Here is a 115,343-nt window from a genome sequence, read left to right as displayed (position 1 = left end):
TCAAGAAGGGACTTAAATGATATTGTAACTTGGAAATAATAACACAAAAGAAAGACAAACCTGCGACTATGGAATGGATACAAGAATTTTTAAATAGCGAGAGATCGCTTTATTTATCCGCAGGAATAATCGGTATTAACTCGGTAATCGTTGGTTTGTTCTTTCTAATATTTTCAAATCACAAGAGCTTTGCAATCTCAATGATTATAATGGGCTCTATAGAAATGACAGTAATGCTGCCTATCTACCTTAAGTATCCTCAAAAAGTCAGGAATAAAATTTCTTCTTATAAAACCAACAAAGCTGCTTTCTTAAAAAGTGAAACAAGAGTTACCCAAAAAGCGTTAAAATCCTTTTTTCAACTCAAATTAAGCTACGGACTATTTATTATAGCACTAATAATAGGAATGTATTTTTTAAACCCTAAATCTATGTTTACGGGCATATTTATTGCCCTTATCCTACATTTATCCTTTGCAATCTGCATTAACAATTTTGGAAAAATACACACAAAAAAATATCTACAAGAATTAGTAAAAAGCCCTAAGTAAGCAAGCCCAAAGGAATTACAGGCAATGATTGTCATCAACTCCACACAATAAAATGCGATCTAAAAAAAAATAGCTACTAAAGACCATTTTTACTAAGACACAATTATTCAAATAGCCACCTTCTTTGAGCTATAGTAAGTTAAAAAAGTTAGCCTACAACCTGATTGGTAGTCACTTTAATACTTAACAGAGCATTTTAATGCATTTTCTGAATTTAAGTATCTCTCTAACATTGTATATCCATCAGAAGCAATGACGTTTCTATCCTCGGAATTGGTTTTATCTAGATTATTTTTAACTTCCCATTCATCTGGCATACCATCATGGTCTGAATCTTTGGGAGCAGGCAAACTTTTTAGCATCGGCCATCCACCCACATCATTCTGCGTATCAATAATACCACAAGGAACTGTAATATCAGTGACACGATGTGACTTTTTGTAACTTTCACCCTCATAACTAGCATATCCTCCTTTTACTTCTTCAATAATTCGAGAATCTATCGCATCACGTTTGGGCAATACCGCACCTACACTTTTAAGCACTAACTCATAAGACTCTTCTGCTGTTTGTTGACGTATAGGCATCGAAGGCCAAGCACGCTCAAGTTTAATTTTATCCAATGCTATTTTTGTCTGTACCCCTCCATTCCAGTTGTCTTTACTAACCTCCTCATTGCCCACCACAACATTATCTGCTATATACCATTTGCCAAAATCATCAGTTTCATTTCTAAATGAAGGGTTTGCAATTCGGAAAGAAACCTTTCCTGGTTCTGTTGCCGGTCCCGGCTTATAATAATTAGCCACCATGTTAATTTTAGAAAAATTAAAATCCTCACTATCTTTTTGAAATGCTTCCCCACCATAACAACTATTGTAACCCCAATTGAAAATAACATTGTTACGATAATCAGTATACCCTGTACCAGAAGCCATTCTAGGATTTCGACTTGAATGATGCGCTAACAGATTGTGATGATACGTTCCATAATTACTACCCCAAATACCACCATAACCATGTGAACCTTTGATATGATTCGATTGACTCATACTCTCAGATATGATACACCACTGTACAGTAATACTATCGCAATGATAAATAGACATACATTCATCCACACTCCAACTAGCTGAAACATGATCCAATATAATATGTTTTGTAAAACGACTTCCAACAGCATCATAGTCGTTTTTAGACACATCCCCTATCCTTACCCTAATATATCTTATAATAACATGATCCGCACGAATATTCAAAGGGTAGTTTTTTAAACAGACCCCCTCACCCGGAGCCGTTTGTCCAGCGATGGTAATATATGGTTTTGTAATTTCAATAGGTTTTTTTAGATCAATATTACCAGATATTCTAAAGACAACAGTTCTTGGTTCAGAGGCTTCTACTGCTGCCCTCAAACTACCTTCTCCACTATCGTTTAGATTAGTCACTTCATAAACAACACCACCTCTTCCTCCTTTTGCATATTTCCCATACCCTTCAGCTGTTGGAAAAGCTAACTGTTGAGCAAAACCACTAATATTAATGATGAGTAATATAATAACTGCTATTTTTTTCATTGTCTCATTTCTACGGTTCTACATTAATAATTACACGCTTATACCTAGTCAATTGTGGCAGACCATCATCCTTCACCTCACAAAAAATGTGAATAGATGCTTTTTGATTGATTATTTCAGGCACCCGAAAAGAAGCATTTTGTAAATACTATAAACATAAATCACTCTAGTTACAATTTAGCAATTGAGTGAATAAAGTTTTTTCTTGTCCCTTGAAAGAATGCAATTTAATTAAATTTGTGAACAAGTATTTTTTGATTAAAGCAGTCCATAGTTATGAATAATACGTGCATTCAATTGTGTTTAGATAATTTTATTAGTTCAACAGAGGTATTTCATTTAGCTCGGACAACCATCACATCTGCACATGATTTAAGAAAACACTATCATGATTATCATGAGATATTTTGGGTAAAGGAAGGTCATGGATTTCATTTGATTAACGGAAGGGAGATTGAGATACAGCCGGGTTCATTCTGGATGATTAGACCTGAAGATGAGCATACTTTTAGAATGCATCCAAGAGAAAAAGGTCTTGTGATCACAAATATTGCTTTTCAAAATCAGGAGCTTATCCGTTTCAAGGAGCGTTATTTCAGTGATAGTTCATCCTTTTTCTGGGCGAAATCAGAATTGCCTTTTTATTGTACATTAGAAAAAAATCAATTAAATGACCTAACAATTGTAGTAGATAAGTTTATGGTTAGTGAAAGAAAATACCTTCAGTTTGACCATATAATGTTGCATATATTTGAAATGTTGCTAATTAAAGGTAATGTAAATAATATACCCCAATGGCTTTCATATGCTTTAAAAGTATTTAATACACCTGTTCACTTTAATTCCGGAGTTGCAGGCTTTGTTTCTTTAACTGGAAAATCTTCTGATCATGTCAATCGTGTTATAAAATCGTGTTTAAATCAAACTGTTACAGAAACCATAAATAATATCCGACTAGAATTTGCATCCCGCCAACTAGTATATACAAATACTCCCATTAAAATCATTTCTTCAGAATGTGGATTTTCTTCAGTTAGCTATTTTCACAGGTTATTTAAATCGAAATTTGGCATAACACCATTAGAATACAGAGAAAAAAACTACAAAGTATTTTAGCCTATTCATTTCCTAATATTTCTTAATATCCGTTAACTGCATGTCGTTTTAGGGCAATCAATAGCACTTCAGGAAGTATTGTCTTATTTTATTCTCTCATCAGTCTATTATACATTTGTAATGTATCAAAATCAAAGTATTGAGATGGGAATAATTACTCATATACAGAGGATGTCAATTCATGATGGTCCTGGAATTCGATCAACAATTTTTTTAAAGGGTTGCAATATGCGATGTAAGTGGTGCCATAATCCAGAAACGTTTAGTTCGAAGTGTGAGCTAGAGTGGGTATCGGATAAGTGCACTAACTGTCAGGCATGCATCAGTGAGTGTAAAACAGGAGCATTAAAGGTTGTTAACAACAAAATTGCTTTTGATAAATCAAAATGTAACAATTGTTTTGCTTGCATAGAAGTGTGTTATTCAGAAGCTCTACATCAAATTGGTAGAACGGTTTCCTCTGAAGAATTATATAAGGAAATAGCAATTGACATTCCATATTTTGAGGAGTCAGGAGGAGGAATTACGCTATCTGGAGGAGAACCACTGTTCCAATTTGATTTTGTAAAAGAAATATTGGTTCATTTAAAACAAAAAGGTATCCACACTGCTATGGAAACAAACCTCAGTTATAGATGGGATTTATATAAAGAACTCCTTCCTAATCTCGATTATGTAATGGCAGATTTTAAATTATTTTATTCCGATATTCATAAGATATGGACCGGACTCAAGAATTCAAGGATTATAGAAAATATTATTCATTTAGATCAAACAGGAATACCCTATGAATTAAGAACTCCTGTCATTCCTGGGGTAAATGACTCACATGAAATGATTGAAAAGATGGCTCAGTTTGTATCCTCCCTAAATAATGCAAAATCCTACACCTTACTTCCTTATCATCCTTTAGGAGCAACAAAATATAAAAACTTGGGGATTAATAACCCAATGGAAGGCGTAAAAGAAATACCCAAAAGCAATTTTAAAGAGCTTGAATTAGTTAAAAACAGAATAGTTAATGTATAATTATGAAAGAAAACAGTTTTAGATATAAAACCAGAACAGATGCTTTAAGAGGGCGCAAATTATTGCAAACTAAAGAGAAGATAGCAATTGAGGGACTGTTAGACGAAGATGATTACGGAAGAATTGTACCTCCAAAAGATGGTTGGAAAATAATCTCAAATCATCCGGATGGTTCATTTTATGGATATCAAGGATGGACTGATAATTTTTGTGATTTAATAGACAATCATCCTGTTTACGTAGATGCCAATGATGCATTTGCTGGTCGTTGGATGTATTTTATGTCAAAAATGCGACCCAACAAGTGGAATCCAGATTATCCATATGATCATCTAATCGAAAATCAAAAGAAATATGATATTATATCAGGCATAGGCGATGATGCTCACTTCGCTCCTGATTATAAGCTGGGAATTGAATTGGGATGGGGAGGAATCTTATCTAAGATTGAGAAATACAAGAAAATAAATACGCATAAAGAGCAACAGCAATTCTACGAGATACACCGACGAGCTGTAAAAAGTGTACAAAATTGGATTAAAAGACATATTGAAGAGATAGAGTCCATGATTGACAAGGAAGATAATGAGGAACTAAAAACCAATTTAATCGAAATGGCGGAGGTGAATCGGAATATCGTTTCAAAGGCTCCACAAACACTACGGGAAGCTTGTCAGTGGATAATTTGGTTTCATTTAGCCTCACGCACATACAATCGCGACGGTGCGGGTGGGCAAATAGATGAATTATTAAGACCATTCTATGAGAAGGATCTTAAGGAAGGTAGAATAGATAAAGATTTAACTGTATACTACCTTGCATGCTTTTTGATTAACGATCCTATATACTGGCAATTAGGTGGTCCTGATGGCAAAGGAGGAGATGTAGCATCGGATATTTCTTTTCTAATTCTTGAGGCTGGTGATAAAATCAATACACCATTAAATATTACCATTCGGGTACATGATAATATGAATGAGAGGCTGTTTAAGACTGGCTTAAAGTATTTGTTAAAAAACAAAAATGCCTGGCCACGTTTCTCAGGAGATAAAGGGTTGATAAAGGGATTTATGAAGCATGGATACTCCGAAGAGTTGGCTCGTGAACGCATAGCTTTGGGATGCAACTGGATGTCAATACCCGGTAAGGAATATACCCTGAATGACTTGGTTAAAATAAATATGGCTAAGGTTTTTGAACTTGCTTTTAATGAAATAATAAGTACAGATAATCCAACGACTGAAAAATTATGGAAAGCCTTTTCTCATCACCTTTCCATTGCAGTTCAAACAAGTGCAGACGGCATTCGGCATCATCTGAAATACCAAAAATATAATGAACCAGAATTACTGCTCAATCTATTATCATATGGTCCTTTAGAAAAAGGATGTGACATAAGTGATGGAGGAGCTATGTATTATAATCTAGCTATTGATGGAGCAGGTTTAGCTGTTGTTGCAGATTCTTTTGCAGCGATCCAACAGCGAATTGAGGATGAGAAAAAAATAGGATGGAACGAAATCAACTATTATTTACAGCATGATTATGAAGGAACAGAAGGTGAACGAATTAGATTATTGATGAAGAATAGTGACCGTTACGGTCATGGAGGAAGTAGAGGTGATATGTGGGCAAAAAAAATATCTGATAAATTCTCACAATTAGTAGTTAAACAAAGAGATAAAGTGAATGGGCACATATTTATTCCCGGACTATTTTCCTGGGCAAATACCGTAGGTTTTGGGAAAACAGTTAAGGCGACTCCTAACGGCAGAAAAAGTGGTTTGCCAATATCGCATGGAGCTAACCCAAATCCTGGTTTTATTGCAGATGGAGCATCTATAGCAATGGCTTCAGCTATAGCAAGCATACAGCCAGGTTATGGTAACACTGCACCTATGCAATGGGAACTTGATCCGGGATTAGCCAAAGAAGATAATATGGATATTATTGGTTCAATAATTAAAGTCCATTTTAAACAAGGTGGCACTTTAATTAATGTAAATATAATGGATCAAAAGAAAGTGCTGGAGGCACACCAAGATCCCTCAAAATATCCTGATTTGGTTGTAAGAATTACTGGTTTCACAGCTTATTTCTCAATGCTTTCAAAAGAATTTAGACAATTGGTTGTTGATCGTATCTTGAACGATTAATGTAAATAAAAACAAAATAAACAAACATGACATTAATAGAATCATATCAACATAAGGGGGATGGTTATAATCCTTTTTTAATAAGACCAGGCTGGCAGGTTGCGCAATTAAATCATGCTGCTGAGGAAGAATTGGAAGCGATCTCTTGTTTGGATGTTCATTACAAAACTGATGAAGTGTTCATATTGATTGAAGGAGAAGCTGTGTTAATTGCAGCTTCTGTTTCTAATAATTGTATTGAATATGACTTACAGGTTATGAAACAGGGTATAACCTATAATATCCCAAGAAATGTGTGGCATAAAATAGCCATGCAAAAAGGTTCAAAGGTAATAATTGTTGAAAATGACTATACTCATCTGCCTCTTCCGGATGGAGATTATGGGTTTTACTATTTATCCGAAGATCAGAAGGCAGACTTAAGAAGCCAAGTTAATCAAATTTTAAATCAGTAATCACATGGAAGCTAATTTATCAGCAGGTTTACCACTCGTAATTCTTGCAGGCATTTGCGCAGGAACTTTTGCCATCCCATTTAAATTTAATAATAAATGGACATGGGAAAACAACTGGTTAATTTGGAGTATTGTTGCTTTATTAATAGCTCCCTGGGTAATGGCTATTGTAAGTGTTCCTGATTTAATTGGAGTTTATAAAGCAGAACCGGAAAATCTTCTATTAATATCAATATTTGGAATCATATGGGGTATTGGAGCAATCATGTTTGGGAAAGGAATAGACCTTTTAGGTGTTTCATTGAGCTTTCCAATTATGTTGGGACTGATAAACTCAGTTGGAACAATTATGCCTATAGTTCTCCGCGATCCCGATGAATTATTTACTCCTGATGGACTTAAGATAATTACAGGAGTTGTTATTATTTTAATAGGTATCGTAATTGTATCTGTTGCAGGGAGCAAAAAGAACAATGTAGAGGGTAGTAATCTTGAAGGAAAAAGCAAAAAAAACTTTGTGACAGGTATAATAGTTTGTTTGTTAGCTGGCATATTTGGACCGATGATAAATTTTGCATTTGTATATGGAGAACCAATACAGGCAAAAGCAGTTGAGTTTGGGGCATCCGTTCTTAATTCGGCAAATCCAGTTTGGAGTATTGCCTTAACAGGTGGTTTTATAGCGAATGCTTTTTATTGTATATTTCTGTTTCGGAAAAATAATTCCTTAAGACTTTATGATACCAATTTTAAAAAGTTTTTACCCCTTGCTGCTTTGGCAGGTGTTATCTGGTATTTCAGTATAATGTTCTATGGCATGGGAAGTAATAGTTTAGGTAAAATGGGAGCCTCAGTAGGTTGGGCAACCATGCAAACATTATCAATCTTGGTTGGAAATATGGCTGGAATTATTACCGGAGAATGGAAAGGAACACAAAAAAATACAATGATGCTCATGTACGGAGGGGTTAGTCTATTAATAATAGGCTTGGTTATAATTGCTCTGTAACACCAATGATAATATAATTAGATATATCTTTAAAATTATAAAAACAGCTATTGATATAAAGTTTTTGCAGCACCGCCCATTCAGTTCATTGGGCGATGCACTTTTTATTAAATTAAATGGGTTACTTTTTCCACTCTTTATCGTAAATATGCGGTCTGCTACATATTGCAAAGTAAAAAAATGCTCCAATCCGGATGTCGATTGGAGCGTTGGAAATCTCTAAGTTTTACTGGAATCTTTTGGAATTAATCGAAATTAGTGGGTGTTTTTTGGAATATTCTGACAACTATTAGACTTTTTCCAATTGTGCGGCAAAAGATCAGCCAAGTCTAAATCATAATTGCTGTTGTATAACGCAATCTTAGAAAATACATCTGTAAGCCATTCGCGAGGATTTACATCACTGGCTTTGCAGCATCCCAGTAGTGAGTACATAATTGCTGCATTTTCTGCGGCATCATGGTTGCCACAAAACAGATAGCCTTTTCTTCCAACAGCTACCGGCCTAATTGCATTTTCAGCTCCGTTGTTGTCAGGCAGATATCGGCCATCAAGATGATAGCGAGACAGACGTAAGAAAAGATTGTATGTATAAGCCAGCGCCTTACTCATCTTTCCTCCTTGTAGCGCTTTGGGGTAATAGCCTTCGATCCATTTTTCAAAAGCACGCATGATTGGATAAGCCAAGCGCTTTCGTAGTTCAGCTCTTTGCTTGTAATTCATGTTCTGATCGGTGGCCATTTGCTCAACTTGATAGATTTTAGCAATTTGTGTCAATGCGTATTCAGCCCCCGTTTTGTCTTCTTTTAGACTTTCGGAGAATTTCCTGCGCGCATGAGCCCAACAACCCAGAAGCAAAACACCTTTCTTTTGCTCATAGATTGAATATGCCTGATATCCATCGGTTTGAAGAGCTCCCTGAAAATCCTTTAATAAAGGAAGTATCACTTTTTGTGCTCGGGAGCCTTTGTCGTAGTGAAAGAAAACCAAGTTATTCATTACTGATCGAACCATCCACAGATAAGCCTTTTGTGCTTTGTGCTTTTCGTTGCTAATAACAGGAATGGTACTTTCGTCAACCTGAATATAATCAGATTTTAGAACGATTTCTTTTAAACGTGCATAAAGAGCTCTTAGTAAATCACAGCTTCCTTGAAACCAACCATTAATGGTGGATGCAGGTAATTTTATACCAATCATTTTGAACATGGCCATTTGGCGATTAAAAGGCTGGTGGAAATAATATTTATTCATCATCAGCTCGCTCAATAAAGAAGGCCCTGCATTGCTGCGTGGCAAAGGCAATAATGGCATTGAACCAATACGGATAGCTGATGCTTCTTCGGTGTTTTGATCTGTAGCAATATCCGGTGATACTGATTCTTGCTTTACTGCATATTTAGGACGTTCTATACGACGTACATATACCTCTCCGGGCTTGTGTTCGAGTATTTCTGTTACTTCTTCGCCAATACGCACCCAGTTATCTTGTTTACCTTCCGGTTCAATAACTTCTACCTCTCGTCTAAGGTGGTCAGGAAGTGGTTGACGAACTGGCCTCTGCTTGTTTTTTACAGGCTTGCGGCGCTCATATTCGATAAGCTCTTTTTCTGCGTTTTCAATGATAGCTTTCTCTTCTGCAACGACCTCCAGTCCGTCCCAATCGGTCTTTCGTTGATCGGGATCTTCGGCAATATGCTTTTCACTAGAATTGCCAAAAAACTTATGGCGAAACCAAGCAAGCTGGTCGATCAGCTTTTTAATTTGCTGCTCTTTTTTAGCGACTATAGCCTCTAATTTTTTGTTTTTAGCTTCCAAAGTGTCCAGAACCCTATTGTCATTTTTTCGCAAGCGGGAAAGCTCCTGAAACATCTCGTCACGTTCCTGGAGAAGCTCCTGTATTAACACATCTTTATTGCTTGAAAAATCGCTCATTTATCACTGCTTGATTACGAGCTTAAAGATAGTAAAATCAAGGCTTATAGCCAATTTTATCAATCTAAAAATCCTAAAAAATTGCTTCTTTTTGTCACCTCTTTAAGAGCCTTTTTTTAGGCTTCACATTCTTTACAATCAACATTAAATCGTGCCAACTTATAATGTGAGATGTGAGGCTTTCATCAAATGCAGGAAGTTTGAAAACACCACTATCGAGCTTCTTATGGTAAATTACCAACCCGCCGTGTTCTAGATGAAGTATTTTCATGGTGGTCAGCCTACGGTTGACAAATATAAAAACTTCACCGTCCTGAACATTACGCTTCATCAAGGAGCTTACAATGCCGCTGAGTGTGTAAAAGCTTTTACGCATATCCACTGGTGCCGGATATAGAAAGTATTTAAGTTTATCGTGTAAATGAAACATCAGACTTAATCAAATAAGTGAACAATTGTTTTTAATACTTGCGTGTTTATATTATCTCTTAGTAGCATCTTGGTGCCATTGGGAAATAGGAATTCAATGGGAGCATCATTATTTAAAGTAGGCTTACTCTTGATGATAGATGGACTCGATTGGTTGTTCGTCGCTAACGGATTACTGTCAAATTCTAGTGGAACAAAGCTATCTGGCTCATGTGCTAGTGCCTCTTCCAATTTGTTTCGCCAGTAATAAAAAGTGGAAGGAGCCAAATCTTGGTTGGTACAGAAATCTTTTATGTTCAAATCTGATTCCTGGTAATCCTTATACAAACGCTTAAATGTTGTTAATGTCATTCTCATTTTTTGCCATCAAAGAAACAGCGCTAGTATGAAGGTCGCAATATGTGAAAGACCGAAGACTTACTCTTTATCCGAATCATATGAAACCTTTTATCAGGGCACAAAATAACACAAGGAACACGCATCAACTTGTTATCGTCTATATAGTCTTTGCAAGAAAACTCCAAATACTGCGCTATTCTCATTTTTGAAACAGTCATTTACAATCTGCAAACTCCTTGGTTTCAAAAATATCGAAAGCCTTGTCTATGAAGCATGAAAAAAAATATTTCGGTCTGTGTATTTACTAAATACGGACTTAATAATAGTAATATTCTTTAAACATAACTTACATAATATAAGAATTAGTTCCTATATCTTTCCCTAAATCTATAACCTCCAATTGATTAACTACCATAGTATACCAAACAAAATGTGCATGTGGTAATTTTTGTTGTGCTGTTAAGCTTTAACATACCAGCAACACTCCTCTTACTTGTCCACTATCCTGCCCTTTGACATACCCAATATAACCATCCGTATAATTGCTATTAAAAAAGAATACGAATTGATATCCGTATCCTTATACAACTGGCCAGTATCTATAATACAGCAATATATATAGCTTATTCATTTTTAACGACTATTATAAAACACGAAGGTATTATCTAATCAACTTAATAATTTGATACTTCCCCCTTCTATCCTCGGGTAGGTGTATTTGAGATGTTGTAAAATAAACATTCCCTTCGTACCCTATTGCGAATGAATCTGCCCAATGAATCATTTCATTTTTTAAATCTTTTTTTACCATTTACCCCAATGCAAATTTTCAGGTCTCCATTTATCCTTAGGTTTTTCTATGCCCTTTGGGTATCCTATCGGAATAACATTTAAGGGTATAATATGCTTAGGAAGCCCTAGTACCCTACGTACAGTGGCCATTCGATCCTTTGCCGGATAGGCAGCTGTCCAAACCGCACCTAATCCCAAGGCCTCAGCTGCTAATAGGATATTTTGACTAGCAGCTGAACAATCCTGAATCCAAAATTCCTGCTCCCATCCTTCCAAAGCCTTTGTTAAATCACCACAAACCACAATAGCAGCACTGGCTTTTTTCGCCATCTTAGCATATGGCAAATGATCGCCCAGTTCATCCAAAGCAGCTCTATCATTAACTACAATAAAAGCCCAAGGCTGTTTATTTACGGCAGTAGGGGCAGCCATTCCAGCTTTAACAAGAGTTTCTAGTTGCGTTTTGCTTACTTCTTTATCCGTATAATTACGCACACTTTTTCGTTTATGAATAATTTCTAAGGTGTTACTACCAAGATCCTTCATGTTTTTTTCTTCTGAAAAATTAATTTTTATTATTAACAATAAGACACATAATGCCAGAACAATATTTGTAATCTTCAGTATATTCATAATTTTAATTCATTTTATTCATCCAACTTAACACTTGCCCTGTAGGACATACAAAACGGCACCATGGCCGCGATATAAATACCGCAGTTAACATTCCAAGTCCTGCAATCAGCAATACAGCTACCGATGCATGTTGAAATATGAAAGCTGAAAAAGGTTCGTAATTGGCAATATCAGAAGCCATCCCTAACCACATTCCAACAAAAACACACAATGTAATAACTTCACGCGTGTGTTTTAATATTTGCATAAATTTGGCACCGATTTTTATTTTCTTTTTACTTAATCGTCCTGCCAACTCTTGAGCTGAACCAAAAGGACAAATCCAATTACAATAATATGATTTCTTATTTTTAAAAAACAGGGGCATCAACACAGAAAGCAAAAGCATCAAGAAAACAACTCCGCTTGTTAGAAGGTTCATACCATTTGCAACCCATCCTAACAATATATTCAAGGAGATAAATTTACCACACCAAATACCCAGAACACCTGTATTTAAGACTAACATAGCGGTTCTTAAATGTTTCTTTTTCTTTGATTTAATTGATGAAATAATTAATCCCAAAAAGATAACCAAAAGCGCTATTATTGTTTTAATATCCAACACTGTCCACCAATATCGACTGCTACTTTTGTTATCAACAACATCCAGTGTTTTTTGAATTGAAAAATTAATAGCATTTGACGTCATGGTTGCTCCAGATAAAGCATCCGGCATAATATTCGACATTTTTTCAGTATTCTTACCTAACCATTGAGACACTATTCCATCTTGAAGTACAGATGCCAAAAAATCCGGAGTTTCACTATTTTCGCCAAGTACTATTTGTTTTATTGTGTTGCTTTTATCCAGATATAAATACATGGGTATCGGACCACCAAAACCATAAATGCCTTTACTAAATGCCAGCGTATTGACCACTCTTTCGTTTTCAGAAGAATTTTTTATCCTCCAAATACCTTTAGAATCTTCTTCTAATTGCATATTTTCTAAACCCAAATGCTCTAATTGAGTATGGGTTGGAGGAAGTATTTCAACAAACTCTTTCTTTCCTGATAATAAATCTTGTGACTTGTACCCAAACAACTTTCCATTATACGATACAGCCGCCATAAAAAAAAGTAACAATAACAATGTATTACTTGCACTCTCAATAAATTTACTTTGCATCTAATAATTTTAAACAATTTTTATTCAACTCAACCAATTCTTACAATTTCAAGCACCTACTTACTACTTGTTTATATAAATATATGCAGTATGTTCCCAGATAGAGGCTGTTACCAATAACAGCCTCCATGTAAAAATCATTATAAAATAATGTAAATCTATTTTATCACTACATATCTTGAAACTCTTGTTTTGGATGTTTTAATCATCACACAATATATCCCTGGACACATATTTACAGCGTTTCCAACTTTTAAATTGATATTACATCCTCCTCTATCTAGCCATCCCAATTGTTTCACAATGAACTTCTGTCCAGAAGTATTATAAATTTCGATAGTTACCTGATCCTCTTGCTTTAATGAAAACTTAACATTCAAGTTGTCCATGGCTGGATTAGGATAAATAACAAATAAATCTTTTATATTTTCTTCTATATTTTCATCTTTAATTCCATTCTTAAGAGAGCTTTCTACTGCAACAAAACGCCATTTTGTATAATCACCTTTATAACTAGACGGACGTAATTCTATGGGTGAATTATTTTCACCATTAATAGGTCTTATATACTTATTCGTTTTTCTATTCCTAAGATAAAAGTAACCTTCATTAGATATATCTTCACTCCATTGTGCCCATTCCTCTTCTGTAATTTTATCTTGTTGAATTATAATTGAACCATCCTCTGCCGATTCCGGTTGAAATGACATACCCGTCCAGCGGTTTTTAAAATAGAAATAATTTCCACTTGTTACTTTTTCCCATTGTGCCTCCCATCCTTCCGTTGATTCAGGACACATTAGCAAGGCAGAGCCATTTACAGAATTTTGAACCTTAAGTCTCATATTTCTACTTCCTTTATTTTCTAAGTAATAATAAGTTGTCAAATCATCAGCTAACTTTATATTAACTATCATTGTATCGCTGGCTGTACCACCTTCATTATCTGTAACTAAAAGCACTATTTCATGTACCCCTACTTTTAGCTCAACAGTAGAATTAACACCTGTCGCTAAGATCTTTTCATTTTCGGACCAGACATATGAACGAATAAAACCATCCGAATCATTACTTTCTGAACCGTCTAAAGTAATTATAACATCTTCAATGCTATCGCTACACATAATAGTCTGATCTAAGCCAGCCTCAGCTATAGGAAAAACATTTTCTTCAATTAAGTCAGCATTCGAAAGCTTATTATAAATAGTATCAAAATAACTGGTAGTTTGGATAGGTGTATTCGGCCACATGGGCGATGTCATATTCATTCCTTCCCCATCGCCATTCCATGCCCATCCTATAACAGTCCACCCTTTGCTTTTGGCATGATCCACCAAAGCACTCCAGTCAGCACTTCCATTGGCAATTGAACCAAATTCACCAATAATAACCGGTCGTCCGGCAGCTTCGAGAGTATCTAAATCAGAAATAGTCATGGTATGGCCACCTTTAGAACTATACCCTACATAAGCTCCAGGATAAATGTGCGCTGAGTAAATTATATTATTATCTCTAAGAGAATCTGACACTTCTCTCGCTAAAGTAGTTTCTTGTGCCCAACCAGCCAAGTCAATGATAAGCGGACCAGCATATTTCTCTCTAACTACATCAATGGCGTTATTATAAGCTTTTGAGTACGAAGCTGGAGTCTGCTGATGACTGCCCCACTCGTTCATTAAATTAATGGTAAAATTCCCCCTTTTAGCCAGACTATCATAATTCGTCTTCCACCAATTAGCAGCTTTTAGTAATTCACTCTCATCATCACTTCCATTATTTTGCCAATCATGATAAGTTGCAATCACATTAAACCCATGTGCATTAGCCTCCTCAATCCATTTGCCAGCAGTCTCTATCGAAACTCCTTCATCTGGCTCTATTTCAATACGTACTGTCTTAATTTTAGGATATTGCTTCATTAACTCCCAAGCCATATCAACATTACCAGAATTATAGTATGACGGTTGCAGATTAACCCCATCCCCCCATTCAATGGTAAAAGTATCTAAATTTGACTCCGTTAACTTATCATAAACAATATCAAAATAACTAGTTGTCTGCGTAGGTGTATTCGGCCACATGGGCGATGTCATATTCATTCCTTCCCCATCGCCATTCCATGCCCATCCTATAACAGTCCACCCTTTGCTTTTGGCATGATCCACCAAAGCACTCCAGTCAGCACTTCCATTGGCAATTGAACCAAATTCACCAATAATAACCGGTCGTCCGGCAGCTTCGAGAGTATCTAAATCAGAAATAGTCATAGTATGGCCACCTTTAGAACTATACCCTACATAAGCTCCAGGATAAATGTGGGCTGAGTAAATTATATTATTATCTCTAAGAGAATCTGACACTTCTCTCGCTAAAGTAGTTTCTTGTGCCCAACCAGCCAAGTCAATGATAAGCGGACCAGCATATTTCTCTCTAACTACATCAATGGCGTTATTATAAGCTTTTGAGTACGAAGCTGGAGTCTGCTGATGACTTCCCCACTCATTCATTAAATTAATGGTAAAATTCCCCCTTTTGGCCAGACTATCATAATTCGTCTTCCACCAATTAGCCGCTTTTAGTAATTCACTCTCATCATCACTTCCATTATTTTGCCAATCATGATAAGTTGCAATCACATTAAACCCATGTGCATTAGCCTCCTCAATCCATCTGCCAGCAGTCTCTATAGAAACACCTTCATCTGGCTCTATTTCAATACGTACTGTCTTAATTTTAGGATATTGCTTCATTAACTCCCAAGCCATATCAACATTACCAGAATTATAGTATGACGGTTGCAGATTAACCCCATCCCCCCATTTTTTCACTGAAGCACTTAGTGTTGTTGCTGAAAGAAGTAACAATATTATTACCAACTCTTTCAATTTGCTGATTGTTTTCATATTAGTTTCTACTTTTAAGATTATATAAATAAACTTACCTTGATACCAACCTCTTTATTTCAATTTGTCGTAATATAACATTTGATAATCATCGTTCTTACATAACAAATAAATTATACGCAATTTAAATACGATCATAGATTTACAAAAATGTTTTTATATCAATTTGTAATACTTTTGAATCACTTAAATAAATAATTCAAAACGCTCATCTCAAAAGCAGAAGCATGCAAGCAATAGATAAAGTTCGAAAAACACGTAGATATTAATATAACCTATGTTTAAAGACTGAAAATAAAACATTTAACTCAATTACTTTTTCTGTAAAATCATTGCAATAGTCTGATTTTCCCAATTATGTACGTTATTCCCATTTCTTTCAACAAGTTTAATTTTCAATTGCGTATCACTTTGGGCAAGCTGAATAGTGCCTAACTTTGATTTAACAATATCCTTTTTAAAAGTCTCTTTTAAATCAAAATTTTCCCAATATGCACTTTCTCCTTCAATTAAGGTTCCAAAATCCCTACTGCCACTATCAACTAACCAAGACTTAGCGCTAGACTTACAAGTACCTACTTCAAAACACATATTCTTATAATTTTTTATTTTATGAACTAAAAAGGCATCGTATTCACCTTCCGTATCTACATTAATATTATAAATAGCAGAATCACCTTCTACACCCCAATTAGCCAAAAAATGTTCTTTGTTAATCAATCCGTCAGAAATTAGCTGCGGTGCACAGGCATAGATATATGACATCATATTTTGTTTATAGCCAATTTGAAAGACAGGCATTGAGAACGAATTTTCCTGAGTCTTCACTTCCTCAAACCCCAACTTTAGCTGATTTTGAAGACTTTTAAAATGATAGGTATTTTCAGACAATGCAGAATCACTTTCTGTAGGATTTTTGAGTATATTAAACAGCTTACCATCCCCACCGTACTGTACATATTTATATGCACCTTTTCGTATAGCCACGTTCTGCTTTCCAAAGTCAAAGCTTTGGATGTATTCTTTTGAAAGAGGAATAGCTTGACCATATTTATCTTTTTTAGAATAATAATTTTCATCCCCTACAGGATTATGATCAGCCACAAAAATAGGTGCTTCCTGCGCAATAAAGCTTCCATTTTTATCAAGCAATTGCTGCCCACTTAGCTGAATACTATCTGGAATAGAAACCCCAGCCAAAGCACATAAAGTGGGATACAAATCCTCTACTTTTACTGCTTCATTTATAATTTTGGGAGTAAACTTATTAGTCCATCGTACGAACAAAGGTGAATGTATACCGTTTTCCCAATTGGTACCTTTCATTCCCCGTAATCCATTTACATTACGCTGCTGCCACTCTTCCTCTGTTAATCCAAAACGGTAACTTCTAATCCACGGACCATTATCACTTAAAAACACTACGATGGTATTTTCTGATAATCCTTCATCTTCAACCGTTTTCAATAAACGTCCAATATTATAATCCAGGTTATCAATCATACCATAAAGCGTCGCCATAGGTTCCGATAAACCTTTATCCCGATACTTTTTGATATATAATTCTGGCGCACGCCAAGGATTATGTGGCGCCAAATGCGACATATAGGCAAAAAATGGCTGATCTTTATTCTTCTTAATAAAGGAGATAGTCATATCTGTAATGGCATCCGTTGTGAAACCTTTGGTTTTCAACTCTTCACCATTCAATAAGCCTGTATTGTCAAAGTAATTATAAAGGCACGCATAATAGGCTTCATCAAATCCTCTATCCCACGGGAAATAGCCATCTGTTTTACCACTATGCCACTTGCCCCACATACCAGTAGTATAGCCTGCGTCTTTAAATACCTCAGCAATTATCGTTTCATCTAAATTGACATAATCCCTACCGGCATGAACCCCAGATACCCCGGTGCGCAAAAAATTTCGTCCAGTCAATAAGGCTGCACGGGTTGGTGCACATACCGAAGAAAGGTAAAACTGTTTAAATTGTATCGATTGCTCTCCAAGCTTGTCCAGAGATGGAGTCTCAATCACATTATTCCCATGTAAATGTACGTCATCAAAACCTAAATCATCGGCTTGAATGATCAATATATTGGGTTTTAGCTCTTCTTGCTTATTAGAGCATGATAATAGTAGAGAAAGCAAAAGAAAACTGATAATGTTTAATATTGTTTTTTTCATTGTAATTTGATTATTAACACTATGACCATCAATCTGAACATCAAGTACCGATTGATTATAATTATCAATCTTATACAATAAAGATCGTTGTTCAGAAGCATAAACAGTTTGAGATGAAGGACTAATTCGTGGATTAGCATTATATGGCAGTACTTTTACATAATCAATATCCATATGCCCCCAACTAGGCTTAATCCCTATAGTATTCTTACCCTTATTCAAGTAAAAGGCTTGACGAAAGATTGACCATTCCTCTGCTTTGGCAAAGCCTATAGGTATCTCTTGACCATTTTTTATTATGTATTGCTCCTTGCTCCCATCTGTAGCTCTATACCTAAAGCAAATATTATAGTATCATAGTTAAAGCAAAGTACATTCAACAACTTCTACGCTATAAAGTCAAAACTAAGTTGGGATTCATTCTGCTGTATATTGGGTGCCGCAAAACCCAAGAATCTAAATATTCTATCACCCTCGTAAAGTTGATCTCCTTTTCTTGTTATTATTGGCCAACCTTTATCTTTAATCATGTTAGCGTTAGCAGAAAAGGAGACTGATAACATGAATACAACTATTAACAGTAAAGGTATTTTATTTATTTGCTGTATCATTTTATTCATATTGGTGTTAAAAATCAAAGTTATCAGGGTCAGGTCCCAGTCGTTCATTCTTGTTCAAATCGTCGATCAAAAGCATATCATCTTGCGATAATTCAAAATCAAACACATCCGCATTATCTCCAATACGATGTTTCTTAACAGACTTTGGAATGGTTAATATTCCTTTTTGGAGATTCCATCGAATCACAATATGAACAGGTGATTTACCATACTTTTTAGCCAGAATTTTAAGCTCTTCAACTTCAAATATTCTACCCTGCATAAGTGGAGCCCAAGCCTGCACTTGGATTTTGTTGTGCTTACGGTACTCAACCAACCCTGGTTGTGTCAAATATGGATGAAATTCTATCTGATTGAGCATAGGTACTATGTTCGCATTACTGATTAGATCTTCTAACTGATGTTGTAAGAAGTTACTAACTCCAATTGCTCTTACCCTTCCTTCAGCATATAAATTTTCCAAAGCACGCCAGGTCTCATTGTACTTACCTTTCACTGGCCAATGTATCAGGTACATGTCCAAAACATCCAAAGCTAATTTTTCCATTTTCATTTTTTATTTGATAAAATCCTCAAGTCCAATTCTTTTATCATTCCGATTGTTGTTGAATCAGTATCATACACACCATACCATCCCTGCAACTCATGCGCAGGATCACCTAATATCACATCTCCTTTTTTCCAATACTCACCGGGACGAGGCGGCCTACCTTCTCCTGAATAACTCCAAAAATTAAAACCCTGAACAGGCTCATGATTATATATTGATTTTTGTACTTTTTTTAATAGGAAAGAAAAATACCTATCGCGCCAAAAAGTAGTTGTAGTAGGCAAATAGGACGAACGATCCCGCGCAATCCCAAATTCCTCAAGAACAATCGGTTTATTCAATTGCTTAGCTACTTTTATATGATCATTCCAATATGCATCTACCTTTTCAAGTGTTTCTTCAAATACCTTTTCTCCATCTCCTGGTTTAAACCATCCCCAATTTTGTGCCCAAATATGCATGGTAATATAATCAATGTTAGGGTCACCGTTATCCAGTAAAGCATTTACACCAGCCACTTTGCTGGAGGTGTTACCTTCTGTACCCAAACACACCAAGTGATTTTGATCAAGCGATTTAATATATTCCGATGTTTTTCTTGTCCACTTCCTAAATTTATCCGGCACATTAAAACCACGCGGTTCATTTGCCAATTGCCAGGCCATTATAGTTGGGTCATTTTTATAACTTATTCCTGAAATTGAATTCACACGCATAATCACTTTCTGAATATGATTATTCATCATATCCTGTGCTTTTGCACTAGAGTAAAACTCAGCCGAAAAGCGTTGAAAATCATCCCAAGAATGGGCTTCTTCTTGTGGATAAGGTATTGTAGAATCTTCTGCCCATTTTAAGTATTGAGGAAATCCACCACTCCAGGTCCAAAAATTACCTAAAACCATCACTGCTTTCATATCTCGCTTAGACATTTCTTCGAGTAAAAAATCAAGTCCTTGCCAAATATCCTTATTGTAAACACCTGGTGCTGTTTGTAATGCTGGATGAATCGCAAATCGCATTGAAGAGTCAGCTTCACTCGCAGCTAAAACACGAAGGTTAGTAATTCCCATAGCTTTCATTTGGTCAAGCTCTCGAATTAAGCGAGCTTGGTTTCCGGACTTAGGGGCACCAAGATTCATCCCTTGCCAATAATTGGCACCCTTAAAATGATAAGGTTTGTTGTTTAGAAGAAATGAGCCGTCTTTAACCTGTACGAACTTATTTGACAAATCAGCTTGTTGACATCCTAATACTGAGAATAATAGGACTAAAAAATAAATATATGTCTTCATAATAAATTATCCTGAAACTATTATTAAGTTTCCGATGCAAAATATATTTGTTTAAATAGTTAAACTAGTGCTGCGTCGGTATTATTTTTTCACTACACCTGGGGTTTTAAGCCCAGCCTAATTATATTTAACCCTTACAGGACATTATCTCTGAACCTCTTGCAAATGGGTGATTTGTAATTTATCTAAAGAAAATTCTCCTGAACCTGAAATTGCAAGTTGATGTTTTTCTCCTGGCAATAAATCAAAGTAATTGTCGGAAAAGAATACTTCCTGATCCGGAATGTTCAAATATATATCTCTTGCTAACTTGTCCGTTGAAATTTCCAGGATTTGTTTTCCATCCTCTTCTACAAGCGAAGTTGAAAGATGTACTTCAGGTAATGTCTGTTCTTTAGGTTTTACCAGATAAAAGTTGTTTGTAGTAAGCGCCTCTTGTCCTTTGACCAGTTTCACATTTACAAGCACATCCGATTTTGATGCTTTACCCACTAAAGTTTTAATGTCCAACGATTGTACAAATGTACTTGTATTGGCACCTACTATGATATCTAATGATTTTTCGTTAACTACCTTACCTTCAAAATCCAACACCGCTATTTGTAGTTGTCCTTCAAAACCTTCAAGCAAGTCAGAAACCACATATAAATCCAACTCCTTATTTTTTAAGAAAGAACTGATCATCAAAGGTTCGTACGCACGTTTTGCAGCATAATGTAATGCCTTCCATTTGTGATAGTAATCCGTACTACTCCATGAGGCCACTGGCCAGCAGTCATTAATTTGCCAGTACAAAGTCCCCATACAATATGGCATAGCACGCCGATGAGCTTCAATGGCCATTTTAACACCACGCGCTTGTAAAACTTGACTCATATATAAAAAATGCTCAAAATCTTCAGGAACCTTATAATCCCAACTCATATATTCCTTGATTCGAAGATTGCCGATTCCACTACGTTGATGCGTTGCCATAACCTCCGATTCAATATCAAAATCTTCAGGAATAGCATACTTTTTAACGGTTTCAAAATCAGGAAAAGACTGGAAGCCATATTCACTCATAAAACGAGCTTTATACTTATCGAAATCTTCAAATGGATGTTTACCATGCCATACTCCCCAGTAATGCATATCTCCGGCTGTATTCTCATAACCAGCATGTTTATCAGGTTCAAAACCAGCTTGAGGAGACGATGGCCAATAGTCGTCGCCATCGGTATAATTAGATACTACTTCCGGTAGCACATCATGAAATATATCCAGGTAAGCTTTCTGAATTTCTTCCCTTTGTTCAGCTGTATAAGTTTCTTTCCATCCCCATCCTCCATCAGAATAATAGCTCCAGGCAGCATTTATCTCGTTATTACCACACCAAACAGCAATAGACGGATGGTTACGTAAACGAATAACATTATCTTTAGCCTCTTCTTTTATCGAAGCCAACATTCTATCATTCCCCGGATACATGCTACAAGCAAACATAAAGTCTTGCCATACCATGATGCCATTTTGATCACATAAATCATAGAAATAATCGTTTTCATAGATTCCTCCACCCCAAACACGTAACATATTCATATTAGCATTCACAGCATCAGCAATAATTTTTTCGTAATCAGCTTTTGTTACGCGTGTTACAAAATTATCATTTGGTATATAATTAGCTCCTTTGGCAAATACTCTTACTCCATTTAGCTCAAATACGAAAGACTCTCCGACTTCATCCTTTTCGCGAATTAATTTTAAACTTCTTAATCCTGAATTAACTGTAGAAGATGCCAACTCTTTATTTCCTTTCATCACTTTTACCTCAAATGCATACATATGGGCATCACCAAGTCCATTCGACCACCATAATTTCGGATTCTGAATTTCAAATGGAATAGAAATAGAATTATCATCTTTAGAAACTACATTTTTTTGTTCAGCAAGAATATGATTATTTTCTTTATTTATGACAATAACCGAAACTTCTGTATCTTCATTTAGCTGTAGTTCAATAACAGCTTCAAGCTTTGCTAATTTCTTGGTAACAGACGGCTGTTTTATAAATACATTATTTATTCTCAACTCATTCCAAAACTTTAGCATAACGGGCTTCCAAATACCACTAGTAACAAAACGAGGACCCCAATCCCAACCATAATGATAACCAGCTTTACGGGTAAATATGGATACTTTTTTATCTCCCAGTCCTCCGTTTTCTGACTGGTCGTTAATCGCAGGATAAGCATAATCAGCAGTCTCCAATAACTCTAAACCTTTCTTTATCGGTGAATGAAAGTAAATTTTCAATTCATTCTCTCCCTCCTTGGCAAGCGTTTTAATATCCACTTCCCATCTTCGAAACATATTATCTGCTTCCAATATCTTTTCTCCATTCAAATACACATCTGCATAAGTATCCAAACCCTCAAAATTCAAAACCATGTTATCATATTTCAAATCTTGAGCAGACAGAACGAAGTTTGTTGAATACTCCCAATCTTCCTTATCAATCCATTGCTGGTCTTTTTCATTCGTACGATAAAACGGGTCTTCAATTTGCTTGTTGTTCAACAAGTCGGTATGAATTACTCCAGGAACTGTAGCCTCACCAGACAAGTCGCCATTAACCTGGGCATACTTCCAATTTGAATTAATTTCTCGTACTTTCATATTTTCAGTATCAGTAGGTTGACACGAGGATAGAACAATTGTGGCAGCTATCCAAGTAGTTAAATAATACAGGTAGTTTTTCATTTTAGTTAGTTTTCCGGGACAAAAGAACACAGAGACGCGGGGACACTGAGTTTTTTAATTTATTTATATCTTTAAAAATTAGCAAAAACATGATAACTAGTGTAATCTTAAATTTCCGTTTTGGCCGGATAGATATACTCCTAAGTGACCTAATTATTTGCTCCGGCCATGCCGGTTTCGTTTAACATTCTTAACATTTCGATATGATGATAAACTGATTTTCCTTTTTGACCTTTGGGTTCGATGATTGGCTTCCCTTCTAAATCGATATTGGCAATTTCTCCTCCATTTTTAACATCTACAAAAGAATCAAAATAGAATTCCTTGATGGATTCGAACTCTTCTTTAAACTCCGGACAAAGAGACAGGGCAATTAAAGCTTCACAATGTTGCCACCAAGAACAATTCTTATCCAGCACCTTATTGGTTAATGGATTGATTCCTCCATAAAATCCGTTAGTAATAGAATCGTTTATCCAGATATCCTTTCTTAATGTTTCTTTAAGGATGCTTGTGCCCATTTTTTCATATTTCATTTGATTTTCAGCAGAAATAAAAGGCCATTTAGAACTCCGAAGCATTAAAGCTGCAAGCTGAAAATTATGACCAGGAGTTACCCAAGCCTTTTCGCTGGCTTCAGTCATTGGCTTCCACTTATCATCAAACTTTGTATTCACCCAACCCATGGAATCATTCCAAACCTTACTATAAGCAATCGATAAGTGTTCTTTGATTATTCCCTCGTACTCAATACGGTTTGATTTATCAGCGAACCATAAATTAGCCATATAAGCGGTTATAGGATACATCAATGACTGAATGGTCTTTGTACCTGAAACTCCACCAGAATTAAAATTATACTCGCCATAAAAACCTCCATTCTCTTTGTCTCTAAAGCGTTCTATGAATGCCTTATTAAGATGATGTATTTCAGTTAATAATTTATCGTTCTTACCGGAACGATAAAGCTCAGTAAGACCACATAAACCATAAGCTTGTTGCCATATATCCAAACTTTCTGGTTGACTAATTTTACCGTCTCCCACTTCAGGAATAAAGTAAGGTCCTACACTATCCCTTCCTAGCATTCTCGTCAGCTGGAACCGTGCACAACTTTCAGCTCTATTCATATTTTCTGGAAAATACTGTGAAGAATAAGCCAAACCATAAATTATTCGACTCAAAGCAACGGTATGAATTTTTGAAGACAATGTACTGCCATAAAAGTCAACTTCTGAAAGATAGACACCTCGCTCATTATCATACGCTTGATCAAAAAATGAAATAGAATTTTTAATGGAGGAATCTTCATATGTATTATCCTTTTGCATCTTTGATTGTACACAAGAATATAAGACTAATCCAACCAGAAATAACAAGCTATATTTATTCAAGAATACCATAAAATTCTATTTGTTTAATTTTTAATTAACTGAATTTCTTTCAATTCTATCGTTTTCTTACCGGGAATATCTAGTGCTTGAATTGTAACATCGCACTTCCCTTTTTCGAGACATACTTTACCAATATTTAGTTTTCCCCAATCTGTTTCTGGTGCTTCCTGCTCTCGTTTCACTCTATCATAATCTTTAAAATCACTATGAACGAATGACTTGTCAACTACAAAATCGACACTCACATCTCCAATTGTAAGTTTTAATTGAGTGCCAATATCTTGGTCTGCAAGCGCATAATATATTTCCAAATTATATACAGCTTCATCAACCACATCAATCTGCCATTGTGCATAAGCTTCCGTATTTGTCCAAAAGTCAATCCAATCGTGTGCCCAACCATATAAACTATGGTAGGCGATTCCTGTATGTCTTCTATCTTTACGTGCTTCAAAAGGAGGAAACAAATCGGCCTCATGCGCAGGTAAGGTTGTTATCGGGTATGCATCATATCCAACTGGTATAGATTTCTCCTTTACTTGATCAGCTGAAGCCTCCTTAAACCATGTATCAAAAACTTTTTTTAACGAGTCATACAATGCAGGCTTATCGCTGCTTAAATCATACCTTTGACCTGCATCATTCCGTATATCAAATAATGCATTCTCAACCATCAAATATGGATCAGCCAATACTCTTTTGCGTCCAAAAAATTCATTTAACAAAAAACGTTTGGGAAAATGTGTATCACCCATCAAAAGACTCTTAAAACTCACTCCATCTAGTGGTTTCGGAAACTTATACTCTGCATTCACTAATGATAATAGGGTGGGTAATACATCGATGTGTGCCAATGCTTCATCAATAACTAATCCCTTTTTAATATGATTTGGCCAGCTAATGATAAATGGTACACGAACACCTCCTTCATCCACCTGTCCTTTTCTTCCTTTAAGATCGTAATTAAAGCGAAAGTTTAGAGGTCCATTATCGGACAAATATATAACGATGGTATTATCTCTTACCTTTAATTTGTCCAGGGTAGATAAAAGTCTTCCCACGTTGTCATCAATATTCTCACACATGCCATAAATACATGCATTAAAATCATCAGCTCCTTTAGCCTTATATTTATCAAAATACTTATCTGGCACTTGTAATGGTGTATGTGGAGTTTGGTATGGCACGTAACATAAAAAAGGTTTTCCTTCTGTGTTCGCATTTTCTATAAACGATATGGCTTCATCAGTTAACACATCAGGCAAATAACCCTTTGCTTTAAATGGTTCTCCATTTTTTTCGATAGTAGTATTAAAATAATTACTCCAGTGACCAGAAGTAAAACCCACAAACTCATCGAAACCACGTCCCAAAGGATGATACGGATAATGTGCTCCATTATGCCATTTCCCAAATATTCCGGTTTGATAGCCTATACTCTTAAAGACATCGCCAATGGTTACTTCATCCAAACGCATATCTTCTCTGCCTCGTGTTACACCCGAAACACCAGTTCTTTGATGATATCGCCCCGTTAAAAGACTGGCTCTGGTTGGCGCACATACAGGACTTACATAAAAGTGATTCGCATAAGCTCCCTCCTTGGCCAATTTGTCGATAACAGGTGTTTCTGTGATAGTGTTCTCATTCATTGATAAATCGCCATAAGCCTGATCATCTGTCACAACTAATAAAACATTGGGCGGTAATACTTTATCACTCTTCTCCCATTGACAAGCAATCGTAAATATGGTAATCCCAACGAGTAAAAAAATATGTTTAACTTTAAATTTCATACTTATTATTTATAGCTAATTAACACCCTACCAATCTGAGCTTTATCCTGATAAGCAATCTTTACAAACTGATAATTTGCTTTTTTCATTTGTGTTTGATATAAAATAGCATCCCAATAATCGTAGTCGCCGGCTCCTGTTCTATTTCCAATAATTTCGGGGATAACATTCTCATATGTATTGCCATCCATTGACGCATATAAGCTTAATGCAGTTTCCTTGTTTTGCTCAAACGAATAAATTTTTATCGCAGTAATTGTTCCAGGAACACAATAAATCACTTCACTACCTTTTTTTCCAACCATACGCTCCATATCTTCTTTAAACTTCCGGTCAAATTCCGTATCAAAAGTTACGTCTTTGGCAACATATACCGTCATTAAGTTTCCCATTTCATCAATTAATGCTTTCTCAGCTACATTAACAGGTCCAACAACATTTGATTTTGGCGACACACCGGAAGCATTCAATGCTTCCACCCGATAATAATAAGATTTCCCCAATTGAGCACTTCTATCATTAAACAGTGAAAAATATTGCACATCGGCATCGCTTACATTGTATGCTATTTGTTTCCAAGGTCCATTATCTGATTCCGCCCTTTCAATATTGTAACCCGAAGCACCTACAGAACCTTGCCAATTTATCTCATACACTTTATCGATAGATAATAGCTTAGGAGCTTTAGGAACGGGTAAGGCTGGTGGTTCTAATCCATCAATTTCATAAGCTTTCTTTCTCATAAGCTTCAATAAACCAATCTCATCATATTGATAACCACTACGAAAACCAGGCCAGTGATATGCTTTAAAAAGGTTATGACCAACCGGTTCTGAATGCCAATAAAAGCCCCCTTCTTCGCGATGGTAGCGAATACTCCAATTTAACGTTCCGGCAATTTCATCGTTGGCAATGATATCATTATAAATCTCTTCATGAGCAGTAGTACTTTCAAAACCTAATTCACCCAGAATGTATGGTTTACGTCCTTTTATGATTTCCAGATTCTTTTGGATATTTACTTTCTGCGCAAAAGGATCTTGCTCGTAATGATGCGAAGAAAGAATATCAATATTTAGATCTTCCACCGACTCAGGATGCACATATCTATAATGATCGATGGCATAAAAACCATCCATTAATAAATGGTTTTTATCCAATTTCTTTACATATGCTGCTATATCCTTCACCCAGCTATATGGAGACTTAAGTTCATTGCCTGTTTCCCAACACATAATAGCTTTATCCTCTTTATAAGGAATCCCGGTGAGTGTGTTTGTTCTGTTTATCGTAAATTCAATCGTTTTTTTGAAGTCTCTTATCAGTTGCTTATCTACCCAAAAGTCATCAAAAGTCTTTCCTCTAAATTCTGCATATTGAGGCGCCCCTCCCATCCATTTCCAGTTATTCAAAAATGAAAATATAATACGTACCCCTGTTTCGTTGGCAATCTTCAACATAAGATCGTTCACTACAAAAGCCTCTTCAACAAATTCTCCGGGGCCAGTTACAAAAGTGGGTACTTTATCAGTTTCATCAGAACGCTTTACCGGTAAAGTATAAATACGAATGACTTTACCACCCATTTGTTTAACCGTTTCAAAAGCATCTCGAATCTCAAACTCTGTAGGATATCGATACGGATGTTCTCTGGTAAAAGACATCTCGTCCTCCACATAATTCAGGTTGGGTATATTCATCGAAATAAAACGGTAAACTTTATCTCCATCCATCAGATGTTTTCCTTTGGTGGTAATAAAATTCTCAAAACCTTGGTTTTGAGCTAATAAATTAAATATAAATGATACAGTTATGACTAACAATGCAATTCTTTTCATTTCGGTAGTTTAAATAATTATTCTACTTCTAATACTTTTTGGGTCTTATATATATGTCCATTTTTTTTGTGTGCTTTAACAAATATGCTATGATAACCCTTCTCTAAATCTGCTGGTAATTTAGCCTTCCAGAGATGATCTGTCTCTACTATCCCCGGCGTCCAATGATCGTTGTTTATTCTTTTGGATAAGCTAGCCACAATAAACGGATCTACTCCTGTGAATCGTTGCATTAATATAGGCGTTTGATTATCAATCTGCATATAAACCTTATCAACTTCTTTGCCCACAAACCAATTAACAATCACCTCTGTTTCTTCAACATCTTGTAGTTCAACATTTCCTTTCGGCGAACTAATACGCATTTGGTAATCTTCAGGATAAAGTTCCGGAACAAATCGATAATTATAATCATTAGCTTTTAATTCAAGGATAAAATAACCTTTGGGTGTTCCGTCTGTACATGTAGCATAGGGTAATTCTGTCTCGGTATAAGGTCCTGTCCACCAGCTTCCACATGTTGCACCAACCACCAACGATTCATATTTTCCCTGTCCGTTCCACAAGGTTGAACTATCATCATCATATGCTTTAACACCATGCAAATGACCACTTAAGCCTAAAATATTATCAAAAGGTTCAAGTAATTTATGAATCGCTGCAATTGAAGCTGTATCCATATACTCCTCCAACAAAGGGATATGTGTATTTATTATAATTAACTTATCAGATGAAACTGTTGACAAATCATTTTTTAACCAAGTCAATTGTTGTTTGTCAACACCTCCAAAATAAGAACCCCGTTTATTATCCTTACTATTCCAACCAAAATAATTGACATTATTAAGTACAACAAAATGAGCCCAGCCATATTCAAACGAATAATAATCCGGTCCATAAATTTTTTTAAAAGTTTTAAAATGAGTACGGGCTTCTGAACTTTCATAATTGGCGTCATGATTACCGGCTACATGATATCCGTCCATTCCTAATTTCGCCATCAATTCTTTTTCTTGCTGAAAAATACTGGGATCATCATCGGCAATATCACCCAAAACCATAAAAAAATCCGCTTCTTGTTTCATCATATGACTAACACTACCATCGCGATAATAATCAAGACGTACTTTATCTGCCATTTGTGGATCCCCAACAAGAATTGTATGTATCGTTTTATTCTCCTCTTTTTTGTAAAGAGGAAAATTCATTTTTCTTATTTTTCTCTTATCTACTGGTTGATAAAACAGACCATAGCCCAAACTGTCGTTTTTTAATTTGTAACCGGCTGGTTTAGTAACAAAAACAAACTCGTTACCCGTATAAGGTAGTTTATATCTTCCTTTATTATCGCTTAAAACAACATCTCTTTGATTGGATATTGCAACATCTGAAATTGTTTGTTCTCCCTTATTATATATTCCATCAGCATTTTCATCGATAAACACGATGCCCGTTATACTTCTCTGGGCATTCACTTTTACAAGCAAACCGATACATATAAATATTAATAATAATCGCATAATTATTTGTTTTTATTTGTTAGAACCTCACCAGCATAAAGATTATAATTTCTCCTTACCTCGCCTTTCTGCAAGATCATTCGTAATATCCGTCATACGTTTATCATTCAATTTATATAAAAAAAGAAGCACTCCTGATAATGCAGCTGTAATACCCGGGTAAACACTTATCATTAGCCGAATACCTTCTAACGACTGTTCTGTTTGTTCTGAATTAGCTTCAAAACCATATAAAGAAAGAATATATAAGGGTAATGCACCTCCAGCCATTAACCCTAATTTTTGCGACATTGAAGAAGAAGAAAATAATAAACCTGTAGCACGTCTACCTGTTTTCCACTCTGAGTAATCCGCAATATCTGCATACATGGACCATACCAATGGAAGTACGATACCTGCACTGATTCCATTCAGAAAATTAAGTATAAATATCACAAATACCTGTTGTGGATTAAGCCAATATAAGAAAACACTTAAGATAGCCGATAAAAACATAGCAAGGATAAATGTTCCCTTTTTTCCCAACAAATTAGAGACCGGAATAGCCAATAATACGCCCACCATATTAGCAATTAGCCATATCGTCATATACGCCCCGGATAACTTTCCCCAGGTCACATCTCCGAATATGGCTATACTTTGATCTTGTACAAAATACTTGAAGTAATACATAATACTCGACTCACGGAACGTTAAAAACACCAACATTAAGATGCCAGCCCCAAGCATAATAAACCATTGTGCATTTTTAACAAGGTCATTTAAATCGTTCCAAATCGAGTTCTTTTCTTTCAGCGCTTGCACTCTTTCCTTGGTCCACATATAAGTCATCACAAAAAAGAATGCTGCAACAACCGCATAAATAGTTACCATATATGAATAGCTTTTTGCATCAGATGCTCCTGTGTTTTTAAAAAAATCGAGTATATAAGGAGCGGAAGCTGTCATGGCTATACCACCAGAATAAGCACCAATAAATCGGAACGAGGCCAAGCTTGTTCTTTCCTTTGGGTGATCAGTCATCACTGCCATCAATGAACCATAAGGCACATTAATAGCAGTATAGACCATCATCATTAGGGTGTAAGTAATATAAGCATAAATAAGCTTCCCAGATGGACCAAAATCAGGAACAGAGAAAGTCAATACTCCAATTAGTCCAAACGGTATCGCTATCCATAAAAGATAAGGGCGAAATTTACCCTTAGCGGTATTGGTTCTGTCGGCAATAATTCCCATAAGCGGATCATTAAGCCCGTCCCATAATCGAACCATAATAAACATTAACGCCACCGACTCAGGTGATAATTCTACCACATCGGTATAAAAAAAGGTAAGATACATGGCAAATATCTTCCAAAACATTGAGGAAGCGAAATCCCCAAAACCATAACCTATTTTTTCTTTGATATGTAGTTTTTCTGACATAAGATTTAGATTGATATTGAACTCATACCTGTCAGCAAACGAACTTAGGCACAAATGCTCAACATATTATAATTTAATTACTAAATAGAAATACTAGCGCAATTTTATTTGTATTCAACCACCCTTGAATCGAATCACACGAATTTTAAACATCATAGCTATTTAGTATACTTGACGTTTTTTCAAACGCTCAATGATTTCCATTAAAGCACGACCATTATGGTATGGACATTTCCAAAATCCAACCTTATCCTCTTCTTGATTAGGAACACCATTCATATCAACGCTCCAAAACCACTCTCCCTTTTCTATATCCATGAGGTTCTCCTTAATAAACACCCAAAGCTTTCTAATAGCAACTAAATAATCGTTATTACCATTCATTTCCCAAGCATCCAACAAGCCTACCATAGCTTCTGCTTGAGGCCACCAGTGTTTATCTGTGTCCAAGTGCTCTCCTTTTTTTCGTTAAACAAAGAACCGTCTTTATCTAAGCCTTCACTTAATGTAAGATCCACGAGGTTAAGCGAGGTTTGTCGAACTTCTTCAATAAGCTTAGTTTCACCAATAACTTCAGCTGCTTCATGCATTAACCAAGCTCCTTCAATATCATGTCCATAAGAAATAACCTGCGATTTAACAGTCCAATCCATTTCAAAAAACAAATTGTAATGTCCCGTTTGAGCATCAATAATATTATTTTGGAAGATGTTAATAATAGATTTAATACTATCCTTTAGCTGACGATCAGGCCATATCCTATAGAGGTTTGTATAAGGTTCCAGAATATGCAAATGTGTATTCATCGACTTAGGCAAGTTAGCATCTTTATCGCTTAAACGCATATCATCCAAAGGACTCCAATTTCTTTTCAAAGCCTCTATATAGCCACAACTTTTACTATCCCAATATTTACTTTCGATAATATAATAAAGTTGACGAGCGTATTCCAGTGCCTGATCGCTTCCTGTAGCTCTTTTATATTCAGCCAATGCATAAATACCAAAACCTTGTGCATAGGCTTGTTTACGGTTACTTATAACATTACCTTTATAATCAACAGCCCACACAAAGCCTCCATCTATTTTATCCCAAAATTTATTGATTAAATAATTATAAGCTAAATCTGCTATTTCTTTATATTTTTTTTGCTTAGTAATCCGATAAGCTGAAGCAAAAGTCCATAAAATACGGGCATTTAACACTACTCCTTTTGCAGCTGTTTCATCTCTCTTTCCCAAAGAATCAATTCTCCCCACAAAACCACCATTCTTTGCATCAACCGTTTCATTTATCCAATAATCAAGCAAACGATTAAGTTCCAACTGCATCTCCCCTACAAGAGAAAATATATCAGACATTATATTATTATTTTCTATGACGCTCATTATATCCGGTTATTTATTGATTTAGTTTTGTACACCCATCATGCTAAAAAGTAGGTTGGAGCTTTTTGTACACAATAGCAGTTATTATGCTCCAATCCTCAGCCTGACTCTAAATCAAATCCATAAATTTTTTGTTATTATCAATCAATTCATTTATTGTACGCACAGACAAATGAGAATACAGCCTATCTTGAGGTGAATTCATGCAATAATCCACCAATTTATCTACGGAAGAAGTAGCGACATGCATACGAGTATCAGATGATGCATAGTAGATCTTTACTTCTCCATCATCGTCCTTTATCCATCCATTGGCAAAAACGACATTAGAAACATCCCCAACACGCTCTTCTTGTAGGGGAGCAATGAAATGACCGTTCGGTTTATATGTCACAATCCATGGTTTTTCAAGATCAGTCATAAACATATAAAGAGTATATCTTAAGCCTGCTGCAGTATTTCGTACACCATGAGCCAACTGCAACCACCCAAATTCTGTTTTAATTGGCGCAGGCCCCAAACCGTTCTTAACCTCATAAATGGTATGATACGTTTTAGGATCCACAATAATTTCTTCTTTTACTTCAGGTTTTTCGATACTTTCAGATAGTCCAAAACCTACACCTCCACCTTTACCTGTATCAATAAAACCATCTTGTGGTCGTGTGTAAAATGCATATTTGCCGTCGATTAAATGCGGAAACAAAACCACATTGCGCTGTTGTCCTGTTGTAGAGACCAAATCAGGCAAACGCTCCCATATTATCATATCCTTTGTACGAGCAATTCCTGCTTCTGCCACAGCTGTTGAAGTATCACCTTCCGGAGCACTTGGATCTTTCCTTTCAGTGCAGAAAACACCATAGATATAACCATCATCATGCTGCGTTAAACGCATATCGTACACATTGGTATCCGGCTTTTTGTTTTGAGGTAGCGTAATAGGTCGATCCCAGAACTTAAAGTTATCAACTCCATTAGGACTTTCTGCTACCGCAAAAAATGACTTACGATCATTACCTTCAACACGAACAACTAACAAATATTTTCCATTTAATTTGATAGCCCCTGCATTGAACGTCGCATTAAAACCAATGCGCTCCATTAAAAATGGATTGGTTTCCTTATTAAAATCGTAACGCCAGCTTAATGGAATATGATCCCTGGTTAAAATAGGATTTTCGTAACGAGCATATATACCATTGGTGCTAAATCTTTCTTTATTCGATTTTTCTATCAAGGTCTTATGATCATGTTTTATCTTATTCAATCGATCTTCAAACGATAACTTTTTCATTCTATATGTTTTTATATTGTTTACGACTAGGTCATTCATACTTTTATTTTGTCATCCCTACAAAATCTCTTAAAAGCAATATATTAGCTTGCTGACTAAACTGTTTAGCATCTTGAGCTGCAGGATGACCGGGATACGGGAAAAAGAAATGTACTTTTGGATCATTTCTCCATAGCATGACATAACTTAACTCTTTACTGATTATACTATCATTTAAAACAAAGCTCAGTTTTTTCGTGAACCAAAGCGAATCAGTCACATTGGAACACCCAGTTTCTGTTAAAGCAGAAAGTTTCCCTTTTTGATTGGCGGTTTCAATAACGATATGTAGTTTCTTGATGACATCCAGCTCTCCATTTTCTTGTTTGAAATCCCAATAATCATCCATTCCCACTATATCTACCACATCATCACCCGGATACCAGGTCAAATACTCCTCCTTAGTGTCAAAGTTTCTATCTGGTGAGTATGCCACAAGCATTTGATCCAGACCTTTCTCCTTACGTAGGTATTCAATGGTAAAACGGAACAATGCTTTGACTTCCTCAGGTGTACAGGCGTTTCTTCCCCACCAAAACCAGTTGCCATCCATTTCATGCCAAGGGCGGAATATAAAGGGAATGGATTTTCCTTTTTCATCCTTCAGCTCTTGAAGAAAAACAGATACTTTATCCAATTGCACTTTAAACTGTTCGTGATAGGATCCTCCAGGAATAAGGTGTTTAACCACAACCGAGTCTCCATTCCAGGAACTTATACTATTTATAGGAGAAAATGGATGCCAGCTAAAAGTATTTATTCCTCCTTGTTTATGTCCCCATATAGTCAATCGCTTTATGGCATCAAAAGGAACACTATCGAGGTTTACAACTCTATCTTCTTCAATTCCTCCCAATTCCCATCCAAACATAGCTGGATAATCTCCTGTTACTCTTTTAACATCTGACTCCCCGTCCACATAACTCCATTGCATTCCATAGGCCAGGTCATCCTGATGTCCGAATAGAATACCTTTGGCTTTTGTTTTACCAAGTTTTTGAAGAATGACATTTTCAACTGTTTCTGCTTTTTTGGGTGTGGTGCCGCAAGCAAGAACTATCATCCCCACAATTAAACCATATGTTACTTGTCTTATATTCATTATATTATAGATTAACACTTACCTCTTTACCTTCTTTTTTCTAAACAAAGCTAAATACCTCACTCATACACTTGTAATGCTCTTACATCTTCCTGAAAAAGGGTAGTTGCATCATTCTCAAATTCAATAAATTTATCTTTGGCAGCTTGTGGAGTCTCCGCATTAGGAATAAACAAATCGCTTTGGTTACTCGTCCAGGGGGCATTAAACCATGATAATACCCAGGCAATGCGTATATCGTTTCCTCCTTCTTTAATTGCTTCTAAAACTACATCATTCCAGAAGGCTGGTTTTGAGCTGATATAATCGTTCCTATACCCCGTTTCTGTTAAAGCGGCAATTTTATTATGACTAATAGCAAAATTACTAAGGGCAATCAGATTTGATTTAAGTGTCGATTTCGCAGGTTCATACATATCTATCCCAACGATATCTACATAGTCATCTCCAGGGTAATAATCCTCTTGTAAAGTATAATTTGGAGACCAGGCAAATAATACAAGACTTGTTCTTTCCTTAATATAATCTACAGACATTTTATAAAATTCAATGTAAAGCTGTTTGCTGTGGTTAGTAGCTTTGGTTCCCCACCAAAACCAGTCTCCGTCCATTTCATGGAACAAGCGAAAAACAATAGGGAAACCTAAATCATTATTGATGATTCCTATAACATCATCCAACTCTTCATAGAACCAGGCTCTGGCCTCATTGTTATCATTCACAATATCATACATTAAACTCTTGTCAGTTGATGTAGTTATGTCGCTCATGTATATTTTGTGATCAGTCTTGCTTTGTTGGTGAAAATCGAAAGTTATCACAGAACCATTTTCATAAGCCTTTTTTGCTTCATCGATATGTAATTGACGTTGAGATGCTGATTTATACAACATATAATGTGGGTCAATACCAAAAACACCCGGATGATCTCCAGTAACAGTCTTACAATCGGAGGTAGTTAGATCATAGCTTAATTCATTTTGTTGGAATGACAAAGGAAATTCTTGTCCAAATATAAATTCAGAACTATTTCCTATCATACCAAGATTCGTCAATAAATTTTTTGTATCTTGCGTTGCATTGCCATCAATAGGAACATAAACACCAGCCTCTTGTACAATTATATATATATTATCAAACGCTGTTTCTCCATGTTCATCCCTTACCCATAATTCAATTTCGTGGGTACCAATTTCTAATAATACTTCAGACTTAATTCCAGATGCGATCACAGCATTTCCTCTTTTCCATTCATAAGTAGCAATAGCCCCTTCCGCATCTGAAGAACCAGAGCCATCTAACTGAACAACAGCCGTCGTTTGTCCTGGATTAACCAAAATCGTTTTATCATCTCCTGCATCGGCTATAGGAGCCTGATTTTCTGCTACAGAAATTGTTACTGTATAATCTTTTTCAGTTCCGTCTATTTCTATCAATTTATAGATCAGTGGTTTTGTAAAGTCATTCACTGTTTTACCAGACTCTTGTTCAACCCCATTCACATAAAGTTTAGCTCCTTCAGTAGCCTCAAAAACAGCTGTCAATGCACTTAAATCAGTGCCATTTACAACGGTAGCTATTATATCATTTGACGTGTTTATGAATTCCACATCTGCTAATTCTTTTATCCCAAATGAAGCAATGAAAGCCTCTTTAAAAACCGATACTTTGTAGTTTGTTTTAGTGCCATCTTCGGCACGGACAGTGTAAATAACAGGATTAGTAAAATCGTTCTTATTATATCCGGAAGTTTGAGGCGTATTGCCAATAAACATCATAGCCTGTGGCGATATTTCAAATTCGGCAGTTAGTTCACTTAGATCATCATCCTTATTTGCCTTTGAATACCAATTACCCGTAGCATCTTGCTGAAAAGTAATCATTAATTCCTGCACAGAAAAGCTATTTAATTCGGATAAATTACTTAAGGTATCCTCCTCATTGCTGCACGCCAATAAAGTAATAAGAAAAAATAGTGCGCCTATTACTTGTTTATACAATTGCCTCATGATGAATAATATGAATATTGCAAGCCGACTTATAACAGACGGCTTGCATATAATTAATAATTCAAATAGTATTTAATATCTGGGACCTTCAGTAATTGTGAATTCATCCATGCTAATTAACACTTCGTTTTGATCATTACGCGACACAATAAATTCAATTCTGTCAATTGGTTCTGCTGGATTCATTCTTTTTAAAGTCTTATAATGCGCTCCTAGTTCTGTAGAATCATCGCTCCAGTTTTCAAGATCCTCATTAAATAAACTAAACTGATGATTTGTCCAAAGTCCATCATTATTTGGAAAAAACTTACGAACCATGACTAACTGCTCATCATATTGGTACATACGAACAATGAGATATTGCTGACCCAGACCATTCCCTGTATTTAAAGCCATCGATAAATACGGATCATTAAACTTGGACAAATCAATATCTTTGGTATCAACCGAGATACTGTTCCCCCAGTAACCGCTCCAGCCACCTGCGGCAGGATCGTTACCAAAAGTGTAAAAATGACTACCATTAAAAGCAGTAATCTGATCCTCTAAAGGACGCAAAGTATTATCTAAGGAACCGATAGTAACACCATTATTCACCTGATCGGGATGATTTTCGGTATCTTCAAACGTTAACAAATCAATCTTTGCTGGAATATCAGTTGAACCAATGGCATCGCCTGGTTCCAGGGTACCGTCATACATTCCTTCTGTAATTTTCATGTAAGCAATATCAACATCCTGTTGTGTTCCCGCATTTCCGGCTTTAAAGCTCAACTTAGGTTTAAAGGCTCTGGTGTCAAACTCACCGCCTTCCCAACTTTCGTTCAAAGGCTGTGAAATAATCATCCATTCGCCATCTGTTTTGAAACCATAGCCGAAATGACGCCAGTTTCCATTTTGATCTTCCATTTGGAAGTAACCAGCACTACCTGCAGGAGTACGCACCGCAAAAGTCAAATAAGGATTGATAAAAGTAGATACATCAGGGACTTCTTCAGAAGTCATTTCTCCCGTTACTTTATCCCAGCCATAACCAGGAGCTCTTAGTTGAAAGAACTTATCTACATTACCCGGACAATCAGATCCACCAGATGCAACACTTGCAGTTGGCTCTCCTACGTAATGATGATTTCCATCCTCAAAATCCCAAATAATTAATTCTTTATACTCAATAAAGGGATAAATCACATTTACATTAGCTACTTCAGGAATCGCATTGGGTCCTAAGCTTTTAAAACTAACACTTACCAACTGTCCTGGTTTTAAATCCAGTTCTCCTGAGTTAATCAATATTTCCGAAGGTTCTCGTGTTAAGATGGGTACACTTTCGCCATCAATATATACTTCTGATATTACATCAACATTTTCACCTTCCACCTTAAACTGAAGTCCCTGAGGAATATCGTTAACCTTTGTCACGGTTACTTCAGGATAAACTGGATTAAGTAATTCATCGCTTTCACTATAACGATTAAATACATTAGCTACACGTAGCAATCCTTGTTCAAAGATTCTGGGTAACTCAACAGTCATCTCTGTTTCCGTATCATTCACACTAATCACTGTACATTCAATACCATTGATGGTAACCACAGCATCAGCAAAATATGCTCCTTTCACTGTTATTTGAGATCCAATAGCTACATCACCTGCAACCGAAACTTCTGTGATTTCGGGTATAGGCCAATTTATATCATAGTCTTCCGATAACTCTTTCTCCTCGCACCCTGTAGCAAATACTACCAAGCCCAATAAAAAAGAGAATAAGCTATATTTTAATATATTTTTCATTGCAGTTTAATTTATTAATATCCTTTATTTTGAGTTAAGTCCCAATCATTTACTTCTGATTCCGGAATTGGCATCAATGGTACTTTTACCCCATTTTTACCATCAATACATTTCTCTAAACAATTCGCTCTTAAGTTTACACTTTCATAACGAAGACTGCCATCGTTATTTTTAAAGGTAGCTTGCTTATGGTCTAACATATCTAAATACTTACCGTGACGCACTAAATCCCAAAAACGCAGACCCTCATTGGCCATTTCAACACGTTTCTCTTTCAGCAATAAATCTATGGCAGCATCTCTTTCTGTAGGCAAGCCTAAATAAGGAAGGTTCCCTCCCCAACCTGTTGAAGGGTAGCTTAACTGCCCTTCGGCAAAACCACGCGCCATAGTACTTGTACGGGCACGAGCTCTAATAGACTCAATAATATCTTCAGCTGCTATATAATTACCTAATTCAATTTCAACCTCGGCATGTAATAGAAGAATCTCGGCATAACGCATCTTACGGATATTATAAGCACTACTTTTGGTAATAGAAGGTTTTTCAGCATCAGCCAAAGCTGTTTTTCTATTTAAGTACGGCGTCATCATTTCCTCCATCTTATAATCATAAGCAGCTCCCTGAACGACCCCTCCATTGTATGCAGGACCATAAATTGAACAACTTAAACGAGGGTCTTGGCTTTCGAATGCATCCACTAAATCCTGGGTTGGATTCTGGAATCCCCATCCCCAATCACCACGGTTACCCGTAAACTGACTTAGGTTAGTTCCTGTTTTTGCTGGAGCATTGGCTGTACTCCCTTCAACCATCTGTAATTCAAAAATAGACTCACTGCCATTTTCTCCAATAAACTCAAACAACTGTGCATAATTAGTCATTAGGGAATATTGCCCTGAGCCGATAATAGCAGAAGTCAATTCTTTGACATCTTGATATGTTACCGTTGCCTCAGCATCCATACTAATTTGATACATACGAAGACGAGCTAAATATCCCTGTGCAGCACCTAGTGTGGCACGTCCCATATCGCTACTGGCATAATCCGATTTATTCGGTAAGCGTTCTATTGCTTTTTCAAAATGCAAAGCCGCATATTCAAAAGTCTCATGATATGATGCACGTGGAATAGTACCGAACTCACCTGATTCTACAGGCTCATCGAATAATGGCACACCACCAAATACACGAACCAAATAAAAATAAAAATATCCCTTAAGAAAATAAGCCTCACCCTCTAAACGCGACTTTAAATCCGCATCCAAAGAACTTTGTGGCAACCATTTTAAAGCTATATTAGCTCTGTATATTCCATCAAAACATTTTATCCAAACAGATTCTAATACACTATTAGAAGTTCCAGGCCTCCACTCAACCATATCTTGAACAGTTTGTAAATCAGCCTCTTTAGATCCTTTTTCTGCATCATCAGCCAATAAATCACCAAAGAAGAACTCATAATTATGCGTTAACCATTGTCCATCATGACCTGAACCTTCCGATTGCCCAATAACATCGTAAATACCGTTGATGGCAAGTATGGCGTTATCGGGTGTTTCAAAGAAATTTTCTTCTGTTTCGCGTGCAATTGGGTCTACTTCCAAAAAATCGGAACAAGCCGTAACCATGAAGGTAGTGAGTATTGCACTTATATATAATAACTTTTTCATCTCTATCTATTTTTCAATTTAGAAATTAACATTGATACCACCTGTTAAAATCACAGGTGTTGGATAGGTTGCATAATCGACTCCCGGAGCGAGATTAGCACCATCTAAGTTTCCGAGTTCAGGTGTCCAACCAGAGTAACTTGTGAAGGTTAACAAGTTATCACATGACATATAAATACGAACTTTTGAAAGTTTTAATGGAGCAATAATAGACTTTGGTAGTGAATAACCTAACTGAACATTACGTAAACGAACATAAGAACCATCCTCTACATAACGATCTGAGAAGCGACTATTTTGGTTGGCATCTGCCGCTGTCATTCTTGGCTCCGTACCAGTAGGGTTATCAGCAGACCAGCGGTCTAATCTATCTGTACGATAATTAGAAAGTACACCTGAAGTATTAATCCAATAGTTGATACCATTCACAATTTCGTTACCAAATACACCGACTAAAGAAGCACGAAAATCAATTCCTTTATATTCTAAACCAAGATTTAAACCTCCAGAAAAATCAGGTGCAGCACTTCCTAAATAAGCACGATCCTCACCATCTATCTTACCGTCATCATTATCATCTACAAACTTCACATCTCCAATTTCAGCATTCGGTTGAATTGGATTTCCATCTTTCGTATACGCATCTAGTTCTTGTTGCGAAGTAAAGATTCCATCTGTTTTAATGCCATAGAAATATCCAATTTCGTAACCTTTTTCGGTACGAGTAGTGAACTCTGCGTTTCCGGCCCATCCATTCATACGACCACCAGATATAGCTTCTCCACCAGCCATATCAGTAATTTCCTGATTTACTATGGAGCCATTTAAGCTAATATCATATTTAAAGTCACCTTTTTTATCGTTCCAGCCCACCGTAAATTCAAAACCGGCGTTTTTCATAGAAGCAGCATTCACTACAGGTCGTCCGGCTCCTACATAATAAGGAATAGGCTTACTGATTTGCATATCATTGGTACGTCTGTCAAACCAATCTAAAGTTACACCTAAGCGCTGGTCAAATAAACCGATATCTAAACCTAGGTTCATTTGTTCAGACACTTCCCACTTTAAGTCCTTATTACTTAATACAGCTGCTTTGGCACCTTCGGCAGCCGATTCTCCAAACACATAAGTATATCCCAAGCTCATTAGCGACAAGTAATTCCAGGCTCCTACCGCATTGGCATTACCCACTTGTCCCCAACCTCCTCGAAACTTCAAGCGCGTAAGAACATCAATATCTTGCATAAAGGGTTCTTCTTTTATATTCCAACCTGCAGAAAATGAAGGGAAATATCCCCAACGTTGATCTTCGTGAAATTTAGAAGAACCATCAGCACGAATAGTTGCTGTAAATAAATATTTATCTTTAAAAGAGTAGTTGGCACGTGCAAAATAAGATAATATTCTATTTTCTTCGCCTTCACCATTTAACTGAAAATTAACCGGATCTTTAGATTGGTCGAAGTACATTAAGTCCTGGACACCTGGAATATCATATCTTGTACCCGAAATATTACTGGTCTTAAAGACTTGCACCTCAGAACCCAATGTAGCATTGATACTATGATTACCCGTTCTTTTTACATAATTAAAAAATCCATTCCAGGTTAATGCGGTATTGCTACCACGTTGCTCATACAACGAGCTTAGATCGTTTCGCTGATCCACTGCAATATAATACTCTTCGTAATAGTTTTTAGAATTAAAGAATGTTAGCTGTGCTGCTCCCATTGTTCTAAAACTTAATCCTTCAACAAAAATATCATCAATATTCAAGGTAAAGTTAGACACCAAACGATGATCGCCCTTTGTTTGATCTTTAGAAGCATCAATTGCACGCATAGGGTTCGTTACAACAACTCCTCCCATGAAACGCGAACCATAATTATTTGTAAAATCATCCCACGCAGGCGTTAAAGGATCCATCCGAATTCCTACTGGTAAAGCACCGCTGAAACTATCGTTATTATGATTATTCTTTTTGTAAGTAGAATATGAAATATTGGCATCCAAACTTACTTTTTCAGTGAAATTATACTTATTATTGATGTAAGTATATAACTTCTTCATTCCACTATTCTTAATTAAACCTTCCTGGTTAAAATAAGTAACACCTAGATTATATGTGCTTTTTTCACTACCTCCACGGGCCGAAATAGAGTAGTTTTGAATAGGTGCTATTCTAAACATTTCATCTTGCCAATCAGTTCCTTTGCTATTGTTGGCAATTACCTCATTTAATATACGCTGTTCATCCGAAGGAACCGAAGCACCATCGTTGGCATAAGCCTCTAAACGTAAAGTAGCAAATTCAGAAGCCGTTACCATATCAATGGTGTTAGAAGTCCATTGTGCTCCACCATATGCAGAAACCTCAAATTGCATTTTACCTTCTTTACCTTGTTTGGTAGATACAAGCACAACTCCATTGGCACCACGCGAACCATAAATGGCGGTTGCCGATGCATCTTTTAAAATTTCGATACTTTCAATATTAGCAGGATCTACAGAGCTTAAATCGCTCATCGGAAATCCATCTACCACATATAAAGGTGAAGAATTACTCCATGAACCAGTACCACGGATACTAATATTCATACCAGCTCCCGGCTCTCCTGAGCTAGGTGTAATATTTACACCTGCAACTTTTCCTTGCAAAGCCTGAACCGCATCGGGTGTAGATGGTCCTTTAAGCTCTTCTCCTCCCACTTTTGCTACAGCTCCAGTTAAATCACTTTTACGTAACGAACCATAACCCACCACCACAACTTCGTCAATATCCTGTACAGAAGCTGCCAATGTTACATTAATATTGCTTTTCCCTTTTACAGGTATTTCCTGTGCATCAAAGCCAATAAATGAAAAAACCAAAGTAGCATCTTCCGACACATTACTCACAACATACTTACCATCAACATTGGTAATAGTTCCATTGGTAGTTCCTTTTACTACAATAGAAACTCCTGGCATCGATTCTCCATTCGAATCAACTACCTCTCCGCTTATGGATCTTTCCTGTGCAAATGCTACCCAGCAGGTAGACATTATTAGCAGCGTCAAGAATAATCGCAGATTCCTTTTCATATTCATCTGTTTTCTAAGATTTAATTATACATTTCACTAATCAGATTTCCGGAAATAAATCATTATTGCAAATATATACTCCATCATAAGCCACATCAAATAGTTTTATATCATTCATCAATACTATTATTTCACCAATATTTCACTTAAATACAAACACACAATATATCGCCTCCCAGACAAACACTTGCTTAACTATTAATTACCAAATAATTAAATCAATAACCAACTATATTAACTCACACATATAATTACATTTATTAACAATATGCACAACTATTTTTATTATATTTACATTGTTTTTTGGAATATTACCAATACTATTATAAATAACAAGTGATTATTTTTACACCTATATAAATGAAAGATCATATACATAGAGAAATTACTCCCCTAAAAGAAAATGATTGTTTTTTAATATTTGACAGAGTAAGAAAAGGCTTCGATTTTCCTTTGCATTTTCACCCTGAGTTTGAAATCAACTATATTGCTAATGCAAAGCGAGCCAAACGAATAGTTGGTGATCATATTGGCGAAATTCAAGATAAAGAATTGGTAATGGCCGGTCCTAACCTTTATCACGGTTGGGAAAATGGGCATTATAATCCCGAAGATGATATTCACGAGATCACTATTCAGTTTCCACGTGAGCTTTTTGACGAGGCTTTATCCAACCGAAACCTATTAAAACCTATCAAAGAACTTTTTATCAACGCCAATAGGGGAATTCTTTTCTCCCAAGAAACCATTAAACTAATAGAGCCAAAATTGTTTGAGTTAAGTAAAAAAAGAGGTTTTGATAGCTTTCTTGAATTCCAGTCCTTACTATACGATTTAGCCATTTCTCGTGACCAGCAATTATTAACCAACGTAGCCTTTCAGCGCCAAAGCGATTTCCATAATAGCGAAAGAATTGAAACAGTATATAATTACATCAAGGAGAATTATGCTCAAAAACTTAAAGTTGAAGATGCAGCCCAGCTAATTAACATGTCTGTAGTCTCTTTCAGTCGTTTGATCAAACAACGCACCGGCAAGTCCTTCGTTGATTTTGTAAACGAAATTAGGCTGGGCATTGCAACTAGGTCTTTAATCGAAACCAACAAAAGCATTTCTGAAATTTGCTTTGAATGTGGCTTCAATAATATTTCAAATTTTAACCGCATATTCCGCAAAAAACAAGATTGTACTCCCAGTGAATTTAGAACTAATTTCACCGGAACAAGAAATGTATTGTAAATTATCAAGAAGAGAAATCACAAAATAAACAAGTCTATTCTCTCATTAATAACCATTACCACTTCCCAATATTATATTGTATTACAACATCATATTTTTTACAACACAAAGTTAAAGGTAAGCTCCTCCTGTTTTACCACAAACCTATTATTTGCCATTATATGATCTTTAATGATTTGAAAAAAAGAACATAATGGACTAATATATTGCATTTATCTAATAAATCTTGTATATTTTGATTTCTTAAAAGATCATTTTTTAATGAATCACAATTCCTTTAATACTATTTAACCACAACAACACATTAGAACTTTATTATGAGTATAAAAGTACACCCAACCAAAAGCTTGTTAAAAGAATGCATAGCTCCGCTATGATAGATTTAAATAAGTTAACTGACAACGTTTTTAACGTTGCAATAAATATTCTAATACATTTTTTAGGGTTAAAAATTATTTAATCATCCAAATTGGTACTGATATCCTCTAGGATAGATAAAGAAAGCGTGGAATAATGAATAAAACAACACTAATTATATTAGCATTGACACCATTCGCACTATTAGGGTATTCAAAAAAAAATAATGTAACGTTCAAAAAAATTTTAATCATCCATTCATTAGAAGAAGTTCGCCCCTGGAACAATGTTTTTAACAATCAATTTAAGGAATCTCTTAAACACATTACTACCTTTGACATTGAATTAGCCTCGGAATACACCGATTTAATACTCTACAAATCAGAAGAATACAAAAATATCTTAGAGAATTCACTTCGTTATAAATACCAAAATGACTTACCCGATGTTATCGTACTCTGTAAAATCAACGCAGTTCAATTTATCATTGAAAGAAACCTCTTTCCTGATATTCCTAAAGTATTAATTGATGTTTCTAATAAAACAGCGAAAGACTTACCTAATGCCATTGTAATTAATCATGAATATTATTTTAAACCAATGATTGAGCATGCTTTGAGTCTTTTTCCTAAAACAAAAAAAATATATGTCATCACAGCCCATAATGAATTATCTAATCACACACTGAAACTATTTAACCGTGACATAAACCATTTAAAAGATTCCATTTCTTTCAACTACTTAGCGAATTTAAGCAAAAATACATTATTAGATTCAGTAAAAAACTTACCTGAAAATTCCTTGGTTTATCACCTATCATTCACACAGGATTTAGATGGCAAATCGGTAATGGCCAAGGAATTCAGCATGGATTTGGCTACAAACTGCAATCGCCCTGTCTTTTGTTTTTCTGATATCTTAGCAGCCAAGACTGGTATTTTGGGTGGATTAGTGGTTTCTACAAATTCAAAAGCAATTAAAGCAGTAAAAGTTATTAAGCAGATTTTTAATGGACAAAATATAGAACATATACCAAATCAAAAAGCAGACTATATATACAATTATGATTGGAAAGAATTAAAGAGATGGAATATTTCTCACAAACGACTACCTTCTTCAAGTGTCTTTTACCATCGTAAGTTTACTTTTTTTGAATTACATAAAGCAAAAATATATTGGTTATTGGCTATCCTAATATCTTATACCGCTTTATTGGTTTTGCTATTATACACAAACAACAAAAAAAAATTAAGTCAGCGGAATTTAAAATTGGAAAATGAAAAATATGAACGATTAAATTCTGAATATAGAGCCCAAAACAAACAGCTTAAAATTGAAAAAGAGAGAGCCGAAGAAAGCGATCGGTTAAAGTTGGCATTTTTATTAAATATGAGTCATGAAATAAGGACACCAATAAATAGCATGGTGGGTTTTTCTGAGTTACTAAAGGACGATACGCTAAATCAAGAGCAAAGGAATAACTACATTAAAATCATTATCAATGGAAGCTTTCAACTTTTGCGAATTATCGATGATATTTTAGAAATGTCGAGATTAGAAACTAATCAGGTAAAAACCCACTCTTCCTATTTTTGTTTAAACACTTTTATGAGCGAACTACACACGCAATTTTCAATTAAGGCAAAACAAAAAGGCCTTTCATTTACCATTAAAACCACGTTGCCTGAAAATAAAGCCCATATCAAAAGTGATAAATCTATCTTAAACAGGATACTTATTAACTTATTAACAAATGCACTTAAATTTACCTCTCAGGGTTTTATAAAATTAGGTTATGAAATAAATGAAAAAAAGCTTATTTTATACGTAAAAGATTCAGGGGTTGGTATATCAAAAGATAACATTAAACACATATTCGATCGTTTTGTGCAAGAAGAAAAAATATTATCACGGAAAAATGGAGGCTTGGGGCTTGGATTATCCATATCAAAAGAAAATGCCAACCTTTTGGGTGGTGATTTGACAGTTGAATCGAAAAAAAATCACGGATCTACCTTCATACTCTCCATACCATACATACCCGTTAATCACACCTGGAAGAATTAAATCAAAAGACGCAACACCTAAATTACTTATCTTCCCACAAATAACAAACCATAACTTTAAGATATTAAATCGGCGAGTTGAAGGGTATAAGGTATGAATTATAGGGTATGAGGGTTTCGGGTGTGAGCATGATGAGTTTAATTATCAATCAACAGAACATATTCAAGCAAACACAAGTGGTCTCAATTTTTCCATAATCATATTTCGTAATTTCGAATCAGTAAGTAATCCTCATTTAAATACCCAACCACCAACAAATCGACCGCAAGGTTGGTATTCGTTTTGTTTCTCATATCTCATCATTGAAGATGTGGATTTTGGGCAATAAACCATTCATTTCGAAATAAGCAAGTTTAAAAAACAAACGTTCTAAATGCACTGTTTATGTCAAATGCAAACAAATGTTAAATACTTTATTCTTATATTTGAAGCATGAAACACATAACTATTAAAGATATAGCAAAAGAATTAAATGTTTCGGTGGCAACAATTTCCAGAGCATTCAATGACAAATACGATATAAGGAAGGATACTAAGGAAATGATCCTAAAAAAAGCCAGAGAGATGGGATATACTCCAAACTCCATTGCGAAAAGATTAATCCAAAAACGATCCTATACAATCGGTGTTATGATACCTGAATTTACAAATATGTTCTTCCCGAAAGTTATTGTAGGCATACAAGACACCCTAATTAAAGCAGGCTATCAGGCCTTAATTATGATATCCAATGAGGATCAAAAAGCAGAAATAGATATACTCAATAAGTTGAAAGAAAACATGGTTGATGGACTTATCATTTCTATGTGTAAAAACACAGCCAACATTGAACACTTTCAAGAACTTGTACAACAAGAGATGCCTATGGTTTTTTTTAATAGAGTTAGCGATAAAATACCTGCTCCCCAAGTTATCTTAGACGATTACAAATGTGCTTTCTTCGCAACAGAACACCTTATATTACAAGGATATAAAAAAATACATCATCTTTATGCAGACCAAGAAATTTCTTTTGTAGACAAACGAATCAAAGGGTATAAAGATGCCTTAAAAAAATACAAGTTACCTTTTGATGACTCTTATTTGTTTGATGGTCATTTCACTGTGGAAGGAGGAAAAAAAATTGCACAAAAGATGCTTGAGTGTAATAATATTCCCGATGCCGTTTTTTCATGCAATGACTTTATGGCTATTGGAGCTATGAAAGAATTTAAGAATAAAGGATACAAGATTCCTGAAGAAATAGGTTTTTTTGGTTTTTCAGATTCTAAATCCGCAGAGTTAATTGAACCAGCATTATCAACAATCAAACAAGAATATTTCGATATGGGCAAGAAATCGGCCGATTTGCTTTTAAAACAAATTGAAGAAGGAGATGTCAAAACTTATTCTGACAAAGTTATTTCAATGAGAGGAAAACTTGTATTACGTCCATCATCTATGAGAAAGCCGGGTTAATCATTTTCAATGCTATTGCTCCTTTATTATAGCTGGACAAGTCCAGCTATAATTTCTGCCTTCATTTAAATTGAGCCTCCGAGAATACAACTATACGAAGGGAATTCTATTGAAGTTAAAAAAACGAAACCTAACGCTCTTCCCAAAATTCCCATGACAAATCAGGCAATGTTACAGAAAAGCTTTTCCCTTTTTTATTCCCAACTTTTACACCCATGGTATTTTCTCCTCTTTCCCAAGGAGTATAACGATAACCAATCCATTTTGCTCTATCAATACCCGTATTTAAATAAAAAGTATAATCAGCTCCAGTGCGATTAGATACAACGACAACTCGCTTTCCGTTCGGTTTTTCATATGCAAAAACACGTGCATCTTTATGATAGTTATTTTCAGTTAAATCTATTACTCTGCAATCCCATGGCATACGTTTTACGAAACTCCCTACAGCATTCCAGTTGAAATCATTATATATCCAACTCCCTGGCTTCATTTTATCGGCCTCCAATTCTAACTTCATAGCCTTTGAACGAATCTTCATTGGACTATTTACTCCCACCTCTACTTCAAAGGTTTGCATATCTTCACCATCTAAGAACAAAGCATGAGGAGCTCCATAAGTATCTCCATTCTTTCCATCATGTTTAGCAACAGAATTATTTCCTTTCTTAAGCTTTTTGGTATATACAATATCAGTTCCTTGCGAACGAACTACCTTTAGTTCTGTCTTGGTCCATCCTATTGGCTCATACCCACCTACCTGATCAACCAACATATAAGCTGTGGCAGGTTGATTCAAAATAAAACTATAATACACACCAGGTTCTTTATCTGAAGGACGAATACCATTCAGATACTCCATTTTTTTGAACATTTCAGGCATTTTAGTTATAATATCACCTTTAACCCATCGTTCATATTTTCCAATATTTTTTGGCTCATGACCCGGCAATTGAGATTTCCAAAAACCTAATGAATATCCACTTGCTTCAGAATTCTTAAAAGGCTTTAGAGCATGAATCCAATACCATGTAGGATTTTGCCCCAACTGAAATGAATTCATGATATGTTGAGCAGTATTTAAACAGCGTTCAGGACTTGCACTGCCTTTTAAATACTCATATTCATTTTGAAACCAAGGACGCTTAGGCAATGTTTTACTGATTTTTTCATGAACATTTTTAACGCGTTCTGAGTCCCATCCAATGGTATGTACCACATAAGCATCTACTAACTCAGCCACTTCACGCCTGTGCATTCCTTTAGCAATTTTTCTTGGATAACCTGGTTCTGTATCACTCATTAACAAGATTGTAGAATCTAAATTTCTAACAGCACTCGCTGAAGCAACATAAGCTCTAATATAATCCTCGGCAGAAAAAAACTTACACGAGGAATATTGTGCATTATTAGTAAAGGGTTCATTGCTAATACCCCACTGTACTGTTTTTATACCTGCTTCTTTTAACGTCTCAATATCTTTTACACACGCCTGTCCATATTCTTTTAAAAACTTAGCCGTGTCACCCTTATATACAGGATCATTTACAAAGTCCGGTCCAAAACAACGTAGGGTGTTAGTCCTATCTTTACTTCCCTTACCTACATACTTCAAATTAGCTTTCCAATATGGTGGTGGCGACCAATACTCCAATGATACACCTTCAACACCAGCCCATTCCATCATCTGACGCAGCTCTTCCAATTGCTCAGGCCAACGTGGCATTAAATATTTTTTTTCGGCATCCAGTCCTCTCCAATACAGTCCACCAGCTAAACGACAATATCGAAAACCGTCCAACATTTCTTTTGCAAAACGTTCACGCTCGCTTGGCGTTAAATCGTGTGGCACTGCGTGTCTTTCTTCTGGCAATCCAGTATTTCCGGAACCAATGGCATCACTTTGAATCTCGAAGCCTATTCCCCAAACTGTTTGCTTATATTGATCTGTATGTATGTCTACAGTACCCTGTAATTGTTCTTCTTTTATTGATTGGGCATTCATTCCCCAACTCAAGAACAAAAACATAGTAATTATTAAAATTTCACTTTTGTACATAACTATAATATTTACATTAACTTATTATATAAATTATCCATAACCGCTATCAAATAAACATAAGCTTCCCCTTCTTCTCATAAAGTCACTACTTTGTATTTACCATGGCTGTTAAATCACGGTTACCCTTCCCGAATATAAAGAATGCGTAGCCGACAGGTGCTTAAATCCATAGAAGATGGAGTTTCTTACAGATTTGCCATTCCAAGTGGTGGCGAATAATCCGGCCTTAAGAGGAAACTTATGTGAATTAGTTAAAAATGCAAGAAAAACATTTCCACCTATATTAAATAAATCAATCATATGTCGAGCTATCGCAACATCACTCACAAGATGCGAGCCACATTCATGATTGTAATAATCACCTATGTCACAGTCATCCTTCAACTCACCAGGCAGATTGTGCGTACATATTAACACCGTCAAGTCATGATTGTATACTTTAGCATTGCCAATAGCAACTAAAACATCATTATATCTATCTGGATTATCCTTTGCCCTATATCTTGAATAAAATTTAACATAATTTATGACTAGTTCTTCATACAGCATACGAAAAGCCCCTAACTGCCAGCTATTCCACATACGCAAATATTGGCCCAGATATGAAATACAGAAAATACCTGTCCCCTTATATTCCTCTTCGCACGAACCTTCATCAACGCTTATTAGTTGAGCGGATAATTGAGAAAGGATGGTTGAAAGAATAAAAACGACAACTATTATTTTTACTAACATGGCTTTCTTTTTATATTAGCTAATAAGCTATTTATATCGATAATAGACAAATGGCTGTGCCGTTTTTAACATTTACGCATTAATGTAAACGTTTACAATCGCCGTAAGCGTTTCCGAAAAGTTTCTTTTATAATATGAATATAGTATCTTTCACTTGACAAATCATATACAATAAATACTTTGATGCACCATTTTTTCACATTCCTAAAACTTCAATTTTATGCTTTTTAATATCTGACTCTAACTTACGAACCACAGAGGCATACTCCGGATTTGAAGCCAGATTAGTCATTTCCCACTTATCTTTCTTTTGATGATATAATTCGCGGAATGATTCTTCTTTTAACGTTTCATCTTTATAAGTAATGATCAACCTGTAATCGTCAGAAATAGCCGTGAGATTTGGTCTTGAACCACCATATTTACCTACCCCTTCGTAAATAAATATATCACGAACAACACTTTCTTTTTGAGTAAGAACATCTTTTAAACTTTTACCATGCATATAATCAGGTACCGATACTCCTGCTAAATCGAGCATAGTTGGTGCTATATCGATATTAGAAACCATAGTGTTCGATTCAGTATTTTTCTTTATACCAGGTCCTAACACAAAAAATGGAACATGACTGGCAGGACGATAAGGAAGTACTTTACTGGTAAATCCATGGTCACCAACCATCCATCCATTATCGCTCATAAAAAAGATGTAGGTATTATCCAATAGGCCAAGACTTTTTACCTCTTTGATTAATCCTTCGACAAAACCATCCAGCTCTGTTATTACAGAATAGTAATCCAGCGCATGTTTTTGAATAGCTGTTGAATCGGGGTAACCGTATTTTTTAGCCTGTCTGCGATTACGTACTTTCTTCAGATATTCAGGTTTATCCGATAAATCATCAGCATGATTGGCTGGCACTGGCATATCTTTATAATCATACTGTGCTTTCGTTTCCCCTTTAGCATCCCATATTAGCTTACCATTCATGTGTGGCGTTTGGGCACAGTAGTATAAAAAGAACGGTTCATCTTTTTTAGCTTTTTTATTTAGATACTCTTTCGCCTTATTGGCTGCATATAAATCACAATGTATTGCAGGTTTTAAAGTATCTCCTTCCTCAAAAAACTGACGGTTATAATAGGTTCCATTGGAATACATATAACTAAAAAAATCGAAACCTAATTGCTTTGGTTTTTGAGGTATATGCCATTTTCCTGTCATAGCAGTTGAATAACCTGCTTCTTTCAACAAGGAAGCAACAGATACTTCGCCTTTGTTTAGCTTACTATTAAGTTGCAATACTCCATTAGCACTGTTATATCGCCCGGTAAGCATCGCAGCACGGCTTGGACTACAAAGCGCAAAGGCTACATTGGCATTAGTAAATTTCAATGACTTTGACGCCAACTTATCTATAAAAGGCGTATTAATAATATCATTACCCGTATAACCAACACCATTATATTGCTGATCATCGGTATAAATAACAATAAAATTTGGACGTGTGTATGTGCGCTTTTTAGCCCATATAACCGGGGATAATAATTGTAGCGCAATTAATAATACTAAAGTTCTCATATTAAAAATGTATTTGTATCATGCAATAGTCTTCTTTTTCATTTTTTACAATTGTTGACTACTCCATGCCGTTATTAACTTGTTTCTTATCTTAAAAATATAGATTAGAACGATATTTTAATACTTTTGTGTTATGCAAAAGCTGCGCATAAACGCGAGCAACTTAACTTGCTTTACATCTGTCAATTACAAAGATGCATATCAACAATGAACAAGCTTACTACAGAGGAAATACAAGATATATTCGAACGCTATTTTAATAAAGGCAAAATAGAAACATGGAAAAATAAAGATTATCACAACCTGAGTTTCTTGATACAACAAAAAACAAAAGTTATAGTTAGTGCGAGTACTTTAAAAAGGATTTTTGGCAAGCTAAAAACAAAAGAAAACTATACTCCCCAGGAAGCAACACATCTGGCACTGGAAAAATACGCAATAAGTATTCGTTCTGAAATTATTAACTCAAGAAAACTAAGTATTAGTAAAAACCAAATTAAAATAGCACTTATATCTTTATGTGTTATATTAATTGGAGCAGGTACCTATTATATTATTACACATTCAAGCTATAAAGTTTCAACGATTGATACTAAACTTAAATTAGACCGTACAGAAGGTAAAAACACAGCCACCGTATTTTTTAAGTTAGAAGGAGAAGATCACAAAAAGAATAACTACACTATCTATTTTGGCGACTATATGGATACTGTGCAAATTCCTAAGAAAAAAAGCAACATTGCTCATTTTTACAAATACCCCGGTATTTTCCAGCCACAGATTATAAAAAATAACAAGGTTGTTAAAACATTATCAAAAGTAACGATTCCTTCTGATGGATGGGCAGCTATAGGAACAGCACGACGTATGAACCAAGATAATACAATATTCCCTATTGACCGGGATATTATTCAAAAATCAAATGGATACTGGCACCTAAACACTTCTGATATGGCAAAATGTGGAATGGATACCACACAAATCTCCATACTTCGCTTATTAAATTACCAGGATTTTGGCATTGACGGGGATAATTTTCGTTTAAAGATGCGAATTAAGAATGCGGGTTTCTGGCCACAAACCAATTGCAATAACATTGTTGTACGAGTCAAATGTGAAAGTGGCATGATACAGCAGTATTTTTCAAAACCAGGCTGTTCATACTGGATATTAGCCCGTTATAGTGAAATAGGCAAAAATGGTAGTCAGGACGATATGTCGGCTTTCTGTGTGGATTTAACAGACTGGGGTAATGTGGAGATACAAAACTCAGACAAACAACTTAACTTTATCATCAATGATGATGTTATTTATACCCAAAACTACAAAAGAGAGCTTGGTTTAATTAAAGGGGTTGAGATTTTATTTTACGGAACCGGCTCCATTGACGATTTTGAATTAAATTCTATCAATGGGGATATTTCCTTTAAAGAAGATTTTAATTCAGTGCAATAAAGGTTAGTAGCAAATACCTACCAGCCATTTATCTATTGAGCAAAAAAAAAGGCTTGACTGAAAGTCAAACCCTTTCTCATCTTTATTATTTACTTAATAATTAGGATTTTGTCCTAAGTTCTCGTTAATCTTTCTTTCTTCTGCAGGAATAGGCCATAAATATTGGCGTGTTGCATCGAAATTACGAACTGCAATTACTTTACACAAGCCTGCATCATGTAGATTTGTAAAATCAGGCAATCCGGTTTCATCATCAATCTCAGGTTTTAATCCCCAAAACCAAAGTCCCTTACTGGTAACCTCATCAACTAACGGACCTGTAGCAGCTCCAGACGCTTTTACGTTTACATCTAATAACCCGTAGATATTACCTACTAATGCTTTTTCTGCCAATCTCCATCTAATTAAATCCATATAACGCAATCCTTCGTTGGCAAATTCCACACGGCGCTCATTTCTAACAATCAAGCGAAGTTCATCCTGGTTGGTACTTATAACCGCTGGATAATTTGCCACATCTGCCACATCTACACCATACGCTCTGGCCCGAACCTTATTAATTGCCTCTAATACAGAAGCATCAATATGGGAAGAACCTAACTCTATATTAGCTTCAGCATACATTAATAACACATCTGCATAACGAATAATTACATTATCTGGATCTGCTAAGAATTCAGTCCATTTCTCATTTACTCCTTTCTTCCATAGTAAACCATTAAAACTAGCATACTGGGCAACAGATTTTGTATCATTATTCTTTACCTGTGTTCCTATAGCATAATTCAATATTTTCTTGGCATCTGGATGTGGATTGTATTCACGATCTAGAAATCTATAACCTGATTCAGGAACCAAACCATCCCCATCTTTTAAAGAACCAAAGGGTATAATTGTCTCCATCAAACGAGGATCACGGTTTTTAAATGGGTTAGTCGATTCAAATAATGGTGATTCATCAATAGGTAAGCCATCAGTACAAGTATAAGCAGCCAATAGCTCCCATGAAGGATTGTACGCTCCCCATCCATCTCTATTACGTGGTAGAGTGGCCTTTTGAGGATAATTTTTTCCTAAATAATCGTCCAAATCAGAATTTCTTGGAATAGCAAATATAGTTTCCTTTGAGTTCTTTGTTTCTGGCAAAAAATACTCACCATAGCTGTCATGAAGCTCATACACACCTAAATTCATACATGCCTTTGATGCATCGGCTGAAATAGCATAGTCACCCATATATAAAGCAACCCTTGCTTTCAAGGCTAAAGCTGCACCTGATGAGGCATAACGTTTTTCATTAGCGCCATACTCTGCCGGCAACCACTCTGCGGCAAAATCATAATCTTTGTAAATTTGTTCAAGAATTACATTTTTATCAGTGCGCTCTACTTCAAATGATTCATCAATCGTAATCTCATCCAATAAAAAAGGAACATCACCAAAATGAGTCACCAAATAAGAATAATATGAAGCCCTCATAAAATATGCTTCTGCAACCAATTTATTTCTTACTTCTTCGGCTAAATAAGTAGCCAATGGGATTTCACGAATAAGAATATTTGACCTTGTTATTGCCTTGTATAAATGCGCCCAATTAGTTTTTGCAGAACCAAAAGAACTGGTAACCGACCCAGATACTATTTCACTTACTGATGTCCTTTGTGTCCAATTATCCGTCCATGATTCATCATCTGTTTTCCAGAAAGTGACTCTATAACCATCATTAAGAGACCACCTGATTTGATCAATATTAGAGTACCAATTACCGGAGGATGCGCTATCTGTTGGTACTACATCCATATCATTACAAGATGTAATTCCAACCGCAATCATTATAATTATTGCTTTTAATAGATTCTTCATTATATATTCTTTTAAAGTTTAACGGAAATACCAAACAAGTATGTCTTTGTAATGGCATATGAACTACTTCCCACTTCCGGATCCCATCCATCAGGATAATTGTCTATAGAGAACAAGTCTGAACCTGAGAAATAAACCTTAACATCGCTTAAACCAATACCTGTTTTATCTATTATATTTTTAGGCAAAGTATAGCTTAGGTTAATATTCTTTAATCTGAAATATGAACCATCCACCAACCAAAAATCTGACATACCGTAATTGTGGCTTTTTGTTTGAAAACCTAAACGTGGATATTTAGCTTTTAAGTTTTGCTCCGGCGTATTGTAATAGCTAAAGTAACTTTTCTCATAGATGTCCGGCACATTCTGCCACCTTTCACCAAACGGTTCAACCATAGCGGGATAAATTCTACGATTCCATTCTCCAACCCCCTGGAATGTTGCTACAAACTGGAAACCTTTGTATCCTAATTTTATATTTCCTCCATATTCGTAATGAGGGGTTGAACTTCCTAGTTTTACTTTATCATATTCAGCACTAATAATCCCATCCGGAACACCTTCTGGTCCACTAATATCCAAATATTTAACATCTCCAACTCCTATCTTACTACTCGGTGTAACATAGGCATCAACTTCATCCTGTGTTTGAAAAATACCATCAGTTTTGTAACCATACCATTCTTTAAACTCGCCACCTTCTTCCGAAAGTTTAGTACTACTATCTGCAAATAATCTTCTTCCAGATACATCACCAATAGTAGAAGTATAATCAGAAATATTAAAGCCACCCCCATAGGATAGATCCCCTATTTTGTTATTATATTCCAAAGAAAACTCCCAGCCCGTTGTTTTCATATCTCCCACGTTATAATAAGGATCATCATACCCTATTAAATCAGGAGTTGTTAAACTCAACAACATATCTGTAGTTTCTTTTTTATAGTAATCTGCAGTAACAGATAAACTATTATTAAAAAATGCAGCATCCACACCAATGTCCCAAGTTTTTGTTACTTCCCACTTAATATCCTCAATAGCAAGCTGATATTGAGCAGCCGCAACATCCGAAACGGAAGTATTTCCTTGTGATAATAGAATGTTAGCAAAATCAATTTGCGACATATAGATATAGTTACCTAAGCGATCATTACCCAACTCCCCGTATGAAGCACGTAACTTCAAATAAGAAATTGCATCAATGGAACTCATGAAATCTTCTCCAGTAACTAGCCAACCTGCAGAAACCGAAGGAAAATAACCCCATCTGTAATCCTCAGCAAATCGAGAAGATGCATCTGCCCTAAAGTTAGCCTGCAAGTAATATTTGCTACTATAATTATAAGCAACTCTACCAAAAGCAGATCTATAATTCTTATCTTCCTCACCGGTATTACTTCCATTTGCAAACAATTGACCTTCTGGTGCCATATCTAGATATGGATAATCCTGCAAGATATATTCCTTACCTTCAATACTTAACTTTTCTTCATTAAAGGAATATTCTTCGTAACCAGCCATGGCTTCCACCTTATGTCTACCAAAGTTTTTATTATATTTACCAATAAACTGAAGCGTATTTTTACTATTATCCGTTCTACTTTCTTGTAGCGAAGTTGATGAAATTGCATACCCCAGAGGAGTACCTTCATTGTTTGGATTATCCCAGTCCCAATAAGGGACAGATTTTCTAAAATATTTATTCTTCTCAAAGTACATATTAGGAGCATAATACATAGATAGTTTTAAATCATTTATAGGTTTAATCCACGCTCCTAATCTTCCATATAACAAATGAGATTCTTTATCATTAAAACCTCCATATTGTAACTCGGCCCAGATATTTGATCCGTCTTTACCAGAGGCTACTCTACCATCACTCCACTGTCCAGCGTATATGGCCGGATAACTACGAGAAGCAGCCGTTGGGTTAACTGTTGGTTTTTCTGTTACCGTTCTTTTGTATGTAAAATCAACTACTGCACCAATATTATCACTGATTTTAATATCATTATTTACACGCATAATAGCTCTCTCATAATCATAGTGATCATAAAGTGCATCCTGCTTCTCATAAGTAAAAGAAGCATTTGTCTTTAATACCTTATTCCCCCCATAAATATTAAATGAATGCCTTTGACCAGTAGAGAAATCCTTCATTAATAACTCTTCCCAATTGGTATTTGGATACTCATCTGGACTATCTGCATTATTTTGCAAATAGTTATTGATATAATCTTCACTATACAGCGCAAATTCACCACCTTCTGGATTTCCAAGGTCATTCCACTCATATTCGTTACGCATTTGTAACCATTTTTCAACCCCAACTACCTTAGGTGTTCGGGTGGGGGTACGAACAAAATAGTTGTAATCGTAGTTTACCGATATTTTATCACTACGTCCTCGTTTGGTTGTTATAATCACAACCCCCGCAGCTGCACGTGAACCATAAATCGCAGCAGCAGCTCCGTCCTTTAGGAAAGACATCGATTGAACATCATTAGGGTTCACATCATCGATGCTTCCTACAGGAATATCATCCACAAGAATTAGTGGGACACTGGAACCCTGCATGGTGGTAAAACCACGCATACGAATTGTTGTTGACGCATCAGGAGCACCACTACTTCTTGTAACAGATACTCCAGGAACCACTCCTTGAATAGCCTCTGAAATATTCGTTGTTTTCTTTGTGGTAATCTCATCTGCTTTCACAATAGCAACAGAACCTGTTAGGTCTTTCTTTTTAGTAGTTCCATAACCCACAGCCACTATCTCTTCTAGACCGATAACTCCGGACTTTAACACAACGTTCACTGTATTCTCAATTCCTAATGAAACCCGCTGATCTTCCATTCCAACAAAAGAAAAAACTAAATATTTGGCACCTTCAGTGATTACTAGATTATAGTTCCCTTCAATATCTGTAATTGTGCCAATTGTAGTTCCTTCTATAACCACAGATACACCTGGTAATAAATCTCCATATTCATCCATTACTTTTCCAGTAATAGTTCTTTTGCCATCCTCTTGAATCTTATTGTTTGTGGTACCTGATGAATTTTCTATTGCCGATAATGTTATCGCAAATAGAAACATCCAGGAAATTGTCAGCAATCCTCTTTTGGCAAGGATCCTCCTAAGTACTCTTTTCATAGAATAAATGTTTAAATAGATATAAATAGCTTTTTTTGATATTCACATCATGTATTGTTAGTATTACTATACGAAGTAACTTATTTTAACATGTGCTAACAATACATAACTTCATTATTAAAGACGTAACCGTTTACGATAACGTTTACATTCATCGTAAACGATTACGAAGTTGTTGAATAAAAAAGGCTGCCCCCAAAGGTGCAGCCAACTATATATACATCTATTCCCCATACCTCTAATATACCCTAACCTCGTAAATCATAGCACTCGCATCACCATTGGTAGTTTTAATAACTATTCTTAATTGACTTAACGAATAAGATTTATCGAGTTTAACTTTTCGCTGACGTTGATAATTGTCGTTAATCTCAGCAATTTTAACCCAGCCACCATTAATAAAACCTTGAATTTCTAAATCTTTAGGACACTGAGGATCTCGATATAACGGTGCGTATGCATGATACTCTCTTAACAAATGCCCCGGAAATGTCAACTCAACCAAACTAACATCTTGCGGTGTATCCCAGATTAATTGTAACCACTGATCTAACGGATTATTTCTATTTGAAATCCATACGTTGGTATACGAATGAGGTCTGGACTCCCCTGTAATAATATTTGTGGCCTTAAAACAGTTTTGTGCTGGAGAAACCTTAAAACTCAATGTATTTCCATTGTAGTAACGACGCATTTTATTCTTTCCAATTTGATACATCGCTGTATGTCCCGGGATTACACAACCTGCTTCATGCCATTCCAAATTATTATTAGCTCCCAAATCGATTCTAACATATTGATTTAATGGCAGTCCATTTTCCTTGGTAAGGTTTACCTCCCAATCTATCCAAACTTTTTCACCAACCGGAACTTTTAAAATTGCAGAAGCAATAACTTCATTTGCATCAACTCGATAATCCCAAATACTATCTATCGGACGTATATAAGCTTCAACTTCTTGCTCTATATCAGAAGTATTTGTTAAACAAACAGAAACTGAGTCTAATCTATCACTCCCTATTCCCACAATCTGACCTTTAATGGTCTCTAAAGTCTCCACATGATACTGAGGTTGATCCTTCCAGATAGCCAAACCTTCGTGAAAACCTTTTGATTCCGGACCTGCGCCTAGCAAATAATCTTCGCTACTTGCTATTATTTTTGCTTTTAATGCTAAATCTTTTTTATCGGTATTCTTAACATTTGGTAAAAAGCATCCATTACGTAACAAGTTCTGTTGAACTTCATAAATATATTTTTGAGGAACCTCTTTTATATTTACACCATGCTTAATAGCTGTAGAAGCAGCCACACCAATGGCTTCGCCCATAACGGCGGTTGTTCCCATAACTCTTAATGTACCAAGTGCCGCATGTGAACAACTAATATTACGTCCTGCCATCATTAGGTTATCCACATCCCTTGCAATTAAAGATCGTAAAGGAAAACCGTATGGACCGCAATAGGATTTTACCATGTATTCGTCGAAGGTATTGTATTCTTCACCATCCGTAGCTGCAGATGCTTCGGCATGCCTTGCCAACAATCCTCCTGGGGTATGAAGATCAACAAACCATCCACCAAAACCAATTTCGTCTCTAAATACCGTTTTCTCCTGAATATCATTCTCGGTCATAAAGTATTCACCCATAATACGACGATTCTCACGTTTCCCAGGAACCTGACCAATCCAATCTATCGCATAATTTTTTGTTTCCTCTTTCATCTTGGGGTCGCAATTTTTCATCCAATCCCAAACGCCTAAAGTATGTCGGGTTAATTCATGACGAATATCCTCATTATCATAAATGGTATTATAAGGCACGCCTATCTCCAACCACCAAAATCCACCTCGTTTATCCTTAGGTATACGTCCTTGATTATAAAAGTATTCCGGATTATCGTGCTTTACAGCCCAATCAGGTGCTTTAAAAGGAACTGGACGCCCCATATCCTTACATCTAAAATGGATAGAGTTACCCATTACATCCTCTTTACTGCCTACTTCTGGAGCATGAATTTCGTTAAATTCACTTTTTGATTCTGAACCCCAACGCCATTCGCAACCTGCCCTATCTGCTACAATACCATCACCAGTACAATCCGCAAAAATATCTCCTTCAATAATTAACTCAGTCTCTGCACTTTGTATATAAGCAACTACGGCTTCAATTTTATTGTCTGAAGACATTTTAACATCACGCATGTCAGTATTAAGATAAAAAGTTAAATCTTCCTCTTTCACTGCCATATCATACATCACCATATCCCAAACACTGTTAATCCAACCATTCTCATATATCTCAGCATGATTTTGTGAACGCTCTTCGATCAATAATTCTGAGATAATACCTGTTTCACGTGCATAAGCATGAAAGGCAGCTGCGCCATGTATGGTTACACCAATCTCAGATGAACAGTTACCTCCAAAAACAGGACGATTTTGAATTAAACAAGTTTTTCTTCCCATTCTAGCAGAGGAAACAGCCGCACAAAATCCAGCCATTCCTCCACCTACTACTACAACTTCGTATTTTTCGTTCTTTGTTTTCATGGTATAAAAAGTATCAAGATAAAAGTATACAGACAAAAGACTAATGAATTCAAGGGCAGTGAAATTTCATTCGATATTCGTCTATATACTTGTCTTATTTTTATATATTTCTTTTTCTTCTAAAAAACTAATTATTACAATTAACAGACGTCTGTCTATTTTTTTCTTTTTTCTTAACAGAAAACCAGATACCTCCACTAATAAGATATAGGGATATACTTAATACCCATTGTGATGTGATATCTTTGGTAGCTGTTATGGCCAATAGGGCAATAATAGTGGCTAGAATTCCAATTGAAACAGCCATAATCTTAGCTGGAAACAATGATGACTCTCCGTTCTCACCTTCTTCACAATGTTCGTTAATGGGAATAAAATGCTTGCTTCCCGTTTTTAAAGAAGCCTCAATGGCCAAAAGTACAACAACAGGTATGATTACTCCCAAAACAGCTTCAATGGTACGTGCATAATTTAATATCCAAGTAAAAATACCAGAAGGATTATCCGTAATAAACCATCCTTCACTAGTCAAAAAACCATATTTGGCAAGAATAATGAATGCTGCACTTATTAATATGGCCATAAAAATTCCCTGTTGGTTAATCTTCTTAGAGAACATTCCCCAAACAACAGGTAATACTGTTATTCCGGCCACCAGAGCTGTAATAGAAAGGATAATATTTTCTGCTCCCCCCATTTGAGGAACCAGAATAGCTAACCAGGTAACTAAAGCCCCCAATACAAGGGTTAATATTCTACCCACAACCACCTGATTTTTTTCGGTAGCTTTTTTAAATATCTTTTTATAAAAATCTTTGGTTAAAACACCTGCATAAACATTTAATTCAGAATCAATCATACTAACCGTTGCAGCAAACATAGAAGCAATCATTAATCCAAGTAAACCTTCCGGTAGTGCATATTTACAGGCCAACACATAGGCTTGCTCAAAATTTGCAGATGGGTCAATGATACGGTACATCATAGGAGGCAACATCCAAATAATAGGACTGATGAAATATAACGCACCAAACAAATAAGTAGCTTTTTTTGCATCTTTAGTTTTAGATACACAGATAAAACGTTGCACAAAAGCCCATTCCCCACCAATCTTAAACATATGGATAACGACCCAAGCGGCCATAAATATCCAGGTAAATTCATGATTTACCGGTGCAAAGAATTTCTCTGGAGCTTGCTGTATAAATATTGAGATGCCTCCCATTTTCATAAAACCCAATGGAATAACTGCTATTACTGCTACCATCAGAATTACAAATTGTAATACATCGGTTAACAACACGGCCCATAATCCTCCAAATATAGCATAGGCAACAATAATGATTCCACAAAAGATAATGATAAAGTTAACTGCACTAATGCCAATCGTATTGATAAAGAAAGCATCCCAATTTGCAGGAATAATCGCATGAAGAACAATAGCTAAAGAATATAATGCGACAGCCATACCTAACAGCCGGTACAAAATATTAAACCAAGTATAAACATTTAATGCCCAGTTTCCATATCGCAAGGTAATATATTCAGCGGCTGAAGATACGCCCAACTTACGCCATTTTCCTGCCAGGTAATATCCCACAAACATGGCACTTATCCCCAAACACATGGAGATGGTTACGGCAACAAATCCAGCTTTAAAAGCTATTCCTCCCCAGACCACAAAAGTGCCTGCAGAAAACATGGTCATAAAAGCTGACAAGCCACTTAGCCACCATGATGATTGACGGCCTGCAGCAAAGAAATCATCCGAATCTTTTATTTTTTTTCCTAAAAAAATACTGATTCCTACATTTCCAAGGATATATAAAAAAAATACTATTAAATCTTTAAATGCCATATAATAGTTTATTATTTTGTCTGAATTCCTTACAAATGTAAATTATAGCTAGTAGTTAAGCCTACTATAACAAGAAAAAACAATTTCGTAAACGATTACATTCGTCGAAAGCGTTTTCGAAAATAGATTTAGTAAGAAATAATCACCTATCAACGCAACAAACAGAAGTATCGGGTTACAATTATTTTTCCGATCATAATTTTCATCGCTTGGAATCAATAAGAGAACTGTCGGAACCATAAAAAAACGTGAATTGTTTTGAATATCACCACCCTCTTTTTAATTTAGCATATTAAATCTTTAATGAATGGAAACGCTAAAAGAAAAAATAATCAACTGCAAAGCATGCAAATTACATAAAACCCGCAACCATGCCATATGGGGAGAAGGGAATTATAATGCAGAAATAATGGTGATTGGTGAAGCTCCGGGTGCAGATGAAGATAGAATAGGAAGACCATTTGTAGGCAAATCAGGCCAATTATTGGATAAGATTTTTGAGGCCTGTGGTTTTACACGTGAGCATCATATTTTTATCAGCAACATTGTAAAATGCCGTCCTCCCGACAATCGGATTCCTACTGATGAAGAAGTGAAGAAATGTTTTCCGTTATTACTTGAGCAAATAAACATAGTCAACCCTAAAATTATTATTCCACTAGGAGCTACTGCGCTAAAGCACTTGTTCAACAATCCAGACTTAAAAATAACAAAGCTTAGAGGAACCTGGATGGAATGGAACACTCATTTAGTGATGCCAGTATTTCACCCTTCTGCACTATTAAGAAACCCTAATCTCAAAAGAAATACCTGGGAAGATTTTAAGAAAATTATTGATAAATACAGAGAAGTTATTGATGCAAACCATTATAGTGCACATTATTAATTTAATACATTATTAGTCGATCACTAGTGATACTTTATTGAGAACATATCATACAAGGGTTCACATCTTTTACCTTATAAGTGCAAGAAAGAAATAGAATATCAAAAACATAGACTCACCTTTAATTATCATAAATAAAGGTGAGTCAAACATTATATCTAATTAATTATCAAGAAGTATTACTTCCACATCATCAACATAAGCAATATCCTTGTTTTTCATAAAGATGACCGTAACCTCAATTTCTTCTTCAGGCACTTCAAAATTTACGGTCTTCGTAGTAGCAACATCCTCTGTCAGCGTAATAAGCGTGGTAGCTTTACCTTCCCCTATTTTTATTTTGGCATAGAGCTCTCCTCCGTTATCATTAACTTTAATTCCCTCTGCACCATGGCCGTTATGTATTCGACCAGTGAAAGTAAGCGCATAAGATTTACCTCCTTCCAAAGTAATTTTCTGTGAAAGCTGACGATCAGAAGCACTATTACCTGTCATACGAACCGATGCAGTACCATTAATTTGATACGTGCTCTCTCCTTTTACATCACCTACAGTGGACCAACCAGTTAAATCACCCGTTTCAAAATCTCCATTAATCAGCAGATTATCTCCAACTGGCGCAAGCGGGGGTACTTCAACACCTTCACCACACTCTTCGTTAGCCGTAAAATTGGCATAGTATTGTCCTAACTCAGTATAATTACCGTCTGAATCAAAAAGGGCACTGCAGGTACCTGGGGCACTGTTTAAACCAAATGAAAACCAGGAGTAACGATGAATATAATCTCGTTTTTCCAGCTCCGGCAGAACTATTTTCATAAAATCAAGTACTTGAGAAGCTGTGTATTTATTTTCTTCTGGTGAAGCCGCCCCCCCAATCTGCCACGGCAAATTCAGTAATCCATATAGGTTTACCATAAAGGTTGTATACACGTTCCAATTTATCCAATAGCGTCTGGGCATTAATACCTCCATAATTATGCACACATACAAAATCCACACGGTAACCTAACTGTCCACTTCGTGTCATAAATTCTTGCATCCAATCATTTTCAGGGTTAACTGTTGCCGGACTCCCGAGAGGCAAACCAATACTTTCAAGTAATGGCCATGTCTCTAAGGCCTTATCGACAGAGACATTACTTTGTTCTTTACTATCCGGTTCGTTGAAACCTAAGACGTATTGAATTAAACCGTCCTGCTTATAACTCAACATTCTATCAATACCGGTTTGTGATACATTGCCTCCCCAAAACATAGGAACAAATTCTACACCTTCTACGTCATACTCGGTAATCTCATTTCCCCAGCTATAGTGCCAAAATGGTTTAAACATAGATACCCGAATAGGCCATTTTGCATTTTTTTTAGTAATACAAACTCCTTTTTTTTCTGTTATAATCAACTGTGGTGTTGCTGTATCGGACACCGCCACCAACTCTTCGTTAAAAGTAAACGCATCGCTTCCTGTAACAAAAGTATCTTCACAACTAACAAAGACAAGCCATAACATGGCATTTATAATAATGAGTAATTGTTTCATTTTTTTATGATTTTTTGAAATAAGTATTTTACTCCCAACCAGCATTTTGCGGCAATAATTTGGGATTAACAAACAGTTCTTGCTGCGGTATGGGATAAAGATTCATTTGGTCATCAAATATCCTACTCTCTATCAATACCTTAGTGTAAGTTTTAATACCATAATTATCTTGTTCAATCTCGACACCATAAATATCTTTTGTTTCCTCTCCCACTTTCCAACGACGAACATCCCAGAATCGATGATCTTCAAAGGCCAGCTCTACACGTCGTTCATTTCGCAAGCGCGTGCGAAACTCTTCCTGAGACATCCCTGCAGGGAAATCAGGCATCATTGCCCTCTCTCGTATTGCATTAACAGCTGCAAGAGCTGTCATTCCATAACTATCTGGATCCAATTCCGGACTCCCATAAGCTTCGTTCATGGCTTCGGCATAATTCAAATACATCTCTCCCAAACGGAATATAACCCATACATGCTCTTTGTTTGTCGGGGTAACATGTGGAGGAATATCGATACTCTCAATGAGGTATTTTTTGAGGTAATAACCAGTAACAGTGGCATTCGTTAATGGAGGTGCATTCAATCCTCCTTTAAAGGTCTGAATCGATTTTCCTTTCCAGATACTACCATTATACAATATCGTTTGTGTCAATCTAGGGTCGCGATTTGCATAGGGTGAGTTAGCATGTAATGGATTGCTCCAATCGAATACATCACCATTTAACATTTCGTAGGCATCCACTAGATTTTGCGTTGGGCACGTAGAGGTTTTTCCTCCTTGTACACCAATTGGAAAATTATTAACCTCAAAAGAACGAGAATTACCTTGTCTGCGTTCAAAGATAAGCTCTTTACTTGATCTGTTGTTTACAACACCAGCATAGCTAGGCTCAAGTTCATAACTCATATCCAGCACTTCTTTGGCTGCTTTAGCTGCCTCTTTCCATTTACTCAAATCATTATTTTGGTTATGTAAAGGACTTGCTGCATACAACAAAGCTCTAGCTTTCAGTGCCAAAGCAGCACCCTTTGTGGCCCTGCCTGTTTCTCCATTGGGCATAGAACTATAGTTCTCAGGCAACACTTCGGCAACATCAGTACATTCCGAAACAATAAAGTCAATCACGTCATCAAACGATGATTTTCCTATTTGATTAGCTTCTTCTTCTGTTAACACATCGTCATATAAAGGGATATCTCCATAACGTTTAACCAACTCAAAATAAAAAAATGCACGAAGAAAACGGGCTTCAAATGGATAGTTATTAAATTGCTTCATCATTTCGGGATATCCATCATTGTACTTTTCCTCTTCAAATTCCTGGCCTTGGATATTTATTAAAAATTTATTAGCCGCTCTTATGGCTCCATAATATTCACTCCAACGACTGTCTACAACATTGATAGCGGACCATGAACCATCATTATATTTTTGTACACCTGATGTGGTGTACAAATGTTCTGCCTCATCAACTCCTGCTCCACGAATGGCACCATCAATAGTACCAAAGTCTACAGGTAAACGACCATATATGTCGGTCAAAAAGTTTTTTGTTCTACTAAAATCCGTAAAAACATCTTCCTCTATCAAGTATGAATTCTCTTCATAATCAAGAAAATCACATCCCACCAGACAAAGGGAACAGATAAAACCCAATAATATATGTTTGATATTAATTCTCATCATGTTACAAATTTGTATTATTAAAATATGTCTTCCTGATTAAAAACTGATTTTCACACCCGCCAAATAAGAACGTAAGGTAGGATAACCTCTTCCCAAATATTCAGGATCCATCATACCAATGCTATCAAACGAGAGTAAATTATTACCTCTGATATAAAATCTACAACTTCCCACTTTCAATTTAGAAGCAATATCTTCAGGCAGATTGTAATAAAACTCTGCATTTCTAAGTTTTAGAAAAGAGCCATTTACTATCCATATATCATTATTTTTGTAATTGTTCAGATTTTCCTGGGTACTTAATCGTGGTAATTTTGCAGTAGTTTTTGTAGCTTCAGTCCACCGCGAAGCTGAAAACGATGATATATTACCGTTATCTCGCAAAGGAACAAAGATATCCTGCGTATTTAACAACACACTTTTGTTAGCTGTTCCCTGAAAAAGTGCAGAAAACCCAAAGCCCTTATATTCCATACCTAAATTAAAAGCATAATAGATTTCAGGGACAGCCGTTCCTTTAATGGCCTGAATATCGAATTCATCCACACGTCCATCCTTGTTATGATCTACATACTTAATATCACCCGGACTCACCTCGGAAAAACGCTGCTCCGGATGACTATCTATATCTGCGACGTCAGAAAAGAAACCTTCGCTTTTGTAACCAAAAAACTGCCCCATGGAGTGCCCCGTTGTTTTCATACTTTCGTATGGACGATATGCTTCATTCATCTCTAAAATGGTATTCCTAACAAAACTAAAATTACCTCCTAGATTATATTTGAGCTCGCCAATATTGTGTTTCCAATCCAGTGCTGATTCAATACCCACATTCTTCACTTTTCCTACAGGTAAATAAGCCGAACTTATACCCAATGTGCCTGATGTAACCCCGGCAGATTCAACTAAAATGTCATATCTTTTTTCATAAAATGCATCTATTGCCAGCGATAGATTATTGGCTATAATCGCATCCAACCCTATGTTCCCCATAAAAGAATGCTCACTTTTAGGATTATCTGTAGCCAATTGTTTCTCTTGCAGACCACTTGCACTATTGTTGTTTCCACCCCAATAATAGCCATTACCGCTCCCAAATTGTTGTTCAGCAATATTCTTTATAATCAGACTATTCCCAGAAATACCAGCCGAAGCTCTAAACTTCAGGAAATCAATAACTTCAGAAGAACTTAAGAATGACTCTTCTGACAGAATCCATCCTAAGCCAAGGGCAGGATAAGCAGAAAATCGTTCTCCTTCAGGCAACCAGTTAGTACCTGCATACGACACAGTTAAATCAGCCAGGTACTTTTGTTTATAACTATAATATGCCTTTAGAGCAAGATTCTGGTTTAAGTAGGTATTATATTGGTTCAGTTTAACTGTTTTATCTTGCTGATACATTATATAACCGTTTAGCGAATGATCGCCCCATGTTTTTTCGTACTTAATGCGAGTCCGAAATGCATTATAGCGCTGTTGCCCTCCAAAAGTACTGTAAGAATCAAGGGAGGTATTCTCTCCATACTGTACATACGTAGTATCGGTAACCATCCCGTCCTGATCCATCGTTGGGGTCACTTTTTCATATTGATAACTACGAGTATAACCATCCCAATAAGTCACTGCATTATCGTATGAATAAGTCACATCAACAGCTAAACCTTCGGTTAATACATCCAGCTTTTGTTCTAGTGTCAGGTCAGTCATAATACTACGGGCATGAGTGCTTCCATTACCGCTGGCTATTTGTGAGGCTACGGGATTATTACTATAAATATCTGTACCTCCCCAGATGCCATTGGCGGTTTTTACTGGCATTGCTGCCGAGGGAGTGCCATATATCTCCCCAAATATATCATCTGGTGATTTGCCACCACGGGTATTCTGCACTATATTTCCTCCAATATTTAAACGTAGTAAGGTCGATTTAGTCAGATCGATGTCCAAGTTAGAACGAAAACCCAAACGGTCGTATTCTAAAGCAGTATAGATATCCTCTTCAGATCTATCATGACTAAGCAGTCCTTTTTCACCTTGATGGCTAATACCTACATAATACTTTACATTTTTACCTCCACCATCAAATTCCACATTAAGATTACTAACTGTTCCACTTTTATTTAGCAGTTCATTTGCCCAATCTACATTAGGATAAAGAGAGTAAGCATTGCCTTCTTCGTATGCCGCAATTTCATGGGCAGTATACTTCATGGGCAAACCATCATAATATAAAGCTTCATTTACTGCTCTGGCATAATCGGCAGCATTAAGCATATCCGGCATGCGAAAAGCCTGGCTAACACCTACATCATACTTCACGTTAACATTCATACCTTCACGCCCCCCCCTTTTAGTGGTAACCAAAAGAACACCATTAGCACCTCGTTGTCCATAGATAGCGACTGCGGCAGCATCTTTTAACACTTGCACTTTTTCAATGTCCATTGTAGTTAGATCGTCCAGACGTCTTTCAAAGCCATCCACCAACACAAGAATTGAGTTGTCCTGTAAAGAACTTCTTCCTCTAATCAATAAACTCGCACTACGTTGACCTGCAAAACCATTATTCTGATATACCTGCAGACCATTTAATAAACCAAAGAAAGAATTACTAGGATCAATACTGTTTACATTTTCTATTTCCTCATGATCAACTTGACTTATTGATGCCGCCCCAAGATTGTCTAACTTATTCTTGCGAATCTCAAAGACTTCTACGTCATTTTGTGTGACATTAGCTTTCTGCGCAGAAAGGCGAGACGGAAACAGAAGAAGCGTAGAGAGCACCCCACAATATAGGACCTCTTTAATAAGAGTTTTATTTAACTTCATTTTCATTGTTTTCAAATTTGAAATTTTTATTTACCAACCCGGGTTTTGTACCAAACCATAATCCTTATTCACTTCATCTGGTGGGAATGCACTCAAGTACCATTTAGGACTCCATTCCTTTTTCCAAAATCTTTCAGGTTGATCGGTAACATTGTAAGTTAATTGACCACCTGCGCCGTCACCACTTTTAATATCCATTCCATGTAAGGTTTTAGTGAAATCCTGTTCACGTTTCCATCGAATAAGATCGAACCATCGCACCTCTTCCAAACCAAATTCACAAGCTCGTTCGCGCAATAATGCTTCTCTAAATTCTTGTTGATTTAAACCTTCCTCCAAGACTCCGACTCCAACTCGTGAACGCACTTTATTAACATATTCATAAGCCTCCGCTGTAGGACCGCCTTCTATCTCATTAATCGCCTCAGCATAAGAAAGATAAATTTCAGGTAATCGTAAATAGGGCCAATGCGTAATAGATTTAACAGATGTAGAAGCATCTCCATCCAGCCAAAATTTTCGTGCTCCATACCCAGTAATACGCCCCTTTGAAGTGACATTTTTTCTTTCTCTCCCTCCAATCCATATTTCAGCAGTTCTTCCTAAGTATTCATCTCCATTGGTCAGAATAGTTTCGTACAAACGAGGATCTCTGTCTTTGTAAGGATCATTCGGATCGTAACCATTGGCCGGATTGCCATTGGCATCATAAATAGCCCCTCCATTTTTCATGGGAAACATATCCACATAGTTTTGTGTCCAACAGTTAGTACCATAACCTCCTGCTGATTGGTAGAAATAGTAGTTCTGAGACCAATAATCTCCTGTTTTATATCCGGCATGAACGGGTATTAGAACTTCATGCAAACCTCTTTTGTAATAACCATCCTGAAAATCCTGACGAGGATTACCCGTATTAACCATACTATATACACCCCTTAGCTGCAATTCATCAATCAAAGCCTTGGCAGCATCCCTGGCTTCGACCCATAGTTGAGGGTCTTTTTCGCCAAACCAAGTCATCTTTTGACTAGATGCATCTCCAGCCAAATAAGGTACATCGTCATTAAACAAGGGACTCGCCCCAAAGAGCAACATTCGGGCTTTGAGTCCCATGGCTCCTGCACGATGCATTCTCCCTTCCCAATTATCATTACTTTCCAGTTCCCAAGGTAAATCAGCAATAGCTTCATCTATTAAGTCAATAATGTTATCAAGTGTTTCCTTAGCAGTTAATCGTTGTTTGTTAAAATCATCGCTAGGTGACACCGAGCTATCAATCCAAGGCAATCCACCATAATGTCTGAACATATCAGAATAATGAATAGCAATTATTAATTTAGCCTCCGCCTTTAAACGTCTTATATAATCCTCACTAACATCGGGTACTCCATCAATATTTTCGATAAATAAATAGGCTTTTCTTATACCTGTCCAACTATCCTCTTGGGTAAAATGATATTTGGTCCATGTACCACTATTTTCCGACCCTGCATCATATTGACCCCCATAATATTTGGCAGCACCTCCCCAGGCAAGATGACTCTGTACCAGATCGGTAATACTCTCCATAATATCCATCCCCATCACATTACCTTTGGCATTCCAATTTCTATTAATACGATAAGGTAGTGTAGCATAAGTATTCCAAAGGGCTTGTTCTGCATATACAATGTTACTATACACCGTATCTATAGTAACATCTCCACTGGGCGGTTTCGCCAAGAACTCATCTCCGAATTTAACTTCTTCGCAAGCCATAAACAAACATGCAAAGAGGGCCATCCATATATAATTTTTACTATTTTTCATGTGTCTAAATTTTATTTTCAATGATCACATGCAACTCGCCAGACTTAATTATCTATCTGAGTGATAAATCCATTATCAGGCTCGTTTCATATTCATTTTTCTATGCTTGTTTTAGAATTTCAAGTTTAAGCCAAGATTATAAACCCGCATAACAGGATACACTGAATTACTTCCCGTTTTAGCTTCCGGATCTACCATTTTCAATCTACTAAATGTCAACAGGTTATATCCACTAAAGTAAACTCTCATATTGCTAAGTCCTAGCTTATTCATAAAAGAAGCTTTCACTGTATATCCTAATTCTAAATTTTTAAGTCTTAAGTACGAAGCATCTTTAACCCACAAATCAGATTTCTGCATATTTCTGTCAGCTCCAGTTATAGAAATACGTGGATAAGTGGCCGAATAGGCTGTTTCTGGAGTCCAGGCATCATCAACCATATATTGCAATAGTGATCGACTTTTAGTAGCACCAAATGCAACTTTGTAAGTATCATCAAGGTAACGGGATACATTAGTCGCTCCCGCCCATACAGTTTTGAAGTCAAAACCCTTATACTCAAATCCAAAAGAAGCACCAAGAGTAGTCTGCGGTACATTTGAATAACCGACATAACCAATATCGTCGGTATCAATCTTGCCATCATTGTTTCTATCCTTGTAACGTACATCACCAGGTTGAGGGTTTTGATAGGACACAAATTCAGGCTTTAACGTATAGCTTCCTTCGTTGTCAACATCAAAATGTTCCTCTTGCCAAAAGCCGAGGGTTTGATAACCAAAATGTTGCCCTACAGCACGACCAGTAGCGGCCATATAACTTTCATTGGGTCTTACCTCATCTTTAAAAATAATTTTATTTTTGGCATGCGAAGCATTCAGTTTAATAAAATAGTTAAAGTTTCCGTTTAATCTTTGACGCCAAATCACTTCTATTTCACCACCTTTATTATTTACTTCACCCAAATTAACCGCAGGTAAAGTTGCTGCCACATAACCGGGAACCGTTGCTCGTGTTACTAATATATCTTCTCGATCCTCTATAAAAAAATCTGCATTGACTGACAATTGATTATCGAAAAATTTAGCATCGATCCCATAATTTTGCTTAACGGCCGTTTCCCAGGTAAGGTTAGGATTCCCTATACGCGATTCTGATGCTCCCGGCAAACTTTGAGGGACATCAATACCAAAGTTATACCCTCCGGCACTAACATCATAAGCATCTGGCAAATACAAAAAACGATTTGCCCCTAAACGGTCATTACCTACTAAACCATAAGAACCTCTAATCTTTAAAAATGACAGTATATCTTGACCTTGCATAAAAGCTTCTTCCGTTATTACCCAACCAAGCGATACTGCGGGAAATAAGCCATAACGCTTTTTTGAGTCAAACTGCTCAGAACCATTGTATCCCATATTAATTTCAGCCAAATATCGATTATTATAGGCATAAGTAGCACGGAACGCACTCCCAATATATCCTGTGGGAAGATCAGCATACTGTTCGGGATAATAGTTTCTACGCTGGTTGTATAACAAAAGTGCACCAACAGCGTGCAGACCGAAGTTTCTATTATAGTTTAAAGTAGCTTCAGCATACCAATTACGCGCCTTATCGGTATCTTCATTATAACCTAGATTACCAAATGATCCCGAAGTTTTATAAACAACATCATATGCATTAGGGTCTTCTGCACTTACATTTGTTTCTGCATCTTTCAAAAATATAGGATCATAAGTTCTAACTGATGTGCTGCGTGTTTTATTATGATTATAGCTAGTATTGTAGGCAGCTTTTACACCAAAACGAAGTCCTTCAGTAACAAAGTCGAGCTTTTGTTTTAAAGCAATATCGAAGTTAAGTGTGTTTTTATTAAATTCTTTAAAACCTCTGCCGTAAAAAGGATCCAAGCCATCTTTCTTCTGAAGATCAATATAGTTGTTTCCATTAACTAGGTATTTGTCATCTACCACACCTGATCCAGAAAAAGGAACTGCCCAGTATATCTGGCGCCACATTTGATCCATACCCTCCTTGGTATTGGGTTCTACCCTATCTTCGGTACGTCCTCCAATGGTTAATGCCAGCGTAGTTGTATTAGTAACTTCTACATCAACATTTGAGCGATAGTTAAAACGGTTATAACCAAAATTATAGTCGTAATCAAGCGAACCAAAATCCTCCAACATACCGTCTTGCGAAAAGAAGCCCAGAGAAACAAAGTATTTTACCCTTTTGGAACCTCCGGTAATATTGACATTTTCTTTATGTTGTTTTGCAAAACTCTTAAACAGATAATCCATCCAATCGGTATTGGGATACACAAGTGGGTTTTCTCCTGTTTTAAAATTATCAATAGCATCCTGCGAAAACATCAATTTATCTTCTGCTATACCATCATTTAACTGTGCTTTATTATAAACTGTGGCATAAGTATAACTATCTGCAAAATCCAACAACTGAGTAGGCTGTTGCATACTCATTGAGGCACTCACTGAAATCTTAGGCTTTCCCACACTTCCTCGCTTGGTAGTCACCAAAATAACACCGTTTGCACCCCTTATACCATAAACAGCTGTGGCAGAAGCATCCTTTAAAATAGAAATACTCTCTATCTCTTCAGGATCTAATTGCATAAAATCACGTTCAACACCATCCACCATCATTAATGGTGTTGAAGTGGATGCGTCGAGCGTTGAAATCCCACGAATGTACAAATCCGGATCGTTGGCTCCAGGTTGTCCTGAAGATTGAATAGACGCTAATCCTGTAACGTGTCCTGCTAAAGAGTTAGCCACACTGCCTGTTGGTGTAGACACCAAATCTTTATTACCTACAGAAGTAATAGCACCCACTACAGAAACTTTTTTCTGACTACCATAGGCAATCACTTGCACTTCCTCAAGGTCTGTAGTCTCATCCTCAAGGATCACATTCATTAAAGTGTTTACTCCTACGGCCACTTCTTTTGTTTTCATTCCGATAAATGAAAACACCAAAACCTTTTCCGATTCAACATTTAAATGATATTCCCCATTCATACCTGTTATTGTGCCAACAGTTGTTCCTTTAACCACCACCGCGACACCAGGTAATGGGTCACCACCTAAATCGGTAACCTTACCACTCACTTGAAGCTCTTGGGCAAAAATTACAGTGCTACAAAAAAGAAGCATTGCAATCAAAAATCCCATACTCTTCATTGGTTTAAATTTGTTTTCCATAATTATAATTTAACTTTCAATATATTAGTAACCTGCAAAATTCAATGATACTTGTTTACGTGTTCTCAGATTGATTCTTTTATATAAAGAGACCAATTACAACAACAATAATGAGTGCAAAAACAACATATAAAATTGACTTTAACTGCTTCACCTTTTTAATCTCTTTATCTACTCTAGCCATATCCATTTATTTAGTTCGCATTTATTGTTTCAAACACAGGTGCAATTTCACAGATTTTAACAAAAAAAAACAAGGTGTAACGTTCAATAGAGAGGAGTATTTTTGTCAAATCACATGATTGATAATATTCAAAAAGAGGGTGTATTCTTGTCACCTTAACAACATATATCACTGATGCACTGTATGCTAAATAGGTCACCTCTTAAATTGACAAAAAAAATCACACAGCATAAAGGTGTTATAAATACTTAGTGTCAGTAAAATTTGAATAAAGTATAGGTATAAAATCTAGGGTTAGATTCAGCATTAACTTATCAGCATAAATTTTCATAGATCCTAAATAGGAAGAATTTTACAGCGTCGATTTTTTTACAAGACACAGAAGCGAAAAAAATATAATACAACGCTTGAGACAGCCTACTTTATTATACGTATTCCTTTACAACTTTGAACGATATTCTGATAGAATTAACCCATATATAGTTTCGAATGCTTTTTAAAGCTTTTAACATCTAAATAGTCTTCGTTCTCGGCAATTTCAAGAAACACTTAAATCACTTTTTTTAAGCAACTTAACAGCTCTTTGTTAACAGATATCCTTTACAAACGCACCAGGTGTTTTGTTCGTAATTTTTTTTGTGTTTCTATAAAAGGTAGATGTACTCATGCCCATGGCTTTGGCCAGTATATAGGCATTAAAACCAGCATCTGCCATGTCGTCGTAAAATGGCCATGTTCAAAATGGTAGGTATAAAATTACCCGCATCCACCATTAATGGTTGGTTTCAAGGAAGCTGTGATTTACTAAGAGCTCTTTATGCACGTTTAAAAGAAATTGTTCTAAAATCTGATTATATTCAGGTTGACGAAAGTACCATTCCGGTTATTAGCAACGAAAAGCACAAAAGGCTTATCTGTGGATGGTTCGATCAGTAATGAATAACTTAGTTTTCTTTCACTACGACAAAGGCTCCCAGCACAAAAAGTGATACTTCCTTTATTAAAGGATTTTCAGGGAGCTATTCAAACCGATGGATATCAGGCATATTCAATCTATGAGCAAAAGAAAGGTATTTTGCTTCTTAGTTGTTGGGCTCATGCGCGCAGGAAATTCTCCGAAAGTCTAAAAGAAGACAAAACGGGGGCTGAATATGCTTTGGCACAAAATTGCTAAAATCTATCAGGTTAAGCAAATGGCCACCGATCAGAACATGAATAACAAGCAAAGAGCTGAACTGCGAAAGCGCTTGGCTTACGGATGTATTTTCTAAGATTGCGTTATACAGCAGTAATTATGATTTAGATTTGGCTGATCTTTTGCCGCACAATTGGAATAAGTCTAATAGTTATCAGAATTTTCTAAAAACACCCACTATTTTCGATTAATTTCCAAAGATTCCAGTAAAACTTAGAGAATTCCAACGCTCAAATCGACATCCGGATTGGAGCGTTTTTTTTACTTTTGCAATATGTAGCAGACCGCATATTTACTTTGTTTTGCATATAAAAAAACTACTCTTTTTTTTACTTTGAAAAATGTATGTAGCAATGAAGACTTTTTAACTTATGCCTTTAAACTGCCATCCATTTACTACATACTACTTTAAAACCTCATTTTATTTTACTGGTTCAATTTTAATCGCAACACCACCTGAGGGTAGCAAACTATACTTCAATTCCTTTTTATTGTTTACCGTATGTGTCTCTATACCAACATTGGTTTGGGCATTCAACTTTGGGTCATCATAATATATCGTTGCCTGATATTTTTTTCCTTCTTCCAGAAATGTTAGTGGTGTTGTAATCTCCATTGCATCCATATTAGTAATAGCACCAATAAACCAGTCAGCCCCCAAACGACGTGCGACTACAATGTTTTTCCCTATTTCACCATCCAAAACGATAGCATCATCCCACAAAATCTTCGATGTATCTAAAATACTAAGCAAGGCCTCTCGAACATCCCCTCTATCCAAAAACACTCTTGGAGTTTCTCCTAACATTGTAGCAACCATTATATATTATATTATTCGTTTAACTGAATATGAATCGCAACCCCACCACTTTTCTGAAGCTTTAGCTTTAACTCAGAGGAATAATTTACGGTTTGAATATTGATATTTACATTTGTTCGTGTTTTTAAATCCGGGTCATCGTAATAAATTGTTGCAACATATTTTTTCTTTTCCTCTAAAAAATTCATTGAAATCGTAATTTCCCGGGCATCATTATTCGTAATAGCTCCAACAAACCACGTATCTCCTGATTTACGGGCAACGGATATATATTCACCTATTTCTCCACTCAAGACTCTTGTATCATCCCAAACAGTTGGTACTGCATCAAAAAACGCAATTTCTTTTTCTCCCCTATAATGAGATGGTGTATCGTACCAGTATAAAAACTGTATAGGACTATAATAAACAACCGATAATGCCAATTGATGAGCGTGTGTTGTTTTAATACGATTGTTATAATAACAGATAGTATAATCTCCTGCACCTGCTAAATATCTAGTAAAAGGTAAGATTGTATTATGCGTTGCATCCGGCATTTCTTCATTTCCTCTAATACCTTCCTGAGTCATTAGATTAGGATAAGTACGACTAAAACCAGTAGGTCGATATTCATCATGAATATCAATCATCAAATGATACTCCGCAGCTTTTTTAATAGCATCGTGCAACCATGCAGTCCAACGGGATGAACCTATCTGAACAAATCCAAATTTCACTCCTTTAAATCCCCAATCTCTGCACTTTGCAAATACTTTATCCAAATCATCACCCAATGCTCTTTGGTTGATATATACAAAAATTCCAATACCTTTTGCCCCTGCATAGTTAACAACTTCGTGCATATCCAAATCACGATCAGGTGAAACACTTGTTGCATCACTTGCCACTTTCATTTCAGGACCATACCAACCAGCATCTAGATGTACATATTGAAGGTTTCTTTCTGCTGCAAAATCAATGCATTCTTTTGCATCTTTCGTAGTCAGGTTAGATCTGATTACTTTACCAGGCTTTATCCATGATGTATTTTGAAGCTGATTTGAAGCATTTAAGTTTAAAACAAGATCATTATTTTCTAATAATTCTCCAGGTGTTTCTGCTACCATAATTACTCTCCATGGAGTTGCGTACGGACTAATAGCATCTACCTTATCATACATGGTTAACTCAATAGTATTAGCTTTATCCTCACTCAATTTAAATTTTCCTCTACTGTAATCTATCATTCTGGCTTCTAATAAAGCCACTCTTAATCCATTCTTTAAATTTAAGGTTAAAGGGCGTTCACATTCATCCGGCCAGTTTTTTAATGATAAAAGTTCATATGGACCTTGTGCCCATCGTTCATAAAATGCCATGGTTTCATCTGGCATTGTAAAGCTTGTTTGCTCACCTTCAATATGAAGAAACAATCCATTTGAAGTCTCCGGAAAAAAATATCTAAAAGCTACTCCCTCATTATAAACACGAACTTCCAAATCCATTAAATAGCTTCTGCGCTTATCATAGCTCGTACCAGAATGACCTTCATGAATATCCTCTGCTGACTCAAATTTTACAAAATGAAGAACTTGATAATTATAATTATCCTTTACTAAGTTACGTTCTCCATATAAAGGAGACCATGTTGTATCAACAACTCTCGGACTTGATGATTTAAACTCGAGATTCTCACACCATTTATCGCTAGGATCATTTTCAATACCCAAAGCCGATTCAAACAGATTATTTTCAATTAATATTCCTAATTCAGATTCCAATACAACAGGTTGTTTTTTATACTCAACAGTGTAATACATTTGCTTTTTATCCTGACCTAATTCTTTTTGATAAAATTCAAAGGTTAAATTTCCATCAGGAGATTCTACTTTTACATTTGTTTCGGGAATAATTCCCTCAGCTACCAACTGACCTACAATAGCCAATCCTGTTAAAATCAAATATAACTTCTTAAACATGGCTTATTCTACTTTTAAATTTATCGTCTTTAATTCTTTATTATACAATCCAGTAACCCAGCTTCCGTTTACCTTTATTTGCTTTGTCTTCATAGGATCATAGACGTTTAAATAAACTTCCGGTTGTCCTTGAAAAATCACATTAACTTTAGTATTAATATCTTTAAAATATGCTGTGTACTTTGACAATGCATGTACCAGAACCTGATCATCTTTTCTCAGGTAACTTCCATGACCAATAAAACAGTCTTTCAGATTTTCTACTTTGGAAATATCAGTTTTTTCATCAAAAGTTAAAGCTGTCAGATAAGCATCAGTTTGCCATCCATTCATCTCATTCACACTGTTTCGATGCTTAATACTTCCATCAGCCAGTAAGTTAAGATATACTTCTGTTTTCTTTCCTTGTTGTGTAATCCTGACTCCCAAATAGTTGTTTCCCTGAAAACGTTCAATAACAGGAAGCTTATCTTTATTGCTTTCAGATTTAAAGATAATAGCAGATATAAACTTTGTTCTGGCAGTTTTTTCAAAATGACTCACCGACCAGTAAGGCTTTCTGTTTTCAGGATGATGATCTTCATAACCAAATTTTTCTTCTAATCGCATTTTTTCAGGAAAATCATGAGGTAATCCGCCATCAGAGAAAGTCTCAGGATATAATGGACGAACCAATACTTCAGCATCTCCATCTTTGATCGACAGATCCAATCCTCTTCGTTTCGACTCACCATTATAATGTAACAGCCATTCAAATTGCCCCGGTTCACGAGCCAATAAATCATCAATGACTAACAATACTTCACCAACCCAGATAAAGTTTCTATAGTTTCTTTTTAAAACATGTGAATAAGGACCTGTTGCATTGGCCAACAGATATTTAAAATCACCTGTATCTACCAAATTATGCAAAGAACCATAATTAACCACTCCAAAATACGGATCTCCCCTATCCTGGCCTTCTCCATTGAACAACACAACATTGTGTGCTTCACTCTGGCAGTAAAATTGTGTATAAAGAGGATTTCCATAAGATGAATTTCCAGAATCAATTATTAAGTATTTTCCATCATGAAACACAATAAATGAACCCGCATCAGCATGCGCATGATTCCATGTTAATCCTGATTTTACCGCTACCATGGAAGCATTGTCTCCCCAAGAATTTCGCATGGTAGCCCAGCCCATATCTTCATAAATTTGAGAAAGATCCATATCAGGAGTGTAGTTTTCTGATAACTCAGGCAAATCAGGATTTAATATTAAACCATTAGGTGAATCTAGTTGAATAGCTTCTTTATTATCTCCTTTCATTGTTTTGTTTAGATACCACACATAAGTATCTTTATGATATCCTAAGTTCCATAAAAGTAAAACGCAAGCATTTCCTGTTCTTTTAGTGTTTCCATCTCCAAAGTTTACAACTTTAGGAATGTCATCTTTTACATAGTATGTTGTGTAAATAAAGAAATCAGCCATTTTTTCCAGCTCAGATATATCTGGTTGTTTCACATTTGGTAAAACATTATTCATTGCCAAACGAAACAACAAATACTGACTTACTCCATAGGCTGCATAATTGATGCTCTCATAAAACCCTCCATTACGATCAAAATTACGAGGCTTATTCTGAAGTACACTACCCGAATAATATAGCCACTCTGTAATGGTTTTAGAAATATCAATGGCCCATTGTTTGGCTTCCGGTATTTCATTTTGAATAGCTAATGAAGTAAATCCAGTCATATAAACGCAAGCACTCCACCAATTATGCCCCATGGTATCAAATGTATGGAAGCTGGTTTGTGGATCGAGCCAATTATTTTTAAGAGGATTAATGCATACCTTAACCAGTCCTTCAGCAATTTGACTTCTCTCTTTCTTTGTGAGATAATCATAAATACAATCGTACCCTATACTAATATAAAAACCAGTATGCGATGTATTTAATCCTCCTGTCCATGCAGGATCTCTGCTCAAAAGATCATTACCTTCCCATGTTTTACGAGCAGAGTAATCCAATAAAATTCGTTTCACAGCCTCGGCATATTTTTCATCTCCCGTAACACGAAAAGCCAATCCCAGCTCCTGACAATCTGAAGCTCCGCAACGTTCTTTATTAACCAGGTTATCGGCCTTTTCCAGTTGATGTTTCCATGCATTATTAACTTCAATATCTGTATCTATCTGATTTTTTAACCTGGCTATGTTTTCATCTGTATGAAATAAATAATTCCGCTTCTGCCCTGAAACAGTTAATGAAATTATTAATATTAGCATTAAAGTTACCTTCTTTTCCATGGTTAGTATATTATTTAAAGTTTTATCACGACACGTTGATTTGTATATATATATTAGATTCACCTTGGTCATTAGCTTGTAAATAATACATACAAAGTCTTTCCTGATGCATTTGATAGATCTACACTAGTGGTCATTTCTTTCTTATTATTTAAAGTTACTCCCTATAATATCTCCAGCTTCTGGATAAATACACCACTTTATTTATATATCATCACTAACTTGACCATACGTACTCTCTACTGAAAGCTCAATAAAATCCTTATCTTCTGCAATTAAATACAATACGTTTTTTGTATGATCTCCGTTTAAAATTGAGACCGGATTGTGATTTGCATTATTAAATATCGTTAGCAACACACCAATCCATCCTGGCAGCAAAATCATATTGAAAATGATCACGCCAGCGCCAGATAGCGGTACCATTTGAAGTGTGTTTTTTCCCGGGTTCATATTTATAAGTATTGCGATTGAACTTATTACTAGTCCATATAGGACCCGTTTCTCCATAGGGCTGATAGTACTTATAACGACCTCCCCAACCATCAAAATCAGGGCTTTCAAGCCAATAACCCAAACCATTATTTATACGTCCCAGAGAAGTGGAAGTATCACCTTCCATTTGAAAAGCAAGTGAAGAGTAGCACTCGCCTAATGCACCATGAGATTTCATTATATTAGTTTCAAACCATGGATTATCTACCAAATTAGAATAATAACCAACACCAGTTTTATTGGCTTATTTTTTAATTTACTCCTTTATAATAAAAACAGAACCTACCACTTGCCCCTTCCTCCTATTTTTTGGGTCTCACTATTCTGTAAAATGGGTGCTGGTGATTGTACTTCTGTATTGTTTGCTTCATTGCTTTTAATAACTACCATATGTTCCAACTCATTTATCAACACTACATTTTCTGTTTCCATAGGCAGGATAGGAGAACTCATTTCTGCATGAGCCGGCATCCCAAACCCAAGCATAACCGGTAATGCAGGCATTGGAACTTTGGGGGCATTGGTATAAAGTCGCACTCGGTGGTTTTTACCTGCAATGGTAGCAATGGTATGTACCATCGACTTTGGCATACCAGGTATCAGTTCTAACTCCACATCGGCACCTACTGTATTTTCCCGTAAGTAGAGCAATGGACCATATTGTATATCGCCCCTGCAATCGCGCACCTGCACATTTGATCCGAGCAGAAATGCACGTTCGGCACCTATAGCCTGACAGCCTTGAAGGACCGTGCGGTTTTCGGCATCATTTGTCCCCCCAATCTCAAATCCGGCACGGGTATTTTCGGCTGTACAATTGATAAGGGTGACTTTACCCACACCGCCATAGGTACGAAAACCATCTTCGCTTAAAGATTTTGTATAACCCGGCGTAATTATATAACGTCCATCACGGTTTTGGTATACGCTTCGGTAATTCAATTTTTCTGCAATACCCCCTCTTTCTGCAAGCATATCATTTGTGCTGCGCGTGGCACCTTCGGCATAACAATCCTCCAACAAAATATCACGAGTATCATGTCCATGAGTCTGGATATAAAAACAATGCCCAAAAGCCTGGCTAAAAACTTTGCACCGTTTCAGCGTATTGTTTTGTCCCACCATGATGCCACTCTGCTTTTGAAGGTGGGTTAACACAGGACCTCCTTTTCCAAATAAATCTCCATATCCATAAGAGGAACCCCGTACGTATAATTTTACATCCTGAATCAATGTATTGTTGCCAAATACTGTGAAGATATTGCCATTACTTCCTTTATCTTCGGGACCGGTATTTTTTACGGTTAATCCTTTTATTGTATTGCCATCACCATCAATGAATACACAACGCATATAACCATAAGGCAACTTACTGTATAGTTCTGTGTTTATTTCGATGGTAACACCAGTAAAATCAAAGGTATTATTACTACCGCTAAAACGTAAAAACCAACGGGGTGGGCGACGCTGTTCTTTGGTTTGAGGTGGCAACTGGGTTAAAAGATGAGCTAAGCGTTCTTCTGTCAGGTACTCATCAAGAGCATAAACTCCGGGTTTCATCCGAACCTGTTGATCATCCTCTGCAGCTACCTGAACCAAAGCTTCAAGTGTTGTAGTTTCCTTTACTCTGTTTTTTGACTGAACTGCAACAAGACTTAGTAAAAGCATTGAAACAGTTAGAATCAATCTATAATTTCCTATTTTACTCATTTTATATTTTTTTAAACTATTCAATATAGAATGGACTCAATGATTATTCATGATTAAAAAACTCCTTCCAACCGGGTTGGCAGTTTGTATTTTAGGTTCTTTTATGTTTCCATATTGCCATGCCACAACGGTTACTTTAACAGGAAACTTACTTTTAGGAGGGATGGTTGTAAATACCAGCTTGTCCCCAACTACTTTTGCAGGTCCTTCTTTCACATAAAAATATACCGGCAGACCAGAACTGGCTGTGGCATTCAAAGGCAATGATCCAACATTACCTGTTTGATCGGGAATGAATTCAAAATCAATAGTTTGCTCAGCTCCCTCTTCCAGTTTATATGGGATGCGCAAATTAAATTGCTGAACGGAGCTTTTGTATTTGTTATCGCCGGAATGATGGGCCAACAACCATATATCACCGGTACGCCTGGGATTATCCAGACCCATACGGTTAAAACTCACACGGAATGTGGTGTCATTCATTTTAATAACCGGACCGTTAATTATATCAATTACAGGCTTCCCTGGTGCATGATTTCCTACTTTTTGCTTCCGTAATGTATCGGTAAAACAGGCATCAAAGTAAAAGGTCACCCCATCTTCTTCCGGACTAAACTCTCCTTTAATCCTTGCGTGTGAATTTTCATTAAAATGCAATATTTCACCATTTTGTACAAATCCAATATATTGATATTCCTTTCCTTTTGATGAGGCATAATAGGTTTCGGTAGCCTTAGCTATTTCCTCATCAAAATACCAGAACGCATCATGCATATCTCCCTTGTATTTACCAAATAAAGCAGGTTTTTCACGTTTTGTTTTATCTGTATACCATCGCTCCGCAAACCAGCCTTTTTGTGGATTCAATTGAATTAATTGTACAGGATCATCAGAACCTAGTTCTTCAGGTAAACGGTATTGAGCCGCTTTATTCAGGAATAAGTTAATATAAGCCACTACCTTGTCGGCAACATCAAAATGTCCCTGACCTGCATCGTAAAGAAATGAAATACAACTTTTGGGGTACATTATACGAAAGGCAAGTGCAGGATTCACACGTGCCTCCCACCATTCGTATTCCCCTTCGATCATTATTCCCGGAATTCCATCAATATTTCGGTTTCGTCCCCATTCCAGATTTTCACGTCCATAACCGCATAAATTTGTACGTGGAGCATCTCCTTTATAGGAGATAATAGCCAAAGTCCTGTTAGGATTCCATGCTGCAAAATTCCAGGGAAATGTGGCCATGGCTGAATGTCCTAAAGGTACTATCGGAACGTTCTTCAATTCACCATATCCGCTCACTCTGGCCAAATCCTTCATTATCTGGTCAAATGCCTTTTGGCAGCCTTTGCTTACGTCCCATTGCTGATCGATACCGGGAGTTACCCATACAATAGCAAAACCTAACTCTGTCATATTTTTACGGAACTGAGGATGGTTAAACAACGTTTCCTCGCACATGTTTTGTTGACTAAAGACTACGGATTTAACCTGTTGACAATTCTCCGGAATCCATAAAAAAGCCATTGGATTGTTATTGGTTTCACTGGAAATGATATTTTTAACAGGCACACTCCATTGATAAACCTGCCCCCTTACATTAATACCTGATATCAGGGCAAAAAATAACAGGAATAATTGTTTTAATATTTTAAATGGTCGTTTTATCATCAGGTTATTATTTTACCTTAATGTCTGAAATAAATTCTTTTAAATGAACATGATCCCTACTATCTAATGAAAATGGTTCCCCATTGATGGTTACGTTTTTAAACCTTACTCCATCAACCTTTCTTTCATTGCTATATCCACCAATAGTAGACGGGTTAACAAAACCGCCGGTATAACTGATATTTTCCAACAAAACACCCTCTACATTTCTTCCAGGTGCCCCACTGTATTTTTCATTGTACAAAGTCCTGAAATTGAACAACTGCCCTTCTTGTATACCCTCAATACGAATATTCCTGTAAGTAATATTTCTGACCAGGTTATTATCGGTATTGCTGATAGCAAAACAGCCCTGGTAGTTAGGGTCATCTTCATCGTGTTCCAAAATATCTAAATTGGTAAATGTCACATTTTCGATGCTATCACCTCCTGCTTTTGCATTCCCATGTAAACCCATATTGGTTGGATGCGCAACATCTGCCCATAATACTGAGTTCTTCACTACAATATTCCTGGCACTCCCATAAAACTGCCACCTGTGTCCATACAAAGCAATACAATCATCTGAATTCCTCAGAAACACATCATTTATATTTACATTAGAGCAAGACATCAGGTCGATGCCATCAGACCATCCCCGGCAACTGAACGATTTAATATTTTCGATAGTCAAACCATCTACTTGTCCCCCATAAACAGTATAATGTGAAGGATTTATAAAAACAGGTCCGTCGATATATACATTTTCTGAGTATCGGATTTCAACACCTCTTTCCGGATGCCAGACAATACCATGTCCCATAATCTTAACATCTTTTGCCCTATCTATTAAAAACTTACCATTAACCACAGCCCCTCCATCTAAATAGACTGTTTTTCCAGATGGTATATGATAAACATTACCTGGCTGGTCGCCGGGCTTATGGTATCCCGGACCAAAATAGATTATATTGGGATCGTTCTGTTGAGGAATATCTTTTAATACAGGATTGGCAAATAAATGAAGGTTGTGCAACCTATCCCCATTGATCTCAATGGAAAGCTTGACCGGTTTGTCCAGCCTAAAAAAGATATCATTGCCAATAACCTCATGTTTAATCCCCAATGATGAAGGTCTTATTTTCACCTCCCTTACTTTTCCATTGTTCTTTTTTACGCGCACCTCCACTGAACCTTCAAAATCGAAAGTCACCATGGATGCATCCTGTGGATTGTCGAGATCTACTTTAACGTTATACTCAAATAAATCCCTCCATACTCCCCCATTCTGCTTGACCTGAACAGTAAAGTCATCATTATGACCACTATATTTTATTTGATTGGGAACTGAGTAAATCATTAATTTCTGACTAGAAACAGCGCCTTCAAAGAATAGAACTATTATTAATCCCTGTAAAAAACGAAATAAATTCATCGTATTTATGTAAATGTAAATATTAGCCAATTAATAAGTTTACAAAGAAGCTAATGATTAGCTTCTTTGGCCCCAATCTGCACAAGGCAAAAAATGTAAGCTGTGACAATAAAGAATATTTGTTTCATGCGATTACTCTTCTAATTCTTTTTTCTATATACCTATTTTATTTTGTAATTCTAAACCAATAAAAATCAGCGTAACCTCCAACTCTGATACCAGGTTCCATCAATGCAAATATTCCAACCTTAGCACCAATCCATAACTCAGGAGTTGCTGTATGAGCTGTTCCTATGGGATGATATTTTTTTCCATCCTCACTGTAATAAAACTGACAAAGACCTCCTTCTTTTACTTCTACTCTTAAATATGCTTCGTTACTTTTAATTCGCACAGCAGTCTCCATTTCTTCATTCGCACTATATTTATCAATCATATTCCCTTTGAATAATTCAAGTTTATACCCTTCTTCATCTTTACTCATTGCTAAATAGGCATAATCATCTCCCATTACAGTTAGTCCTGCTTTTTTGCCTTGCCAAACATCCCACTCTGTTGTTAGCTTAACTTTAGTTGTTGCCACAAACTCTGGTGCTGGAAATTTCTGCATTAATAAATTTGGAACCATCCATAAAGAAGTTGAAGGTTCGGGCTTTGGATAATTTAACAATCGTAGGTAATCCTGATCGGGTAAATGCACCATCCATTTAATAGAATGATTCGCAGCCCACTGCCATTGCATTCCTAATTTCCCATTAATAAACTCATCACTTTCTTTAGGTGTATTTATTGGATATGTTTCACCCACATTTGGTTTTTGATAACTCGAAACCGGTTCTCCAATACCATCATTATTTATATCCTCTCCCATCATTGGCCAATTATCAATCCAACTAACCGGATTCATATGCAGAACACGACCATAAGCTTTTTTATCCTGAAAATGCAGAAACCATGATTCTCCTGTTTGTGTTTCAACCCATGATCCTTGATGTGGTCCATTTATATTTGTGCTTCCTTGGTGCATTACAACTTTTTCTTCATAAGGCCCATAAATATCTTTTGATCGAAGAATCAATTGCCATCCAGTTTCAACTCCACCTGCCGGACAGAAAATATAGTAGTATCCTCCCTTCTTGTAGAGTTTAGGTCCTTCAACAGTATGATGATTTTCATGTCCATCAAATACATGTTTTCCCGCTGAAATAATCTTCGTGCCCTCTTCATTCATTTCCCATATGGTTAGAACACTATTTATGTTAGCTCTGCTCCCTGCCCAACCTGTTACCAGATATACTTTACCATTTTCATCCCAGAGAGGGCTAGGATCAATCATACCTTTAGCTCCTTGAACCAACAAAGGTTTACTCCATTTGCCAAAAGGATCTTTGGTTTTCACCATATAAATGCCCCAATCCGGATCTCCCCAATAAATATAAAATTCATTATTATGATATCTTATGGAAGGTGCCCAAACGCCTTTTCCGTGTTGAGGAACATCAAACACCTCTTTATAATCCACATGAGGCAAGGCATAATTAACGATATCCCAATTTACCAAATCATTAGAATGAAGAATAGGTAATCCCGGACTACAATTAAAACTGGATGCAGTTAAATAGTAATCATCTCCTACTCTTACTACATCAGGATCTGAATAATCTGCATAAAGAATGGGATTTTTATATGTTCCATCTCCATTATCAGATATCCAGACCTCTGATATATAATGGTCTGAATCTTTCGTATAAGTTATTTTTTTTGTTTTATTTGAATTGGAACATCCACAAAGAGATGCTCCTAACACAAACCAAACTAATACAATAAAATTCTTCATTTACTATCTTTTTTAATTACAAGTTACCACTAAAGGATTAGAATAAAACTTTGATTGTTTCAAAAGAAAACTATCCTAATCTTCTAAATTATTAACCTGACTGCTTTTTTACCATGCAAAACCCGGATAATAAATCAGCTTGTGTTGATGGGGGTTAGTTAAAACCAATGAATAGCTTTGATCAGGGATTTCAATTTTATTAACTTAAGCTTTGGTAATTACGTTGCTTTCTATTATTATTCCTTCACCTAAAAAACTTTTGTCAATAGGTTCCCAATGTCTGAAAACGCCATTTTTTGTATCCAATTTTATCTCCCCATTCTTTTTTCATTGCCAACCCATTGCAATACTTTATATTCCTTTTTATTATTTTCTCTTATTAACAAATTATCTTTGTTTAGATCTTAAAGGTTTAAGTTTAATACCGAACAATTAATTGAAACAATTTCATTTCTATTAAATTCAAGTATATTGCCTACTGTTATCTCCTTTATTACTCTTTCTTATTTACATCCTATAAGAAATGCAATTAACAAAGAAAACACAACTACAAATCTTATACTCATCGCTCTTATTTCCAATAAATTATTCTATCATAAAAGAGAAAGGCTTTGCACAGGCCTTCCTCTAAACATCAAAATTATTTAACTAACACTTTACTTGTACTAATTTGAGATCCAATAACTTTAACAATACAAATTCCTGAAGGCGCTGTAAAGGTTTCTGTTGATGAATTCACTTCTTTTTTTGAAATCATTTTACCTGTCAAATCATAGATAATAACAGTTGCTCCTTGTTCACAATTTTGAACATTAACAATACCTGTTCCTCCTGTTACTATTACATCTGAAGCTTCAGTATCACCAATCACTGTTGACACATAAGTAATTACAACATATGGAGCCCAATCATAAAAACCTTCAATCGGAGTATCCGTATTCTCTTTAGTTTGAATATCATATCCTGAATCTGAATTTTCACCAACTAAAGCCATGGACATTACCTTATCACCACTCATTACTTCCTTAAAATAATCTGTAATATCAACTGAACCAAACAGGTCTGACCTATTCCAAGAGGAACTAACAGACCATTCGGCTTTTTGTGTTAAAGTTGAAATATCATTTGTAGGCGCATTATTCCAAGTTACTCCTGTTTCTGTCCAATCATCAGAGTAATCATAAAGAGTAATTGTGCCTGCATGTGCATTATGAAATGAGACATTAAATGTAACTAATTTGATTTCATTTGCATTATAATCAGTTAAACTTGTAAAGTCTAATTTAACTAACCCCACGCGATCAATTGAGCCATCAGCCTTAGTTTTAATAATAAATACCGAATTACTTCCGAAATTAGTATCCACATTACCCGAATATGAATGTATATGAGTATCTGCAGAAACTTTTACTAGCGTTTGAGCATAAGTTAATGACATACCTAAAACTAGCATAATAGCTAAAAAACTAAATTGTTGTAGAACTTTTTTCATAAGAGCTAGTTTTAAAATTATTAATTAAGATATTGTTTAGCTCTTAACAGAGCTTCGATATAATAATAGTCAGCATATATGATGGATGCATCAATTTCTGACTTTGCGGGCCAATGACCTGTTGAATGCATCAAGAATGATTGGTTCTTAGCTTTGCTTAAGTATTTATCTGAAGACAATGCTGTTAATAAGTCAATTGCAGTTTTTGCATATTTAGCTTTAACTTGCTCATCCGACACAAATGATTGTAATTCTAATAATCCAGATGCAATTATAGCGGCAGCAGATGCATCTTTGGGTGCATTAGGAATTGCTGGATCATTATAATCCCAATAAGGAATGGTATCCTCAGGTATCATTTCGATAAACTTATCAGCTAACTTTATGGCTGTATCTAAAAACTTCTGATCTTTTGTTTCTCTGTATACCATTGAATAGCCATAAATAGACCATCCTTGACCTCTGGCCCATTGAGAATCATCTGCATATCCCTGATGAGTAACACCTTTAATAAAATGACCGTTTGTAGTATCAAATACTGCCACATGGTATGTTGTATAATCAGGGCGAATTAATGTATTCATACATGTTTCAGCATGCTTTACAGCCATATTATATAAGGATTGATCGCCTCCGTTTTTTGAAGCCCAGAACAATAGTTCCAGATTAATCATATTATCAATGATTGTATTATGAGGCCAGTTCATTTTTTCTCGCATTACCGGCCATGATAAAATGGTGCCTACTTTAGGATTATATAGTGTTGCCAATGAGTCGGCTGTTAATAATAAAAAGTTTTTATAATCATCGCTTTTTGATAAACGATACCCATTTCCCATACTACAGTATAACATGAATCCTAAATCATGATTATCAACAGGAACATCCAAAACACCTTTTAATGGAGCAGTAAATATCTGTGCCCCTGCAAAAAGTGAGGTGTCACCAGAAGCTTCATAAGCATACCAAAGAACTCCTGGCCAAAAACCACTACACCAATCATGTATTCCTACTTTATTCCATTGAATTTGATTTGAATATATATTGCGAGGTAAACTATCTGCCTCGGTTAAAGTAGCTTTTGTAGCTTTTGTTTTAGCTACACAGTAGTCAAGCATTTTATCAATATCCAATTTGGCTTGATCTTTCTTACTTGTACAAGCAAACACTATTAACATTAATGTGATTATAAATGATGCTTTTAATAAGAATCTACGCTTATTTCTTAAGTCTATATTCTTCATACTTCTTCTTTTTTCGCCACTAACACGGCCATAACAAACTGAATACCTTATAATTGATACCTCCTATACTTTTCAAGCAAAAAGACATACAAAGTGCAATTCAACATAAATGATTGGAAATTCAATAATTTCTGATTATAATTTTTGATTATTCTGAATAAGACATTGAAGTAACATATTCAGAATAATCCGCTACACATAAAATGAAATAATGCTACTCTCTATACATCATTAGAGTTCCCCAACCTAACTGATCAAAAGCTCCGCTATTTGATCCATATCGAGAATCACCAGCACCACCTTCAGGTCTTAACTTTTCTGCAAAATACTGAGTATACTGATAACCAGAACCTAAGCCTTTAACTTTTGCGTAATGATTATAAATAATCTCCCAACCTGGTCTTATTGTTCCTCTTTGATCTTCAGAAGCCTGAGTTTGAACATACTCTTGTGATTCTCCTACAAATGCTGTATAAGAAGTAAATGGCATTGCAGTAATTGATACTATATAAGAACCTTCACTATTTGCATTATCCAAACCATTTTTAGCATTAAATAATGCAGTATACTCACACATTTTTAAAATCACATTATCATCAGCAGCAAAGAAATCCAGTTCTGGTACATCCTGATTATCCAGATATAAAGTATACGCCATTTGGCATAGGTTAGCTGCCACTGCTGCCACCATTGTAGCATGTCCCTGATCTCTGCCGGACTCCTGACACTGAGCAATTGTCTCTCCTGATCCATTTGGATCACTATGAGTATCAACTATCAATTTATCTAAACAACCATTTCCTACACCTTCATAAAAATAATTCTTAATAAAGTTCACCATATCATCATCTTCAGTAAGAATACCAATAGCCAAATACGAAGACATATTTACCAAATCCCAATTCGCCCAATAGTGTGTATCACTTGCATCTGAATGTTTTGTAAGAAATGCGTAATTCTTTGCTGCAAATACATCAACCATCCAAGTCTTAAAGGCTGTAAAATAAGAGTCAGACCAACCATCATAATCTCTTAATAATTCACCTGCATTTGCAAATGTATATCCCTGACAGCCCGATGCTAAATAATGATTGGCATCATTTGACTTTATTTCAATACATGTCGCAGCCCATTGATTTAATATATCTATTGCATTTGCTGCATAATCATCATTATCCGTTAATTTCCATAAAAGAGCCTGCTGATAAGCTGCAGCTGCATCTTTCATGGCATAAACATAATTCTCTGACGAATAATCAGTACCTGTAACATCCCCTCTTACAATTTGAGTCTGAGGATTTGGATCATAAGCTAACTGAGCATAAGCTGTTGCTTTTAAATTAGTAAACTCAGTATAAACATCTCCTGCTCCGGCAGCAATTGCCGTTTTAACACGAGTAAAGTCATCATCATTATACATTGCGCAAGGGTGGTTATATGTATAACTTACTTCTTCCTTTCCATCTTCCTCTAAATCCAAATCCACAGTACCAAACTTGTTTTCCAAACAACTTACAAGACTAAAGAATAATATTGTAGCTACTAAAACCGGCTTTATAATATTTTGTAATTTCATAATAAAAATCTTTGTTGATGATATTTTGAGTTATACTGATTAACTTAATTAACCAGTATAACTTCTTTTTATTTATTCTTCTACCCAAGTTATTCCTTCTGAAGTAAGGTGAGATTTAATATCTGTTAGAGTTTTGAATGTTTGAACCCAATAAACTGAATAAGTTAACTGTTGAATTGGTGTTACTACCATATCAGCATATTTCCATTGGAATGTTTTAAATTTAACAGAAGCATCCGTTGGTAATAAACCTCCCGTTGAAAATGATTGCTGAGTTAAATCATAAATAAATACATAACTACCATCATCACATTTATAACGCATTAGCCACTTATTGTTTCCTCCACCAAGACTGCCTTTGTATGATCCATCATCCGTATTACTATCAACATTGATATTTCTACCTGTAACGTCATCATAGTCCAGTACATCATTCATTTTAATTGCTACAATCGGATAATTCCCTGCATGTAACCATACATATGAATCCTGTTTTGAAAAGTCAGCACGCTGTTTTGAACTGCCATAAGTGGATACATCCAATTTTTCATAGCTCCAGATTGAACTTGCTCCTTGCAATGCCTGACTTGATGTTATATTCCATGTAATATCATCTATATTATGGAATAATTCACGAATTAATCCTTCTGCTAAGAAAATTGTTACAGTACTAGTATTTCCTGTTTCAGGACACGTTGCTGTAATTGTAACTTCTCCAAATACACCATCCTGATTAAATGTAACCACACCTTTTGATACTGTTGCGATAGTTTCATCACTCGAAGTCCATTCTACCAATGATTTTGTAGCGTTTGAAGGCTCAATATCATAAGCAATTGAATAAGTTTTATCTCCAATAGCCCATTCGTAGTTATCACTACTGTATGTTTGATCTATTGTTATTGATTGTGGTTCAACGATCTGTACAATCTGTACATCAATTGATGCAGAAACGGCACTACCTTCATCCAACGCGGTTGCAGTAATAGTCACAGTAGTACCTGGATCAGGATCTCCAGAAACACCTGTTACAACACCATTATTATCAACTGTGGCAACACTTTCATCTGAACTTGAAAATTGAACTGTTTTATAGGTTGTATTAGATGGATTAATAGTAGGTGTAACTGTTAATGTTTCTGCCACATAACAAGATTCTGAACTACTTGATAATGTTATTGATTCAGCAACAACCTCCGTACTTGAAACTACAACTTTAATATATCCATAAATACCACTACCTGAATAAAATACAGTTGGCGAAACTGTAATAATTGCAGTACCAGAACTTACTGCTGTGACAACTCCATTTGCATCAACAGTTGCCACTGTTTCATCAGAAGAGCTCCACTCCACATCTGAATATGTAACATTATCTGGTGTCATTGTGTACGATAAAGAAATTGTTTCTCCTGTAATCATTGGATAAACATCACTCTCTGTTTCATCCTGGTATATATAAACCAGTTTACTTTCAGGCAAACCTAATTCTAAAGTACTTGGATATATTGCAGGTTCTGATTTTGACAAGCTTTCTTCGTCACACGAAAGAGGTATCATAGCTGAAGCTATTAATACACAACTTAATATATACTTGAAAATATTTTTCATTATTTTTTTCTTTTTCAGTTAATAACTATTAAGCTTATTCCCATCCTGTATTTTGTCCCAGATTAGGGTTTAATTGCAATTCATCAGAAGGCAATGGGTATAAGTAGTTCTTATCAGCCCAGGTACGATTATCATAAAGAATCACACGACCATCACTGTTTATACCTCTTGCTTGTTTTGTCCAGTTTGTTTCAAACCATGTTCCGGTAAACATAACACCTAATTGATCTTCTGGCATCTCATCTCCTGCAACAGCCCAACGCTTTAAATCATCAATTCTAAATCCTTCTAAATAAAGCTCTATGGTTCTTTCTCTTCTGATTTCTTCTCTCATATCTAATGAATTTGTTGAAACAAAAGAGTTACTTAACTTAGGCATATTTGGATTTACCCGTAGGCGAACTAAATTTAACGAGGCATCTAATTGTTCATCTGTAATAGCACCGTTTAATTCATAAACAGCCTCTGCATAATTTAACAGTATTTCAGCATAACGAATAACAGGATAATCATATGATTCATATTCATCAGCAACCTGACGTTCAGTAGCCCATTTTTGATTTTGGTATCCACCATTAGAACGAACATCCATTGTTAAACAATTTTCTAAATCATCATCATTCCAACTAGTTCTCCAGGCTCCATCGTTGTTCCAATATTTTGTACCATGTTTAATTAGAGAAGTTGCCATTCGATTATCTCTATTTTGAAACTCTGTTGTAGCGGTGGAATACCCTCCAAATAAATCCGATACACTAACAGGTAGACCATTAGAACATAAATACATATTAACAAATTTACTTGTTGGATATATTACATTACCTAAAGCTGCATGTGTAATATTTGTACCTAACTTATCACCATCAAAATGACGATGTGCTAAAATATATTCTTTATTATCAGATATAGTTAAGCCTGCTGGATTACATTGAGTATGTTCAAGAATGAACATATAACGATAACTATCAATATCCAAAGTCTCATCATAAAATAATTCATAAGTTCCATCCATTACATTCATAGCAGCATCACGTGCTGTTGTAAGTAGATCTGTACTGCGAGCCGTATTACTATTATGAAATTTTTGCCAAGTACCTTCATAAAGAGCTACTCTTGAAAGGAAGGCATAAGCAGCAGCCTGAGTTAAACGACCTTCTTCAGTTACTGTAACAGGTAAAGCTAAAGCTGCATCCTCAAGATCAGTTATTATTTGGTCAATAACCACACCTCTATCATCTCTTTTTCCGGATAATTCATCTGAATCAATATCAAGTGGCTTTGTTAAAAGAATAACATCTCCATATAACTGAACTAATTCGAAATGTAAGTAAGCCCTAAAAAATTTAGCTTCTGCTACAGGTATTTCTATTTCACTTTCATTACTATAACTTTTGGCATTTTCTAGCAATAAGTTGGTATAATAAATTCTTTTATAAGTAACGCTATAATTATCATCTTCAGTAGGAATTGTATTTGTTCCCTGACTAAATGTATTAATAGAAGATGTTGCAATTAGATCAGATCTAAAGTCACTGTGTGGACCATCAGAAAATCCATTATAAGCATTGTGCTCACCTGATTGATTAAAATCTCTGGTGTACGCATAAAACTGATTTGCAAACAACTGAAAGTTATCAGATGATGACCATGTTATATTATCTCCCATAGAGTCCAATGGGTCTAAATCCATACATGACGTCATTACTCCAAGGAGCAACCATATATATGATAATTTAATTATATATTTTTTCATAACTGTTCGTTTAAAATGTTAGATTAATTCCTAAAGTATAACTACGAGTAAAAGGATATCTCTGCGTTCCAGATGCTTTTCTTCTCGCTTCCGGATCCCATCCATCTTTTATTCTTGTAGATTCCCATAAATCAGTTCCTGTAACATAAATTCGGAAACCTGAAATGTATTTTATTTTAGAAACTTTATCAGAAGGAAGAGTATAGCCCAAGGTTACATTCTTTAGCCTGATGTATCTACCATCCTGTGATGTAAGCGATGAAGCTTGATAGTTATAGTTATTAATATTCTTATCAGTGGTATAAGGAGCATAATATGCATTTGAATTTGTTTCACTCCACGTTCTACCAATAGACTGTGTTGTTGTATTTGTATACAGTGCTCTAAAAGGAACTGTCCAATTATCAATATCTCTGTACACAAAACGGTTAGCAGCACCTTGGAATAACAAATCTAAATCAAATCCCTTATAACTGGCTCCAGCATTAAAAGAATAGGATATTTCCGGAGTATCACTACCTAAATATTCATAATCTTGTTCATCTAAAATACCATCATTATTTAAGTCACAATACATATTATCTCCAACCCTTAAATTAGAAGGCATTTCAATACCATTATTCTCATAATATTTCGCAATATATGCATCTAACATCTCTTGATTTTGAATCTTACCTCCATATCTTAACCCAAAGATTGAATTAAGAGAATAACCTTGTTGTGTTGAAGTATATCCGGATGAAATCACGGAAGTACCGCCATAATCAACTAATTCATTTCGTGCGAATGATATTACACCACCAAAATGATAAGAAACTTCCCCTATTTTATCTCTCCATGTAAGATTACCTTCATATCCCCAGTTTTTAAACTCTCCGTAGTTTGCTTTTGGAGCAGAATCACCTAATACAGAAGGGAAAGTAAGACTTACTAACATATTGTCATTTTTCTTTAAGAATGCATCAACAGAGCCTGATAACTTTTGATTTAAAATACTAAAGTCAAAGCCTACATTATAGTTTTTAATACGCTCCCAGCTTCTAGAAGTAGAAGCCAAAACACCAGTTGTTTTAATATAAGATAGTTTTGAATCTCCCACATAGGTACCATTAGAAGAACTAATATTATACAACTGAACACCATCATAGTTAGAAATACCACTTTGATTACCCATTTCAGCATAAGATACACGTAATTTCAGTTGATCTAACCAACTAACATCTTGTAAAAAGTTTTCTTCTGAAATTCTCCAACCTAATGAAGTTCCATAAAATAAATCCCATCTATTTTCTGGCAGAAATTTAGATGATCCATCATATCTGGAATTAAATTCTACTAAGTATTTAGATTTATAATCATAGTTAAATCTTCCAAAAAAAGAAGTGTTGGCATTTTGATATTTTTCTTCATCTCCAGTCAATGTAATCTCTCCTGATCCATTAACTATTTCAAGCCCATCCTGAGTATTTAATACTTTTACACCAAAATAAGTATACTGTTTAAATTCATACTGACTACCAATCATTAATTTAAAATCATGATCATTTATCTTCTTCTTGAAATTTAAGTAACCTGAAACAGAGTAAAAATCTGTTTGAGAATTGGTTTGCTTGTAATACGAATTAGCTTGAGTTGGAGAAGTTAAAACTTCTTTTGTTCCTGTATAATTATAATATGTAATTGAATTTTGTGTCGTATTTCTTGATGCAGAGGCAGTATTATACCCCAAGTTCCCATTGACATCTAACCAACTGGTAACATTATACTTAAAAGTCTCACTAATATTTACTGCAGAAACAGATAATTTATTATCTCCTCCATCTTCTGCCTTTGCTACAGGTGATCCCCAAGTACCCCATGCATATGGTTTTCCATTTAAAGTTTTTAATGGTAGACCTGGCATAGGCATTGAAGTCGTTAACATTGATCCTATAAATGTAGGAGCGACTTGTTCTTGTCGGTTATATGAAATAACAGATTCTAAGGTTGCCTTATCTGTTAACTTATAACTATTGTTGGCTCTAAATGTATATCTTTTATTATTATTATTTCCATATTGCAAATTGGATCCATCATACAAATAGCTCATTGATACTCTATACGATGAACGTTCATTACCTCCTGAAATAGCTAAATTATTTTCGGTAGAATATGAATTTCCAAATAAAGAACCTAACCAATTATCTTCTGAAAATACAAAATCAGAAACATCTGTAAAAGCTGCAGTGCCAAATGGACTAGCACTATTTTCTAAATCAATATATTCTCCCTTATAAGTTTTAGCTAATTGCGCATAACTATACCAGACACTAGAGGTATTATTATCATTTTCTAATGTTGTCATGATACCATCCGCCCATTGATCAACACTCATTAACTCAGGCATTAAACCAACCTGTTTAAGGGCCATTGTTCCGCTATACTCAACTTTAACAGTACCTGATTTACCTTTTTTGGTAGTAATTAAAACAACCCCACCTGCCGCTCTAGATCCATAAATGGCTGCAGCACCATCTTTTAAAAAGTTCATTGACTCAATATCATTTGAGTTCAATAATCGCATATCATTTACACTATTATATGCTACTCCATCAACAATAACTAATGGCTCCATAGAGTTAACTGATGAAGAACCCCGTAAATTTAAATCCCAACCTTCATCTCCTGGAGCACTTGATGCACGTGTTATCATCACCCCAGGAACCTGACCTTGCAAAGCTTGTAAAGGACTTGAAAGATTTCCTTTTTCTTGAAGGGTTTCTGAATCAATAGCAGTAACAGCACCAGTTACAGAGGCTTTTTTCTGAACACCATAACCAACAACAACAACATCATCCAAACCTATAAATTCAGACTTTAATATTACATTAATAGGAGCAGGTCCGGTAACAACAACCTCTTGCCTAGTCATGCCGATAAATGAAAAAACGATAGTTGAACCAACATCTACTTTAATAGTATAATTACCATCAATATCAGTTATTGTACCATTAGGTATTCCTTTCTGAACAATTGAAACGCCCGGAATTGGTTCTCCACTTTCATCTGTTACATTACCACTGATCACCACAGTGTTTTCCTGATTGATCGCTCTCAAACCATTATTATCCTCTGCATAGATTAAATTTCTTCCAAATCCCTGAAACAACAGCACAGCAACCATCAATACTGCTTTTGCCCAGAAATTTAAACCCGGATGCTTTTTAACATCTTCATCCGAATGTTTCTTCAACTTTTTCATACATTTAATTAATTAAGTTAATTGTATTAGACATAAGGGTATTTCCCTCTTTGCAGGTTTTGATTCCTGGCTAAAACTGACCTAAAATTAATATTACTCACATTTTAGAATACATAAAGACCATTCTCAATAACCATAAAAAAACCTGATACAATGTTAAAAAGTCTTTAATATACTGGGTATAATTAACAATCCAAACGATATAAATTATGGTTCATACGTGAAATAACCACTTAAAAAGGCCAATACCAGAACACCACAAAATACTCTTTTACTGCAACTTACACAACACAAACAACTTACTCCATGAGGAAATACAAATTTTAACACAATGACATATTCATATTGGATATAACATATGGTTCATGCAGTGTAAATAATGGTTCATATGGATATTGCCATTAGAATAAGGGGTGTCGATTTACAGCTTTCAAATTACTAGAAATAGTATTACACTACACACTTACGGACTGAATAAGTAACTATCAAGTAGCAATAAGCTATATATTAAAATTTCACTTTACAAATTAGATGAGTTTTATTCTACAAATCAAGTGTTTTGTTGAAGGAACCCTGAAGAAAACTTTTTTCAGTTCCGTCACTGGGAATTCGCTTTTAAAAGAAACAAAAGATCTTTTTTGAATGCATTTACATATCGTGTTGAAAGCACAGCTTATCCTAGCCCATGCAAACGCATGGGGTTATGCAAGAGGAGAACCAGCTACCTGTAGGGACTGCTCACTCATAATTGAAGAAAAACATCAGGCTTTCAGGATAAATCGCAATTGTTTATAATTCTTCAGAAGTAAGTGTTTTATCAAACACAAGGACAAGCCCCTGCTGTGAATTATATAACAATTGGGGAATTCACCCCCTCATTGGCATTCTTCTCCTCCACTGGCCAACGCGCTTTGATTTACAGCTTCAAAACAATTACTGCTTAAGTTAAAATATTTTTAGCAGACACTAATGCTTAGAAACATATTCATTGGGAGTCATACCATAATGCTCGCGGAAAGTTTTACTGAAATATGAAGTAGAATTAAAGCCCGACATATAGGCAATTTCTTTTATGGGCACATCCTTTTTTAATAATAATTCAGCAGCATATTTTAATCGTATGGAGCGAATAAACTGAGTAGGAGAATGCCCTGTTATCGAAGTGATTTTTCGGAAGAATGTAGAACGACTGACTGATAATTCCTGCAATAACACATCAAGGTTAAAATCTGATTGGTCAATGTGATCTACAACAACTTTGGTAGCCTTGTCCAGAAATGCTTCATCGGTGGAGTTCGTTGTTACTTCCTTTGAAACATATAAACCTCCCAAAGCATCAAACTTTTCGCGCAACTTAATCCTTGATTCAATAAGGTTTTGTATCCTGGCTTTTAAAACCTGCATATTAAATGGCTTAGGAATATAATCGTCCGCCCCTGTTTTAAAACCTGCAATTTTATCTTCATCGAGACTCCTGGCCGTAAGCAAAACAACGGGAATATGGCAAGTATCAAAATTTTCTTTTAGTTTTTCACATAACTCGAAACCATCCATTTCAGGCATCATGATATCACTAACAATAATATCAGGAAAATATTTAAGCGCTTTCTCTAATCCCTCTGCACCATTAAATGCCTGAGTAACACTATATCTCTTCTCCAGCTCTTGCTTTAACTGTGATTGAAGCAATTTATTGTCCTCTACGAGCAAAACCGTTGGTTTTCTATCGGTATCGCTTTCCCCGACACTTTCGTCCTGTGATATATCCACAACATAGTTTTTTGTGCTGTCCAGCTCATATACTACAGACTGAAGAGAAATCTGATCAAAATTAAAATCATCCGGCAGTATCTGTTTTGCTTCGTTTTCATCAGCATTCTTCACAACAGGAAGCTGTACCGTAAACGTTGAACCTTCGCCATATATACTCTCAATACTAATTTCTCCCCCCAATAACTCTACCAAACTCCTTGTATAGTTAAGTCCTATGCCTGTTCCCGTTTTTGTATTATCTGCTTTGTAAAACCTGTTAAAAACATACTTTAAATGCTCTTTAGGGAAACCTATACCCGTATCAACTATCTTTATTTCGAGTACTTCCTGCTTTGCATTTTTCAGCCTTTTAAAGTATTTCCTTTTTCTCCGCCTGATTTTTTTTTGTATCTCTAACTTAACTTCTCCGCCAGCCTCAGTGTATTTAAGTGCGTTTGACAGAAGATTAGTTAATATCTTTTCTATTTTGTCGGGATCGAAACCCATAATATAACTTTCTTCATCCGATGAGAAATTATAATTAACGTTTTTCTGACTCGCCATATCCTTAAAAAAACCGAAAACCTTACTTGTAAAATTAATTATATCTCCATCCATCAGGTTTATTTCTGCCTTTCCCATATCAACCCGTCTAAAATCAAGAATTTGATTTACCAAATTCAGTAACCTATGGGAGCTTTGCTGAATAGTTTTTCCCGATTGTTTTGCTTCTTCCAGGTTTAACGATTCTAGAATTTTATCTACAGGATTTAAAATAAGAGTTAACGGAGTCCTAAACTCATGTGCAACGTTAATAAAAAAGTTTAGTTTCATTTGATCAAGCTCATGTTCTTTCTCTTCTTTTACCAATTTGGTATAATATCTTAAACTAATCCAAGCAACAAACGATAAGAAAAGAAAATAAAGGCTATACGCCCACCATGACTTCCATGGTGGCGGCAATACATGAATTGCGATTTGAGTTTGGGCTGCATTTTCCCAATCTCCATCTAAGGATGCTTTCACCTCAAACTCATAATCACCAGGCGTTAAGTTTGAATAATTTGCAGTTCTATTTAAACCTGAAACAACAAAGTCTTCATCCAGACCTTTCATCCTGTAAGCATATTGAACATGTTCAGGACTTTCAAAATAAAGAGCCACAAAATCAAAAGAAAGGTACCCTTCGTAATGTTTTAATTCAATTATATCTTGTTCCCATAAATTTTTTGTTAATAAAACACGATTGTTCAATGTATCACCTACATGTATTGGCTTATTAAAAAGCCTAAGTTGCGACAATACAGGAACAACACTATCAGACCTATCAATAAAATCTTTCGGATCAAAAATGTTTACACCTTTAATTCCTCCTACAATAATATGTCCTTCATGAGTCAATGTAATAGACTTACTTTGAAACTCAATCCCCTGAACACCATCATTAACGCCATAATTTATAAACTTCTCTGTTATTGGATTAAACTGAGTCAATCCACCTTTTGAGGTAATCCATAAATATCCGAATTTATCCTCTTGAATACCTACTATTAAGTCGTTTGGCAACCCGTTGTCATGCGTATATGAACGTATATGTTTTAATGATTCGTTTAACTTATGCAGTCCTAAATCTGTTCCTACCCAAATGTTACCATTTTTATCCTCTGTTATAAAATTGATACGATACCCTTGAATTTCCTTATCTCCCAGTAATTTAAATTTAACATCCTTAAAGCCTTTGCCATATACATCCTCGAGGAACAATACATTTAACCCAACCGAGGTACCTACAAACAAGCGATTTTTAGAATCAATAAATAATGAAAATACAAAATTACTTGCTATGGAACTTGCATCTAGAGGGTTGTTCATAAAACGAATAAAACGTTTGGATTCTTTGTCTAGAAGATTTAAACCTGCAGTTTGTGTACCAATCCATACCCCACCTTGTTTATCTTCTTTGGCACACCATATTGAATTATCACCAATAGAATTTCTATCTTTAGGATTATTAACATAGTGCTTAAAGCTATTATTTTTCGGATTGTACAAATTGAGTCCTCCATCCCATGTACACACCCATATATTATTATCATAACCCGATTCCAAATATGTTATTTTATTTGAACTTAACTCTCCCTTGCTCCTACCGCTAGCCAAAAAATGTTTAAATGTTTTAGTTTCCCGGTTAAATAGGTTAAGCCCTCCTCCGTCTGTTCCAATCCAAATTCTATTTTTATTATCTTGTAATACAGATTGTGCCCTCTCAGAACTTAATGAAGTTTTCTCTCCTGGCCTATGGTAATAATGCTCAAACCTAGATTTCGAAACCACCAACTTACAAATCCCCTCATTATAAGTAGATAACCAATAAACTCCTGTTTTATCTTCTAATATCGACGAAATCTGATTATTCGGAAGAGAGAATAGACTATTCTCGTCATGCGCCAGATGTTTTATTATTCCTTTATGTTTATCAAACAAATATATTCCATGCCCATCAGTCGTAATCCAGAACACGTTGTTACTATCAACATATATATCAAATATGGGAATCGAACTCTTTGTAATTTCCCTAATTGAGAAAACATTACTATTCTTGTCCCAAACGATCATTTTAGATAAATCATTTCCAATCCAAAAGTCACCTTCTGCATCTTGAATAAATACTTTTGGCAATTGTTTTAACCAATAGTTACTGTTTGTATTTATCAGAACACGTTCGAATGAGTTTGTCGCTTCCTTGTATTTGTTTAAGGACTCCCCATTAGTAGCAATCCATATATTATTGCTATGATCTTTGAGTATCTTTGTTACCTCGCTATGATCTAATGAATTACTGCTATAAGGGCTTTGATTATAATAGTTTATCGATAAACCATCTAGATTTTCTAAATAATCCGCTTTAAGTTTTATTTGATATGCCCCATTGTTCGTGGCGGCCCACAAACTATTCTTTTGTTTATCAAAGTACACATCGTTGATGACATTAGTCCGACGAAACCCCGGGTCCTCTTCATTTCCCAAAGGTATACGGAAAAACGACTCCCTATCTCTATCGAACACATTTAACCCATTCCATGTACCTATCCATAAATTACCCTCATCATCACCTGTAATCGAAAGGATTCGGTTGTTACTTATAAAATTAGGTTCATTTATTGAAGGCTTGAATATTTCAAAAGAATAGCCATCAAATTTATTTAAGCCATCTATCGTTCCAAACCATAAAAAACCGTCTTTATCCTGATATATTTCAGTACACGTACTACTCGAGAGTCCTTCTGAAGTGGAATATGTTTCAAATTTTAAATTGGAATAGTTTTGTCCTAACGTGATAGTACTAACTAAAACGATATATAATAAAGTCAAACTCCGCACGTAAATCAGTTTTAGAATTATTTATTGTAAAAATAATTCAAAATAGTCAATAAACTAAATCTTGAATAAACTATCGACTTATTTCAATATATGATTTTGGAAGCTATCATTTAGCGATTGTATATAAATTCACTTTTGGTACACATGGATTTGCTGCCCGACAATTTGATGGGGAGTGTTAGAACTGGCCAAATCGAGCATAAACCATCCAATGTAAAGCATTGTCAGTTTTGGCGTCACGATAACAAGCCTATTGAATTGTGGAGTAATAAAGTAATAGATGAGAAGATAAACTACATACATATTAATCCGGTAGAAGAAGGTTTAGTGTTTCAGCCAGAAGACTATGGCTCAGTGACAAAAGTTGGGTATAAATCTGAGACTGTAAACTCAACTCTGTCCATAATTTAAAAATTATATTTTTGAGGATTATGGAAAAAAAAGAATTGAACCCCGAGTATATCGCTATGCGTGATATGGCACTCGAACAGTTAAAGAGCGGTAAATCCCTGACGGGTAAGGGTGGAGTTTTTGCACCCATTATAAAGGAGTTTTTGGAGAGCGCTTTGGAGGCCGAGATGGACGAGCATTTGACCTCCGAGCGCCGCTCCCAGGGCAATAAGCGCAACGGCAAGGGTATGAGCCTACGTGACATCGGAGCATATATCCGGGACATGTACGACGTTGAGGTTTCCCCAGCCGTTTTGAGCAACATTACCGACAGGGTGATCCCACAGGTCAAGGAGTGGCAGAACCGACCCCTAGACGATGTTTACCCCATTGTTTGGATGGATGCTATGCACTACAAGGTAAGGGACGGGGGAAGGGTAGTATCGCGCGCCGTATACAATATTTTGGCTATCAACAAAAGCGGCAGGAAGGAACTCATAGGGATGTACATTTCCGAAAGCGAGGGCGCTAACTTCTGGCTGTCGGTATTAACAGACGACCTAAAGAGCCGCGGAGTAAAGGATATCCTGATTGCCTGTACGGATAATCTGACGGGTTTTTCACAGGCGATATTAAGCATATTCCCCGATACAGAAATTCAAAAGTGCGTGATACACCAAATTCGGAATTCGCTCAAATACGTGGTCTCCAAAGACCAGAAAGAATTTATGAAGGACTTGAAAAAAGTGTACCAAGCCCCAACCAAGTCACAGGCCTAGAGTGAGCTGATTAACCTAGAAGTAACGTGGAGCAAAAAGTACCCCGTGGTGCTGCGCTCGTGGAACGACAACTGGGAGGAGCTGTCCGCTTACTTTAAATATGACGCCCCCATTAGGAAGCTGATTTATACCACAAACCGTCGAAGGCTTCCACAGGCAGGTTCGCAAGGTAACCAAGACCAAGGGTGCGTTTTCCAGCGACATAGCTTTGATGAAACTCATTTATCTGGCCACCGAAAACATATCGAAAAAGTGGACTCAACCCATACAGAACTGGGCATTGACAGCCCAGCAGCTTTGTATCATGTTTGAGGGGAGGTTTGTTATCAATCTGTGAGCACACACCAAATTATAAAAGCGAAGGTAGGTCCGCTTATGAGTTCTGCCAAGGGTATATAAACGGCTTCGTACCTCAGCCGCCCTTGGCAAAAATCATAAGCTCCCCGATGAAGCTTTTAGAAATTGGTTAAAAGAAAAATAATGAGTTAATTTGAAATCGTAAAAAAACAACAGGACAGAGTTCAGCTAACATTCCCTAAATTGACTTTTGGGGCAAGCACTACATACAACAAAGAAAGCACCTGAGTATAAATACCCAAGTGCTCTTTTCTCCAATTATAATTTATTTCAACTCAATTTTGTAACAAAATGCATGTTTGCCCGGATGATTCTCTGGAAATGAAAGTTCCAATCCATATACATCACGTTTCCATTCAATTTTTTCATCACTCCCAATCAGACTAACAGAGTCTATTTCACCATTAAAATAAGGTAATATTTCCGACATCATTTTGGCTGTAATTTTTTCTTCCGTAGGACGATCTAATACAATTACAAATAAGGTCTTATTGTCCTTGCTTCGCGTATATCGAATATCTTTATCGGTATAAATAGCTTCCCAATTCTCATTAAAGTGTCCATCTTTTTTAAGCGTGATGGGCCCTTCGCCATCAATAACCCACGGACGTGTATTATAAATAGCTTCGCCATTCATTTCTAACCACTCTCCTATACCTAAAAGTGTTTGTTTTTGGTCTTCAGGAATCGTTCCATCAGCCTTTGGGCTTACATCTAACAGTAAACAGCCATTCTTACTAACAATATCACATAGTATTTCTACAATCGCCTCTGGCGAACGAGAAGGACGTGTATTATAAAACCAACCTCCCAGTGGAGTGTCGCTTAACCAAGGATCAGGACGCAAACCCGTTGAACGACCTTTTTCGTAATCCAAGATACCTGCTCGTGGCGGAATACAAACATCATACTTAATTTTGTAACATAAACCAATATCCTGATTTTTAGCTTCTGCTTGATTAAGCAAATACGCAAAAGCCTTTTTTCGAATTGGATCACTCAACAACTCCAAACCCATATCGAACCAAAATAAATCGGGATGATACTTATCTGCCGACTCTTTTAAAATATCAAACCAACGCTGTTCAAATTCTGCATCAGGATAGGGTTCAAAACTATCCGGGTCGGGCGAAAATCCATGTACTTTACCATATAAATCTTCGTTGCCTGGCTCACCTCCATCAAATGCAAACGAATGATAATACCAATACCAGGTAAAAGCATGATGGTAAGTAATCAGGAATTTCATATCTTTTTTACGAATGGCCTTTGCCAAATCGCCAGTGATATCCACTCCCGCCATATCCATACTATTCCAGCGACTTACATCCGAATCCCAATTCAAATAATTGTCGTGAAAAACGCCAATAGGCCCCATAAACTTTGCTCCTGCTTTATGAAATAAATCTGCCCACTCTTCTGCATCAAACTTGGTAGGTTTAAATTGCTTGATTAGATCTTTATAACCCACTTCGTTTTGATCTCCTCCAAATAACTCTTTATGTCTTTTGAAAGCTCCTGAGGGTTCTGGTTTATCACCTCTAGGGGTATTGGTCCAAGTTGTATTTACATCATCATACATCGACCATCCATACCACTCAGTAGTGCGATGCTGGGTTGCTAAAGTTGCCGGCCCTATACAGGTAAAAATACCAAACTTGGCATCTCTGAACCACTCAGGAACCGAGTGTTTAGCAATAGAAGGCCATTCTTCTTTAAAGGTATTCTCGGCCTTTTTCGCCTCTTCAATATGATTGTATTCACTGGCATTTTCTTTCTTTGCCGGTTTATTTTGTGCCGACAAAGTACTTGTTAACAGCAATAAAGTCGCTAATACTCCGATCTTTAATAAATGTAATTGCATAAGTCTAGTTTTTTAATTCTATTTTATATACCAACGCTGAATCTGCAAGTGCTGGCTTATATTTTGGTTGTAAGACTTTTAAACCTAATGAGGATTGTTTCCAAATTACCTTTTCTTTGCTTCCTAAAACAGTAACCTTTTTAACTTTATAACCTTTGGATAAGGCAAATGCAGAAAGAGTTTTTGCGGTATTTTCATTATCCCACCCCAACTGTATGGCATATACAATATTATCGTTTCTGGTATATCTAACATCAGCCGGGTTTAACTTGAATAATTGTTTTTTACTAACAGAACCATCGGGTTTATCCGATTTAAACATCGAAGGCCCCTCTCCAAACACATCAAAAGGCCGTGTGTCATAAATAGCTTGGCCGTAAAGTTTAGTCCAACGCCCCATTGCAGCCATACTTTCCACTTGCTCAGGCGGCATTGTTCCGTCTGCCATAGGCCCGGCCGAAAGGAGCATTACACCATTTTTACTCACCACATCAGCTAAAAAGCGGATACCAAATTTTGGATCAAGCGCCACCCTATATTTTTTATTATAACACCAATATGCACCTAAAATAAAATCAGTAACCCACACTTCATCCTGTATATCATCCATTGATGATTGCTCTACATTTACAATAGCCAGATCCGTTGGAAAGAAATCACCTTTGGTATTTACTACAACTTCCTTATTTAGCTCTGCAGCCCTGTTGAAATAATTACATAAAAATTGTTGACGATAATCCTCCTTAATAAACTTCTGACCAAAATCCATCCAAATATAATCGGGACAATGTGCATCAATTACTTCATCCAACTTATCTATCCAAAGCTCTTGCATTTCTTGATACGAGTAGTTACCATAAAGCAAGCGGTACTTTTCATCTTGAGGCACGTGGCAATTGTGGTAACTTCTGTTTCGGGCACTATTGGGTCGTAAAAAAAGTGAGCTTTCATCTTTAGGATAAAAAAGACCATGAAAACCATGGTGAAAAGTAGCCATAAACTTAAGATCTCGTTTCTTCGTTTCATCGGCAATAGCTTTAACTACATCAATTTTTGGCCCCATTTTAGCCGAATTCCATTCATTTACCTTGCTATCCCATAATGAGAAGCCATCATGGTGTTCGGCAATGGCTCCTATTATGCGAGCCCCCATTCCTTCAAACATGTCCACCCATTCTTTGGCATCAAATTCAGGAGCCTCCCACATGGGGATGAAGTCGTGATAATGGAAATCTTTCCCATAGGTATCAACGTGGTAATCATGCCCCCACCACCATGGTTTTTGCGTTGAGTCAACATCGTGTATATACATGATGCGTGGATACCATTCGCCTACCATGGCAGGCACAGAATAAACACCCCAATGAAAATAAACACCTAGTTTAGCATCTGCAAACCACTCCGGTACTGCATTGTGTTTATTTAACGACTTCCAATCTGGAGTATATTTGTACTGTGCCACTAGTGATGTTGAAATAGTAATGGCTATAATCGCAATAATTATTGCTTTCATTCTCGTTCGCTTCATTTACAAAGAATTTATGATACTTATTCGAAAAATATACTTACTGCAAATGCATGTTTGCAATGATGCTTAACAGGAAGCTTAATTGTAAGCTGTTCGTTGCTCTGGTTAAATTCTAATGGTTTACCAGTGCCAACCATAGTTACTTTCTTTATCATTTTTGAATTATATTCGTTTTTTTTCCTAATGCTTTAATTTCCATTGTTTCATTTTGTGGCCAACCAAGCTGAAAGGCATAAAACTGCTCTCCTTTGGTAGTGAAACGAATATCGTTTTTATCCATCAGGTCTTCATTGGCCATATCTCCATGGTCTTTTGCTTCCTTGCGTTTGGGGCCTTCACCGTAAATTTTCCACGGACGCGTGCCATATATGGCTTCTCCATTTATATCCATCCATTCACCCATTTCAATCAAAAAGGTGTCAATAGCTTCAGGGTGAGTCCCATCTGCTTTTAATGGCAAACACAACAACAGATTTCCATTTTTACTTACAATATCAATCAGCTTATCTACAATGTAATTGGCAGGGCGATAATGCGCATATTGGTTGTAACCCCAGCAACCCATATGGTCATCGGTTTGCCAGGCGTTTGCTTTTAGTTCGCCTGATTTTTTACGTTCGTAATCCATGAGTGCTACCTCTGCATATTCTTTCCCACCCTCTTTAGGCCAACCTTTTATGCACATCACTCCATTTTCGGTTCCTTTGTGACGTTTAAGATTGTTGTTATAAAAATGCGATACGACATCGTAGCCCTTTTCTCCAAATGGAATTCCCCCATCAAAATACAACAGGTCGAGATCATAATTATCTATTAAATCTTTAATTCTCCTATTCCACATGCTTGCCCAATCATCGGCAATATATATTTATGGTTTGGATTTTCAAGATCATAAGGCGGATGGTATAGGTCGTAATATACAGAATCAATACCATCGTAAGGCTCTTCGGCACTACCTTTGTTTACCGTCCACCAATTGAGACTTCGTGCCAGATGCGTAGTGGCACCATAACGCAAACCTTGTTCATGTGCGGCATCCTGAAAAGCTTTTACCATATCCATTTGGGGCCCTGTTTTTACAGAATTCCAACGTGTATATTTTGAGTCGAACAAATCGTAGTTATCATGAAACGTGGCAATGGAGGTGTAATATTTGGCACCTGCGCTTTTGTACTGTTCCATCAACTTATTGGCATCGAATTTTTCGGCTTTCCACATTGGGATAAAATCTTTGTAGCCTATTTCAGATTGATGTCCCCATACCTTACGATGATAGGGCCCTTGTACCTGCCATTTTTTTTCACTCTCCATAATATACATATTACGTGCATACCACTCTCCAACCGCAGGAACAGAATATAGACCCCATACATTCCAAATGCCAAACTTGGCATCGCGAAACCACCCCGGTGTTTCGTACTGTTTTAATGACTCAACTGTTGGTTCAAACTGTTTTTCTGAGCTTACACACCCTGTAAAAATTAGAACAATTGAGATAAATATTATATATCTAGTATTCATGCTTAGCCCTATTTATTTTGTTCTTATTTTAATTGTAACTTATAGCAAAAAGCATATTTACCGTTTGCGTTTTTAGGAAACTGAAGTTCCAGCCCTTTTTTGTTACGGTTCCATTTAATATTTCCTTCGGTTCCTAATAAGTTGACTTGATCAATATCTCTATCGAGATACTCATACACAGTGGCTAGTTTTTTTACCAGAACTTTTCCTTGCGACGGGCGATCAAGTACCGTAATGTAGAGTGTTTTATTGTCCTTGCTTCGCGTAAAACGGATATCTTCTTCGGTGTAAATGGCTTCCCAGTTTTCGTTGAAGTGTCCATCTTTAGCTAGTTTCGTTGGGCCTTCCTCTGCAATAACCCAGGGGCGGGTATTATAAATGGCCTCACCATTCATCTTCAGCCATTCACCCATGCCTAGCAGGGTTTTAATTTGATCTTCGGGAATTGTGCCATCAGGCTTTGGGCTTACATCTAATAGTAAGCAACCATTTTTGCTCACAATATCTACCAATATTTCAATCATTGCTTCTGCCGAACGCGATTTACGGCCATTATAAAACCAACCTCCCAAAGGTGTGTCCGTCAGCCAAACATCTTCGCGGAGTCCTGTAGATCGCCCCTTTTCATAATCCAGAATTCCCGCTGATGGAGGAATACAGATATCAAACTTGGTTTTGTAGGATATTCCAATTTCTTGATTGTTATTAGCTGCATTATTTAGCATTCCTGCAAATGCCCGTTGCCTTATTTCATCACTAAGAAGCTCTAATCCCATGTCGAACCACAGTAAATCAGGATTATATTTCGTGTAGGCTTCCTTCAACTTGCGAAACCATAAGTCTTCATATTCTGCATCAGGGTATTCTTCAAAACTATCTGGGTCTGTAGAAAACTTATGCGGGCGGCAGTATAAGTCTTCATATTCAGGGTTTGCACCATCAAACTTATACGACTCACTAAAAAACCACCACGAAAAAGCATGGTGAAACGTCATTACAAACTTCATATCACGAGCACGAATAGCTTTTTCCAGTTCGCCAACCACATCAATTCCGGCAGTACGTTTCATATTCCAACGTGTAACCTCCGAATCCCAAAGCATAAAATTATCATGGTGACATCCCATTGGGCCGCTGAACTTAGCCCCTGATTTTGAAAATATCTCAGCCCATTCTTCAGCATCAAACTTATCCGGCTGAAAGTCCATAATCAAGTCTTTATAACCGTATTCATTCTGATCACCAAATAATTCGCGATGCAACTTAAAATTTCGTGTTGTATCAGGAGAATCAGGACGAATGGCATTGGTCCAATACTTAGCTTTTGTGTTATACATGGCCCAGCCCCACCATTCGGTCGTTTTATGTTGTGTAGCCAATACAGCTGGTCCAAAGTGGGTATAAATGCCAAACTTAGCATCTCTAAACCATTCTGGCGTTTTATGACGAGCAATAGATGGCCACTCTTCTTTATATACTTTTTCCGGAACTTTCTCCTTTTTTAAAGTAGTTTCACTGATGTTTTGCTTGTTCTGATTTTGTCCTGTCGCAGGAAGTGAAATCAAGCTAAACCCCAGCATTAAATAATTTAATAATTTCTTCTTCATTTTAGATTTATTTGTGGTAATTACAACTATATTCTATCAAAACAGCTATTATAATTTGCGTATTTCTTGCGACAAAGCAACCGGAACTCAACCCCATCCAACCCAAACCATAACACCCTGAATAACAACACTTCAAATTTACAAACCACAAAATTAAATAACGAAAATAAGACTATATGATAACTATATTTTCAGCTTAATGCCTCCAACATAAACTATATTTCGAGGAGTTTTTGCGTATCTTGTGAGGGTAATAAAAAACGATGCATGTTTTACACTAAATCTCTTCTTTGTTTTAAGATTATATGGCTTCTATGTTTTTCGTATTTCTTAGATTCATATACTCAGGATATTCCAGATTCATTATATGCTTTGAAACGCTTTAATTGGGAACGTTATAAAATGGCGCAAGAAGATACACAACAAGCTTATGCCTATTTTAAAAAGGGTGCTTCACATTTTCTTTCAAAGGGAGATACCATCAATCATCTAAATTGCATTGCTCATTTATCGGACATTAAACATCGACGTGGTAAGTTTAATGAGGCTTTTGATATTCTTTGGGAAGCTTTGCCTATGGCAGATAGCATAGAGAATAAATTACCCTTACTTGAAATTCATCAGATGCTAGGAATATTATATCAAGTCTATGGTAAAAATAGTATCGCTTTACAACACACACTCCAAGGCTTGGAAATCGCCAAAGAATATACACAAAAAGACACCAGCATCAATGCTCGTTTAACCTCGTGTTATTTGGATGTGGCCATACAATTAGCGGCCATGAAAAAATATGATTCAGCTATTTTATATTTAGATTCCTGTTATTATTCAGACCGCACCAACAAAAGGCTATACTTTGCTGATGGTGTTTATGGCCAAGTATATTTAGAACTACACGATTTAAAAAAGGCGCAACGATACTTAAATGGCGTTCTCCCGTTTTTGGAAGAAAGAGGTAATGGTTTTCAGACATCAGTTAATTATTTTATGGGTAAGCTCAAGTCTGAATTGCATCAAACGGATAGTGCCATACTTTATTATAACAAATCACTAAAAGCCATTGACTCTCTTCAAAACAACCTTAAACTTAAACCTGAGGTTCTGGAGCAACTTGCCCAGGAATATGCCAAAAAGCATGATAACCGAATGGCTTTTAATTATATGAAACAAGCCAAAGAGCTTTCGGATAGTTTATTTAATATGCAAAGCCAACAAAACAAAGCTTTGTTTGAAATTAAAAATAAATACAAGGAAGATTTGATACTGAAAGAACAGGAAATATCATCTAAAAATCAATTATTAAAGGTAAGTAACAAAGCAAAATTTAGACTGAGTATGTTATTGGTAGTAATGGTTATACTTGCCATTGTTGCATTATTTACTGTTCGCCTAAATGCAAAAA

At 36.0% G+C, this 115,343-nt stretch carries 73 protein-coding genes and 2 pseudogenes (2 of these 75 running past the window's edge); 16 read left to right on the top strand and 59 right to left on the bottom strand.

Annotated features, from left to right (window positions below):
- Both CYTFE_RS0105840 and CYTFE_RS0105835 read left to right on the top strand, forming a co-directional pair.
- Window positions 1-39 carry the end of an NAD(P)H-dependent oxidoreductase gene (locus tag CYTFE_RS0105840; protein WP_211238152.1) on the top strand. It extends 714 nt beyond the left edge of the window, so only the last 39 of its 753 coding nucleotides appear in the window; its start codon lies off the left edge, out of view; the stop codon is at window positions 37-39.
- Window positions 30-551, top strand: coding sequence for a hypothetical protein (locus CYTFE_RS0105835; RefSeq protein ID WP_027471042.1), 522 nt, complete (start codon window positions 30-32; stop codon window positions 549-551). Before CYTFE_RS0105840 ends, CYTFE_RS0105835 begins: the two co-directional genes overlap by 10 nt.
- Before the next feature lie 176 nt (window positions 552-727).
- On the opposite strand, the gene CYTFE_RS0105830 is transcribed toward CYTFE_RS0105835, so the two are convergent.
- Window positions 728-2,128, bottom strand: a complete 1,401-nt coding sequence (locus tag CYTFE_RS0105830; protein ID WP_027471041.1) for a pectate lyase family protein — start codon at window positions 2,126-2,128, stop codon at window positions 728-730.
- 10 nt (window positions 2,129-2,138) lie between these two features.
- The gene (locus tag CYTFE_RS31810; RefSeq protein WP_407689926.1) at window positions 2,139-2,252 is read right to left on the bottom strand and encodes a hypothetical protein; all 114 of its coding nucleotides are present in this window, start codon (window positions 2,250-2,252) and stop codon (window positions 2,139-2,141) included.
- Between the two features lie 152 nt (window positions 2,253-2,404).
- Here CYTFE_RS31810 and CYTFE_RS0105825 point away from each other — a divergent pair, with 152 nt between their 5' ends.
- From CYTFE_RS0105825 to CYTFE_RS0105805, 5 genes are all read left to right on the top strand, one after another.
- The gene (locus CYTFE_RS0105825) at window positions 2,405-3,244 is read left to right on the top strand and encodes a helix-turn-helix domain-containing protein (RefSeq protein WP_044214207.1); all 840 of its coding nucleotides are present in this window, start codon (window positions 2,405-2,407) and stop codon (window positions 3,242-3,244) included.
- A gap of 120 nt (window positions 3,245-3,364) precedes the next feature.
- Window positions 3,365-4,273 carry a glycyl-radical enzyme activating protein gene (locus CYTFE_RS0105820; protein WP_027471039.1) on the top strand — a complete coding sequence of 303 codons (909 nt, stop codon included), beginning with the start codon at window positions 3,365-3,367 and terminating at the stop codon, window positions 4,271-4,273.
- A 2-nt stretch (window positions 4,274-4,275) separates the two neighbouring features.
- Window positions 4,276-6,429, top strand: a complete 2,154-nt coding sequence (locus tag CYTFE_RS0105815; RefSeq protein ID WP_027471038.1) for a pyruvate formate lyase family protein — start codon at window positions 4,276-4,278, stop codon at window positions 6,427-6,429.
- Between the two features lie 26 nt (window positions 6,430-6,455).
- Window positions 6,456-6,884 (top strand): hypothetical protein, encoded by a 429-nt coding sequence (locus tag CYTFE_RS0105810; RefSeq protein WP_027471037.1) that lies wholly within the window; start codon window positions 6,456-6,458, stop codon window positions 6,882-6,884.
- A gap of 4 nt (window positions 6,885-6,888) precedes the next feature.
- Window positions 6,889-7,893 (top strand): L-rhamnose/proton symporter RhaT, encoded by a 1,005-nt coding sequence (locus CYTFE_RS0105805; RefSeq protein ID WP_027471036.1) that lies wholly within the window; start codon window positions 6,889-6,891, stop codon window positions 7,891-7,893.
- Window positions 7,894-8,148: 255 nt separating this feature from the next.
- Here CYTFE_RS0105805 and tnpC read toward each other — a convergent pair whose 3' ends face one another.
- From tnpC to CYTFE_RS0105680, 23 genes are all read right to left on the bottom strand, one after another.
- Window positions 8,149-9,828 carry an IS66 family transposase gene (tnpC, locus tag CYTFE_RS0105800; protein WP_044262609.1) on the bottom strand — a complete coding sequence of 560 codons (1,680 nt, stop codon included), beginning with the start codon at window positions 9,826-9,828 and terminating at the stop codon, window positions 8,149-8,151.
- A gap of 94 nt (window positions 9,829-9,922) precedes the next feature.
- Entirely contained in the window at window positions 9,923-10,258 is a 336-nt protein-coding gene (gene tnpB / locus CYTFE_RS0105795) for an IS66 family insertion sequence element accessory protein TnpB (RefSeq protein WP_027470460.1), read from the bottom strand.
- Between the two features lie 5 nt (window positions 10,259-10,263).
- Complete coding sequence (gene tnpA / locus CYTFE_RS0105790; RefSeq protein WP_027471034.1) at window positions 10,264-10,614, bottom strand: IS66 family insertion sequence element accessory protein TnpA; 351 nt, start codon at window positions 10,612-10,614, stop codon at window positions 10,264-10,266.
- Between the two features lie 786 nt (window positions 10,615-11,400).
- Entirely contained in the window at window positions 11,401-12,021 is a 621-nt protein-coding gene (locus CYTFE_RS0105780; protein ID WP_027471033.1) for a nitroreductase family protein, read from the bottom strand.
- 4 nt (window positions 12,022-12,025) lie between these two features.
- Entirely contained in the window at window positions 12,026-13,195 is a 1,170-nt protein-coding gene (locus tag CYTFE_RS25220; RefSeq protein ID WP_027471032.1) for a 4Fe-4S binding protein, read from the bottom strand.
- Window positions 13,196-13,353: 158 nt separating this feature from the next.
- Complete coding sequence (locus CYTFE_RS28455; RefSeq protein ID WP_052343028.1) at window positions 13,354-16,098, bottom strand: T9SS type A sorting domain-containing protein; 2,745 nt, start codon at window positions 16,096-16,098, stop codon at window positions 13,354-13,356.
- 312 nt (window positions 16,099-16,410) lie between these two features.
- The gene (locus tag CYTFE_RS28450) at window positions 16,411-18,633 is read right to left on the bottom strand and encodes a sulfatase-like hydrolase/transferase (RefSeq protein ID WP_262505016.1); all 2,223 of its coding nucleotides are present in this window, start codon (window positions 18,631-18,633) and stop codon (window positions 16,411-16,413) included.
- A 282-nt stretch (window positions 18,634-18,915) separates the two neighbouring features.
- Window positions 18,916-19,455, bottom strand: a complete 540-nt coding sequence (locus CYTFE_RS25200; protein ID WP_044213508.1) for an aldo/keto reductase — start codon at window positions 19,453-19,455, stop codon at window positions 18,916-18,918.
- 2 nt (window positions 19,456-19,457) lie between these two features.
- Complete coding sequence (locus CYTFE_RS0105745; RefSeq protein WP_027471030.1) at window positions 19,458-20,753, bottom strand: glycoside hydrolase 5 family protein; 1,296 nt, start codon at window positions 20,751-20,753, stop codon at window positions 19,458-19,460.
- A gap of 144 nt (window positions 20,754-20,897) precedes the next feature.
- The gene (locus CYTFE_RS25195; protein WP_152541800.1) at window positions 20,898-23,498 is read right to left on the bottom strand and encodes a beta-mannosidase; all 2,601 of its coding nucleotides are present in this window, start codon (window positions 23,496-23,498) and stop codon (window positions 20,898-20,900) included.
- Window positions 23,499-23,647: 149 nt separating this feature from the next.
- Entirely contained in the window at window positions 23,648-24,829 is a 1,182-nt protein-coding gene (locus tag CYTFE_RS0105735) for an AGE family epimerase/isomerase (RefSeq protein ID WP_161636284.1), read from the bottom strand.
- Between the two features lie 86 nt (window positions 24,830-24,915).
- The gene (locus tag CYTFE_RS0105730) at window positions 24,916-26,688 is read right to left on the bottom strand and encodes an arylsulfatase (protein WP_044213491.1); all 1,773 of its coding nucleotides are present in this window, start codon (window positions 26,686-26,688) and stop codon (window positions 24,916-24,918) included.
- Window positions 26,689-26,693: 5 nt separating this feature from the next.
- A complete protein-coding gene (locus CYTFE_RS25190) occupies window positions 26,694-28,526 on the bottom strand; it encodes a glycoside hydrolase 5 family protein (RefSeq protein WP_052343025.1) in 1,833 nt (610 codons plus the stop codon).
- Window positions 28,527-28,543: 17 nt separating this feature from the next.
- Complete coding sequence (locus CYTFE_RS0105720) at window positions 28,544-30,046, bottom strand: calcineurin-like phosphoesterase C-terminal domain-containing protein (protein ID WP_027471027.1); 1,503 nt, start codon at window positions 30,044-30,046, stop codon at window positions 28,544-28,546.
- Window positions 30,047-30,088: 42 nt separating this feature from the next.
- On the bottom strand, window positions 30,089-31,474 hold the full coding sequence (locus tag CYTFE_RS0105715) for an MFS transporter (RefSeq protein WP_027471026.1): 1,386 nt from the start codon (window positions 31,472-31,474) through the stop codon (window positions 30,089-30,091).
- 162 nt (window positions 31,475-31,636) lie between these two features.
- Entirely contained in the window at window positions 31,637-31,924 is a 288-nt protein-coding gene (locus CYTFE_RS31415) for an AGE family epimerase/isomerase (RefSeq protein WP_262505015.1), read from the bottom strand.
- Window positions 31,879-32,862 (bottom strand): AGE family epimerase/isomerase, encoded by a 984-nt coding sequence (locus CYTFE_RS25185; protein WP_262505489.1) that lies wholly within the window; start codon window positions 32,860-32,862, stop codon window positions 31,879-31,881. The genes CYTFE_RS31415 and CYTFE_RS25185 overlap by 46 nt, the downstream gene beginning before the upstream one ends.
- Window positions 32,863-32,971: 109 nt before the next feature.
- A complete protein-coding gene (locus tag CYTFE_RS0105705; RefSeq protein WP_027471025.1) occupies window positions 32,972-34,159 on the bottom strand; it encodes a glycoside hydrolase family 130 protein in 1,188 nt (395 codons plus the stop codon).
- Between the two features lie 43 nt (window positions 34,160-34,202).
- A complete protein-coding gene (locus CYTFE_RS25180; protein WP_152541799.1) occupies window positions 34,203-35,300 on the bottom strand; it encodes a glycoside hydrolase family 26 protein in 1,098 nt (365 codons plus the stop codon).
- A gap of 59 nt (window positions 35,301-35,359) precedes the next feature.
- Window positions 35,360-37,309, bottom strand: coding sequence for a glycosyl hydrolase (locus tag CYTFE_RS0105695; RefSeq protein WP_027471024.1), 1,950 nt, complete (start codon window positions 37,307-37,309; stop codon window positions 35,360-35,362).
- 72 nt (window positions 37,310-37,381) lie between these two features.
- Window positions 37,382-39,100, bottom strand: a complete 1,719-nt coding sequence (locus tag CYTFE_RS28445; RefSeq protein ID WP_052343024.1) for an IPT/TIG domain-containing protein — start codon at window positions 39,098-39,100, stop codon at window positions 37,382-37,384.
- Window positions 39,101-39,114: 14 nt separating this feature from the next.
- Window positions 39,115-40,773 (bottom strand): RagB/SusD family nutrient uptake outer membrane protein, encoded by a 1,659-nt coding sequence (locus tag CYTFE_RS0105685; protein ID WP_027471023.1) that lies wholly within the window; start codon window positions 40,771-40,773, stop codon window positions 39,115-39,117.
- Between the two features lie 18 nt (window positions 40,774-40,791).
- Window positions 40,792-43,860 (bottom strand): SusC/RagA family TonB-linked outer membrane protein, encoded by a 3,069-nt coding sequence (locus CYTFE_RS0105680; protein ID WP_027471022.1) that lies wholly within the window; start codon window positions 43,858-43,860, stop codon window positions 40,792-40,794.
- A gap of 360 nt (window positions 43,861-44,220) precedes the next feature.
- On the opposite strand from CYTFE_RS0105680, the gene CYTFE_RS0105675 reads away from it, so the two are divergent.
- The 3 genes from CYTFE_RS0105675 to CYTFE_RS0105660 all read left to right on the top strand — a co-directional run bounded on the left by CYTFE_RS0105675 (window position 44,221) and on the right by CYTFE_RS0105660 (window position 48,981).
- The gene (locus CYTFE_RS0105675; protein ID WP_027471021.1) at window positions 44,221-45,099 is read left to right on the top strand and encodes a helix-turn-helix domain-containing protein; all 879 of its coding nucleotides are present in this window, start codon (window positions 44,221-44,223) and stop codon (window positions 45,097-45,099) included.
- Between the two features lie 513 nt (window positions 45,100-45,612).
- Window positions 45,613-47,523 (top strand): sensor histidine kinase, encoded by a 1,911-nt coding sequence (locus CYTFE_RS28440; protein WP_027471020.1) that lies wholly within the window; start codon window positions 45,613-45,615, stop codon window positions 47,521-47,523.
- 432 nt (window positions 47,524-47,955) lie between these two features.
- On the top strand, window positions 47,956-48,981 hold the full coding sequence (locus CYTFE_RS0105660; RefSeq protein ID WP_027471019.1) for a LacI family DNA-binding transcriptional regulator: 1,026 nt from the start codon (window positions 47,956-47,958) through the stop codon (window positions 48,979-48,981).
- 130 nt (window positions 48,982-49,111) lie between these two features.
- Here CYTFE_RS0105660 and CYTFE_RS0105655 read toward each other — a convergent pair whose 3' ends face one another.
- The 3 genes from CYTFE_RS0105655 to CYTFE_RS0105645 all read right to left on the bottom strand — a co-directional run bounded on the left by CYTFE_RS0105655 (window position 49,112) and on the right by CYTFE_RS0105645 (window position 53,360).
- Window positions 49,112-51,040 carry a glycoside hydrolase family 30 beta sandwich domain-containing protein gene (locus CYTFE_RS0105655; protein ID WP_027471018.1) on the bottom strand — a complete coding sequence of 643 codons (1,929 nt, stop codon included), beginning with the start codon at window positions 51,038-51,040 and terminating at the stop codon, window positions 49,112-49,114.
- Between the two features lie 111 nt (window positions 51,041-51,151).
- Window positions 51,152-51,778, bottom strand: a complete 627-nt coding sequence (locus CYTFE_RS25165) for a hypothetical protein (RefSeq protein ID WP_044262606.1) — start codon at window positions 51,776-51,778, stop codon at window positions 51,152-51,154.
- A 196-nt stretch (window positions 51,779-51,974) separates the two neighbouring features.
- The gene (locus tag CYTFE_RS0105645) at window positions 51,975-53,360 is read right to left on the bottom strand and encodes a sulfatase-like hydrolase/transferase (RefSeq protein ID WP_044262604.1); all 1,386 of its coding nucleotides are present in this window, start codon (window positions 53,358-53,360) and stop codon (window positions 51,975-51,977) included.
- Between the two features lie 207 nt (window positions 53,361-53,567).
- Between CYTFE_RS0105645 and CYTFE_RS0105640 the strand changes: the two genes are divergently transcribed.
- On the top strand, window positions 53,568-54,815 hold the full coding sequence (locus CYTFE_RS0105640) for a hypothetical protein (protein WP_027471015.1): 1,248 nt from the start codon (window positions 53,568-53,570) through the stop codon (window positions 54,813-54,815).
- A gap of 93 nt (window positions 54,816-54,908) precedes the next feature.
- Here CYTFE_RS0105640 and CYTFE_RS0105635 read toward each other — a convergent pair whose 3' ends face one another.
- The 4 genes from CYTFE_RS0105635 to CYTFE_RS0105620 all read right to left on the bottom strand — a co-directional run bounded on the left by CYTFE_RS0105635 (window position 54,909) and on the right by CYTFE_RS0105620 (window position 64,251).
- Window positions 54,909-56,678 (bottom strand): RagB/SusD family nutrient uptake outer membrane protein, encoded by a 1,770-nt coding sequence (locus CYTFE_RS0105635; protein WP_027471014.1) that lies wholly within the window; start codon window positions 56,676-56,678, stop codon window positions 54,909-54,911.
- A gap of 11 nt (window positions 56,679-56,689) precedes the next feature.
- Entirely contained in the window at window positions 56,690-59,839 is a 3,150-nt protein-coding gene (locus CYTFE_RS25160) for a SusC/RagA family TonB-linked outer membrane protein (protein ID WP_052343022.1), read from the bottom strand.
- A gap of 238 nt (window positions 59,840-60,077) precedes the next feature.
- The gene (locus CYTFE_RS0105625) at window positions 60,078-62,393 is read right to left on the bottom strand and encodes an FAD-dependent oxidoreductase (RefSeq protein WP_027471013.1); all 2,316 of its coding nucleotides are present in this window, start codon (window positions 62,391-62,393) and stop codon (window positions 60,078-60,080) included.
- 127 nt (window positions 62,394-62,520) lie between these two features.
- On the bottom strand, window positions 62,521-64,251 hold the full coding sequence (locus tag CYTFE_RS0105620) for a sodium:solute symporter family transporter (protein ID WP_027471012.1): 1,731 nt from the start codon (window positions 64,249-64,251) through the stop codon (window positions 62,521-62,523).
- 307 nt (window positions 64,252-64,558) lie between these two features.
- Between CYTFE_RS0105620 and CYTFE_RS0105615 the strand changes: the two genes are divergently transcribed.
- Window positions 64,559-65,137 (top strand): uracil-DNA glycosylase, encoded by a 579-nt coding sequence (locus CYTFE_RS0105615; RefSeq protein WP_027471011.1) that lies wholly within the window; start codon window positions 64,559-64,561, stop codon window positions 65,135-65,137.
- A gap of 162 nt (window positions 65,138-65,299) precedes the next feature.
- On the opposite strand, the gene CYTFE_RS28435 is transcribed toward CYTFE_RS0105615, so the two are convergent.
- The 6 genes from CYTFE_RS28435 to CYTFE_RS0105590 all read right to left on the bottom strand — a co-directional run bounded on the left by CYTFE_RS28435 (window position 65,300) and on the right by CYTFE_RS0105590 (window position 76,248).
- Window positions 65,300-65,956, bottom strand: a complete 657-nt coding sequence (locus tag CYTFE_RS28435; protein WP_052343021.1) for a carbohydrate binding domain-containing protein — start codon at window positions 65,954-65,956, stop codon at window positions 65,300-65,302.
- Window positions 65,957-65,984: 28 nt separating this feature from the next.
- Window positions 65,985-66,680: a glycosyl hydrolase gene (locus CYTFE_RS25155; protein WP_162150071.1), complete on the bottom strand. Its 696-nt coding sequence runs from the start codon at window positions 66,678-66,680 to the stop codon at window positions 65,985-65,987.
- Between the two features lie 28 nt (window positions 66,681-66,708).
- Window positions 66,709-68,370: a RagB/SusD family nutrient uptake outer membrane protein gene (locus CYTFE_RS0105605; RefSeq protein ID WP_027471010.1), complete on the bottom strand. Its 1,662-nt coding sequence runs from the start codon at window positions 68,368-68,370 to the stop codon at window positions 66,709-66,711.
- 36 nt (window positions 68,371-68,406) lie between these two features.
- Complete coding sequence (locus tag CYTFE_RS25150) at window positions 68,407-71,205, bottom strand: SusC/RagA family TonB-linked outer membrane protein (protein ID WP_052343019.1); 2,799 nt, start codon at window positions 71,203-71,205, stop codon at window positions 68,407-68,409.
- A gap of 30 nt (window positions 71,206-71,235) precedes the next feature.
- Entirely contained in the window at window positions 71,236-73,017 is a 1,782-nt protein-coding gene (locus CYTFE_RS0105595; protein WP_027471009.1) for a RagB/SusD family nutrient uptake outer membrane protein, read from the bottom strand.
- A gap of 111 nt (window positions 73,018-73,128) precedes the next feature.
- A complete protein-coding gene (locus CYTFE_RS0105590) occupies window positions 73,129-76,248 on the bottom strand; it encodes a SusC/RagA family TonB-linked outer membrane protein (RefSeq protein ID WP_044214337.1) in 3,120 nt (1,039 codons plus the stop codon).
- 889 nt (window positions 76,249-77,137) lie between these two features.
- Here CYTFE_RS0105590 and CYTFE_RS31045 point away from each other — a divergent pair.
- Window positions 77,138-77,688, top strand: a pseudogene (locus CYTFE_RS31045) (IS66 family transposase); the annotation flags it as partial.
- 360 nt (window positions 77,689-78,048) lie between these two features.
- Here the strand turns inward: CYTFE_RS31045 and CYTFE_RS0105565 are convergent.
- The 15 genes from CYTFE_RS0105565 to CYTFE_RS0105495 all read right to left on the bottom strand — a co-directional run bounded on the left by CYTFE_RS0105565 (window position 78,049) and on the right by CYTFE_RS0105495 (window position 105,892).
- The gene (locus tag CYTFE_RS0105565; protein WP_027471005.1) at window positions 78,049-78,447 is read right to left on the bottom strand and encodes a glycoside hydrolase family 97 C-terminal domain-containing protein; all 399 of its coding nucleotides are present in this window, start codon (window positions 78,445-78,447) and stop codon (window positions 78,049-78,051) included.
- Between the two features lie 11 nt (window positions 78,448-78,458).
- Window positions 78,459-80,408, bottom strand: a complete 1,950-nt coding sequence (locus tag CYTFE_RS0105560) for a glycoside hydrolase family 97 protein (RefSeq protein ID WP_027471004.1) — start codon at window positions 80,406-80,408, stop codon at window positions 78,459-78,461.
- Between the two features lie 3 nt (window positions 80,409-80,411).
- Window positions 80,412-82,709 carry a heparinase II/III domain-containing protein gene (locus CYTFE_RS0105555; protein WP_044214056.1) on the bottom strand — a complete coding sequence of 766 codons (2,298 nt, stop codon included), beginning with the start codon at window positions 82,707-82,709 and terminating at the stop codon, window positions 80,412-80,414.
- A 340-nt stretch (window positions 82,710-83,049) separates the two neighbouring features.
- A complete protein-coding gene (locus CYTFE_RS28430) occupies window positions 83,050-83,415 on the bottom strand; it encodes a DUF1593 domain-containing protein (protein WP_262505156.1) in 366 nt (121 codons plus the stop codon).
- Window positions 83,416-83,486: 71 nt separating this feature from the next.
- Window positions 83,487-84,914 (bottom strand): glycoside hydrolase family protein, encoded by a 1,428-nt coding sequence (locus CYTFE_RS0105545; protein ID WP_027471001.1) that lies wholly within the window; start codon window positions 84,912-84,914, stop codon window positions 83,487-83,489.
- A 36-nt stretch (window positions 84,915-84,950) separates the two neighbouring features.
- Entirely contained in the window at window positions 84,951-86,591 is a 1,641-nt protein-coding gene (locus CYTFE_RS0105540) for a hypothetical protein (RefSeq protein WP_044214051.1), read from the bottom strand.
- A gap of 7 nt (window positions 86,592-86,598) precedes the next feature.
- On the bottom strand, window positions 86,599-88,005 hold the full coding sequence (locus CYTFE_RS0105535; RefSeq protein ID WP_027470999.1) for a glycosyl hydrolase family 28 protein: 1,407 nt from the start codon (window positions 88,003-88,005) through the stop codon (window positions 86,599-86,601).
- Between the two features lie 166 nt (window positions 88,006-88,171).
- Window positions 88,172-89,842, bottom strand: a complete 1,671-nt coding sequence (locus tag CYTFE_RS0105530) for a glycoside hydrolase family 43 protein (protein WP_027470998.1) — start codon at window positions 89,840-89,842, stop codon at window positions 88,172-88,174.
- 640 nt (window positions 89,843-90,482) lie between these two features.
- The gene (locus CYTFE_RS0105525) at window positions 90,483-91,334 is read right to left on the bottom strand and encodes a CBM96 family carbohydrate-binding protein (RefSeq protein WP_027470997.1); all 852 of its coding nucleotides are present in this window, start codon (window positions 91,332-91,334) and stop codon (window positions 90,483-90,485) included.
- A 20-nt stretch (window positions 91,335-91,354) separates the two neighbouring features.
- A complete protein-coding gene (locus tag CYTFE_RS0105520; protein ID WP_081735916.1) occupies window positions 91,355-92,578 on the bottom strand; it encodes a glycoside hydrolase family 88 protein in 1,224 nt (407 codons plus the stop codon).
- A gap of 214 nt (window positions 92,579-92,792) precedes the next feature.
- Window positions 92,793-94,154, bottom strand: a complete 1,362-nt coding sequence (locus tag CYTFE_RS0105515; RefSeq protein WP_027470995.1) for an alginate lyase family protein — start codon at window positions 94,152-94,154, stop codon at window positions 92,793-92,795.
- A gap of 72 nt (window positions 94,155-94,226) precedes the next feature.
- A complete protein-coding gene (locus CYTFE_RS0105510; protein WP_027470994.1) occupies window positions 94,227-95,765 on the bottom strand; it encodes an Ig-like domain-containing protein in 1,539 nt (512 codons plus the stop codon).
- Window positions 95,766-95,799: 34 nt separating this feature from the next.
- Window positions 95,800-97,518 (bottom strand): RagB/SusD family nutrient uptake outer membrane protein, encoded by a 1,719-nt coding sequence (locus CYTFE_RS0105505; protein ID WP_027470993.1) that lies wholly within the window; start codon window positions 97,516-97,518, stop codon window positions 95,800-95,802.
- Window positions 97,519-97,528: 10 nt separating this feature from the next.
- Window positions 97,529-100,759, bottom strand: a complete 3,231-nt coding sequence (locus tag CYTFE_RS0105500) for a SusC/RagA family TonB-linked outer membrane protein (RefSeq protein ID WP_052343018.1) — start codon at window positions 100,757-100,759, stop codon at window positions 97,529-97,531.
- Window positions 100,760-101,725: 966 nt separating this feature from the next.
- On the bottom strand, window positions 101,726-105,892 hold the full coding sequence (locus tag CYTFE_RS0105495) for a hybrid sensor histidine kinase/response regulator transcription factor (RefSeq protein WP_027470991.1): 4,167 nt from the start codon (window positions 105,890-105,892) through the stop codon (window positions 101,726-101,728).
- A 144-nt stretch (window positions 105,893-106,036) separates the two neighbouring features.
- On the opposite strand from CYTFE_RS0105495, the gene CYTFE_RS30680 reads away from it, so the two are divergent.
- Both CYTFE_RS30680 and CYTFE_RS25140 read left to right on the top strand, forming a co-directional pair.
- Complete coding sequence (locus CYTFE_RS30680) at window positions 106,037-106,303, top strand: hypothetical protein (protein ID WP_027470990.1); 267 nt, start codon at window positions 106,037-106,039, stop codon at window positions 106,301-106,303.
- A 20-nt stretch (window positions 106,304-106,323) separates the two neighbouring features.
- Window positions 106,324-107,398 (top strand): annotated as a pseudogene (locus CYTFE_RS25140) (IS256 family transposase).
- A 285-nt stretch (window positions 107,399-107,683) separates the two neighbouring features.
- Here CYTFE_RS25140 and CYTFE_RS25135 read toward each other — a convergent pair.
- Genes CYTFE_RS25135 through CYTFE_RS25120 form a run of 6 tightly spaced genes read right to left on the bottom strand, consistent with a single transcriptional unit; the run spans window position 107,684 to window position 113,938 of the window.
- Window positions 107,684-109,282, bottom strand: a complete 1,599-nt coding sequence (locus CYTFE_RS25135; protein WP_052343017.1) for an alpha-L-fucosidase — start codon at window positions 109,280-109,282, stop codon at window positions 107,684-107,686.
- A gap of 4 nt (window positions 109,283-109,286) precedes the next feature.
- On the bottom strand, window positions 109,287-110,810 hold the full coding sequence (locus CYTFE_RS25130; protein ID WP_081735915.1) for an alpha-L-fucosidase: 1,524 nt from the start codon (window positions 110,808-110,810) through the stop codon (window positions 109,287-109,289).
- Between the two features lie 20 nt (window positions 110,811-110,830).
- Window positions 110,831-110,947, bottom strand: coding sequence for a hypothetical protein (locus CYTFE_RS31805; RefSeq protein ID WP_407689938.1), 117 nt, complete (start codon window positions 110,945-110,947; stop codon window positions 110,831-110,833).
- 14 nt (window positions 110,948-110,961) lie between these two features.
- Window positions 110,962-111,651: an alpha-L-fucosidase gene (locus CYTFE_RS31410; protein ID WP_052343015.1), complete on the bottom strand. Its 690-nt coding sequence runs from the start codon at window positions 111,649-111,651 to the stop codon at window positions 110,962-110,964.
- Complete coding sequence (locus tag CYTFE_RS31405; RefSeq protein WP_052343014.1) at window positions 111,624-112,331, bottom strand: alpha-L-fucosidase; 708 nt, start codon at window positions 112,329-112,331, stop codon at window positions 111,624-111,626. The genes CYTFE_RS31410 and CYTFE_RS31405 overlap by 28 nt, the downstream gene beginning before the upstream one ends.
- Before the next feature lie 23 nt (window positions 112,332-112,354).
- Window positions 112,355-113,938, bottom strand: a complete 1,584-nt coding sequence (locus CYTFE_RS25120; RefSeq protein WP_052343013.1) for an alpha-L-fucosidase — start codon at window positions 113,936-113,938, stop codon at window positions 112,355-112,357.
- Between the two features lie 267 nt (window positions 113,939-114,205).
- Between CYTFE_RS25120 and CYTFE_RS0105460 the strand changes: the two genes are divergently transcribed.
- A protein-coding gene (locus CYTFE_RS0105460; protein ID WP_027470989.1) for a tetratricopeptide repeat protein crosses the window boundary here: on the top strand, window positions 114,206-115,343 show its 5' portion. 461 nt of this gene lie beyond the right edge of the window; 1,138 of the gene's 1,599 nt are visible here — the first part of the coding sequence; the start codon lies at window positions 114,206-114,208; its stop codon lies off the right edge, out of view.

Source organism: Saccharicrinis fermentans DSM 9555 = JCM 21142, from assembly GCF_000517085.1.
GTDB lineage: Bacteria > Bacteroidota > Bacteroidia > Bacteroidales > Marinilabiliaceae > Saccharicrinis > Saccharicrinis fermentans.
This window is presented reverse-complemented; position numbering and strand designations above follow the sequence as displayed.

Bases quoted from the DNA above. Each gene is read 5' to 3' on its own strand.
- CYTFE_RS0105705 (WP_027471025.1), bottom strand. From the start codon at position 34,159: ATGAAAAAGTTATCGTTTGAAGATCGATTGAATAAGATAAAACATGAT.
- CYTFE_RS0105675 (WP_027471021.1), top strand. From the start codon at position 44,221: ATGAAAGATCATATACATAGAGAAATTACTCCCCTAAAAGAAAATGAT.
- CYTFE_RS25120 (WP_052343013.1), bottom strand. From the start codon at position 113,938: ATGAAGAAGAAATTATTAAATTATTTAATGCTGGGGTTTAGCTTGATT.
- tnpB (WP_027470460.1), bottom strand. From the start codon at position 10,258: ATGTTTCATTTACACGATAAACTTAAATACTTTCTATATCCGGCACCA.
- CYTFE_RS25165 (WP_044262606.1), bottom strand. From the start codon at position 51,778: ATGTTAGTAAAAATAATAGTTGTCGTTTTTATTCTTTCAACCATCCTT.
- CYTFE_RS28445 (WP_052343024.1), bottom strand. From the start codon at position 39,100: ATGAAAAATATATTAAAATATAGCTTATTCTCTTTTTTATTGGGCTTG.
- CYTFE_RS0105655 (WP_027471018.1), bottom strand. From the start codon at position 51,040: ATGTACAAAAGTGAAATTTTAATAATTACTATGTTTTTGTTCTTGAGT.
- CYTFE_RS0105625 (WP_027471013.1), bottom strand. From the start codon at position 62,393: ATGAAAACAAAGAACGAAAAATACGAAGTTGTAGTAGTAGGTGGAGGA.
- CYTFE_RS0105555 (WP_044214056.1), bottom strand. From the start codon at position 82,709: ATGGAAAAGAAGGTAACTTTAATGCTAATATTAATAATTTCATTAACT.
- CYTFE_RS28455 (WP_052343028.1), bottom strand. From the start codon at position 16,098: ATGAAAACAATCAGCAAATTGAAAGAGTTGGTAATAATATTGTTACTT.
- CYTFE_RS0105735 (WP_161636284.1), bottom strand. From the start codon at position 24,829: ATGCAAAAGGATAATACATATGAAGATTCCTCCATTAAAAATTCTATT.
- CYTFE_RS0105640 (WP_027471015.1), top strand. From the start codon at position 53,568: ATGAACAAGCTTACTACAGAGGAAATACAAGATATATTCGAACGCTAT.
- CYTFE_RS25185 (WP_262505489.1), bottom strand. From the start codon at position 32,862: ATGAGCGTCATAGAAAATAATAATATAATGTCTGATATATTTTCTCTT.
- CYTFE_RS0105820 (WP_027471039.1), top strand. From the start codon at position 3,365: ATGTATCAAAATCAAAGTATTGAGATGGGAATAATTACTCATATACAG.
- CYTFE_RS25180 (WP_152541799.1), bottom strand. From the start codon at position 35,300: ATGAATATAAGACAAGTAACATATGGTTTAATTGTGGGGATGATAGTT.
- CYTFE_RS28440 (WP_027471020.1), top strand. From the start codon at position 45,613: ATGAATAAAACAACACTAATTATATTAGCATTGACACCATTCGCACTA.
- CYTFE_RS0105500 (WP_052343018.1), bottom strand. From the start codon at position 100,759: ATGAAAAAGTTGAAGAAACATTCGGATGAAGATGTTAAAAAGCATCCG.
- CYTFE_RS0105605 (WP_027471010.1), bottom strand. From the start codon at position 68,370: ATGATGAGAATTAATATCAAACATATATTATTGGGTTTTATCTGTTCC.
- CYTFE_RS0105515 (WP_027470995.1), bottom strand. From the start codon at position 94,154: ATGAAATTACAAAATATTATAAAGCCGGTTTTAGTAGCTACAATATTA.
- CYTFE_RS0105730 (WP_044213491.1), bottom strand. From the start codon at position 26,688: ATGAAATTTAAAGTTAAACATATTTTTTTACTCGTTGGGATTACCATA.
- CYTFE_RS0105635 (WP_027471014.1), bottom strand. From the start codon at position 56,678: ATGAAGAATCTATTAAAAGCAATAATTATAATGATTGCGGTTGGAATT.
- CYTFE_RS0105510 (WP_027470994.1), bottom strand. From the start codon at position 95,765: ATGAAAAATATTTTCAAGTATATATTAAGTTGTGTATTAATAGCTTCA.
- CYTFE_RS25220 (WP_027471032.1), bottom strand. From the start codon at position 13,195: ATGCAAAGTAAATTTATTGAGAGTGCAAGTAATACATTGTTATTGTTA.
- CYTFE_RS0105645 (WP_044262604.1), bottom strand. From the start codon at position 53,360: ATGAGAACTTTAGTATTATTAATTGCGCTACAATTATTATCCCCGGTT.
- CYTFE_RS25190 (WP_052343025.1), bottom strand. From the start codon at position 28,526: ATGAAAAGAATTGCATTGTTAGTCATAACTGTATCATTTATATTTAAT.
- CYTFE_RS0105780 (WP_027471033.1), bottom strand. From the start codon at position 12,021: ATGAATATACTGAAGATTACAAATATTGTTCTGGCATTATGTGTCTTA.
- CYTFE_RS25130 (WP_081735915.1), bottom strand. From the start codon at position 110,810: ATGAAGCGAACGAGAATGAAAGCAATAATTATTGCGATTATAGCCATT.
- CYTFE_RS25160 (WP_052343022.1), bottom strand. From the start codon at position 59,839: ATGAAAAGAGTACTTAGGAGGATCCTTGCCAAAAGAGGATTGCTGACA.
- CYTFE_RS0105715 (WP_027471026.1), bottom strand. From the start codon at position 31,474: ATGTCAGAAAAACTACATATCAAAGAAAAAATAGGTTATGGTTTTGGG.
- CYTFE_RS25150 (WP_052343019.1), bottom strand. From the start codon at position 71,205: ATGAAGTTAAATAAAACTCTTATTAAAGAGGTCCTATATTGTGGGGTG.
- CYTFE_RS31405 (WP_052343014.1), bottom strand. From the start codon at position 112,331: ATGAATACTAGATATATAATATTTATCTCAATTGTTCTAATTTTTACA.
- CYTFE_RS0105595 (WP_027471009.1), bottom strand. From the start codon at position 73,017: ATGAAAAATAGTAAAAATTATATATGGATGGCCCTCTTTGCATGTTTG.
- CYTFE_RS0105805 (WP_027471036.1), top strand. From the start codon at position 6,889: ATGGAAGCTAATTTATCAGCAGGTTTACCACTCGTAATTCTTGCAGGC.
- CYTFE_RS0105565 (WP_027471005.1), bottom strand. From the start codon at position 78,447: ATGGTTGCTACAATGTTAGGAGAAACTCCAAGAGTGTTTTTGGATAGA.
- CYTFE_RS25200 (WP_044213508.1), bottom strand. From the start codon at position 19,455: ATGGAAAAATTAGCTTTGGATGTTTTGGACATGTACCTGATACATTGG.
- CYTFE_RS0105520 (WP_081735916.1), bottom strand. From the start codon at position 92,578: ATGAAGAATATAGACTTAAGAAATAAGCGTAGATTCTTATTAAAAGCA.
- CYTFE_RS0105560 (WP_027471004.1), bottom strand. From the start codon at position 80,408: ATGTTTAAGAAGTTATATTTGATTTTAACAGGATTGGCTATTGTAGGT.
- CYTFE_RS0105745 (WP_027471030.1), bottom strand. From the start codon at position 20,753: ATGAAGACATATATTTATTTTTTAGTCCTATTATTCTCAGTATTAGGA.
- CYTFE_RS0105815 (WP_027471038.1), top strand. From the start codon at position 4,276: ATGAAAGAAAACAGTTTTAGATATAAAACCAGAACAGATGCTTTAAGA.
- CYTFE_RS0105680 (WP_027471022.1), bottom strand. From the start codon at position 43,860: ATGAAAAGGAATCTGCGATTATTCTTGACGCTGCTAATAATGTCTACC.
- CYTFE_RS31805 (WP_407689938.1), bottom strand. From the start codon at position 110,947: ATGGTTGGCACTGGTAAACCATTAGAATTTAACCAGAGCAACGAACAG.
- CYTFE_RS0105685 (WP_027471023.1), bottom strand. From the start codon at position 40,773: ATGAAAAAGTTATTATATATAAGTGCAATACTCACTACCTTCATGGTT.
- CYTFE_RS0105545 (WP_027471001.1), bottom strand. From the start codon at position 84,914: ATGAGTAAAATAGGAAATTATAGATTGATTCTAACTGTTTCAATGCTT.
- tnpC (WP_044262609.1), bottom strand. From the start codon at position 9,828: ATGAGCGATTTTTCAAGCAATAAAGATGTGTTAATACAGGAGCTTCTC.
- CYTFE_RS0105810 (WP_027471037.1), top strand. From the start codon at position 6,456: ATGACATTAATAGAATCATATCAACATAAGGGGGATGGTTATAATCCT.
- CYTFE_RS0105535 (WP_027470999.1), bottom strand. From the start codon at position 88,005: ATGAATTTATTTCGTTTTTTACAGGGATTAATAATAGTTCTATTCTTT.
- CYTFE_RS0105530 (WP_027470998.1), bottom strand. From the start codon at position 89,842: ATGAAGAATTTTATTGTATTAGTTTGGTTTGTGTTAGGAGCATCTCTT.
- CYTFE_RS0105830 (WP_027471041.1), bottom strand. From the start codon at position 2,128: ATGAAAAAAATAGCAGTTATTATATTACTCATCATTAATATTAGTGGT.
- CYTFE_RS0105540 (WP_044214051.1), bottom strand. From the start codon at position 86,591: ATGATAAAACGACCATTTAAAATATTAAAACAATTATTCCTGTTATTT.
- CYTFE_RS0105620 (WP_027471012.1), bottom strand. From the start codon at position 64,251: ATGGCATTTAAAGATTTAATAGTATTTTTTTTATATATCCTTGGAAAT.
- CYTFE_RS0105525 (WP_027470997.1), bottom strand. From the start codon at position 91,334: ATGAAAAAAGTTCTACAACAATTTAGTTTTTTAGCTATTATGCTAGTT.
- CYTFE_RS0105660 (WP_027471019.1), top strand. From the start codon at position 47,956: ATGAAACACATAACTATTAAAGATATAGCAAAAGAATTAAATGTTTCG.
- CYTFE_RS30680 (WP_027470990.1), top strand. From the start codon at position 106,037: ATGGATTTGCTGCCCGACAATTTGATGGGGAGTGTTAGAACTGGCCAA.
- CYTFE_RS31410 (WP_052343015.1), bottom strand. From the start codon at position 111,651: ATGTGGAATAGGAGAATTAAAGATTTAATAGATAATTATGATCTCGAC.
- CYTFE_RS0105505 (WP_027470993.1), bottom strand. From the start codon at position 97,518: ATGAAAAAATATATAATTAAATTATCATATATATGGTTGCTCCTTGGA.
- CYTFE_RS0105615 (WP_027471011.1), top strand. From the start codon at position 64,559: ATGGAAACGCTAAAAGAAAAAATAATCAACTGCAAAGCATGCAAATTA.
- tnpA (WP_027471034.1), bottom strand. From the start codon at position 10,614: ATGAGAATGACATTAACAACATTTAAGCGTTTGTATAAGGATTACCAG.
- CYTFE_RS25155 (WP_162150071.1), bottom strand. From the start codon at position 66,680: ATGAAACAATTACTCATTATTATAAATGCCATGTTATGGCTTGTCTTT.
- CYTFE_RS25135 (WP_052343017.1), bottom strand. From the start codon at position 109,282: ATGCAATTACATTTATTAAAGATCGGAGTATTAGCGACTTTATTGCTG.
- CYTFE_RS0105590 (WP_044214337.1), bottom strand. From the start codon at position 76,248: ATGGAAAACAAATTTAAACCAATGAAGAGTATGGGATTTTTGATTGCA.
- CYTFE_RS0105825 (WP_044214207.1), top strand. From the start codon at position 2,405: ATGAATAATACGTGCATTCAATTGTGTTTAGATAATTTTATTAGTTCA.
- CYTFE_RS0105720 (WP_027471027.1), bottom strand. From the start codon at position 30,046: ATGCGATTATTATTAATATTTATATGTATCGGTTTGCTTGTAAAAGTG.
- CYTFE_RS28435 (WP_052343021.1), bottom strand. From the start codon at position 65,956: ATGAAAATAGTTCTGCCGGAGCTGGAAAAACGAGATTATATTCATCGT.
- CYTFE_RS0105695 (WP_027471024.1), bottom strand. From the start codon at position 37,309: ATGAGGCAATTGTATAAACAAGTAATAGGCGCACTATTTTTTCTTATT.
- CYTFE_RS25195 (WP_152541800.1), bottom strand. From the start codon at position 23,498: ATGAAAAACTACCTGTATTATTTAACTACTTGGATAGCTGCCACAATT.